At 58.8% G+C, this 115,343-nt stretch carries 98 protein-coding genes, 3 tRNA genes and 2 rRNA genes (1 of these 103 running past the window's edge); 43 read left to right on the forward strand and 60 right to left on the reverse strand.

Going from position 1 to position 115,343, the window contains the following annotated elements:
* Positions 1 to 10: 10 nt before the first annotated feature.
* From ROTMU0001_RS02335 to ROTMU0001_RS02345, 3 genes are all read right to left on the reverse strand, one after another.
* A complete protein-coding gene (locus ROTMU0001_RS02335; RefSeq protein ID WP_005507916.1) occupies positions 11 to 667 on the reverse strand; it encodes an NAD(P)H-dependent oxidoreductase in 657 nt (218 codons plus the stop codon).
* 215 nt (positions 668 to 882) lie between these two features.
* Entirely contained in the window at positions 883 to 2,277 is a 1,395-nt protein-coding gene (locus ROTMU0001_RS02340) for an MATE family efflux transporter (protein WP_005507917.1), read from the reverse strand.
* A gap of 85 nt (positions 2,278 to 2,362) precedes the next feature.
* Complete coding sequence (locus ROTMU0001_RS02345) at positions 2,363 to 2,755, reverse strand: RNA-binding S4 domain-containing protein (RefSeq protein WP_005507918.1); 393 nt, start codon at positions 2,753 to 2,755, stop codon at positions 2,363 to 2,365.
* 346 nt (positions 2,756 to 3,101) lie between these two features.
* Here ROTMU0001_RS02345 and ROTMU0001_RS02350 point away from each other — a divergent pair, with 346 nt between their 5' ends.
* The gene (locus ROTMU0001_RS02350) at positions 3,102 to 3,929 is read left to right on the forward strand and encodes a hypothetical protein (RefSeq protein ID WP_005507919.1); all 828 of its coding nucleotides are present in this window, start codon (positions 3,102 to 3,104) and stop codon (positions 3,927 to 3,929) included.
* A 137-nt stretch (positions 3,930 to 4,066) separates the two neighbouring features.
* On the opposite strand, the gene ROTMU0001_RS02355 is transcribed toward ROTMU0001_RS02350, so the two are convergent.
* Complete coding sequence (locus ROTMU0001_RS02355) at positions 4,067 to 5,218, reverse strand: ABC transporter permease (RefSeq protein ID WP_044142250.1); 1,152 nt, start codon at positions 5,216 to 5,218, stop codon at positions 4,067 to 4,069.
* Between the two features lie 158 nt (positions 5,219 to 5,376).
* Here ROTMU0001_RS02355 and ROTMU0001_RS02360 point away from each other — a divergent pair, with 158 nt between their 5' ends.
* Both ROTMU0001_RS02360 and ROTMU0001_RS02365 read left to right on the forward strand, forming a co-directional pair.
* On the forward strand, positions 5,377 to 6,000 hold the full coding sequence (locus ROTMU0001_RS02360) for a TetR/AcrR family transcriptional regulator (protein ID WP_005507922.1): 624 nt from the start codon (positions 5,377 to 5,379) through the stop codon (positions 5,998 to 6,000).
* Between the two features lie 112 nt (positions 6,001 to 6,112).
* The gene (locus ROTMU0001_RS02365) at positions 6,113 to 7,222 is read left to right on the forward strand and encodes a ferredoxin family protein (RefSeq protein WP_005507923.1); all 1,110 of its coding nucleotides are present in this window, start codon (positions 6,113 to 6,115) and stop codon (positions 7,220 to 7,222) included.
* Positions 7,223 to 7,360: 138 nt separating this feature from the next.
* Here the strand turns inward: ROTMU0001_RS02365 and ROTMU0001_RS02370 are convergent, their stop codons facing one another.
* From ROTMU0001_RS02370 to ROTMU0001_RS02380, 3 genes are all read right to left on the reverse strand, one after another.
* Positions 7,361 to 9,028 carry an NAD-dependent succinate-semialdehyde dehydrogenase gene (locus tag ROTMU0001_RS02370; RefSeq protein ID WP_005507924.1) on the reverse strand — a complete coding sequence of 556 codons (1,668 nt, stop codon included), beginning with the start codon at positions 9,026 to 9,028 and terminating at the stop codon, positions 7,361 to 7,363.
* A gap of 352 nt (positions 9,029 to 9,380) precedes the next feature.
* A complete protein-coding gene (locus ROTMU0001_RS02375; protein ID WP_005507925.1) occupies positions 9,381 to 10,985 on the reverse strand; it encodes a glycerophosphodiester phosphodiesterase in 1,605 nt (534 codons plus the stop codon).
* Between the two features lie 391 nt (positions 10,986 to 11,376).
* Positions 11,377 to 11,889, reverse strand: a complete 513-nt coding sequence (locus tag ROTMU0001_RS02380; protein ID WP_005507926.1) for a PTS sugar transporter subunit IIA — start codon at positions 11,887 to 11,889, stop codon at positions 11,377 to 11,379.
* A gap of 339 nt (positions 11,890 to 12,228) precedes the next feature.
* Here ROTMU0001_RS02380 and ROTMU0001_RS02385 point away from each other — a divergent pair, with 339 nt between their 5' ends.
* Positions 12,229 to 12,810 (forward strand): arsenic metallochaperone ArsD family protein, encoded by a 582-nt coding sequence (locus ROTMU0001_RS02385; protein WP_044142251.1) that lies wholly within the window; start codon positions 12,229 to 12,231, stop codon positions 12,808 to 12,810.
* Between the two features lie 183 nt (positions 12,811 to 12,993).
* Here the strand turns inward: ROTMU0001_RS02385 and fbaA are convergent, their stop codons facing one another.
* Positions 12,994 to 14,019 carry a class II fructose-bisphosphate aldolase gene (gene fbaA, locus ROTMU0001_RS02390; RefSeq protein WP_005507927.1) on the reverse strand — a complete coding sequence of 342 codons (1,026 nt, stop codon included), beginning with the start codon at positions 14,017 to 14,019 and terminating at the stop codon, positions 12,994 to 12,996.
* 263 nt (positions 14,020 to 14,282) lie between these two features.
* Between fbaA and ROTMU0001_RS02395 the strand changes: the two genes are divergently transcribed.
* From ROTMU0001_RS02395 to ROTMU0001_RS02405, 3 genes are all read left to right on the forward strand, one after another.
* Positions 14,283 to 14,669, forward strand: a complete 387-nt coding sequence (locus tag ROTMU0001_RS02395) for a hypothetical protein (protein ID WP_005507929.1) — start codon at positions 14,283 to 14,285, stop codon at positions 14,667 to 14,669.
* Positions 14,670 to 14,974: 305 nt separating this feature from the next.
* Positions 14,975 to 16,576, forward strand: coding sequence for an amino acid permease (locus ROTMU0001_RS02400; RefSeq protein WP_005507930.1), 1,602 nt, complete (start codon positions 14,975 to 14,977; stop codon positions 16,574 to 16,576).
* 283 nt (positions 16,577 to 16,859) lie between these two features.
* Positions 16,860 to 17,912 (forward strand): ornithine cyclodeaminase, encoded by a 1,053-nt coding sequence (locus ROTMU0001_RS02405; RefSeq protein ID WP_005504242.1) that lies wholly within the window; start codon positions 16,860 to 16,862, stop codon positions 17,910 to 17,912.
* Positions 17,913 to 18,104: 192 nt separating this feature from the next.
* On the opposite strand, the gene ROTMU0001_RS02410 is transcribed toward ROTMU0001_RS02405, so the two are convergent.
* The 6 genes from ROTMU0001_RS02410 to ROTMU0001_RS02435 form a co-directional block, all read right to left on the reverse strand.
* Positions 18,105 to 18,917, reverse strand: a complete 813-nt coding sequence (locus ROTMU0001_RS02410; RefSeq protein WP_044142252.1) for a hypothetical protein — start codon at positions 18,915 to 18,917, stop codon at positions 18,105 to 18,107.
* Between the two features lie 83 nt (positions 18,918 to 19,000).
* Entirely contained in the window at positions 19,001 to 19,816 is an 816-nt protein-coding gene (locus tag ROTMU0001_RS02415; RefSeq protein ID WP_005507933.1) for a hypothetical protein, read from the reverse strand.
* 265 nt (positions 19,817 to 20,081) lie between these two features.
* A complete protein-coding gene (locus ROTMU0001_RS02420; protein ID WP_005507934.1) occupies positions 20,082 to 20,837 on the reverse strand; it encodes a TrmH family RNA methyltransferase in 756 nt (251 codons plus the stop codon).
* Between the two features lie 114 nt (positions 20,838 to 20,951).
* Positions 20,952 to 21,533 carry an orotate phosphoribosyltransferase gene (gene pyrE, locus ROTMU0001_RS02425; RefSeq protein ID WP_005507935.1) on the reverse strand — a complete coding sequence of 194 codons (582 nt, stop codon included), beginning with the start codon at positions 21,531 to 21,533 and terminating at the stop codon, positions 20,952 to 20,954.
* Positions 21,534 to 21,598: 65 nt separating this feature from the next.
* A complete protein-coding gene (locus tag ROTMU0001_RS02430; protein ID WP_044142253.1) occupies positions 21,599 to 23,191 on the reverse strand; it encodes an anthranilate synthase component I family protein in 1,593 nt (530 codons plus the stop codon).
* A gap of 27 nt (positions 23,192 to 23,218) precedes the next feature.
* Positions 23,219 to 23,551: a rhodanese-like domain-containing protein gene (locus tag ROTMU0001_RS02435; RefSeq protein ID WP_005504230.1), complete on the reverse strand. Its 333-nt coding sequence runs from the start codon at positions 23,549 to 23,551 to the stop codon at positions 23,219 to 23,221.
* A 311-nt stretch (positions 23,552 to 23,862) separates the two neighbouring features.
* On the opposite strand from ROTMU0001_RS02435, the gene ROTMU0001_RS02440 reads away from it, so the two are divergent.
* The 4 genes from ROTMU0001_RS02440 to ROTMU0001_RS02455 all read left to right on the forward strand — a co-directional run bounded on the left by ROTMU0001_RS02440 (position 23,863) and on the right by ROTMU0001_RS02455 (position 29,033).
* Positions 23,863 to 25,323, forward strand: coding sequence for a peptide MFS transporter (locus ROTMU0001_RS02440; protein ID WP_005507937.1), 1,461 nt, complete (start codon positions 23,863 to 23,865; stop codon positions 25,321 to 25,323).
* A gap of 478 nt (positions 25,324 to 25,801) precedes the next feature.
* Entirely contained in the window at positions 25,802 to 26,326 is a 525-nt protein-coding gene (locus ROTMU0001_RS02445; RefSeq protein WP_005507939.1) for a DUF4242 domain-containing protein, read from the forward strand.
* Positions 26,327 to 26,356: 30 nt separating this feature from the next.
* Complete coding sequence (locus tag ROTMU0001_RS02450) at positions 26,357 to 27,442, forward strand: acyl-CoA dehydrogenase family protein (protein ID WP_005507940.1); 1,086 nt, start codon at positions 26,357 to 26,359, stop codon at positions 27,440 to 27,442.
* Between the two features lie 256 nt (positions 27,443 to 27,698).
* Positions 27,699 to 29,033, forward strand: coding sequence for a uracil-xanthine permease family protein (locus ROTMU0001_RS02455; protein ID WP_005507942.1), 1,335 nt, complete (start codon positions 27,699 to 27,701; stop codon positions 29,031 to 29,033).
* A gap of 117 nt (positions 29,034 to 29,150) precedes the next feature.
* Here the strand turns inward: ROTMU0001_RS02455 and ROTMU0001_RS02460 are convergent, their stop codons facing one another.
* The 4 genes from ROTMU0001_RS02460 to ROTMU0001_RS02475 all read right to left on the reverse strand — a co-directional run bounded on the left by ROTMU0001_RS02460 (position 29,151) and on the right by ROTMU0001_RS02475 (position 33,328).
* Positions 29,151 to 30,668, reverse strand: coding sequence for an ATP-binding protein (locus tag ROTMU0001_RS02460; protein ID WP_005507943.1), 1,518 nt, complete (start codon positions 30,666 to 30,668; stop codon positions 29,151 to 29,153).
* 180 nt (positions 30,669 to 30,848) lie between these two features.
* A complete protein-coding gene (locus ROTMU0001_RS02465; protein ID WP_005507952.1) occupies positions 30,849 to 31,661 on the reverse strand; it encodes an HAD family hydrolase in 813 nt (270 codons plus the stop codon).
* Between the two features lie 102 nt (positions 31,662 to 31,763).
* A complete protein-coding gene (locus ROTMU0001_RS02470; protein WP_005507954.1) occupies positions 31,764 to 32,309 on the reverse strand; it encodes a YbhB/YbcL family Raf kinase inhibitor-like protein in 546 nt (181 codons plus the stop codon).
* A gap of 83 nt (positions 32,310 to 32,392) precedes the next feature.
* On the reverse strand, positions 32,393 to 33,328 hold the full coding sequence (locus ROTMU0001_RS02475) for a carbohydrate kinase family protein (RefSeq protein ID WP_005507955.1): 936 nt from the start codon (positions 33,326 to 33,328) through the stop codon (positions 32,393 to 32,395).
* Between the two features lie 287 nt (positions 33,329 to 33,615).
* Here ROTMU0001_RS02475 and ROTMU0001_RS02480 point away from each other — a divergent pair, with 287 nt between their 5' ends.
* Positions 33,616 to 35,052: a glyceraldehyde-3-phosphate dehydrogenase gene (locus ROTMU0001_RS02480; RefSeq protein WP_005507956.1), complete on the forward strand. Its 1,437-nt coding sequence runs from the start codon at positions 33,616 to 33,618 to the stop codon at positions 35,050 to 35,052.
* Between the two features lie 231 nt (positions 35,053 to 35,283).
* On the opposite strand, the gene ROTMU0001_RS02485 is transcribed toward ROTMU0001_RS02480, so the two are convergent.
* The 5 genes from ROTMU0001_RS02485 to ROTMU0001_RS02505 all read right to left on the reverse strand — a co-directional run bounded on the left by ROTMU0001_RS02485 (position 35,284) and on the right by ROTMU0001_RS02505 (position 45,644).
* Positions 35,284 to 35,868 carry an NAD(P)H-dependent oxidoreductase gene (locus tag ROTMU0001_RS02485; RefSeq protein ID WP_005504206.1) on the reverse strand — a complete coding sequence of 195 codons (585 nt, stop codon included), beginning with the start codon at positions 35,866 to 35,868 and terminating at the stop codon, positions 35,284 to 35,286.
* Between the two features lie 119 nt (positions 35,869 to 35,987).
* The gene (locus ROTMU0001_RS02490; RefSeq protein WP_005507961.1) at positions 35,988 to 37,184 is read right to left on the reverse strand and encodes a putative glycoside hydrolase family 15 protein; all 1,197 of its coding nucleotides are present in this window, start codon (positions 37,182 to 37,184) and stop codon (positions 35,988 to 35,990) included.
* Positions 37,174 to 38,889, reverse strand: coding sequence for a GT4 family glycosyltransferase PelF (pelF, locus tag ROTMU0001_RS02495; RefSeq protein ID WP_005507963.1), 1,716 nt, complete (start codon positions 38,887 to 38,889; stop codon positions 37,174 to 37,176). The genes ROTMU0001_RS02490 and pelF overlap by 11 nt, the downstream gene beginning before the upstream one ends.
* A 33-nt stretch (positions 38,890 to 38,922) precedes the next feature.
* Complete coding sequence (locus tag ROTMU0001_RS02500) at positions 38,923 to 40,278, reverse strand: hypothetical protein (protein ID WP_005507965.1); 1,356 nt, start codon at positions 40,276 to 40,278, stop codon at positions 38,923 to 38,925.
* A gap of 476 nt (positions 40,279 to 40,754) precedes the next feature.
* The gene (locus tag ROTMU0001_RS02505) at positions 40,755 to 45,644 is read right to left on the reverse strand and encodes an NAD-glutamate dehydrogenase (protein ID WP_005507966.1); all 4,890 of its coding nucleotides are present in this window, start codon (positions 45,642 to 45,644) and stop codon (positions 40,755 to 40,757) included.
* Positions 45,645 to 45,884: 240 nt separating this feature from the next.
* On the opposite strand from ROTMU0001_RS02505, the gene ROTMU0001_RS02510 reads away from it, so the two are divergent.
* Positions 45,885 to 46,799, forward strand: a complete 915-nt coding sequence (locus ROTMU0001_RS02510; protein ID WP_044142254.1) for a shikimate dehydrogenase — start codon at positions 45,885 to 45,887, stop codon at positions 46,797 to 46,799.
* Between the two features lie 84 nt (positions 46,800 to 46,883).
* On the opposite strand, the gene ROTMU0001_RS02515 is transcribed toward ROTMU0001_RS02510, so the two are convergent.
* Positions 46,884 to 48,176 carry an MFS transporter gene (locus ROTMU0001_RS02515; protein WP_005507968.1) on the reverse strand — a complete coding sequence of 431 codons (1,293 nt, stop codon included), beginning with the start codon at positions 48,174 to 48,176 and terminating at the stop codon, positions 46,884 to 46,886.
* A gap of 419 nt (positions 48,177 to 48,595) precedes the next feature.
* Here ROTMU0001_RS02515 and ROTMU0001_RS02520 point away from each other — a divergent pair, with 419 nt between their 5' ends.
* The 7 genes from ROTMU0001_RS02520 (at position 48,596) to ROTMU0001_RS02545 (ending at position 54,818) form a co-directional block, all read left to right on the forward strand.
* A complete protein-coding gene (locus ROTMU0001_RS02520; protein ID WP_005507969.1) occupies positions 48,596 to 49,246 on the forward strand; it encodes a peptidoglycan amidohydrolase family protein in 651 nt (216 codons plus the stop codon).
* A gap of 1,029 nt (positions 49,247 to 50,275) precedes the next feature.
* Entirely contained in the window at positions 50,276 to 50,875 is a 600-nt protein-coding gene (locus ROTMU0001_RS09085) for a DUF7340 domain-containing protein (protein ID WP_155115034.1), read from the forward strand.
* Positions 50,876 to 51,069: 194 nt separating this feature from the next.
* Entirely contained in the window at positions 51,070 to 51,294 is a 225-nt protein-coding gene (locus ROTMU0001_RS02530; protein WP_005507970.1) for a hypothetical protein, read from the forward strand.
* Positions 51,287 to 51,499 (forward strand): phage holin, encoded by a 213-nt coding sequence (locus ROTMU0001_RS09285; protein ID WP_422662553.1) that lies wholly within the window; start codon positions 51,287 to 51,289, stop codon positions 51,497 to 51,499. Before ROTMU0001_RS02530 ends, ROTMU0001_RS09285 begins: the two co-directional genes overlap by 8 nt.
* Before the next feature lie 107 nt (positions 51,500 to 51,606).
* On the forward strand, positions 51,607 to 52,593 hold the full coding sequence (locus tag ROTMU0001_RS02535; RefSeq protein ID WP_005507971.1) for a glycosyltransferase family 2 protein: 987 nt from the start codon (positions 51,607 to 51,609) through the stop codon (positions 52,591 to 52,593).
* Positions 52,594 to 52,655: 62 nt separating this feature from the next.
* Positions 52,656 to 53,648, forward strand: a complete 993-nt coding sequence (locus ROTMU0001_RS02540; protein ID WP_005507972.1) for a glycosyltransferase family 2 protein — start codon at positions 52,656 to 52,658, stop codon at positions 53,646 to 53,648.
* Positions 53,649 to 53,702: 54 nt separating this feature from the next.
* Entirely contained in the window at positions 53,703 to 54,818 is a 1,116-nt protein-coding gene (locus tag ROTMU0001_RS02545) for an acyltransferase (protein ID WP_005507973.1), read from the forward strand.
* A 105-nt stretch (positions 54,819 to 54,923) separates the two neighbouring features.
* On the opposite strand, the gene ROTMU0001_RS02550 is transcribed toward ROTMU0001_RS02545, so the two are convergent.
* The 5 genes from ROTMU0001_RS02550 to ROTMU0001_RS02570 all read right to left on the reverse strand — a co-directional run bounded on the left by ROTMU0001_RS02550 (position 54,924) and on the right by ROTMU0001_RS02570 (position 60,643).
* Positions 54,924 to 56,309: a hypothetical protein gene (locus ROTMU0001_RS02550; RefSeq protein ID WP_005507974.1), complete on the reverse strand. Its 1,386-nt coding sequence runs from the start codon at positions 56,307 to 56,309 to the stop codon at positions 54,924 to 54,926.
* Between the two features lie 116 nt (positions 56,310 to 56,425).
* Entirely contained in the window at positions 56,426 to 57,301 is an 876-nt protein-coding gene (locus ROTMU0001_RS02555) for a glycosyltransferase family 2 protein (RefSeq protein WP_005507975.1), read from the reverse strand.
* A gap of 51 nt (positions 57,302 to 57,352) precedes the next feature.
* Complete coding sequence (locus ROTMU0001_RS02560) at positions 57,353 to 57,730, reverse strand: DUF2304 domain-containing protein (RefSeq protein ID WP_005507976.1); 378 nt, start codon at positions 57,728 to 57,730, stop codon at positions 57,353 to 57,355.
* Positions 57,731 to 58,468, reverse strand: coding sequence for a glycosyltransferase family 2 protein (locus ROTMU0001_RS02565; RefSeq protein WP_005507977.1), 738 nt, complete (start codon positions 58,466 to 58,468; stop codon positions 57,731 to 57,733).
* A 171-nt stretch (positions 58,469 to 58,639) separates the two neighbouring features.
* Entirely contained in the window at positions 58,640 to 60,643 is a 2,004-nt protein-coding gene (locus ROTMU0001_RS02570) for a DUF6541 family protein (RefSeq protein WP_005507979.1), read from the reverse strand.
* Positions 60,644 to 61,037: 394 nt separating this feature from the next.
* Here ROTMU0001_RS02570 and ROTMU0001_RS02575 point away from each other — a divergent pair, with 394 nt between their 5' ends.
* The 3 genes from ROTMU0001_RS02575 (at position 61,038) to ROTMU0001_RS02585 (ending at position 64,424) form a co-directional block, all read left to right on the forward strand.
* Positions 61,038 to 61,580 carry a flavin reductase family protein gene (locus ROTMU0001_RS02575; RefSeq protein ID WP_005507981.1) on the forward strand — a complete coding sequence of 181 codons (543 nt, stop codon included), beginning with the start codon at positions 61,038 to 61,040 and terminating at the stop codon, positions 61,578 to 61,580.
* 112 nt (positions 61,581 to 61,692) lie between these two features.
* Entirely contained in the window at positions 61,693 to 62,922 is a 1,230-nt protein-coding gene (gene argE / locus ROTMU0001_RS02580) for an acetylornithine deacetylase (protein WP_005507982.1), read from the forward strand.
* A gap of 494 nt (positions 62,923 to 63,416) precedes the next feature.
* Positions 63,417 to 64,424 carry an MIP/aquaporin family protein gene (locus ROTMU0001_RS02585; protein WP_005507983.1) on the forward strand — a complete coding sequence of 336 codons (1,008 nt, stop codon included), beginning with the start codon at positions 63,417 to 63,419 and terminating at the stop codon, positions 64,422 to 64,424.
* A 194-nt stretch (positions 64,425 to 64,618) separates the two neighbouring features.
* Here the strand turns inward: ROTMU0001_RS02585 and ROTMU0001_RS02590 are convergent, their stop codons facing one another.
* The 7 genes from ROTMU0001_RS02590 to ROTMU0001_RS02620 all read right to left on the reverse strand — a co-directional run bounded on the left by ROTMU0001_RS02590 (position 64,619) and on the right by ROTMU0001_RS02620 (position 72,945).
* A complete protein-coding gene (locus tag ROTMU0001_RS02590) occupies positions 64,619 to 65,260 on the reverse strand; it encodes a VanZ family protein (protein WP_005507984.1) in 642 nt (213 codons plus the stop codon).
* A 225-nt stretch (positions 65,261 to 65,485) separates the two neighbouring features.
* Positions 65,486 to 65,938 carry a fluoride efflux transporter FluC gene (locus ROTMU0001_RS02595; RefSeq protein WP_005507985.1) on the reverse strand — a complete coding sequence of 151 codons (453 nt, stop codon included), beginning with the start codon at positions 65,936 to 65,938 and terminating at the stop codon, positions 65,486 to 65,488.
* Positions 65,938 to 66,342 carry a fluoride efflux transporter FluC gene (locus ROTMU0001_RS02600; protein WP_005507986.1) on the reverse strand — a complete coding sequence of 135 codons (405 nt, stop codon included), beginning with the start codon at positions 66,340 to 66,342 and terminating at the stop codon, positions 65,938 to 65,940. The genes ROTMU0001_RS02595 and ROTMU0001_RS02600 overlap by 1 nt, the downstream gene beginning before the upstream one ends.
* A 124-nt stretch (positions 66,343 to 66,466) precedes the next feature.
* Complete coding sequence (locus ROTMU0001_RS02605; RefSeq protein WP_005507987.1) at positions 66,467 to 69,280, reverse strand: MMPL family transporter; 2,814 nt, start codon at positions 69,278 to 69,280, stop codon at positions 66,467 to 66,469.
* 182 nt (positions 69,281 to 69,462) lie between these two features.
* On the reverse strand, positions 69,463 to 70,164 hold the full coding sequence (locus ROTMU0001_RS02610) for a TetR/AcrR family transcriptional regulator (RefSeq protein WP_005507988.1): 702 nt from the start codon (positions 70,162 to 70,164) through the stop codon (positions 69,463 to 69,465).
* A 279-nt stretch (positions 70,165 to 70,443) separates the two neighbouring features.
* Complete coding sequence (locus tag ROTMU0001_RS02615; protein WP_155115036.1) at positions 70,444 to 72,108, reverse strand: sensor histidine kinase; 1,665 nt, start codon at positions 72,106 to 72,108, stop codon at positions 70,444 to 70,446.
* A 93-nt stretch (positions 72,109 to 72,201) separates the two neighbouring features.
* Positions 72,202 to 72,945 (reverse strand): response regulator transcription factor, encoded by a 744-nt coding sequence (locus tag ROTMU0001_RS02620; protein ID WP_005507990.1) that lies wholly within the window; start codon positions 72,943 to 72,945, stop codon positions 72,202 to 72,204.
* 259 nt (positions 72,946 to 73,204) lie between these two features.
* Here ROTMU0001_RS02620 and ROTMU0001_RS02625 point away from each other — a divergent pair, with 259 nt between their 5' ends.
* From ROTMU0001_RS02625 to ROTMU0001_RS02650, 6 genes are all read left to right on the forward strand, one after another.
* Entirely contained in the window at positions 73,205 to 74,074 is an 870-nt protein-coding gene (locus ROTMU0001_RS02625) for a PRD domain-containing protein (RefSeq protein WP_005507991.1), read from the forward strand.
* A 714-nt stretch (positions 74,075 to 74,788) separates the two neighbouring features.
* Complete coding sequence (locus ROTMU0001_RS02630; protein WP_005507992.1) at positions 74,789 to 75,769, forward strand: mannose/fructose/sorbose PTS transporter subunit IIA; 981 nt, start codon at positions 74,789 to 74,791, stop codon at positions 75,767 to 75,769.
* Positions 75,766 to 76,635 carry a PTS mannose/fructose/sorbose transporter subunit IIC gene (locus tag ROTMU0001_RS02635; RefSeq protein WP_005507993.1) on the forward strand — a complete coding sequence of 290 codons (870 nt, stop codon included), beginning with the start codon at positions 75,766 to 75,768 and terminating at the stop codon, positions 76,633 to 76,635. The genes ROTMU0001_RS02630 and ROTMU0001_RS02635 overlap by 4 nt, the downstream gene beginning before the upstream one ends.
* 11 nt (positions 76,636 to 76,646) lie before the next feature.
* Positions 76,647 to 77,501: a PTS system mannose/fructose/sorbose family transporter subunit IID gene (locus tag ROTMU0001_RS02640; protein ID WP_005507994.1), complete on the forward strand. Its 855-nt coding sequence runs from the start codon at positions 76,647 to 76,649 to the stop codon at positions 77,499 to 77,501.
* Positions 77,502 to 77,671: 170 nt separating this feature from the next.
* Positions 77,672 to 78,445 (forward strand): HAD-IIB family hydrolase, encoded by a 774-nt coding sequence (locus ROTMU0001_RS02645; protein WP_005507995.1) that lies wholly within the window; start codon positions 77,672 to 77,674, stop codon positions 78,443 to 78,445.
* Between the two features lie 161 nt (positions 78,446 to 78,606).
* Positions 78,607 to 79,116, forward strand: coding sequence for a hypothetical protein (locus tag ROTMU0001_RS02650; RefSeq protein ID WP_005507996.1), 510 nt, complete (start codon positions 78,607 to 78,609; stop codon positions 79,114 to 79,116).
* A gap of 178 nt (positions 79,117 to 79,294) precedes the next feature.
* Here ROTMU0001_RS02650 and ROTMU0001_RS02655 read toward each other — a convergent pair whose 3' ends face one another.
* The 4 genes from ROTMU0001_RS02655 to ROTMU0001_RS02670 form a co-directional block, all read right to left on the reverse strand.
* Positions 79,295 to 79,642, reverse strand: coding sequence for a hypothetical protein (locus ROTMU0001_RS02655; protein ID WP_005507997.1), 348 nt, complete (start codon positions 79,640 to 79,642; stop codon positions 79,295 to 79,297).
* A gap of 11 nt (positions 79,643 to 79,653) precedes the next feature.
* Positions 79,654 to 80,166 (reverse strand): hypothetical protein, encoded by a 513-nt coding sequence (locus ROTMU0001_RS02660; protein ID WP_005507998.1) that lies wholly within the window; start codon positions 80,164 to 80,166, stop codon positions 79,654 to 79,656.
* A gap of 198 nt (positions 80,167 to 80,364) precedes the next feature.
* Complete coding sequence (locus ROTMU0001_RS02665) at positions 80,365 to 82,107, reverse strand: cation:proton antiporter (RefSeq protein ID WP_005507999.1); 1,743 nt, start codon at positions 82,105 to 82,107, stop codon at positions 80,365 to 80,367.
* Between the two features lie 249 nt (positions 82,108 to 82,356).
* A complete protein-coding gene (locus ROTMU0001_RS02670; RefSeq protein WP_005508000.1) occupies positions 82,357 to 83,307 on the reverse strand; it encodes a hypothetical protein in 951 nt (316 codons plus the stop codon).
* Positions 83,308 to 83,597: 290 nt separating this feature from the next.
* Between ROTMU0001_RS02670 and ROTMU0001_RS02675 the strand changes: the two genes are divergently transcribed.
* From ROTMU0001_RS02675 to ROTMU0001_RS02695, 5 genes are all read left to right on the forward strand, one after another.
* Positions 83,598 to 84,200: a TetR/AcrR family transcriptional regulator gene (locus ROTMU0001_RS02675; protein ID WP_005508002.1), complete on the forward strand. Its 603-nt coding sequence runs from the start codon at positions 83,598 to 83,600 to the stop codon at positions 84,198 to 84,200.
* Between the two features lie 266 nt (positions 84,201 to 84,466).
* Entirely contained in the window at positions 84,467 to 85,864 is a 1,398-nt protein-coding gene (locus tag ROTMU0001_RS02680; RefSeq protein WP_005508003.1) for a galactokinase, read from the forward strand.
* Between the two features lie 433 nt (positions 85,865 to 86,297).
* Positions 86,298 to 86,462 (forward strand): hypothetical protein, encoded by a 165-nt coding sequence (locus tag ROTMU0001_RS02685; RefSeq protein WP_005508004.1) that lies wholly within the window; start codon positions 86,298 to 86,300, stop codon positions 86,460 to 86,462.
* A gap of 541 nt (positions 86,463 to 87,003) precedes the next feature.
* Positions 87,004 to 87,324 (forward strand): glutaredoxin domain-containing protein, encoded by a 321-nt coding sequence (locus tag ROTMU0001_RS02690; RefSeq protein WP_005508005.1) that lies wholly within the window; start codon positions 87,004 to 87,006, stop codon positions 87,322 to 87,324.
* A 1-nt stretch (position 87,325) separates the two neighbouring features.
* A complete protein-coding gene (locus ROTMU0001_RS02695) occupies positions 87,326 to 88,144 on the forward strand; it encodes a shikimate 5-dehydrogenase (protein ID WP_005504124.1) in 819 nt (272 codons plus the stop codon).
* Positions 88,145 to 88,480: 336 nt separating this feature from the next.
* Here ROTMU0001_RS02695 and ROTMU0001_RS02700 read toward each other — a convergent pair whose 3' ends face one another.
* From ROTMU0001_RS02700 to ROTMU0001_RS02710, 3 genes are all read right to left on the reverse strand, one after another.
* Positions 88,481 to 89,293, reverse strand: coding sequence for a rhomboid family intramembrane serine protease (locus ROTMU0001_RS02700; protein WP_005508006.1), 813 nt, complete (start codon positions 89,291 to 89,293; stop codon positions 88,481 to 88,483).
* A 57-nt stretch (positions 89,294 to 89,350) separates the two neighbouring features.
* Positions 89,351 to 90,181, reverse strand: a complete 831-nt coding sequence (locus tag ROTMU0001_RS02705) for a rhomboid family intramembrane serine protease (protein ID WP_005508007.1) — start codon at positions 90,179 to 90,181, stop codon at positions 89,351 to 89,353.
* Between the two features lie 155 nt (positions 90,182 to 90,336).
* Positions 90,337 to 90,864, reverse strand: coding sequence for a peptidylprolyl isomerase (locus ROTMU0001_RS02710; protein WP_005508008.1), 528 nt, complete (start codon positions 90,862 to 90,864; stop codon positions 90,337 to 90,339).
* A 173-nt stretch (positions 90,865 to 91,037) separates the two neighbouring features.
* On the opposite strand from ROTMU0001_RS02710, the gene ROTMU0001_RS02715 reads away from it, so the two are divergent.
* Complete coding sequence (locus tag ROTMU0001_RS02715) at positions 91,038 to 91,373, forward strand: hypothetical protein (RefSeq protein ID WP_005504118.1); 336 nt, start codon at positions 91,038 to 91,040, stop codon at positions 91,371 to 91,373.
* Between the two features lie 289 nt (positions 91,374 to 91,662).
* Here ROTMU0001_RS02715 and rrf (ROTMU0001_RS02720) read toward each other — a convergent pair.
* From rrf (ROTMU0001_RS02720) to dnaA, 16 genes are all read right to left on the reverse strand, one after another.
* Positions 91,663 to 91,779, reverse strand: a 5S ribosomal RNA gene (rrf, locus tag ROTMU0001_RS02720).
* A gap of 3 nt (positions 91,780 to 91,782) precedes the next feature.
* Positions 91,783 to 91,855, reverse strand: a tRNA-Ala gene (locus ROTMU0001_RS02725).
* Between the two features lie 91 nt (positions 91,856 to 91,946).
* Positions 91,947 to 93,146: an acetamidase gene (locus ROTMU0001_RS02730; protein ID WP_155115037.1), complete on the reverse strand. Its 1,200-nt coding sequence runs from the start codon at positions 93,144 to 93,146 to the stop codon at positions 91,947 to 91,949.
* A 206-nt stretch (positions 93,147 to 93,352) separates the two neighbouring features.
* Positions 93,353 to 93,805: a DUF3349 domain-containing protein gene (locus ROTMU0001_RS02735; protein ID WP_005508010.1), complete on the reverse strand. Its 453-nt coding sequence runs from the start codon at positions 93,803 to 93,805 to the stop codon at positions 93,353 to 93,355.
* A gap of 50 nt (positions 93,806 to 93,855) precedes the next feature.
* Positions 93,856 to 94,161 carry a hypothetical protein gene (locus ROTMU0001_RS02740; RefSeq protein ID WP_005504112.1) on the reverse strand — a complete coding sequence of 102 codons (306 nt, stop codon included), beginning with the start codon at positions 94,159 to 94,161 and terminating at the stop codon, positions 93,856 to 93,858.
* Positions 94,162 to 94,163: 2 nt separating this feature from the next.
* Positions 94,164 to 95,393: an inorganic phosphate transporter gene (locus tag ROTMU0001_RS02745; protein WP_005508011.1), complete on the reverse strand. Its 1,230-nt coding sequence runs from the start codon at positions 95,391 to 95,393 to the stop codon at positions 94,164 to 94,166.
* A gap of 590 nt (positions 95,394 to 95,983) precedes the next feature.
* Positions 95,984 to 96,100 (reverse strand): 5S ribosomal RNA (rrf, locus tag ROTMU0001_RS02750).
* Between the two features lie 3 nt (positions 96,101 to 96,103).
* A tRNA-Ala gene (locus tag ROTMU0001_RS02755) sits at positions 96,104 to 96,176 on the reverse strand.
* Positions 96,177 to 96,320: 144 nt separating this feature from the next.
* Positions 96,321 to 96,394 (reverse strand) — tRNA-Ile (locus ROTMU0001_RS02760).
* Between the two features lie 185 nt (positions 96,395 to 96,579).
* The gene (locus tag ROTMU0001_RS02765) at positions 96,580 to 97,176 is read right to left on the reverse strand and encodes a DUF3566 domain-containing protein (RefSeq protein ID WP_005508012.1); all 597 of its coding nucleotides are present in this window, start codon (positions 97,174 to 97,176) and stop codon (positions 96,580 to 96,582) included.
* On the reverse strand, positions 97,176 to 99,806 hold the full coding sequence (gyrA, locus tag ROTMU0001_RS02770) for a DNA gyrase subunit A (protein ID WP_005504106.1): 2,631 nt from the start codon (positions 99,804 to 99,806) through the stop codon (positions 97,176 to 97,178). The genes ROTMU0001_RS02765 and gyrA overlap by 1 nt, the downstream gene beginning before the upstream one ends.
* Positions 99,807 to 99,885: 79 nt before the next feature.
* Positions 99,886 to 101,922 (reverse strand): DNA topoisomerase (ATP-hydrolyzing) subunit B, encoded by a 2,037-nt coding sequence (gene gyrB, locus ROTMU0001_RS02775; protein ID WP_005508013.1) that lies wholly within the window; start codon positions 101,920 to 101,922, stop codon positions 99,886 to 99,888.
* A 416-nt stretch (positions 101,923 to 102,338) separates the two neighbouring features.
* Positions 102,339 to 103,034 carry a DciA family protein gene (locus ROTMU0001_RS02780; RefSeq protein ID WP_005508014.1) on the reverse strand — a complete coding sequence of 232 codons (696 nt, stop codon included), beginning with the start codon at positions 103,032 to 103,034 and terminating at the stop codon, positions 102,339 to 102,341.
* Entirely contained in the window at positions 103,027 to 104,256 is a 1,230-nt protein-coding gene (recF, locus tag ROTMU0001_RS02785) for a DNA replication/repair protein RecF (RefSeq protein ID WP_005508015.1), read from the reverse strand. The genes ROTMU0001_RS02780 and recF overlap by 8 nt, the downstream gene beginning before the upstream one ends.
* Positions 104,257 to 104,446: 190 nt before the next feature.
* Positions 104,447 to 105,571: a DNA polymerase III subunit beta gene (gene dnaN, locus ROTMU0001_RS02790; RefSeq protein ID WP_005508016.1), complete on the reverse strand. Its 1,125-nt coding sequence runs from the start codon at positions 105,569 to 105,571 to the stop codon at positions 104,447 to 104,449.
* A gap of 788 nt (positions 105,572 to 106,359) precedes the next feature.
* On the reverse strand, positions 106,360 to 108,057 hold the full coding sequence (dnaA, locus tag ROTMU0001_RS02795) for a chromosomal replication initiator protein DnaA (RefSeq protein WP_005508017.1): 1,698 nt from the start codon (positions 108,055 to 108,057) through the stop codon (positions 106,360 to 106,362).
* Between the two features lie 569 nt (positions 108,058 to 108,626).
* Here dnaA and rpmH point away from each other — a divergent pair.
* From rpmH to ROTMU0001_RS02835, 8 genes are all read left to right on the forward strand, one after another.
* Complete coding sequence (rpmH, locus tag ROTMU0001_RS02800; RefSeq protein ID WP_005504094.1) at positions 108,627 to 108,764, forward strand: 50S ribosomal protein L34; 138 nt, start codon at positions 108,627 to 108,629, stop codon at positions 108,762 to 108,764.
* Positions 108,765 to 108,890: 126 nt separating this feature from the next.
* Entirely contained in the window at positions 108,891 to 109,256 is a 366-nt protein-coding gene (gene rnpA / locus ROTMU0001_RS02805; RefSeq protein ID WP_005508018.1) for a ribonuclease P protein component, read from the forward strand.
* Complete coding sequence (gene yidD, locus ROTMU0001_RS02810) at positions 109,253 to 109,726, forward strand: membrane protein insertion efficiency factor YidD (RefSeq protein WP_005508019.1); 474 nt, start codon at positions 109,253 to 109,255, stop codon at positions 109,724 to 109,726. The genes rnpA and yidD overlap by 4 nt, the downstream gene beginning before the upstream one ends.
* Positions 109,727 to 109,777: 51 nt before the next feature.
* Positions 109,778 to 110,767, forward strand: a complete 990-nt coding sequence (gene yidC / locus ROTMU0001_RS02815; protein WP_005504085.1) for a membrane protein insertase YidC — start codon at positions 109,778 to 109,780, stop codon at positions 110,765 to 110,767.
* Between the two features lie 111 nt (positions 110,768 to 110,878).
* Positions 110,879 to 111,445, forward strand: coding sequence for a Jag family protein (locus ROTMU0001_RS02820; protein ID WP_005508020.1), 567 nt, complete (start codon positions 110,879 to 110,881; stop codon positions 111,443 to 111,445).
* Position 111,446: 1 nt separating this feature from the next.
* Positions 111,447 to 112,088 (forward strand): 16S rRNA (guanine(527)-N(7))-methyltransferase RsmG, encoded by a 642-nt coding sequence (gene rsmG, locus ROTMU0001_RS02825; protein ID WP_005504080.1) that lies wholly within the window; start codon positions 111,447 to 111,449, stop codon positions 112,086 to 112,088.
* Between the two features lie 456 nt (positions 112,089 to 112,544).
* Positions 112,545 to 113,387 (forward strand): ParA family protein, encoded by an 843-nt coding sequence (locus ROTMU0001_RS02830; protein ID WP_005508021.1) that lies wholly within the window; start codon positions 112,545 to 112,547, stop codon positions 113,385 to 113,387.
* Between the two features lie 237 nt (positions 113,388 to 113,624).
* The gene (locus ROTMU0001_RS02835) at positions 113,625 to 114,923 is read left to right on the forward strand and encodes a ParB/RepB/Spo0J family partition protein (protein WP_005508022.1); all 1,299 of its coding nucleotides are present in this window, start codon (positions 113,625 to 113,627) and stop codon (positions 114,921 to 114,923) included.
* 112 nt (positions 114,924 to 115,035) lie between these two features.
* On the opposite strand, the gene trxA is transcribed toward ROTMU0001_RS02835, so the two are convergent.
* Positions 115,036 to 115,343 carry the 3' portion of a thioredoxin gene (gene trxA, locus ROTMU0001_RS02840; RefSeq protein ID WP_005504074.1) on the reverse strand. 19 nt of this gene lie beyond the right edge of the window, so 308 of the gene's 327 nt are visible here — the last part of the coding sequence; its start codon lies off the right edge, out of view — the gene reads right to left on this strand; its stop codon occupies positions 115,036 to 115,038.

A 115,343-nucleotide genomic window follows, 5' to 3' on the forward strand; every position in this document is an offset into this window, starting at 1 on the left:
CGGCAGAACCTTACGCCCAGGTGACCAGGTCCTCGATGGAGCGGCGGCTCTTCGGCGCGATTTCATGGGCACGGTAACCGAAGGTCACAGCCACGGACACACCGAACTCTTCCGGGTCGAACAGACCGGCAGAAGCGAGCAGCTCGTTCACTGCTTCGTAGTTCATACCCTCAATGGGGCAGGAGTCGATGCCGAGCATTGCGGCGCCGGTCATCATGTTGCCCAGGGCAATGTAGGTCTGCTTGGATGCCCAGTCGAAGAGCGCACGGTCGCTTTCCAGGATCTTCATGTCGTTCTTCTGGAAGCTGCCGTAGCGTTCGAGCGCGGCTTCCATCTGCTCTTCGGTGAGGTTGCGGCCTTCGAGGGTGCGGCGCATCCACGGGGTGTCGTAGCGCAGGCCCTTCTTCGCCAGCAGTACGACCAGGTGGCTTGCGTCATCGAGAGCACCAGCCATGCCCCAGGCGATCGGCTTGAGCTTTTCGCGCAGTTCGGGGTCCTGGATGACCAGGAACTTCCACGGCTCGGTGCCGACGGAGCTGGGCGACAGGCGCGCAAATTCGAGGATTGCGGCGAAGTCTTCGTCGCTGACGCGGCGGTCGGGGTCGTAGGCGCGGGTTGCGCGGCGGCGGGCGAAAATTTCGAGGGCTTCTTCGCGAGTTACGGTCACGGTTTCATCCTTTGCATGAGGGTTTCAATACCCTGTCATGCTACACCCGCGGAGGGTTCGGGCGGTACGAAATGTGGCGAGTTACGCCCGCAGGAAATACGCCGCGAGAGCGCGAAGTACCGCCACAAAACGCCAAGTCCAGCCGCCCCGGCGCACACCCAAAGTTCCCCGGAGAAGCACCTCCAGAGCCCCCTACAAGTCCCTCTGCGAAGCCCCTACTCGGCACCGGCTTTCATCCACACATCCGAGCGGGCGCGGCGGCCAAAAATGACCGCGCGGATTCCTTGGAAGTACAGAATATACGCCGCCCACAAGCCGCAATACCCGGCGAGCGCATCCATGGTGCCGTTGCCGACCGCCCAGTGCAGGCCGAGCATGACGGGCACGTACATCACGAGCATGATGAAGCAGCCGATTGCCAGGTATTTCACGTCCTGCGCGCCCATGAGGATGCCGTCCAGGGTGAACACGTACGCGGCGATGGGCTGGCCGAGCGCAATGATGACGGTGGCGATGGTGAAGAGGAACGCCACCTGCGCGTCCTGCGTGAAAATCCAGGAGCCGAAGAAGCCAATGAGCGGGCAGATTAGGCCGGTGATCACGCCGTAGATGAGGCTCATGCGCAGCAGCCGGTTTTTCAGCTGGCGCACCTTCGCACGTTCGGATTCTACGTTGAGGTCGCGTTCGCCGAGTTCCTTGCCGAGTAGCGCCTGGGCGGCGATGGCGAGGGAGTCCAGGGCGTAGAGGAAGAGGTTAAATACGCCCATGCCGAGCTGGTAGGCGGCGGTGTGTTCGGTGCCGAATCGTGCCACGACGAACACGGTCAGCAGGGAGGCGATGCGCATGGACAGGGTGCGCAGCATGAGCCAGGAGCCGAGCGAGAGCACCGAACGCATGCCGGCGACGTCGGGTGCCCAGGGGACGGCGTGTTCGCGGGTGCCGCGCATCATGACCACACCGAGCGCGGCAGCCATGCCCCACTGGGTGAGGGAGGTGCCGGTCGCCGAACCGGCAACGCCCCAGCCGACCGGGTAGATGAGCAGCCAGTTCAGCACAATGTTGACGAGCGTGCCGACCGTGGCGACTTTGAGCGGGGTGACGGTGTCTTGCAGTCCGCGGAGCGTGCCGACCTGCGCGAGGATAATCATCATCGGCGGAATGCCCCAGAGCGAGTGGTGCAGGTAGTTGAGGGCGTAGCTCATGGTTTCGTCGGTCGCGCCGAGGCCGCGCAGTAGCGGGTCTGCGAAGGCGTATCCGGCGATCATGAGGAGCATGCCGAGGCCGAAGGCGACCCACACGCCGTCCACGCCAATCTGCCAGGAGCGGCGCAGGTTCTTCTCGCCGAAGGCGCGCGCCACGGCGGGCGTGACGGAGTAGGCGAGGAAGTTCATGAGGCCCACGACCGTGGTGACGAGCGTGGCGGCGATGCTCATGCCCGCGAGTTCTGCCTTGCCGAGTTGGCCGATGAGGGCGGAGTCGGTGAGCACGAAGATGGGTTCGGCGATGAGCGCACCGAAGGCGGGTACGGCGAGCGCGAGGATGCGCCGGTTCAGCGAAGGCTCGGCGGTGTTCGCAGCGGGTTCGGTATTCGGGTGCTTCTGTGTGCTCATCCTTCTAGGCTACTCCCCGCCGCCGCGGCGGGTGCCTGCGCGCGGGGCGGGGTGCACTCTGCGAGATAGGTGTGCGAGATGCGCTTTAGGCGCCTCGGCCACGCAGTTCGTCGAGGGCGCGGCGTTCCTTCTTGGTGGGGCGGCCGCTGCCTCGTTCGCGTTTGGCAACCGGCGGCATGGAGAGGTAGGCGGGGCGCGGGCCGGAGAGGTCTTCGTAGCAGGTGACGGCGATAGGTGCGCCTACGCGTTTGACGAGGAGTTTTTCGACTTTGAAGACGCGTTCCCAGCCGGGGTAGCGCACGCGCACCACGTCGCCTTTTTTGAGTTTTTGGGAGGGTTTGGCGGGGGCGTCGTTGACGCGCACGTGGCCGCCTTTACATTCGTCGGCGGCGAGAGAGCGGGTTTTAAAGATGCGCACCGACCAGAGCCAGAGGTCGAGCCTGGCGCTGGTTAGTGCGTTGGTGTCTTCTGCGGTCATGTGTTCATTGTGGCGCGAGGCGGGCGGGGCACCAAATCAGGTGCACCCGCCTGCGCGTCCTGTCTCTCCACAGTTTTCGCAGTGATTCCACCGTATTTTTGCCGGGGTTTCGGCGGGGTTCCATCATGGCTTCGCCGAACCGCTCCGCAACCGGCACCTACCCGCCACGCGGCGGAAAATTTTCTATTGCACGCACCTCCCTATTGAGCGCAAACCCGCATCCACTAGGGGTATTGTTAAGTCACCTTCTCAAGAAGTGTTCTCAAGGCCACATCGTTCGCGTGGTCTACGGGGGGGGTTGTGGCCGCGACGCCACGGGCTCCCCGTAACAGATTGGATATACACCATGTCAGCTTTGAAAAAGCTTCTGGCGGCTGCCCTCATCAGCACTGTGCTGTCCTCTTGCTCTTTTGGTCCCACGTTGGAGAAGGACGAAAGCGCCCGCGCGATTTTCAACGCAGAAAATGACCAGGTAATCCTACCCCTGGACGCATACGACACCACCGGCAAAGACGAATACTTTACCAAAGCCCTTGAGCTCGCCCGCAAAAAGTGCTTTGCCGAACACGGGCAGCACTACAAGATGTTTGTCCGCACCGAGGGGGCCGGCAGGAACTTCGGCAGGACCTACGGAATCTGGAACGTTGAGTACGCCCAAAAGTACGGCCTCCACGAGCCCAATGAATCGAATACGCTGGATCTGTCCTCCCCTGCGCCCTCCTCCGACCCTGGGAAGGATGTCAGCACCGAATGCTATCAGCGCGCCAGCGATGAGATGAAGCAAATTGGAGAGATCCCATTCGGCTCCGCCACATTTAGGCGTTTGGAGACCGATGCCCGAAACGCCGCAGGCGATCGACAGCTCAAAAAATCTCTCGACGACGAGTGGAAGCGATGCGTCAAGGACAAGGGCCTCACCCCCGATAGTGAGATGACCGTCAAGGAAGAAAAGAACATTCCTCAGAGCACCACCCCCTCAGAAGAGGAAATTCGAATCGCCGTCATCGAAGCGCAGTGCAATCAGGATGTAGGCCGTTCGCAGAAGCTCTACGACCTGGAGGCGCAGTACCAGAAGCCGCTCGTCGCCAAGAACCAGGCTGCCCTGGAGAATGAGCTCAAAGAATTCAAACGCCGGGACGAGCAGTTCAAGCAGTACGTCCTCGACAACCAGTAACAGCGTATAACAGCCGGTAATAGTCGGTATGTCAAAAGGGTGTGTGCCGTGTTCAGTGAACACGGCACACACCCTTCTTACGTTGCACCGGCTATGTTGCGTCGGCTACGTTGTACCGGCGGCCTAACCCGCGGCGCTTATGCCTCCACCGTTGCGGTGCGGCGCTCCTTGAAAGCCCAGCCGATGACACCGGCGAGCAGACCGAACGCAATCCAGGAACCGAGCACCAGCCACTGGTCGCTCGTTGCAACCTCCGGGAAGTACGCAATCGAACGCAGCAGGGTCGAGGATGCACCCGGCACCAACATCTGACCAATCTGACCCCACGCACCGGGCAGGAACACGCTCGGCATGCTTGCGCCCGAAATCGGGTTACCAATGAACATGGTGATGACCGCGCCTACAGCGAGACCAATCAGCGGCGAAGACAGCGCACCCACACCCACAATGAAGAAGGCGGTCGCCAGGTAGGTAGCGCCGAACGCAGCCCACAGGGTAGCGAAGTCACCGGGAATGAAACCGAACCAGGTGCTCAGAATCAGGGCGGTCAATGCACCACCGATGACGGCGTACAGGGTTGCGGTGGCGAAGCGGCGCCAGGTGCCGTTCACGCGCAGTACGGAGAAGGAACCACCGAGAATACCGCCAATGACCAGCGGGAATGCGGCAATAGCCAGACCGGTACCGGAGGAGTCACTCTCGCTCAGGGGCACCACTGCGGTAGTCTTCACCGCCATTGCGGATGCCTGCTCGGCCTGCACCTTCATCTGCTCCAGCTGGGCGGCAGCCTGCGCACCCTGCTCACCTCCCGCCTGCACCGCCTGGGTGAGGGCCTCAGTCTTGGCAGCGAGTGCCTTCTGCTGAATCTGCGCGTTCAGCTGGGTGGCAACACCGTTGAGCATCTGGGTTGCTGCGGCGTTCGCGGCGGGGGCGGTCAGCACCTCGGGAGCAGCGCCTTCGGTGAAGATAATTGCGCCGTAGGTTTCGCGCTGCTTGATCTGCTGTTCAGCCTCTTCGCGGGAGGATGCCTGCTTCAGTTCGAAGGTTTCAATACCTTGGTCTTTGAGGGACTGTTCAAACTGACTGACGGTCACCTCGGGGCCTGCGATAGAGACGGGCAGGTTCTTTGCCTCCATGGTCTTGGTAGGCCAAGTGAAGGCGAGAATAACAACCGCCACGATTAGGGATGCCAGCAGGGAGGTACTGATGACCTTGATCCAGGAGGAGCGCTCGGGGGCTGCGGCGGTCACTGCCTCTGCGGTGACTGCTGTGGTGGTTTCGTTGTTCACGACAATCTCCAAACAAAATGCTTATTTCGTTTACGAGTCAGAACTCTACTCTCGGTTTTTACCAAGCGCAAACGAAATAGCTATTTTGTTTGTAAAGTCACAAAAAGAATCAGTGTTGTGTTTACGCGTTCTTTAGCCTCACCCCCTAGACTGGAACCATGCCCCGACTAACAGACGCCACCAAAGCCGCACGCCGAGCCCAAATCATCGAAGCCGCCGTTAGCTGCTTCCTCGAAAAGGGCTACACCAACACCTCCATGAGCGACATCATCAAAGCCTCCGGGCTGTCCTCCGGGTCCATCTACTCGCACTTCTCCGACAAAGAAGACATCCTCATCACCGCCATCAACGAGCGCCTCAACAACGTCAAGAAGCTCTACGAAACACTCCCCGAAGGCGCAGGCCCCCAGGATATTCTCGAAACCATCCACACGAACCAGCTGGTAAACGACAATTTCTCTGCCATGCTGCGCATCCGCCTTGAATCGCTCCACGCACCCGAAATCGCCAGGGCAACCACGGACATCATGCCCCTATTGCAGGGCATCATCGTAAAGACCCTCACCCCCTGGGCAGCCGAACAGCTCAGCGTTCTACACGAAATCAACCCCGATTCGGCGCAGCGCACCCCCGAACAGGAGGCGCTCATCGCCGACTACGCCCGCGACACCGCAGACGCCTTCATGATGGTCTTCCAGGGGTACATGCTCCGCTCCTTCTTCGGCGCCCCCGAGGAAAAGGACCGCCTCTACCGCGTCGCTTTGGCGCTCCTTCCTGAGTAGTTGCCCCCCGATAGGCCCCAAAAATCACCCTTGAGCGGTTGTTTTTCAGCATTTAGGCCGCACAGGGGCAACATAGGTCATTCACATCCTGCAGGCGTAGAATCGAGGAACCATGACTGAATCCTGCACCCCCGCAACCCCCGAGCCGCGCGCCACCAACCCCACCGAGCTGAACAACCTGCGTGCCGCACACGCCGACGAACTCTCCTCGCGTACCCGCGCCACCAAGATTCCCGCAGACTCCTGCTCCCTCTACGACGACGAGGCTCTCGGCGGCACCGCCGGACGCGCCACCGCATGGCTGGCACTCGAGCACGTGGGTCACTGGGGCCGCGACGTGCTGGACGGCTCCGCCCTCGGTGAGGAGCTTTCGGAGGCGTTGGGCGAGGCAGTCTCGCAGGCGGGGCTGAAGTTCCTGCTGATCCGCCAGGTGGGCAGGGCGGGGCGTGTACTGCACGGCGCGCCGGATGCATCCGGCAACCCGACCCACCGGGTACTCTACGCGCTCTGCGCCCCGGGCGAGGAGAAGCTCTACTCGTTCAGCGTGAGCACCCCCGAGCAGCTACTCGACCTGCCCCTGGACAACCCCCAGGAGTTGATTCAGGCGACCGGTGCGGAGCTCATGGACTCCCCCGCCATTCTCGTGTGCACCCACTCCAAGCGTGACCGCTGCTGTGCCCTGCGCGGTCGCCCCATTGCGGCGCACCTGGCGGATATCCTGCCGGGTAATGCGGTATGGGAGTGCTCGCATACGGGCGGTCACCGCTTTGCTCCGGTCGGCATTATGCTACCCACCGGCTACACCTACGGTCGCCTGTCGGAGCCTTCGGCACTGGCGGCGTACCTGTCGCTGGCGGGTCGCTCCATTCCGTCGCTGCACGGCCTGCGAGGCCGCAGCACGGATACCCCGGTGGAGCAGGCGGCGGAGGTTGCCGTACGCCTCGAACTGGAGAAAAAGGGTGAAGAAGTAACCTCTGGAGGTTTGGTTTCACGTGAAACATCGGTATCGGAGGCACTGAGTACACTCCGTGAGGCGGGCATTGAGCCACCGGCAGATACCGCCAAACACCCCACCATGGAGGCGGCACTCACCTCCCACACCGACGGACGCACCTGGGTCACCTTCTTCGAGCGGGTCGCCCTTAAGCCGCGCCCCAACTCGTGCGGCAAGGGTCCCGCAGATGCTTTCAGCCGCGAGCTGCTCGCACTGCGCCAGATATAACCCCCTGCGCCAGTTCTGGCACCCGCGCATGATGTAGACAGCGTAAAGCCCCGGCGGCACCTTCTCGGGTACCCTCCGGGGCTTCGCCGTATTCAGGGTTCGACGTAGCTGACATCTCGCCGCCCCCGGCAAACTGGCTTATCCGGTGAACGGGTTCGGTGCGCCGATGTACTGCAGCTCGGTGTACTCCTCCAAACCCTCGGGGCCGCCCTCGCGACCCATGCCGGACTGCTTCACGCCACCGAAGGGTGCCGCCGCATTCGAGATAACGCCGGAGTTGTAACCAATCAGGCCAAACTCCAGACCAGCCGCCATGCGCGTAAAGCGCGGGTGGTTACTCGTGTACACGTACGCCGCTAGGCCGTACTCGGTGTCGTTGGCGAGCTTCAGGGCGGTGCGTTCGCCCTCCTCACCGTAGCCGCCGAACGTGGCAATCGGGGCGACGGGGCCGAAGATTTCTTCACGCCACACGCGCATCGAATCGGTCACGCCGGTCAGCACGGTGGGGGTCACGAAGTTGCCCTTGTTCAGGTTCTTGGGCATGCCGCCGGTATCGCTCGGAACGTTCTCCTCAAGCTCGGGAATGTAACCGCCGCAGGCGAGGAGCGCGCCCTTGCCCAGGGCGTCTTCCACCATAAAAAGCATAGATTCAACCGCTGAAGGTTGAATTAGCGGTCCGCAGTCGGTTCCGTCGACGGTTCCGTCACCCACGACGGTCGCCTCCATGCGCTCCACGAAGGCGCGGGTGAACTCTTCGGCAATGTCCTCGTGCACGATGAATCGGTTGGCGGCGGTGCACGCCTCGCCCATGTTCCTCATCTTCGCCGCGTAGGCGCCCTCCACGGCGGCGGGGATGTCCGCGTCCTCAAAGACGATGAACGGTGCGTTGCCACCCAGCTCCATGGAGGTACGCAGAACGTTCTGCGAGGCCTGCGCGAGCAGGGTGCGGCCCACGGCGGTGGAGCCGGTGAACGAGACCTTCCGCAGACGCTCATCAGCCATCAGCGCGGAGACAACCTCACCGGTACGAGAGGTGGTCACCACGTTCAGCACGCCGTCCGGCAGGCCCGCCTCACGCATCAGGGACGCGAAGTACAGGGAGCTGAGCGGAGTCAGGGAGGCGGGCTTGAGCACCGCGGTACAACCCGCCGCGAGCGCCGGGGCGACCTTGCGTGCCGCCATGGCGAGCGGGAAGTTCCAGGGGGTAATCAGCAGGCAGGGGCCGACGGGGCGGCGTACGGTGGTGATCTGCAGCCCGGATTCGGGGGCGACGGCGGTGCGGCCGAAGTTGCGGGCGGCTTCTTCGGCGTACCAGCGCAGGTAGTTTGCCGCGTAGGCGACTTCGCCGCGGGACTGGTCGAGGGGCTTGCCCATTTCGAGGGTCATGAGCCGGGCGATGACTTCGGTGCGCTGCGTCATAAGCGTGTAGGCGCGGTTGAGGATGTCGGCGCGTTCGCGGACGCTGGTTGCCGCCCATGAGGTGCGGGCGTCGCAGGCGGCGTCGAGTGCTTCGATGCCCTGTTCGATACTGGCGTCGGCGACGTGCGCGAGGATTTGGCCACAGGAGGGGTTGTGCACGGGGAAGGACCCGTTGTCGCCGGTGACCCAGCTGCCGCCGATAAGCAGGTCAGTGGGCACGTAGAAGAAGGGGTAGGAGGGCCGCTCGTAGGGGTCGATGGGTTCGCGCTGCGGCATGTTGATGCTTTGCATGTGCGGTTCGGTGCGGCCTCGCAGCTGGGCGGATTTCGCGGCGGGCTTTGCGGAAGCGGAACTCTCGGCGGCGGAGCTTTCGGGTGAGGTGGTCATGGCGTGCCTTTCGGGTTGGGGCGGCCGGTGCGGTCGACTCTGACGCTTTTAATTCTAGTCCTGCGCGCTCCCCTGCTCCTCGAACCGATCCAGCGGCTCTCTCCCCTGCCCCGCGCGCCCTCTCCCCACCCTGAGAGGGCCGCGGGCACGCCGAAGGGGGCCGCATCCGCGTTGGATACGACCCCCTTCAGGTGGATTCTCGCTCAGCGCGCGAGAGTCCTAGCTGAGGATTATGGAAGGCATTGCCCGGAAGGGATGCTCGGTGTTGCATCCGCTCTGCCCGATACCCGCACCTTCACCACTTAGCGGGCGGTGAGGCGGGCACCCAGGTGGACTAGGCCCACCGGTTCTCTCAGATCCAGGACTGGCGTGCCTCGATTCGAGTCAGCTCCAGAGGACCGCCATCGTTGGTGCCGTGGAAGCGGCCGAAGTGTACGTACGGGCCGCGGTAGGCGCTGTGGTTGATGGGGCTGGAGTACTGACCGTTGACCGTGTAGTAGAAGCTGTTCTTGTTCAGCACAATCTTGCAGTTCAGTGCCTGGCCGGTGGTGACCTTCTGGCGCAGCTTCATGGTGTGCAGCACGCGCGGGCTAGTCTGGTTGGGTTCGAAGCAGAGAATCTGCGCTACGGAGCCGCCGCGGTAGTTGGGGCGGATGGCGAGCACGTAGGTGCCGTCTTCCTGCTTTGCAGCGAACTTCTTGCCGATGCCGAAGGCGCCGTCGTGTTCGCGACCGAACGCAATGTAGCCGTAGTGACCATCCTGCTTCGGCACTGCACTGGTCCACTTCATGGAGAAGTCGAGAGTGTACTTGTCGCGAGTGGTGTAGTTCGCCAGAGGGCCGAGCAGCACGGATTCGTCGTAGCGCTGGTTGTGCACGATGGCTGCGCCGGTCAGGTCGGGCATGTCCGCTGCGACGGAGGGGTCGGCGGGCAGCATGCCGTGGGGACGCTGGCCGGTCTTAATCTTCACGCTGGCGTCGAAGGGGTCACCGATTACCCAGTAGGGGTCGGGGCACATGAAGCCCTTAACGCCCAGTGCCTTGTACTTTTCGTAGGCGGAGCGGCGGTGGATTTCCCAGACAATGACTGCCTTGCCGAGGCCGGTGAGGGCGCGTACGTTCTCCTCGCTCATGGAGCCCTGGGAAGCGCCGGTCGGCTTCTCGTAGTAGGGTACGCCGATGGCGTCTACGTTTTCGTGGCGTGCCATTGCGGAAATCTTGTCGATGGGGTCGCCACCGTCGAAGTAGCACCAGGTGGCGCAGCCTGCGGAGTTGGCAAGCTTCAGGTAGCGGGAGGTGGGTTTGAAGCCGCCGCTGCCGTCGCGGTACATCTTGATGACGGTGCGGCGCTGCAGGCCGCGTTCGGTGATGAACTTGACGAGGCCTGCCTGTGCGGGGCCGTCCTTCGCTTCGAGGAACAGTACGACCTTCTTGCCGCCGACGGAGGCGTATTCGCCGCCTGCGGGTACGGCGTCAACTGCGGCGATGGCTTCTTCGAGGGTGGGGATGTCGTACAGGCCGGTCTTCTCGCCCAAGTTTTGGCGCATGTCAACCTTGTGCTGGCGCAGTTCGGCGAGGGTGTGGCCGCGAACGTCCATGGACGCACCGGTGGTGCGCTTGATGTTGGTATCGTGCATGCAGACGAACTGGCCATCGCTGGTGGTGCGTACGGAAATTTCGACGGCGAGGGCGCCGCGGCGTACGGACTCTGCGTAGGCGTAGGCGGTGTGCTCGGGGCTGATGTTGCCGGCACCGCGGTGGGCGATGAAAAATTCATCGGTCTTGTAGAGCAGCTGATGTGCGGGGGAGCCGCTGTGTACTGCCGCGAGCTGTGCGCGGGTGTTGGCTGCGGCGTGGGCTTCGCCTGCCTGGAGCATGAGGGCGGCGGGTGCCAGTGCGGAGGCACCGATGAAGCCGCGGCGGCTCAGATTCTTAGAGGTCTTCGGGAATGCAGTCACCGTAGTAGTCCTTTTTCTTTTATGAGTTGAGCGTAATGTGTGTGGTTGTTCATTGAAGTTTTGGTTTATAGCTGAGGGTCCGGATTCTCTCAACTCAAACTACAACTCTAAGTAGGATAACGATTTTTTATCGGTGATTCACTGCGTTTACAGGAAAATAGGGTATTATGTGCGCCTCATTCTTACCCGCAGTGTAATGCGGGTGAATGTGTTCCTCCTTTTCCGCCGCTTTTAATAGCGGCATTTCATGCGGCGTTAAAAAATTTCTCGTGTAACGAAAAAGGCCGCGCCTACAGCCCGATTGAGCCTACAGGACGCGACCTTTTGCGTTAAAACATTTTTCGCAGGTTTTTCACCGCTGTTGAAGCTGAGCTATTTTCGCTGGTTCAGCTTACTTCTTGGATGCCTGAGCGACGCGGTCACCGGCTGCGACGGGGCGGCGTGCCTCAGAGTCCTTGGAGATGTTGAACTTTGCGGTGTTGGTAATCATCACCATGGTTTCCTTGGAGGGGATGCGGCCCTCGATAGCTGCCCAGTCCACCTCGATGATGGGTGCGCCAGCCTCAACCTTGTCACCTACGTTAGCAATCTTGGTGAAGCCTTCGCCACCGAGCTCAACGGTGTCGATACCGATGTGGACCAGTACCTCGCCGCCGTTTTCGGTGCGGAGCATGAATGCGTGCAGGGTGTCCTGAATCAGTGCGATGGTGCCTGCAACGGGTGCGACGATGGTGCCTGCGGTGGGGTTCACTGCGTAGCCGTCGCCCATAACACCCTGAGAGAAAACGGGGTCGGAGACTTCGCTCAGCGGCAGGTACTCGCCGGTAGCAGGTGCGACGTAGACGTCTGCGGACGATGCTTCCTGTGCGGCAGCTTCCTTCTTCTTCTTGCCGAAACCGAACATATATGCTCCTTTTGGTCGTGTGGCGCTATGAATAGCGTGTATTTGTAGCGCTGATGCGTCCGCGTCGGATGCGGGCGTCGTTGCCTTCTTGGTTTCACACCGGGCGGCGCCTGCCTAAATTGCAGGGTTCGCACACTCCGGTGCATATGCACTCAGAATACAACACCTAAACCCGTAGCTCACGAGCTGAGGGTCATTCGACTCGAATTCTGCAAATATTCCGCAAATCTGGAACTTCAACTCACACTTCTGCACTCTTGAGGTCGCGAGTACACTTAGTGAAGGACTGGCACCCCTCCTCCGAGCCGGTGCCTATAAGAGAGAAAAGGCTAAAAACTGATGACTGAAGCGGCTGAAACCGTTCTTGAAGTATTTATTCCGGGCCCCGGTGAGAACCCGGAGGATCCGCAGGATATGGAGCGCTCCGAGTTCCTGGGCGCCGCGCAGGAGGCGCTGGATTCGGGCGTGGACATTGAGGTGTACTCCACCGACTCCTACCCTTCCGCATTTGAAGAGTGCGCACCGGTTGCCGAGCAGATTGAGATGAACGGCATCGAGGTTCTGCCGCTCATGCTGGTCAACGGCGAGGTGAAGGTGTCCTTCGCGTACCCGACCGCCGAGCAGATTAAGCGTTTCTCCCGCGCCCACCTGGTCGCCCAGCCGAAGGCGAACGCGGCAGCGGCTGCATGCGGCCCGTCCGGTTCCCCGGCGGCGTCGATAATCCCGAACCTGAGCGGCGAACCCGCCGGTTTCGCGGCAACCCTGGCGGGTAAGGCACCCCAGCCGGTCGGCGGCCCCGAGATCGGTAACCGCGTGAACCTCATGGGTGGCGACACCGGCGACGGTATCCCCACCTCCGGTTCGGTGGCTGTGAAGTCCGGTGGCTGCGGATGCGGTGGTTGCGGCTGCGGCGGCAAGTAAACCCGCCCCTGCCGGCAACGAGCGCCCGGCTCGCCCGGTTCTAAACTGCGCACCCAAAGAACTGCATAAACAAAGAGCGGTGCCCGCCTCCTCGTGATGAGGAAGCGGGCACCGCTTTCGCTTAACGAAGCTTAGGTTCACACCCGGCAGCACCTACGGGAGCTGCGGCGGGCGAACAGTACCTTACTTGATGGAGGTACCGACGGAACCGAGCTGCTGGCAAGCCTCGACCACGCGTGCGGCCATGCCTGCCTCTGCAGCTGCACCCCAAACGCGGGGGTCGTAGGTCTTCTTGTTGCCGACCTCGCCGTCAACCTTCAGCACACCGTCGTAGTTGCTGAACATGTGGCCAGCAACGGGGCGGGTGAATGCGTACTGGGTGTCGGTGTCGATGTTCATCTTGATAACACCGTAGGACACTGCGTCTGCAATCTCCTGCTCGGTGGAGCCGGAGCCACCGTGGAAGACCAGGTAGAAGGGCTTGTCGCCCTTGCCGTACTTAGCGCCGACCTCGGTCTGGATTTCCTTGAGCAGCTCGGGGCGCAGGTGAACGTTACCGGGCTTGTACACGCCGTGAACGTTACCGAAGGTCAGAGCAGCCATGTAGGTGCCCTTCTCGCCCAGGCCGATTGCTTCAACGGTCTTGATTGCGTCTGCAACGGTGGTGTACAGGGAGTCGTCGATAGCGCCTTCAACGCCGTCTTCCTCGCCACCAACGGCACCGATCTCAACCTCAAGCACGATGTTTGCCTTGGAGGTACGCTCGATCAGCTCAGCAGCAATCTTCAGGTTCTCGTCCAGGTCGATTGCGGAGCCGTCCCACATGTGGGAGTTGAAGATGGGGTCTTCACCGCGAGCAACAGCCTTCTCGGACTCTGCCAGCAGGGGCAGGACGAAGCCGTCCAGCTTGTCCTTGGGGCAGTGGTCGGTGTGCAGTGCAATGTTCACGTCGTACTGCTTAGCAACTTCGCGTGCGTATGCTGCGAAGGCCAGGGAGCCAACGACCATGTCCTTCTTGGAAGCGCCGGACCAGTATGCTGCACCACCGGTGGATGCCTGGATGATGCCGTCCGAGCCAGCCTCTGCGAAGCCGCGGATTGCAGCGTTCAGGGTCTGGGAGGAGGTCACGTTCACTGCGGGGTACGCGAAGCCCTTTTCCTTCGCGGTCTGCAGCATTTCTGCGTAAACTTCGGGGGTTGCAATAGCCATATGCTGACTCCTTGGATAGATGCGACCGGTTACCAATGTTGGGCCGGTTCACCATATTTTGTTGGCGCGCGAGACGCCTCCTACTCGCACTATTTTACCAAGATACGACTTATTTATCGTTAATTTTTTGTGGGTTTTTTTGGGTTTACTGCAGCGAAATTTCCGCGAATTACCGCGGTAAAGTAGAGGTGTTAATGACTTGATGTCTTCTGTGCGTGCAGGCCAGCGTACACATCACCCGGACGCGACGAAAGGAACCTCCCATGAGCAAGGCGAGCGCTAAAAATAATCCGAAACAGCTCGACGCAAAACGTGAGAAGCGCGCCCGCCAGGCGCAGCGTCGTGCTGAGCGTGAGCATCCGAATGCGGCGGCTATTGCCCCGGTGCGCGCGCAGTTGGATGAGGTTCTGGAGCGTAAGAGTCGGCATGTTTTGGGGCATGGCGATATGGCGAAATCCCTTGAGTTGATGGAGAAAATGCGTGATGAGGGCGCGAGTGACCACGAGATTGATGTGGCGCTTGCGGAGGCGAAGCTCCCCTCGGTCGTGCAGGTTGGTCGTAAGTCGTTGATGCGTTGGCCGAGCTGGTGGTGGTTGAATCGTCGTGAGCGCGCGTTGCGGGCGAAGATTGACCGGCTGATGGAGGACTAAGTCCCCGTTGTGAATAGGTTGTGAGAGCACCCCGTTGTGGGTGCTCTTGTGCTGTGCGGTGGTGGGGTAATTGATTTTTTGTACTCAGGGTTCAATTAATCTATTTCACAAAACAATGAAAACCACACAATACAACATGAACCAAATATATTCATAAGATATGCATTATATGTATATAAATTGTTACGTGATGTGAGTTATATTTACCTAAATTACCGTGCTATAGTCATTACAACCGCAGACGTGTTCCCAACCACATTTCGTGTAGCACGTGCTTCAGATGTAACTATCCAAGGAGGTATAGCATGAGCACCTCACCAAACAAGAACCCGCAGACTTCTGCAGCGGATCAGTACACTAAGCCCCCCACAGATGACCCGTTCGCACACGAACAGGAAGGCTTCCACAAGGGGCTTGGCGCACGTCAGCTCCAGATGATCGCCATCGGTTCCGCTATCGGTACCGGCCTGTTCCTGGGCACCGGTAGCCGCCTGCAGGACGCAGGCCCCATGCTCGCCGTCATCTACGCCGTCATCGGCTTCTTCGGCTACCTGATTCTTCGAGCCCTCGGCGAGCTGATCCTTCACCGCCCCTCCTCGGGCTCCTTCGTCTCCTACACCCGCGAATTCTACGGCGAAAAAGCCGCATTCGTATCCGGATGGCTGTACTGGCTGAACTGGGCAATGACCGCCGTTGCAGACGCCACCGCTATCGCTATCTACATCAGCTGGTTCGGTCGATACAACCAGTTCTTCGCAGATATTCCCCAGTGGCTTAGCGCATTCATCGTCGTTGTTGTCACCGTTGCTTTGAACCTCATCTCCGTGAAGCTCTTCGGTGAGCTGGAATTCTGGTTCGCACTCATTAAGATTCTTGCCCTGCTGTCCTTCATGGCGGTAGGTATCTGGTACCTGGTCTTCGGTGAACCCATCAACGGCGTCCGCCCCGGTCTGGAACTCATTGCAGCCAATGACGGCTTCTTCCCCAACGGTATTCTTCCCGCTCTTATCGTGGTTCAGGGCGTTGTGTTCGCCTACGCCGGTATTGAGCTGGTCGGCACCACCAGTGGTGAAACCAAGAACGTTGAGAAGGTTATCCCCCGCGCTATCAACACCGTGATCTGGCGTATCGCGATCTTCTACGTTGGTTCCGTGGTTCTGCTCTGCCTACTCATGCCCTACACCGCATACAAGGATGCAGAGTCGCCGTTCGTGACCTTCTTCGACTCGATCGGCATTGACGGTACCGCACCGATTATGCAGCTGGTCGTTATTACCGCGGCTGCTTCCTCGCTGAACGCTGGCCTGTACTCCACCGGCCGTATCCTCCACTCGATGGGTGTTGCAGGTTCGGCACCGAAGTTCACCACCAAGGTGTCCCGCTCCGGCGTTCCGGTGGCAGGTATTCTGCTGACCGGTGTGATTGGCCTCTTCGGCGTTGTGCTGAACTTCTTCGTTCCCGAGCAGGCGTTCGAGGTCGTGCTGAACATCGCATCCGTGGGCACCATGGCTAGCTGGGCTGCTATCGCAATGTCACACCAGAAGTACCTGAAGCTGGTCGGTGAGGGCAAGTACAAGCGCCCCAACTACCGCGCACCCGGCGGTCGCTTCAGCGACTGGGCTGTGATGGTGTTCCTCGCTGTTGTGCTGGTGCTGATGGCTCTGGATTACCCGGTGGGTACCTACACCCTGGCATCGCTGCTGGTGGTTATCCCGCTGCTGATTATCGGCTGGTACACGGTTCGTGATCGCGTCAACGAGATTGCTCGCGTCCGTGAAGGCTACACCGGTTCCGTGCCTGTGATTGCTGCCCGCCCCGTGGTGAAGAAGCTCGTTCCGGAGCCTCGTACCCACATTGACCTGGGTGAACTGGACCTTGAGGACGAGGACAAGCCGAAGGGCAACTAACCCGACGGCAGCCTCCGATTCCGTGATATCCCAGTGAAATCCCGGTGAAGGCGATGAGGGGGTTCTAGACCCTAGCCCGTAGGTTCCAGGAGCTCTAGGGCCCCCTCCCTGCACGTCTTTTCGTGTTCGTTCCGTATTACATCCGTGTAATACATAAAGCAAAGTACATATTTACAGCATTTCTAAAAGGGTGTGTCCTGCAATATATTTTGAGATAATAGATATCCACAGTGACCACCAGATGCACAAAGAAGTTTTGTGCAGATATTCAAAGGAGAAAATCATGACTGAACGTCCTAGCGCACACGCGGTGGAATTTGTTGACGTCGCCTCGATGGCGAAGTGGATTCAGAAGGACGGCGTAGGCAACATCATTGCCGGCATGGTCGACTTCCTCGAAGAAGACTTCAAGAAGTGGCAGAGCTTCGACAAGATTCCTCGCGTCGCCTCCCACACCCCCTTCGGTGTGATTGAGCTGATGCCCACCTCCGACAACATCACCTACTCCTTCAAGTACGTGAACGGCCACCCGTCGAACCCGGCACGCGGCTTCCAGACCGTGACCGCGTTCGGTCTGCTCGCTGACGTGGACAACGGCTACCCGGTGTTCCTGGCTGAGATGACCCTGCTGACCGCGCTGCGTACCGCTGGCGTGTCCGCCATGGTTGCTAAGCACCTGGCACGCAAGGATTCGAAGAAGATGGCGATGATCGGTACCGGCTCGCAGTCTGAGTTCCAGGCGCTGGGTATGCGCGCTGTGCTCGGCATTGAGGACCTGTCCGTCTACGACGTTGACCCGCACGCGATGGAGAAGTTCCGCCGTAACCTGGAGCCGCTGGGCTTCCGCATCCACCTGGCTAAGGACGTGGATGAGGCTGTTGAGGGTGCCGACATTATTACCACCTGCACCGCCGATAAGCAGCAGGCGAAGGTTCTGCTGGACCGCCAGGTGAAGCCCGGCGTGCACCTGAACGCTATTGGTGGCGACTGCCCCGGCAAGACTGAGCTGGAAAGCGAAATTCTGGACCGCTCCACCGTGTTTGTTGAGTTCCCGCCGCAGACCCGCATTGAGGGCGAGATTCAGCAGAAGGACCCGGACTTCCCGGTGGTGGAGTTCTGGAAGGTTCTGACCGGTGAGGAGCCGGGCCGCGTATCGGATGAGCAGATTACCCTGTTTGATTCGGTGGGCTTCGCGATTGCTGACTTCTCGGGTCTGCGTTATGCCCGTGCGGCCACGCAGGACACCGACCTGCAGCAGTTCATTGACCTGGTTGCTAGCCCGGATGATCCGAAGGATCTGTACTCGCTGGTGAACGTTAACGTTCCGGTGGGCTAAAGGGCTAAGCAGCCTGACGCTGAGTGGCCTTGAGCTGGCGAGCCTGTAGGTGCGCCGGCGTAGGCTGCGAGGTTGAGAGTGAATAAAGTGAGAGCCGGGGAGTGGTGACACTCCCCGGCTCCTTCTTTTAGGTAATTTTCTTGTGGGCATTCTGCGGGCGGTTTGCCCGTTCTGCCCTTCAGACGGGTGCGGCTACTGGCGGGTGGCAATAATTTCGCGCGCCTTGGCCACACGCTTTTCTTTCTCTTCTTTCAACTGGTTAAGCTTCGCCTGATTCTTCTCAATTAGAGGACCCTGATAGGAGGCCTCAATATCACCCAGACGCTGAGCCATACCCACCTTCTGGTTACATTCCGCTTCGATAGTTGCGAGGCGGATTTCCTCCGGCTTAGCTTCTTCGTTGCCTTGGGAAGAAGTCATGAGATGTGCGCTTTCTTCGGACAACCAGTCGCTCTCTCCCTCCCTGGGGGTTAGCCCGCGTTCACGCAGGCAGGTCCACCATTCTGAGCGAATATTTTTCCACTCATCGGTTTGGGAGGCATAGGTGTATGCCTGTGAGTTGAGCTCTCCTACAAACCGGTATTCTTTTTGATCAAGTTCAACATCAGAGAATGCGGCTTTCACCTCTTCTTGGCATCGGGTGTTGATGTCGTCTGATGCTGAATCTTCTGGGCCTCGGGATTCCTTCTGGGAGTACCCGTACTTTTTGGCGTACTCGACGTTCCAGCTGCCGTATAGGCCTCCCGGTTGCGGGGTGTCTATTGAGGGCACGGCATAGGACTGACCGTGGTGCGCATAGCACTCGGACATGAGCGTGTGCCACGCCGTGCTCACCGTACGGAGTGTGAGTTCGTCAAAGGCGTACTCGTCCAGTGGAAGGTGTATGTAGTTCTTTGAATAATCGAGAACAGCTTTTCGTGAGGTGTCCCGCTCGGCGCTATTGGAGCAGGATACGCACGCCCCCAGCAGGCAGAATACTGTTACCGCAGAGAGAGCCTTACGCATAGGCTTTTCCTCCTCCATACCTCGACGTTCAAACGGAGTTACCCCAATTATCCCAAGGGCTCCTATCTGCTTGTCGCTGATATCTACTGGTGGGTGGCGATAATTTCACGCGCCTTCGCTATCTTCGCATCACGATCGGCCTTCAATTCATTCAGCAGCGCCTGATTCTTCTCAATCAAAGGACCCTGATAGGACGCCTCAATATCACCCAAACGCTGAGCCAACCTCACCTTCTCACTACATTGAGCTTCAATGGTCGCCAGGCGAATAACCTCCTCCAACACTTTGGGATCATCAGCATTCAGATTGGCCGTTTCTTGGCTCGACCATTCACCGTCCCCGGTGCGAGGCGTCAACCCTTTCTCACGCTGGCAGTCCCACCAATCTGAGCGGGCTTTCTTCCATTCAGGGTCACCCTGCGCACGCTGGTACGCTTCGCCACTGATACGACGGACGGGGCGGTACTTTTCCTCATCAGCCTCATCAAACTTGAGCGCATTCAGTTCTTCCCGATGCTCTTCGCGGCAGCTGGCCTTGACGTCTTCAGGGATGCTGTCATAAATCCTAGACTGCTCTTCTCTGACTTTGCTGGACGTAAAATGATTCGCCGCATGCTTCACATTCCAGGAGCCGTACTGGGAGGCGTCGCCAGAAACGAAGCCGTTTTCTAGAATTTCAAAATCGTATCCCTTTTTCGCGTAGCACTCTTTAAGAATCAACAAATACGCCCTATATGTTATATCTAGGGCCTGGTCACTCATGTCGTATTCATCGAGCGGAAGAGTAATATAGTTATTTTCAAAATCCAGCTGGGCTTTGAGGCTAGTATCTTTAGGCGCAGCGGCGCAGGAACTTAAAGCTAAAGCAAAGCAGGCGAGTAGGGCAGCAGATTTCTTCATTGTTACCGACTCCTTTCAGGGGAATGACGCCGCGGTCATTCATATCCACAACCCGCAACCATTGGCGAGCCGAAGTCAGGAAATCCATCGCATGTCCCAAACTGAAGTTGAGAGTGCGATTCTCATATCTCCTGTGATTTGCGTTAACACTAACACGCCTAGGTAATTCCATGCGTGGTTTAAGCCGCCCAAACCACAACGAAAAAGGTTCCGACGCGCACACAACGCATCGGAACCTTTAAACACCTCATAAACAGCCACCAAACTACGACGGAATCTGGCCAAACACATGGCGGCGAACCCACGCATGCATCGCAATACCCGCAGCCGTCGCCGCATTCATCGAACGCGTCGACCCAAACTGCTCAATCGACAGAGTATCCCTAGCCGCCGCATGCAACTCCTCCGACAAACCCGGGCCCTCCTGACCAAAAACCAGCACACACTTCTTCGGCAGATCATACGTCTCCAGGGGCACCGAATCCGGAAAAATATCAATACCAATAATCTCCAGACCCTCACCCTGCGCCCACGCCACAAAATCCTCAATCGTCGGATGATGACGCACATGCTGATAACGATCCGTCACCATCGCACCACGACGATTCCAGCGGCGACGCCCAATAATATGGACCTCCTTCGCCAACATCGCATTCGCCGTGCGCACCACCGTGCCAATATTCAAATCATGCTGCCAATTCTCAATCGCCACATGAAAATCATGGCGGCGCGTATCCAGGTCAGCAATAATCGCGTCCATCGACCAGTAACGGTACTTATCCACCACGTTACGGCGGTCGCCCTCACGCAGCAGCTCCTCATCCCAGTGGTCGCCCTCAGGCCACGGGCCCTCCCACGGGCCCACACCCACCTCAAAACGGGCAGTACCCTGCTCAGTACCCTCAACAGCCTCAGCTACAGCCGCCTCCGCAGGCACAGCCTCAGCCGCCTCACGATTCTCAACCATCACAACCACCTTCACGCCAACAACCAGCGCCACAACCGGCGCCCACAGAGCCATCTTACAGACAAAAACCCGCACCACCAGCCACACACAGTAGCCAGCGGCACGGGTTCACCCGCCGCAACGGGAATGCCTTAAAAATTTAGAGGTCCTAGTCCAAACCAGTAGAGACTAGTCCAGGCCCAGCTCATCCTTCGAGTACGCGTACAGGCACGGGACGCCCGCAACCTCTTCCACATGCTCCTTAGCGCCGGTCGCACGGTCAACAATCACAGCAACCGCCACAACCTCAGCGCCAGCCTTACGCAGCGCCTCAACAGCAGTCAGCGCCGAACCACCGGTCGTGGAGGTGTCCTCAACAGCAACCACGCGGCGACCCTCAACGCTGGGGCCCTCCACCTGACGGCCCATGCCGTAAGACTTCTGAGCCTTACGCACCACAAACGCGTCAATCGCACGGTCCTGATCACCAGCGGCACGCATAATCGCGGTACCCACCGGGTCAGCACCCATGGTCAGGCCGCCAGCAGCCTCAAACTCGATGCCGTTCTTATCCAGCAGGTCCAGCATGACCTGACCCACCAGGCGAGAAGCCTCGTGATGCAGGGTGATGCGGCGCAGGTCAACGTAGTAGTCGGCTTCCTTGCCGGAGGCGAGGACCACGTGCCCGCGCACCACAGCCAGCTCAGAAATCAGCTGGCGCAGGCGTTCACGGGCTTCTTCAATGGGGAGGTTTTCAGAAAGCTTAGTCATAGTTCAAGTGTAGCGGCTCACGTGCAGGCGGCGCAGACTATTCCCTGTGCTATTCCAGCGCTAGGCTATTCCACCACGCGACCCACCGACGGCGGCAACGCGGCGCGCAGCTTCGTCAGCATCTCCTCATACTCGGCGGTCGGGTCGGAATCAGCCACGATAGCGCCACCCGCGGCAAGAGTCACCGTGCCCTCATCGTGCGCCACGAGCGTGCGAATCACAATCGACAGGTTCGCCGAACCATCCGCCGACACAAAACCCAGAGCACCCGAATACACGCCGCGAGCGCGACCCTCCAGACCCTCAATAATCTGCATGGTCGAAGGCTTCGGGGCACCCGTCATCGAACCACCCGGGAAGCACGCCCGCGCGGCGGTCACCGCAGAAATTCCCTCACGCAGACGCGAACTGACCGTAGACACCAGCTGATGCACCGTCGAATAGCTCTCCACTCCCATAAGCACGGGCACGCGCACGGACGCCGGGTCAGACACTGTAGACAGGTCATTACGCAGCAGATCCACGATCATGAGGTTCTCGGCGCGGGTCTTCTCATCGGTACGCAACCATACCGCAGCGGCGGCATCTTCTTCCGGGGTGGCGCCGCGAGCAATCGTGCCCTTAATCGGCTTCGTCTGGGCGTTGCGGTGCGTATCCACACTCAAAAAACGCTCCGGCGAAGAAGAAAGCACCGAAAAATCACCGCACCGCAAATACGCCGCATAGGGTGCCGCATTGTGGGCGCGCTGGCGGCGGTACAGCTCAAAGAAAAGCTCCGGGCTCGGATTCTGGATGCGCGCGACCGTCTGCGCGGTCAGGCACACCTCGTAGCTGTTACCCTCGTAGATTTCGTGCTGACTAGCGCGAACGGCATCCATGTAGGCTTCCGCGGCAGGTGCCGGGAAGAGCAGGGGCTCGGCGAGCTCAGGGGCATTGTCAGGGGTGTTGAGGGGAGTATTTTCGGAGGCGCACTCCCCTGCCGCATTCAGCACCGGAGTCAGCGCCGCACTCAGCAGCCGCTCCGCCGCCTCACACCACGACTCATCGCCCACCAGCCAGCTACGCGCCGCAGCCCCCGGGCGGGCATGCTCATGCACCAGATAGCGGACCGCCGGCAACCACAGAGAATCCGGGGTCGGCGCCTCATGCGCCGGCAGGTAGCCGGGCACCGGGTGGCCGTGCTCCATGCCCATGGCGGCACGCGCCTCATAGCCGAAATAGCCCACGTAACCGCCACGCAAACCCGCGGGCAGACCGGTTGCCGCCGCCGCATCCGGGTGCACACGCGGTGCGCAGGCGAGCGCCGCCTCCAGCTGGGCGAAGGGGTCTTCCCCGCCAGACTCAGCCGCCGCACGCGCCGAATCCACACGCAGGGGCGACAGCTGCGCCGGGACCACACCCACATACGAGGCAACCGACATGGGCGACTCCTCGCGCGCCGAATCCAGCCAGAAGGAATACTCGGCGCCACCGGTCAGCAGCGGGTACGCCTCCTCGCAGTTCACCGCGAAAGGAAGCGGGCGCACGACAAGCTCCCGCGTCTGCGCATCCCACGGGATGCTCTGCAGAATACTCGGCAGGGCATGAGGGGACGCAGAAGCGGGAGCGTTCGAGGTAGAAAAAATACGGTCCGCGGAAGTTTCAGTCACGGACTCCATTGTATGGCGTACAGGCGAACTGGCGGTTTAGTGAACAACTGCGGGTGCTTCGCCGTTTTCGCTGGTCATCGGCAGGCCGGCAGCGAACCATGCGCTGGTGCCGCCCGCAATGTTGTGTGCGGCGTAGCCGTGCTCGCGCAGGAAGGTTGCCGCGCGGTTCGAACGGCCGCCGCCGTGGCAGATGACGTAGAAGTCTTCGCCGGGTGCGGGCAGTTCTTCCAGACGCTCAGCGATGGTGCCGAGGGTGATGTGCTTGGCGCCGGTGGCGTGGCCGCCCTCCCACTCGTAGTCTTCACGCACGTCGATGATGGTTGCGCCTGCGGGAACGTCGCGGGGGTCAACCTGGGGTACAGCAGTCATGGGGTTCTCCTTTGAAATGGTTAAAAAATGATCCAGTCGGCACGACGGGGTGCCGGGTGGGCATAGTTGTGGTTCCACTCTAGCGCTTTGGGGGTGTGCGGCGCATCTAGCCCGGTATTTGGGGGTTTGTGAGATTCGGAAATGATGCATACGAAAAAATCGAAATGGTTTTTCATGCACTGATTGATGGTTCAATCTTTGAAATACAGGCACACACCATGTATACATATGCACCCATAAGGGTATACACTTATACACATATTGTCCGGGTCACACAGAACCCCGGGCTTGCACAGAAAAGAATTACCACCATGTCTCACACCATTACAGGTGCCGAACCCAAGGACACCAAGACCTTCTTCGGCCACCCGAGCATGCTCGCGAACCTGTTCACCGTAGAAATGTGGGAGCGCTTCTCCTTCTACGGTATGCAGGGCATCATGATCTACTACCTGTACTACACCGCCGACAAGGGCGGCCTGGGCCTCGACAAGGACCTCGCCACCGGCGTTATCGGCGCATACGGTGCAGTCGTGTACCTCATGGCAATCCTCGGCGGTATCCTCGGTGACCGAATCCTCGGCCCCGAGCGTACCCTCTTCTACTCCGCCATCGGCATCATGGCGGGTCACATCTCCCTCTCCCTCATCCCCGGCATTCCGGGTGTGGTGATTGGTCTGCTGCTGGTCGCTATCGGCTCCGGCGGTCTGAAGAGTAACGCATCCGTGCTGGTCGGTTCGCTCTACAGCGACAACGACTCACGCCGCGACGCAGGCTTCACCATCTTCTACATCGGCGTGAACACCGGTGCACTGATCGGCCCGATCCTGACCGGTTGGGGCTGGCAGGCTGGCGGCTTCCACCTCGGCTTCGGTCTTGCCGCAATCGGTATGGCTGCCGGTCTGATCCAGTACTCGCTGACCCGCAAGAACCTGCCCGCCTCCGTGCACCACGTGGGCACCCCCTTCACCGGCGGCCAGAAGCGTAACTTCTTCCTGGCACTGGTCGGTATCGTCGTCGTTCTCGGCATCCTGTTGGCAACCGGTCTGATGACCGCAGACAACCTCAAAAACTGGGTCATGGGCTTCATCTTCATCGGCGCTATCGCCCTGTTCGCTCAGCTGCTGAGCGCTAAGGACGTCACCTCCGATGAGCGTTCCCGCGTCACCGCGTTCATCCCCCTGTGGATTGCAAACGCCGTGTTCTGGGCACTGTACCAGCAGCAGTTCACCGTCATGGCGGTGTACTCGGATGAGCGCCTCAACTGGAACATCCTGGGCATGGAGCTGAGCCCGAACCTGGTCAACTCCATCAACCCGATCTTCATCATCGTCTTCGGCATGATGTTCTCCGCCCTGTGGACCAAGTGGGGCGACCGCCAGCCGGTCACCACCCTGAAGTTCTCCGCAGCGCTAATCATTATTGGTCTGGCGTTCTGGATCTTCCTCGCTCAGGCGGGCGTTCAGAGCGTGAACGTCGGCTGGATCGTGCTGATTCTGTTCGTCTGCACCATCGCTGAGCTGATTATTTCGCCGGTGGGTATTTCGCTGGCGACCAAGCTCGCACCGAAAGCGCACCGCGTGAACATGATGGCACTGTACTTCACCTCCGTGGCAATGGGTACCGTGCTCTCCGGTTGGCTGGCTCCGTTCTACAGCATGGAGACTGAGGTTCCCTACTTCACCTGGATGGGTATTATCACCATCGCGACCGGTATTCTGCTGTTCCTGGTGCACAAGCCGGTTCAGAAGATGATGCGCGGCGTGAAGTAGCCACAAAGTTACTTGCCTGCACTGCTGATTCGCTGTTGCAGGCGGCGTGAGCGTGTATAGGCGAGCGCATATAGGTTAGGGCCCCGAATCCTTGAATTACCAAGGGTTCGGGGCCCTTGCTGTATGCCCTGGTATCCGGAGTGCCAGCAAGTTGAGGGGGTTCAGGAGAGTGGGTTTAAGGGCGTTCCCTTAATAAGACAATCCGCGCGGATTTTCTTATTAAGCGCCTTAATAAGAAAATCGGGTCAATTGTCTCAATAAGCATCCCTTCTGTGACAGGCGGGTTGCCGCGCGCGGAACTGTGACGATTTATGTCTCCGCGTGAACGCGCATGACGAACAACAGGGTCACAAAAGGACGCATTAAGCCACGAACAGAAATCTACTAGACAGCCCTCAACCACAGGTCTAAGGTGAATCCAGAACGAGCCGGAAAACCTTCCGGCACGACCCTTCAACCCTTAGCCGAGGAGAAAATCATGGCACTTTACCTGGTAGAACTGACCCCCGCACAGCCGTCCAAGGACGAAGCAACCGCACTCATCGAGACCGTCAACTCGTCCCTGACCAACGGCGCCGAGCTCATCGAAACCCAGGTCTCCGCAGACCACAAGATCGTCTTCGTCATCGTCGAATCCGAGAACACCGCATTCGGCCCCGACCTCGCCGCAGCAATCGGTGAGCGCGCAGCCGTCGCAGGCCCCGACGCAGTCCGCCTGGTCGGCGCAGAGCTCGAAGACATCAAGAAGCTCAAGAAGGACGCAGACTACCTGGTTGAGTGGGACATCCCCGCAGAGATTACTATGGAACAGTACCTGACCCGCAAGAAGGCAAACGCCCCCAAGTACGCTGAAGTACCCGAGGTTTCCTTCCTGCGCACCTACGTTCGCGAAGACACCGCAAAGTGCCTCTGCTTCTACGACGCACCCGACGAAGAAGCTGTTGTTCGCGCCCGTAAGGCCGTCAGCACCCCCATCGACCGACTGTTCAAGCTGCACGCATAGACGCGATGCTCCCCGCTTAGGAGAAACCCCATGTCCGAGTTCACTCTCGAACCCCTCTACGATTACCCCCAGCGCGAGCAGGTGCTCGCACTCGCCCGAACCCACGCAGATGCTGTTGACCGCGGCGAGCGTTCCCCCTTCGAAAACCTGCGCGAAATCGCTAAGGACGGCCTGATTACCCTGGGCCGCGACGGCGGCTCCCTGGTACCCCAGGTTTCGGTGGCTTTCGACCTTGCCACCGAGGACGCCTCCACGGCGTTCTCCCTGTGGGCTCACCGCTCAACCATTGCGTTCTTTGACGCTGTGGGCCGCGAGCTGCCCGCCGGCCTGGCGGATGCGACCGTCAGCGGCACCACCGCCATGGCGGCAGCGTACAAGGAGGCTTCGGGTCTGGCACCGATCAAGGTGGAGGGTACCTTCATTGAGGGCGGTCTGAAGCTGAACGGTTCCGTGTCGTGGGCGTCGAACCTGTACCCGGGCGGCGTGATTGTGCTTCCGGTGGCGGTGCAGAACGCCCCGGAAAGCCACCCGAACCGCTACATTGTGACGGTCCGCCAGGACGTCGAGGGCCTGAGCGTTGACTACCACCGCAACCTGCTGGCGCTGAACGGCACCGAGTCCGGCACCTTGAAGTTTGAGGACGTTTTCGTTCCGAGCGAGGACATTCTGAGCGACAATATTGAGGCTTTCCTGCACGATGTGACCGCGCCGTTCCTGCTGGTTCAGTCGTCGTTCTGCCTGGGTCTTGCCGCTGGTGCACTGCAGGAGGCTGCTAAGCACCTGGACGTCTCGCAGGGCGTGTTCCGCCCTGAGTTCCCGCTGATTCTGGCGGAGTACCAGAGCCTGCGTGAGGAACTGGTTCGCCTGGCTTCTGAGCCGGAGCGTGCTGAGCGTCGTGACCTGCTGAGCCTGCGCCTGGGTGTTTCGCACTTTGCAACTATTGCTACTCACTTTGAGCTGCAGGTTGTTGGAGGCGCCGGTTACATGGCTGATTCCCCGACTGCTCGTCGCCTGCGTGAGGCGTCGTTCCTGCCGGTTCAGTCCCCGACCGAGGGTCACCTGCGTTATGAGCTGGCGCGTTACGATCACCTGGAGAACCTGCGTGACGCTCTCTAAGCTACTGAGCTGTATGTAGCGAGTGTTTTTATTCGCTCTTTGCATCAATACCCCGTATATGCCTTGAACCGCATATACGGGGTATTGATGCTTTCTGGGCTATATAACGGGATACAGAGCCCACGATAAGAGAATATATGCCCCGCTCAACGTATCCCTGCTCATATTTACACCCGTTTAGCTGAGACCTAAACCCATATGCGCGTAGAATTATGTGGAATTTTATACACCACCACATTCACCTCAGGAGCTCCCTTTGAGCATCTCTAAGCTTCTCGGCTTTGACTGGTCGATCCACGGCGACGGCCGCAGCATCAAGCCCGGTTCCTTTGTTGCCCCGAACGAGCGCCTCGCATGGCCGATTACCATCGGCATCGGCGCGCAGCACGTGGTCGCAATGTTCGGTGCAACCTTCCTCGTGCCGATCATTACCGGATTCCCGCCGGCAACCACCCTGTTCTTCTCGGGTATCGGCACGATCCTGTTCCTGCTGATTACCCGCGGACGCGTCCCCTCCTACCTGGGCTCCTCCTTCGCGTTCATTGCGCCCCTGGCGGCTGCCATGAACTCGCACGGCCCCGCTGGTGCCCTCGGCGGCATCGTCATGGCGGGTGTGGCGCTGTTCCTGGTCGGTCTGATTGTTCAGTTCGCTGGCACCGGCTGGCTGACCAAGCTCATGCCCCCGGTCGTAACCGGTTCGATTGTGGCGCTGATTGGCTTCAACCTGGCGAAGAGCGCTAAGGACAACTTCATGGTGGCACCGGTAACCGCGCTGGTGACCCTGTGCTCCATCATCCTGATTTCGGTCCTGTTCAAGGGCATCATTGGTCGCCTGTCCATTCTGCTGGGTGTGGGTATCGGCTACATCACCGCCGTGATTCGCGGCGAGGTGGACTTCTCCAAGATTGACAAGGCAGTTGAGACTCAGGGCATCGTTGGTCTGCCGCAGTTCCAGACCCCCGAGTTCCACTGGGAGCTCGCCGGCCTGTTCATCCCCGTGATTCTGGTGCTGGTAGCTGAGAACATCGGCCACGTGAAGTCTGTTGCGCTGATGAGCGGCAAGAACCTGGACGACTACTCGGGTCGTGCCCTCATGGCGGACGGCCTGGCAACCACCATCGCCGGTTTCGGCGGCGGTTCGGGTACCACCACCTACGCTGAGAACATCGGCGTTATGGCTGCGACCAAGGTGTACTCCACCGCGGCGTACTGGGTGGCGGCTATCTTCGCAATTGCGCTGTCCATGTTCCCCGCATTTGGTGCGGCAATTGCGACCGTTCCCGCGGGTGTTCTGGGCGGTGCCGCAACCGTGCTGTACGGCATGATTGGTATGCTCGGTGCACGTATTTGGAGCGAGAACCGCGTGAACTTCTCGAACCAGATCAACCTGACCACCGCCGCTGTGGCGCTGATCGTGGGTATTGCGGACTACACCTGGACCTTCGGTGAGCTGTCCTTCGCCGGTATTGCACTGGGTACCGCAGCAACCCTGATTATCTTCCACCTGATGACCTTCATTGCGAAGTACACGAAGGCTGCTGGCGACCCGCTGGAGCCCTTCGATCCTGAGAAGAGCACTGAGGGACACTAGAGTTCCATACGCTTACGCCCGTTGGGAGTAGTGACCCTGAGGCGTAAGCTGTAGAAAAGCGGCCCGGATGGATTGGATTCCATCCGGGCCGCTTTTGCATGTTAGCCCGATATTCGGTTAGGCCAGGCGGTATGTCGTATTGCGGTTACCTCGACCACCTTCACGCACAATCACGCCCTCTTGAAGGAGCTTCGTGAGGACGTACCGGACCTGCGGCTTCTGCAGCTCAGCAAAAGGCCCAGGAAGAACACCCATGATGTCCTCGATACCGGCGGGGTGGCGTAGCGAGCGCAGAGCCAGGAGCACCGCCTCCTGACGGTTACCAGGAACCGTAGATGACGATTGGCGCGGGTCTACTTCCGACTTCTGCTGCGGTGAACCAACATCGGCGGCACGAGCACCATCCAGAGGCTCCCTGCTGATAATCGCGGTAAAACGAATGACCCCATCAACGAATTGGATGGGTTTCAGCCCTGCCTGACGCACCGCCTCCTGAGCAGTGTAGATGCCACTACCCTCACCTTCGATGACTCGGTATCCGTCGTCGGGGGTTGTTACATGCGTGCAGACATCATACAGGCGGTCATTCACGCGGGAGCGTTCGCCGTACTCTTGCAGGCGCTGGAGAGTGATTCCGTATAGACCGCCGGGGTTCTCTACAGAGATTCGGTCAGGGAAAATCCTGACGCGCACCTCTTCGGTATCTGCTTTGGGGTTGAGGCTGCGGTGTACGAGTGCATTCGACAGGATCTCGCGAAGGGCAATATCGGGTACTTCCTGCCCGTTGATGAGGTGCCCGTTGGACAGTTCGACAACCGGGTGTGCCAGGTTCCGCTTGACCCATGCCAGAGTCTCTTCGAGCATAGCGGGGATGGGGCCGTCCGCCTCAAACTTGTCGAGGTTGCGGGCTTTACCGCTTGGGTCGATGACGACTCCGGTGACTTTGAGCGAGGGCCTGAACTCCTGAGGGTAAGAACCCAAAGCGTACAGGCCTGCAAGGGAAAGGTTGTCTGTTCCGAGGGCAATAATTCCCTTACGGCGGAGCACCTCTTCATCGGAGCTTCCGGCAAGGCGGCGCGATTTAGCACGGACGTCTCGCAGATAAGCAGTTTTGAGGCCTTCATCCAGGTCAGCCAGGGAGGTGTATTCTACCGGCTCCTCATCGAATCCGGTGCGTGTCCGCTGAGCCATCATCAGGTCAGTTTCGTGGCGGCTCATTTCGTGGTCACCGTCACCGGAACGCACGTACGCTTTACCCCGAATGTAGGCGGGGCGTTCATGGAGAGGTAGAGGAGGGATTGTGGCAACAAAGATTTTGGCGCCTTCGTAAAGGATAGTGCCGGATTCCATGGTGTTCGGCGGCTTGAGGCCATTACGGAGCTTGTTGCCCAGGGACTGCTCTAAGGCCGCCGGGTTGTATACGCCTACAGGTGCAAAGTCATTATTCTCATCGAGGCCGCAGATAATGATGCCGCCCGTGGAACTGTTGGAGAAGCTACTCAGGGTTGCGTCTAGGCTTTTCGGGTAGCCTCCGTGGGCTTTTTTAACCTCAATAAACTGCGTATCGCTACCGTGAGTACGCAGTAGTTTGATGGTTTCAGTAAGCCATTCGGAGGTCCATTCCACGTTGTTCATACAAAAAATTTTAGTCTAGACACAAATCAGATGTAAATCAGACACAAAAATTTGAGTCTAGACAATTAAATTTTTATGTCTAGACTCAAATTTTTTATGTGTAGACATAAAAGTTTATGTCTGAGTTATGTCTGCGGAGGCTCACCTAGCCGCTAGTGCTGGATAGCTAGTGCTAGGCGGCTAGGACCGTTCGGCGAGCATCGCCTCAATCGTCTGCGCCACACCGTCCTCATGGAAGGGCGGGCAAGTGCGCCCCACCTTCGCAATGAGCGCCGGCTGCCCCGAGGCCATGGCGAAGCCCTCCCCCGCCCAGCAAAGCATCTCAGCGTCATTCGGCATGTCACCAAACGCCATCACCTCGTGCGCCTCAATGCCGTGGCGTGCCGCGAACTTCTCCAAAATCCGCCCCTTATTCACGGTCTTAGAGCCCATCTCGACGAGCGGCTCACCGACCACACCGCGGGTCACCGACACCAGCGAACCTACCGCCTGATGCACGCGTGCCTGCAGAATATCCGGGTCCATGCCGGGCACACGAATCAGGTACTTGATGACCGGGGTTGAACCAATACGTTCGAGCGCCTCGGCGATTTTCGCCTCCACCACGCGGGCGCCCTCAAGCACCTCACCGCCCTCGTGCGGGCCCTGAATGTAGACGGTATCTACGGTTTCAAGAGTGTAGGTGGCGTCGGGAAACATGGGCTCCAGCAACTCGTGAGTACGGGCAATCACCGCGGGATCAGCACCGTTGACTTCTTCCACCTCGTTCGCACCCAGGTGGTACACCACGGCACCGTTGGAACAGATGGCGTAGGAGTCGAAGTCGGTCTGCTCGCGCAGGGGCGTGAGCCAGCGGCTCGGGCGGCCGGTGACGAAGACGATATCGATCCCGGCGGCGCGGGCGGCCTCAAGGGCGCGCAAGGTCCGCGGACGGAATCGGAAGTCGTGCCCGATGAGGGTGCCGTCCAGGTCGCTGGCGATGAGTTTAATCATGCAGATATGCCTTCAGTGGTGGGGTGTATCGGTGCTGGTTAGGGTGCAGGGCTGGTCAAGGCGCGGGACTCGTTAGACTGGTGAGACTGTGCCGCCGTGCCGCTATGCCGCCGGTTCCGCGTAGGTGACGGTCAGGAACGCACGACCCAAACCGTGGCCGAGCAGGTTAAAGTTCACGACGGCGGGGCTGGCGTTCTCGTCAATGTCGAGCTTCTCCACATCCACGGCGGTGACGCAGAAGATGTAGCGGTGCGGGCCGTGACCAGCCGGAGGGGCAGCACCCAGGAAGCCCGCCACACCGGCGTCGTTGCGGTGCGTCAGGGCGCCGGCGGGTGCATCCGCGCCAGTGTCAAAGCTGGTCACGTTGGCGGGAATGTTGGAGACAGTCCAGTGCCAGAAGCCGCTGGGGACCGGCGCATCCGGGTCGAAGCAGGTCAGCACGAATGACTTGGTGCCCTCGGGGAATCCGCTCCAGGACAGCTGCGGGGAGCGGTCCTGACCGCCCGCCACGCCGAAGAGGGCGGAGCGCATCCATTCGGGGGCGGTGCCGCCGTCCTGAATGTCGGTGGAGGTCAGGGTGAATTCAGGCAGTTCGGGCAGGCCCGCGTAGGGTTCGCGGGGCAGGGGTGCGGTGCCGATGTTGGTCATGGTGCTCCTCAGCGTTGGGGTGCGGGTGGATATGGCGACGCCGGCGGACAGAGTGAGCTATCCGCCGGCGAGGCGTAGATTATTTAGCCGTTGAGTACGGCGTCAAGTTCTTCGCGGGTGGGCGGGTTAGCGCCCGCGCGGGAGACGGTGATGCCGGCTGCGATTGCGGAGAAACGCAGTAGGTCGGCGATGTCTTCGGCGGTCAGTGCGGCGACCTTGGCGCGCGCCTCAGCGCCGGCGATACCGCGGTCGAGCAGGCCCGCGATGAGTGCCGCCATGAGGGAGTCGCCGGCACCGACGGTGTCCGCAACCTCAACGCGGTGTGCGGGCTGGCTGACGCCCTCGGGGTACTTCTTGGTGAAGGCGATGGGGCCGTCCTCGCCGCGAGTGATGACCATCAGCTCGGCGCCGAGGTCAAGCCACGCGCGTGCGGTGTCGTCGAGGGAGCGGTCGGGGTAGAGCCACTGCAGATCCTCGTCAGATGCCTTCACGACGGTGGAGAGGGACACGAACTTTTCCGCCCATGCGCGGCCCTCGTCGACGTTGTGGATGAGGGTGGGGCGGCAGTTCGGGTCGTAGCTGAGCAGGGCACTGTCGCGGGCCGCTTCGAAGGCTGCTGCGACCACGTGCGCGCCGGGTTCGAGCATGGCAGCGATGGAGCCGGTGTGCACTGCGTCGGAGGTGCGTGCCAGTTCGGTGAGCTTCTCGGCGACGGAGTCGAGGGACCAGGTGATGTCGAATTCGTACTCTGCTGCGCCGTCGGCACCGATGGTTGCCTGGGCGACGGAGGTGCGTTCAGCACTGTGTTCGAAGGGCAGGGTCACCTGGGATGCTTCCAGGTGCGCGTCAATGCTCTTGCCGTAGGCGTCGGGGCCGTAGTGGCCGACGAAGTTGGTGGGGTGGCCGAGGCGGCGTGCGCCGACGGCTACGTTCATGGGCGATCCGCCGGGGTAGGCGCGGGTTTCTCCGTCGTGCTGGTGGACGACGTCTACGAGTGCTTCACCGATTACAGTCAACATGGTTTCAATTCTACTCATGTTTTCCGGGTCGTGACGTGTGTTTTTGTGGGTATTTAAAGTGGTTTTGCTTTCCCTTTTGAGGGCTTATGTTGGCTTGCCGTGTGGGTTCACAAACTGCCTTCTGCCTCTTCTGACTTTTAGCCTCAATATCGCTAATTTTGAGGCTCTGAAGGGGTCCGCACGGGTTAGACTTAAACCGACGCCGGGTCTTAACGCCCGGCACGGTATTGACGCGACAGCATCGTCGCGCCTACCCTCCAACGACGAAGTTAGGAAGAAGGTCATACGTGACGACTGCAACCGCTACCTGGGTTAACCGTGAAGCTACCGCAGAGGAGCTGATCCCCCTCATCGGTAAGCTGCACCGCGAGAACGGCGTGGTGCTGAGCATTCACGGCCGCAGCCTGGTCAACAAGTCTGTCATTGAGCTGCTGAAGCTGCACGATTTCGTATCCCACATCGACGGTGCGCCCCTGAACCCCGCGCACTCCCTCGAGCTGGTTCGCGCCCTGGTTGAGCTGAACCTGGGCGCGTGCTCGATTAACATTGCTGCTCTGCACAAGGCACACCACGAGGCGGGCTCCCCCGAGCTGTCCATGTGGCTGCCCGAGCAGCTGGGTTCCTCCGTGAACCACCAGGGTGACCAGCCGAAGGAACAGGACGTTGTGCTGTACGGCTTTGGTCGTATTGGTCGCCTGCTGGCTCGTATTCTGCTGGAGCGTTCCTCCTCGCCGCTGGGTTCCGGCTTGAACCTGCGCGCTGTTGTGGTCCGTAAGAACGGCGATCAGGACCTGGTCAAGCGTGCATCCCTGCTGGAGCGCGACTCGGTTCACGGCCCCTTCAAGGGCGTTATTGAGGTGGACGAGGAGAACAGCACCATCATCGCTAACGGTGTCCCGGTTCGCTTCATTTACTCCTCTGACCCGACCACTGTCGACTACACCGAGTACGGCATCAAGGACGCTCTGCTGGTGGACAACACCGGCCGCTGGCGCGATGTTCCGGGCCTTGAGCAGCACCTGAACTGCCCCGGAATTTCTCGTGTTCTGCTGACCGCTCCCGGTAAGGGCGACATGAAGAACATCGTGTTCGGCGTGAACGACAACGTCATCACCGATGAGGACAAGATCCTCTCCGCAGCATCCTGCACCACCAACGCAATCACTCCGGCACTGAAGGTTCTGGATGACGCATACGGTGTTGAGCGTGGCCACGTTGAGACCGTTCACGCATTCACCAACGATCAGAACCTGATTGACAACTTCCACAAGGGCGACCGCCGCGGTCGCTCCGCTGTGCTGAACATGGTCATCACCGAGACCGGTGCAGCTAAGGCTGTCTCTAAGGCTCTGCCGCAGCTGGAAGGCAAGCTGACCGGTAACGCGATCCGCGTTCCCACCCCGGACGTCTCCATGGCAATCCTGAACGTGAAGCTGACCAAGCCCGCAGGTTCCGCTGAGGAACTGAACGAGCTGTTCCGCCGCGAGTCCATTGACGGCGAGCTGCGCCGCCAGGTGGGCTACTCGGATTCCCCCGAGGCTGTTTCCACCGACTTCGTGGGTTCCCGCACCGCAGGTGTTGTGGACTCGCTGGCTACCGTGGTGACCGATGACTCCGCAATTGTCTACGTCTGGTACGACAACGAGTTCGGTTACTCCTGCCAGGTGATTCGCGTTCTGGAGCGCATGGGCGGCTACGACGTCCCCTCCTACCCCGCTAAGTAAGCTACCCCAGCTCATCTAGCACACATATAACAAACCCACCGGTACATATAGCCATTTGGCTATATTGCCGGTGGGTTTGTTTATGAGGTTATATGCGCAAATAAGGGGTAAATTACGCTTTACGGCGGTACACCACACCCTGATGCGCCCGCAGCATGAAGCTCAAGGGCACCGGGCGGTTTGCCGCATCCACCTCAGACATGCTTATGAAGGCATGCAGGCTTAAAACCCTTACGCCTGACCGAAGACCTCGTTGAGGTGGGCAGTATAGTCAGCGAGATACTGTTCGACCTGCGGATTTTTAATCACGTCATAGCAAATAAAGGTGGGCAACTGGGTAGTCCCCATGAACTCATGGGCCTTATGAAAGTGCATATAGAGGGCATCTACCCCGAGTCCCTCAAAGAAGTCGCCCTCCCGGGTAAAAGCTTCGCGAGGCGCGTTCCACGTCAGCGACAGCATATGACGCCGCCCCTGAAGAAGACCGCCCGTGCCGTATCCTTCAGTGGGGCTGACCCTGTGGCGACCATCATTAGCGTACAGGGTACCCGCACCGGCGGTAAACACCTCGTCCATATATTTTTTCACGGTCCACGGCTCGTGCATCCACCAACCGGGCATCTGCCAGATGACCGCATCCATCCACTGGAATTTTTCTACTTCCTGGTGAATATCGTACCCGTCGTCAATCACAGTTTCTCGCACATGATGACCGAGCGCCGATAACGTATCACGGGCTACTTGATGCAGGGTGTGGTTCAGACGACCCGCCGAGTGGGCGAATGCTTTACCGCCGTCAATCAAAAGAATATTCACTGTAGTTCACTCCTTAAACTCAACACCGCGAGAACGGTTGGCTATATTCCAGCCGCTTGTTTCATAGTACAGGGCTACTACGCTGTGAATCAGCCCTTAAAATTACCGCTTACGGTAAATTACGCCTTACGGCGGTACACCACACCCTGATGCGCCCGCAGCGTGAAGCTCAAGGGCACCGGGCGGTTTGCCGCATCCACCAGGCCGGAAGGAACCTTCACGGTCACATCCTTCGAGCCGGTGTTCAGGGCAGCCCAACCGTGCGTGAAGGCACGAGTCTGAGCGGTCTTCTGAGCAATAATGCCGCCGACCGGATCGCCCAGGTCGTAGGAAAGCTCCGGGGCGTGCGGGATCTCGTCGTAGGCGTCGTGGTGGGTTGCGCTGATGCCGGTGAAGGCGCCTCCACCGAACACCCAGAAGCCCGCCAAGCCGTAGAGAAAGTTCTCATCCGTACCGGTAATAGCAGCCTTGCGGTCGCTGAGCGGGGTACGCAGAATCGTCACCTTCTTCTGCGAGGCGGCGCTACGGCCACCCAGACCCGCAAAAGTAGTACCCAGGTTCACGTCGCCCGCCGAGCCGTTCGCAATCTCACGACCCTGCATCACGGCGTACGGCGAAGACAGGTAGTCGTTCGGACCCCAGCCAAGCCACACCTCCTCAAAGCCGCCACCGTAGGCGCTGTGACGCTCCCACTTGCCGTAACGCAGACGAGACTCAGCAATATTGGGCACCAGAATCTTGCCGATTTTATTCAGCTCAATACCGGCGTACGCGACCAGAAAATCCAGGTGCTCACGGATCTTCGTCATGGACTCCACACCCTGGATGGGCAGGTTCAGGTCGTAGTAGTCGTTCTCGATGTCGTTATCCGCCATGACCCCGTCGAAGGGTGAGTTACGCATTTCGCGCACCACAGCGTCCACCCACTGCCAACGGTAGTCGGCGTTCCACACCTGCATCTGGAAGTGCTTGGGGTAGCCCTTCCACTCGATACGGTCGCCGTTGAGGCGGTGGGCGAAGAAATCCTTACCGGAGTTCGCCATCGACTGCGCCAGCGGGTAAGAGACACCCGAAGAATAGATCGGGCCGGGCTCATAAGAGCGGGTGGAAGACAGGCATTTGTACGCCAGCACCACCATTTGAGGTGCACGCTTCTTCAGGTAGCGTGCCGCGTCCAGTTCCCAGGGCTGCAGGATTGCGACAGAGTAGTTCTTGACCGCAAAATCGAGCTGCTGCTGGGTAATGGGGTTACCGCCGTAGCGGACCCAGGCACCAAATTTGCCGGGTCCGCCCAAGCGGGTGAGTTTATTCGCCATCGTACTCCGGGTCGAATTCGGGGGCGCGAGGGGGCAGCTTGCCCAGCTCGCGGTAGATCGTGTTGTAGCGGTCCATGACCAGTCGCAGCTGGAAGAAGCTGACGATACGGTCGTAGGCGTTCACACAGTAGCGTTCGTAGATGCTGGGCTCCTCCATGAGGGTGCGCAGCGCCGCCGCGAAGCCGTGAATATCGCCGGGGATGGTCAAGATACCGCAGTTACCGATTTCGTGGCCGTCGGGGGCGACCAGCACATCGTCGATGAGCTGGGACATACCGCCCACGTCGGTGCTGACCAGCGGGATGGACGCAGCCATCGCCTCGAGCGCCACAATCGGCTGACCCTCATTGTAGCTGGGCATGAGCAGCAGGTCGAAGCGGTCGAGCATCGCACGCACGTTCACGGTGCCGTGGAAGGTGATGTACTCGCCCATGTTGAGCTCTTCGATGGTGCGCAGGCACAGTTCGTAGTACTCGGGCAGGTGGTCCTTGGGGCCGAGCACGTCCAGGTGGAAGTTCACCAGACCCTGATCGCGCAGCACCGCGAGGGAGCGAATCAGGTCGGTCAGGCCCTTAATGGGCACCACGCGGGCAATGAACACGAAGCGCCACACGTGGCCGCGGCCCTCAGCGAGGATGCGGGCACGCGCCGCCTGGCGGGCGTAGTAGGCTTCCGCCACGGACTCGATGAGCATGCCGTTGGGCAGAATGATTGCGCGGTCCTTGTCACCCTCGTTCATCTGGTCGATGGGCGCGCCAATACCGCGTGCCTCTTCCAGAGCCTTGGGGTACAGGTAGGTTGCCATGTCGGCGCTGGGGTAGCAGAAGCGTCCCATTTCGACGAACCAGACGGACCAGGCACGCTCGTCGAGGGTGACCGGGCCCAGGCCGGGGTGCTCACGCTCCTCGTTGAGGAAGGCGTAGTCGGTGGTGACGGGCTTCGCCATGTTGCGTTCGAGCTTGGTGTTCACGGTGTCGCGAATGTACAGGTTGTGCTCGGTCAGCAGGAAGCTGGTGCCGTGGTCACGTGCGGCCGCGGCGGCGATGAGTGCCGCGTAGCCGGTGGTGTGGGCGTGGTAGACGCGGGCGTGCGGCATCCGCTCGTGCAGGATTGCAAAGAGGATGGAGACGAAGTCGCGCACCTTCCAGAAGAGCTCACCGAAGGGCACCTCGGAGAAGAAGCCCAGACCCGCAATCGCCTGCATGAACTCGCGGGTTCCGAAGAGGCCGAAGAGGTTGTAGCTGCGGGTTGCGGGGTTGATGCCCTCGTCGTAGAGCTTCCAGAGGGGGTTCACGTCGCCGGCGATGAGGGCGCTGAATCCGTCCATGAGGCGCTGGGTGAGTGCCTGACGCTCCGCAAAGTTCATGCGCAGTGCGGAGGGGTCGCAGGCTTCCGCGAAGGCGTCGCGGTTGACTTCCAGGCTCAGGTACAGCACCTTGACCCACTTGACGTTCTCGGGCATGCCGTAGAGGTCTTCGTGGGGGGAGTTCTTATCCCAGGCGATGTGAATAATGCCGTAGGTCAGATCCGGGTTTTCGCAGACGATATCGTGCACCACCGCGGACACACCACCCTTGAGGTAGGGGTAGGTGGATTCCATGATGATGGCGACGTCAACGTCCGGGTATTCGGGGTCGCTGTAGTGGGGGCCGGGAGCCGGAAGCTGCAGCGGCGCGTAGTGGTTTCGGTACATCTGTTCAGTCATTGTCGTGTGTATCTTTCGCGGACCGTGCGGTTCTTACCAGGCGAGGGCTCGACGCCAGAAGAGGGAGTACTCGGGTGCAGCCCACGCCTGACGGTAGACGCGGTAGCATGCGAAGGCGAGCACTGTCTCGCCCACGATGATGGGCAGGTAGCCGGTCTCGTTGGGCAGAATCATGAAGGAGATGAAGAGCAGCACCAGGTGCGCTGCGGAGAGCAGCTGCACGGTGACGTACATGGTCATGTACTCGATCTGGTAAACCAGCAGTGCCACTGCAACGAAGAGGAACGCCACGACCAGGCCGGAGAGCGCCAGCGGGTAGGACTGCGGCAGGAAGATGAACATCAGGATGCCGGTGACGATAGCGCTGGCGATGTAAATCAGCAGGGAGTTGCGGATAGCGTGGTTAGAGGTGCGCAGAGCCTTCGAAGACTCCGCCTGAACACCCTTGTAGGGCAGGCGGTCGAAGATGGTCCACAGGTGCTGGATGCTTGCGTTGACGCGGTCTGCCTCCACCACGAAGAAGTAGTTGTAGGCGATAACGCAGGGGATCAGGCTCAGGTAGATTGCCACGACGTTGATTTCACCGCCGGTGACCAGGAAGAGCATGTACTTATCAGCCCAGATGATGGAGCCGGTGAAGAAGCCGCGCAGGGCGTCGAGTGCAATGTCCTTGAGCGGGATGCGCGCGAAGTGCAGCAGGTGCACCAGGTCCTTACCGAGGCTCACAAGCAGGATGAGCGAACCAACCAGCGGCGGCAGGAACCAGATGACGGGGTAGCAGTACAAGGCAAGAGTGTAGCCAAGCCACGCGATGAACCAGATGATGCGGTTCTTCGCGAGGTTCGGGATGACCAGCAGCTGCGCGAACGCAATGTTGAGAACGCCCAGGACGAAGAACGCACCGAATGCAGTCGGGCTCCAGTGAAGAACGAGGGCGACCGGAATTGCGAAGAGCAGCACCAGCGGCATGGTCATGAAGAAGAGATAGAGCCAGTTGCGGGTGAACGCGGTCAGGTCGGTAATGTCCTGGAACTGCGGCTCGGACATGCGTGCGCGTACGGCTCGTGCTTCGGCACGCTTGAGCTGGTGCTCAAGGGTTTCAGCGTGAATACGCAGGCCTTCGCGGGCGTCCGCAATCTTCTTGTGCTCCATCTGGATAGCACGGTAAAGGGGCAGGCAGGCTGCCTGGCTGAGCCAAGGAACGGTAATGGACGCCGCCAGAATCACCTGAATCAGGGGTACACCATCAAGGTTGTACCGGTTAATGGTCGGGGTGACCATGGGGAAGACGGTGGTCAGCAGGGCGACCGGAGAGACGTAAAGCAGAAAGTTAATGAGGAGGCGCCATGCGCTGTTGCTTTTTTCCTCAGTACCGTGGTTGGTAGACAATCTTGCAGACTTTCAGTCGATAATCGTAAAGATTAGGGGCAGTGTGTTTGAACAGCACCGTGTGACGCGCCAGGGGAAAGAGTCGTCGTACCGAGAAGTGCCGGGTCCCCATGGCTTGCGCTGATGCCGCCGTGAATCAATATACGGCATATATCAACTAAAACCTTTGGTTTCCTTAACCCTCTACTTGATATTTGGAGGGATTTAGGACACACCCATATAATGCGCGTCACACAAGAATGCAAAACATCTAGTGAGAGCAATATTCTATGCAATATACGCGGGGTGCAACAACCTTGATTTGGGTGCTCCACGCGAGGTGCTGACGCGCTGGCACACCGGCACAAGGTTCACCTAACCAAGGATCCCCCGCACTACCTGTGCATGCACCATGTGTCCCTGCGCAAAAGCATCCCGGCCCCTCCCACCGGGAGGAAACCGGGATGCTCTAAGCGACCCTAACGGGCCTTAGCTATTTAGGATGCACTCGAGAGAGTACGCAGTGCCACGGACACTACAGCCAGACGCGGGTGACCGGTGACGTCCAGAGCGGCCTCGCCAATCTCCTTCAGGATGCGGTCGATGTTACCCACGCGGGTCGGGTGCTCTTCAATCCAGGTAGCCAGTGCCTTCTGCGCACCGTCCACGGTGGAGAAGTCACCCTTCGCGCCCTCTGCCACGGACAGTGCCAGACCTGCAGCGGTCTCGTAGAGGCTGCCGCGCAGTGCCTGACGTGCCAGGATCTCCCAGCGGTCGCTGCGGGGCAGGTCGGAGATGAGGCCGAGCAGCTCGTCCACCTTGAAGCGGTCGTAGGTTGCGAAGTAGACCGGTGCCAGCGAGGTTGCCTCGAAGTCGTGGTCGCGTGCCGAACGGATGACGTCCAGCAGGGCGTAGCCCTCGAAACCGCGGATCCAGATGACGATGAGTTCCTCGGGCAGACCCCATGCCTCGCCTGCGTCGCGCTTTGCACGAACACGCTCGCGGGAGGTGCCGGAGAGGTACTCGGGCAGGTTGTGGCGCATCTCGACGACGGAGCCGAAGGTCTCCAGCAGCTCAGAGATGCTGGTGCCAGCAACCACGCCACGCTCGGTGATGAACCAGCGGACAGCACGATCCAGAACGCGCTGGTTGTCGCGCAGAACGGTGAACCATGCATCCAGCGGGGTCTTCGGGGGCAGTTCGCGGTGCAGCTTAGCTGCGGTGCCCAGCTCGAAGAGCTCGCGAGCGACGATGAAGGCGCGTGCGACGGAATCGATACCGACGTTGAACTCCTCCATCACGCGGTATGCGAAGGTGATACCGCCGATGTTGACCAGCTCGTTAGCGACGCGGGTGCAGATGATTTCCTTACGCAGCGGGTGCGAGTCCAGGTGCTGACCGAAACGCTCGACCAGTGCTGCCGGGAAGTAGCTGCGCAGAACGCCTTCCAGGTAGGGGTCGTCCGCGAAGTCGGTCTGCTCCAGTGCGTGGGTGAGGTAAATCTTCACGTACGCAGCCAGGACGGACAGCTCGGGGCGGGTCAGGCGGTCGCCAGTGGTCTCCAGACGCTCGTCCAGCTCCTCGTCGGTGGGCAGGAACTCGACGGCGCGGTTCAGGCCGGCGTGCTCTTCCAGGTCGTGCATGAGGCGCTTGTACAGGTTGGTGCCCAGGAAGGAGCCGTGGAACTCACCCTGCAGCAGAACGTTCTGCTCAACGTTGGTCTCGAGGACCTTGCCGCCGACCTCGTCCTGCAGGGACTCGATGAAGGAAGCACGCTCTTCGCTGGACAGCTCGCCGTGTGCCACGAGGCGGTCCACCAGAATCTTGATGTTGACCTCACGGTCACTGGTTTCCACACCTGCGGAGTTGTCGATTGCGTCGGTGTTGAGGATAACGCCGTTGAGCGCAGCCTCAATACGACCCAGCTGGGTGAAGCCGAGGTTACCGCCCTCGCCAACAATCTTGGCGCGCAGGTCCTTGCCGTTGACGCGCAGTGCGTCGTTAGCCTTGTCGCCAACCTGTGCGTTGGTCTCGGTGGATGCCTTCACGTAGGTACCGATACCGCCGTTGTAGATCAGGTCGACCGGTGCCTTGAGGATTGCGGAAATCAGCTCGGTCGGTGCCAGCTCGGTGACGGACTCATCCAGGCCCAGAACCTCGCGCACCTCGGGGGTGATCTCGATGGACTTCAGACCGCGAGAGTACACGCCACCACCGGCGGAAATCAGGTCGCGGTTGTAGTCCTGCCAGGAGGAACGGGGCAGGTTGTACAGGCGCTGACGCTCGTCGAAGGACACTGCCGCGTTCGGGTTCGGGTCCAGGAAGATGTCGCGGTGGTCGAATGCTGCGACCAGGCGGGTTGCCTTGGAGCGGAGCAGACCGTTACCGAAAACGTCACCGGACATGTCGCCGATGCCGACTGCGGTGAACTCTTCGGTCTGAGCGTCGTGGCCGAGCTCAGCGAAGTGACGCTTGACGGACTCCCATGCACCACGTGCGGTGATGCCCATAGCCTTGTGGTCGTAACCGACGGAGCCGCCGGATGCGAAGGCGTCGCCCAGCCAGAAGCCGCGCTCCAGGCTGATTGCGTTTGCGGTGTCGGAGAATGCTGCGGTGCCCTTATCCGCTGCAACCACCAGGTAGTAGTCGTCAGCGTCGCGTGCTACAACACCCTCGGGGCGGACAACGGTCTCGGAGCCGTCGGTGCCAACCGCAAGGTTGTCGGTGACGTCCAGCAGGGAGCCGATGAAGACCTTGTAGGACTCGCGGCCCTCGGTGATCCATGCGTCACGATCCACTGCGGGGTCGGGCAGCTGCTTGGGGTAGAAGCCACCCTTCGCGCCGGTGGGGATAATGACGGCGTTCTTCACCATCTGGGCCTTGACCAGGCCGAGCACCTCGGTGCGGAAGTCGTCACGGCGATCCGACCAGCGCAGGCCACCACGTGCGACGCTACCGAAGCGCAGGTGAACACCCTCAACGCGCGGGGAGTAGACGAAAATCTCGAACTTGGGGCGGGGCAGGGGTGCGAAGTCAATCTCCTGCGGTGCCACCTTGAACGCGAGTGCGGGGCGGTCAGCAAGGTATGCGTTGGTGCGCAGGATAGCGCGGATGACCTTGCCGAGGGAGCGCAGGTAGCGGTCAGCGTCCAGGGTGGGGATCTGGTTCAGTTCCTCAACCAGGGCTGCTTCGATTTCGTCACGGCGTGCGTTGCGCTGCTCATCGTTGAGACCGTTGTTCGGGTCGAAGCTGACCTCGAAGAACTCGACCAGGTGCTTGGTGATGGCCGGGTTTGCGAGCAGGGTGTTCGACATGAAGGACGGGGTGTAGCCCAGGCCCAGCTGAATCAGGTAGTGGTTCAGGGCACGGAACAGACGTACTTCCTGCCAGGTCAGGCCCTCAGCCAGGATCAGGCGGTCCAGGGTATCGGACTCGCGCTCACCGAGCAGGTAGGCGTTCAGGGCATCCTCGTACAGGGAAGCCACAGCGTTTGCGTCCACGCCCTCGGGGAATTCAACTCCGAAGTCGTAGAGGTAGCCGTAGTCTTCGCCATCCTCAGGCTTGAACTCGTAGGGCTTCTGATCAACAACGACCAGGCCCATATTCTGCATAACCGGCAGAAGCTCGGTGAGGGTGTGAGGTGCGGACAGGTAGGTCTTCAGTCGGGTGGTGTTGGCTTCGCCGGCTTCAACCTTGATTGCGGCGGGCTTCTGGCCCGAGAGAGATTCAAGAATCACGATATCCTCGATTGCTTGTTCTACTGTGTAATCGGCTCGGTAGGCTACACTAGTCGCATCTGCCCAGGCTGATGCGAGTCGGCGGCCTGCCGCTCCGGGTTTCCATGCCTCAATAGCAGCTGCGGTTGCTTCCACCCAGGAGCGGGCGGCTTCTTGCAGTCGCTTTTCGAGAGCTTGATGATCCGTCTTCGGCACATCGTTGGGGTTGGTGAGCCGAATGCGGAAAAATAGGCGCGCCAACGATGAGGAGGACAGGTACACCTCATGGTCGATGGCACTAAGATCAAATTCCTGTTGGAACACCCGCTGGATTCGCGCACACACGTTCGTGTTGTAGCGGTCCCGAGGCAGGTACACCACAGCGGAAATAAACCGGTTGAACTGGTCTGCGCGCAGGAACAGGCGGGTCTTGCGGCGCTCCTCCAAGCCCATGATGCCGCCGAACGTATCGGTCAGATCATTAGCGGAAGCGTGCAGCAGCTCCAGGCGCGGGTAATCTTCCAAGGCACCCAGAAGCGCCTTGTCAGAGTAAGAACCGGGGTGGTAGCCGAGGCGGCGGCGCACCATCGCGATACGCTCACGCACCAGCGGAGTCTCAATAGCGGGCAGTGCGTACGCCTGGCGGGTGAACAGGCCCAGAATGACGTACTCACCAATCACGCGGCCGTTCAGGTCGAAGCGGCGCACACCAATGTAGTCCAGGTAGTCGTTCCGTGCGACAGTGGAGCGGGAATTCGCCTTCGTGATGTACAGGGGGCGCGGGAACAGGGCACGCTCCAGGGTCTCACCCGAAAGGGGGATGCGGCTCCTACCCTCCGTGGTGCGCAGAATACCGAGCGCCGAACCGGGGCGGTCCACCAGCGAAATAGCGCCGGAGGTGCCGTCCAGCACACGCTCCTTAACACCCATGAACACGAAGTTGCCGCGGGTCAGCCAGCGCAGGAAGTCCTGTGCCACCTCCACACGGGATGCAGGCTCCACACCGCGCGGGTTGGCGGCATAGGATTCCTCACCATGACCCAGGGTTGCGCCGCGCAGGTCGTACATGGACTGCGCCAGGTCGAAAACGCGGGCGACCATGGCATCCAGGTCGGTGTGGCAGGCGCGAACGTCAGCGAGGACGCGCTCAACTTCCTTCTCGCAGCGGCGCTGCTCTTCCTCAGTGAGGTAGCGGGTCAGGCGAACCGCAATCCAGGATTCAATAGCGACATTGGTACCCGCCGGGGCGTTCTCGCTGAGCTTGAGGGAGGGCACGCCAAGAGTGGCGGTATCACCGCTGGCAAGGTTGCCGCGCATGCCGGTGCCGCGCAGGCTCAGGAGGGTACCGTCCGGGCCGCGTTCAGCGAGGAAGGTAGGGTGAAGAATGGTGACGAAACCACCAAAGTGCGTGGCAAGGCATGCGGTCAGGGAGCTGACGATGTGCGGCATGTCGTCGGTCGCGACGTACAGGGTGGTGTTGTACTCGTCGTTGCGTGCGGCAACGACAGGGGTCTTGGGCAGGCGGATTTGAGCCAGCGCACGGTGGGTGCGAGCCAAATCCTCTAACTCTGCCGGGGTGAACTCTTCACGCTCATCTTCGGGGCTGTTCAGGAAATACTGCTCGACCCATGCATCGGCGCCAGCGAAGTGTGCCATAGCCTTGTCAGTCATTGACAATCTATCCTCCGAATATCGGTATCACTTCACTGTGACGGTGTCTGTGTGGTCTCATGTGCGCGCCGTGGCGCGCGAGCACTTATACCAAGCTTATACCTTCGAGGTGTTTCTGTCAGACATATCGCTCTTGTGGGCGTAGAAATTATTTTTATCTTCTTCCCAACTCCAGCGCGCATTTGGTACGGGTTCAAGAAAGTAGGTGCATCTTACGAGGCGGACACGTACAGTGAAACTATGAGTTTGCGTACTGAATCTTTCCTGGTGGGCCTCATTGGTGACGGCATCACCTCCTCCCTGACCCCTCCCATGCACGAGGCAGAGGCGGACGCGCACGGGGTGCGCTACCTGTACCGCCCCGTCGACCTGGACGCCCTGAACCTGGATGGCGCCTCCGCCCCGGCGCTACTGGATGCGGCGGCGCTACTCGGCTTTAACGCTTTCAACATCACGCACCCGTGCAAGCAGTCGGTCATGGAGCACCTGCACGAGCTTTCGGATGCGGCACGTGCCCTGGGTGCGGTCAATTGCGTGGTGATTCGCGAGGACGGCAGCTTCTACGGCGATAACACGGACTACTCCGGGTTCATCGCGGGATTGAAGCGCGGCCTGCCACAGGTGGCGGAGAATCCGGCGCGCCTGGAGCACGTGGTGCAGCTGGGTGCCGGCGGTGCCGGTAGCGCCACAGCGTACGCACTGTGCCGTCTGGGGGTGCGCCGCCTGAGCCTCTTCGAGCGTGACGCGGCGAAGGCGCAGGAGCTTGCGGAGCAGCTCGGTGGGCTCTTCCCGCAGACCCGAATCGAGGTGCTGAGCGACGACGAGCACTTGATTGAAGCTCTACTACAAGCTCAGGGTTTGGTGAACGCAACCCCGGTGGGCATGCACGTGCATCCGGGTATGCCGTTGAGTGAATCGGCACTGAGTGCCGGGGTGTTGCGTGAAGGCCTGTGGGTTGCGGACGTCATCTATCTGCCGCAACAGACGCAGCTGGTGCGCGCGGCGCGTACCGCCGGATGCGAGGTGCTAACGGGCGGCTACATGGCGGTGGGTCAAGCGGTGGATGCGTTCCGCCTCTTCACCGGGCTGGAACCGAACGCTGAGCGTATGGCGGCGCATTTTGAGACGCTGATTGCGGCTCAGCAGGGGGCTTAGAAGGTTAAACACGCAGGTGGGGATGGATAGCTAACTATCCAGCCCCACCTGTATTTATTCTATATACGGAATATATTGTGCGGGCTATACGTCCAGTTCCGCAAGGGACTTCTTGTACCCTTCACGAGCCGTCAGCGCACCCAACGCCACGAGCACGCACATGGCGACCGTGAACACGGCGGGCAGCACCGCGTTATGCAGGTCGGCACCGGCGAGGCTCGTCGCCACGGCGGGGGCGACGCCTCCAGAAATTGCGAAGCCAATCTGGGTACCCAGCGCCAGGCCGGTCACGCGCACGCGAGTCGGGAACATCTCCGCATAGAAGGCGGGCCACACGCCGTTCGCCATGGAGTACAGCGCACCGTGCATGAGCACGCCGTAGGCGAAGATACCCACCCAGTTACCCTCGGTAATCGCGCCGAGGTACGGGAACATCACCAGGGACGAAGCAACCGCACCGGTAATGAACACGGGCTTACGACCGATCCGGTCGGCAAGCATGGCGGCGAGCGGAATCGCAATCAGGCCGAGAGTGTTGGAGGCGACCGGCACCAGCAGCATGGTGCTGCGGTCAAGGCCGTAACCCTTGGTGGCGAAGGAAAGCGCGAAGGTCGTGAAGACCATGTTCACGGTGTTGACCATGGCGCACACGGCAATAGTGAGTACGGCGCGCTTGTAGTGCTTGAAGACCAGCATGAGCGGGGACTCGGTAAGCTTTTCGCGCTGCAGGTAGGCGGGCGGCTCGGAGAGGGTGCGGCGAATCAGCCAGGCGGTCACCACCACAAAGGCGGAGAGCCAGAAGGGTACGCGCCAGCCCCAGCTGAGCAGGTGCTCGTCCGGCAGTGCGGCGAAGGGAATGAACACGGCGGTTGCCAGTAGCGAGCCGAACTGGGTGCCTTGCAGGGTCCAGCTGGTCGTGAAGGCGCGCTGATGCTCGTTGGCGTGCTCCAGGGAGATGGAGATGGAGCTTGCCTGCTCACCGGCGGCGGAGAGGCCCTGAATCATGCGGCAGATGACCAGCAGGGTGGGGGCGAGGATACCCGCCTCGCTGTAGGTCGGCAGGCAACCGATTGCGAAGGTGGCAAAGCCCATCAGGAAGAGCGTGAGCATCAGGACGAATCGGCGGCCGTAGCGGTCACCGAGGGGCCCAACGATCATGGCGCCGAAGGGGCGCACAACGTAGGCGACGCCCACAACCACCATGGACTTGAGGATGCCGATGGCGGCGGTGTCTTCGGGGAAGAAGATGCGGTTGAGCACGATTGCGGCGGCGGTGCCGTAGACGGCGAAGTCGTAGTATTCGAGGGCGGAGCCTATCCAGCTGGCGAGGGCGGCTCGTCGTGGTGATCGGGCGGGCGCGTCGGTGCGTCGGCTCATGGGTGGCTCCTTCGGTGCTATACCCGTTGGGAGGGTCGGGGCCGTGGTGTGGGCGGCCCGTGCGGTTTGTCAATGTGCCCTTCCAGTGTAGGGAGCACCCCACCCATTTTCCATAGGGTTACCTAAGTTCCCAGGGTTTGAAGTAGCAATAGCGGACGGACACCTCCAGCTCCAACCCCAGTCAGTTCATAAGCGATAAAGAAATTTGTAATTTCAAAAATGCGCAACAGGACTTTCGCACTCCAACCCACGTAAAGTGAATATCACCTCGGCAGGAGTGTGCCTACCGAGCAGTCACGCCGACCAAGATAAAGCTGGTCGGCGTTTTTAGTGTCCAATTCATTTGCGGTAGCCCCGAACTATGGACTTCCCGGGAGGTTCATAGTGCGGGGCTACTGCCTTTCCGAAAGGATTTTATTATGGCCAAGATTGATCAGGCGATTGCATGGATGGAGCAGCGTAAGGGCAAGGTGACCTATTCGATGAATTATCGAACTGGCCCGCATTCTTATGACTGCTCATCTGCGGTTTACTTTGCACTGCGAGATGCTGGCCTACTCCCGCAGAATATTGCCATCGGTAATACCGAAACGCTTTTCCACGATTTGGAGAGTAACGGCTGGACTCAGGTTCGACCGGATGCATCGGGTAATTACCCGGCACGACGTGGCGACGTGTTTATTTGGGGTCGCCGTGGATACACCAACGGCGCAGCTGGTCACACCGGCATTTTCTATGATGACCACGACACGATTATCCATTGCAACGCTGGCCACAATGGCATTTCCATCAATCCGCACGACACGATTTGGGTGTATAACGGTTCTCCTGCAATCACGATTTATCGTCCCCCTGCAGAAGTGAACGAAGAAGAGGTTATCTATCGCGCAGCTAAGAATGCGATGAATGCAATTTTTAATGAGCCTTTTGTTCGCCAGGGCGACCTCGCTAAGGCTCGCTATGGCAATGCCACTGTCGGCCTGCGCGGCGTAATCCACTGGTTCGACAACTCCATGTTGTACCTTCAGCAGCGTCTCGATGATGCAGAAAAAGCTGTGCGTGCGCTCTAGTTAGATTTATCTACTGAAACCAAAGAGATAACCATCAGGGTGTTTGGGGGAGGGTCTCTAGACCCTGCCCCAAACACCCATAAAACTTTAAATATAACGCATTCAATAAATCACAAAATTTCACCTAATGAATATTTATCGATAAATAAACCAATATAAGTTGATTTACGAATTAAATAGCCTCATCTACCTTCAAGTACACCCCCCCCCTAACCTAAATATTAAAGGGCGATTTAGAACATTGAAAAGTATCTGTTTACTCTTTTGACTAGGCATAGTATTCAGGAGAAACCATGAAACACCTACCCCGTCCCTGCGCAGGATGCAGGGAGCCAACCAGTTCCTATAGAGAGGACTGCCGCACCTGCCAGGCGCGGCGCCGTGCTATACAGACGCACGATAGTCCCTATCTAATGCAGGGGCATTCAATATGCCCTCGGTGTTGGCGTACGGCAGGTCTCTCTCTACCGGCAAGTAGTGTACGCCCGGAGAACTACGGGCAACCGCTCGTAATAGAGAATCAGTGGAATCCCATCTATTCCATCTGCCGTGCATGTATCCACGCGCCAGAAGGTACCGTTCCTCTTGATTCACCGCGGGTCTATCTTCCTGTCAATCCTAGAGCTCGACGAACTTCAAAGCAGCGAATTTACCCTTCGCGAGCAAATCCGGTTCTTTTTCTTCCGCTTTCTCATTGCACGCGTTGCGAGAAGCCAATAGATGAGGATTCTCGACATGCCGGGCATCCCTTATGCCGCAAGCACTACCGGCAACTGAAGCGACAGAATGCGCACCAGGATACTGAAGCTCCAATCGGCAAGAAGAACGGACAGGATGAATGGGCCGTTCATGATGCTGGTTTAGCATCATTCCTACACGCACGGAGAAAGCGTCTGTCCCGTGCTTCAACTTCGCTGCCAAGAAGCAGAAGCAGGGCAACTCTTTGTAGAGCCAACACTATGGTTCACGCACCTTCCGCACTGTAGCGGATATCAATAATTCACTCATTTAGCAGAGAGGCTACATCATATGGCTACCATTTCGTCTGGCGAGCAACTGCAGCAGCATCTAATCGCTCTAACTGTGGGCACGCCAGTGAAGGATGCAGACCGTCAATGTCTACATCGCACAAAGTTCCGTATTCCACGCCACCAGGCATTATTGGACGAGTTGGCAGATTATGTCGCCGGTGGTTCACGTACCGGAGGAGCATCCAGCGCCAGCCGCTTTGGATGTCGCATACCTATTTCTGCTAATGCATTAGAAATTCAAGAGTCTATTCGTTCCGTTGTAATGCGCTCATTCCCAGGTGCACCGCTGAAAAATCAGGTTTCTGCGTGGATTCGCAATCACCTACATCAGGAGCTTCATGATGAGGCGTTAGCAACGACGACCAGTTGGATTCGGGCCATTGTTGCGTTGCGCCATCCCAGTCATGATTTGCAGGGATTTTGTCCTAACTGCGGGGAGCAGGAAGTCATGAAAACAAGCTGCGACGGCTCAACATCAATACGCCGATCTGCACTGTATTACACCGCTGAAAGGGCATCTTGTCGTTCTTGCTCTGCTATGTGGGAAGGGTTAGAAGGTATGAAGGCCTTAGCCCTATTACTTCATAGCCAGGACTGATACCGTCCGTATTAAACTTCTGCCTGTGAAAATAGGTAACCGTTCCAGTAGGATTACATCATTTTCCCGGGCAGATAAAGCTACCGCAGGAAGCTGTTATTTCACTGCTGTAGTTCACCCCGTCGGGTTTATCCTGGCGGGGTTTTCTGTTAAACCGCGGCCATCATAGCCGCCCAACCGCCAAGGAGATTATCATGGCACCTATTTCTGAAGCATCCGCCTACCGCGCAGCGCATCGAGCCCTAACCGATGTGTACAACGAGCCTTTTGTTCGAGAAGGTAATCTTGCGGTTGCTAAATTTGGCAACGCTACTGTCAACACTCGAACCGTTGTGGAATGGTTCGATCATCAGGTGATTCTCATTGCTAAGCGTATTGAAGATATCGAGAAGCTCGCAAAGTCAAAGCGCCATGCTTAGACACCGTCCAGGATGGCGTAAGCAGCTGTACGCGGTTATTCCAGCTACCACTGCCGTCCTGCAGACATACGGAATCCTTACGCAGGAGCAGGCAAGTGTGTGGGCTGGTCTCGCGATAGCCCTCTGGGGTTTGTGGATGGCTTGGGCTAACACCGACCATACTCGCAAGCCCCACAATACTACGCATATTCCTCCCCACCAGTAGGTCCGTCATATATCGTGGGGGTGGTGGAACATATTTCGATTCCCCACCGCCCCCACCGTATGATGTACCTGTATATAGTTCCATCCGCTGCATTTCGAAGAGGTACTATGCCGTCACCCCGCACCAGCATCATCATGCCGGTCTACAACACGGCTGACACTGTCATCGCCGCGATGGAGTCCGTTCTGGCGCAGACCGACCCCGATTTTGAGTTGCTGGTAGTAGTTGACGGCTCCCCGGATTGTTCCTCGAAGGTGATTCGCGAGTTCCTGCAGAACACCCCCGACCCCCGCATCCGTCTGTTCGACAATGAGCAGAACGCCGGCGTGTCTGCAGCACGCAACCAGGGTCTGGATGAGGCGCGCGGCGAGTGGATTACGTTCATTGACTCTGATGACACGTACCGCCCCGAGTTCCTGGAGCGCCTACACGCCGCGGCGGCACGTAACGGCGCGGATGTGGCAACCTGCGGTCACACCATTGCCCGCGCCGACGGCTCCACGATGGACCGCCCGCAGGATGCGCCCGGTACGTACACGGGTCGCGATATTGCCATCAACTATCTGCTGAACCGTTTTACGGGTTTTGTGCACGATAAAATTTTCCGCGCTTCGCTCTTCTCTTCGGTACGTTTCGCAACCGATATTCACCGCGCCGAGGATGCCCTCGCGGTCTTTGAGTGCCTCATGCAGGCGCAGAAGCTTGAGGTTATCCCGGACTGCCTGTACCTGTACCACATGGGCTCTGAGGGTCTGACGTGGGGCCGCGTGACCCCGGTGGAGGAAAGTATCCGCCACACCCGCTACATGCGTGAAGCGGGTGCACCCCTGCTCTCCTCGAAGGAGGGTCAGCAGGCGATGGCGATTTCTTCTGCGGTGACCTACCTGAATAATGCCCAGCAGGCGCTCATGAGCGATAGCGCCGACTCGGACGCGGTAATCCGCGAGTGCCGCCGCCAAATCGAGTGGGGTTGGGTTGTGCCGGCGCTACGTTCTAGCCCGGTGGTGGGTGCGGCGAGCCTGCTGTTGAAGCTCTCCCCCGCCCTGTACCGCACCCTGTACGGCGCGTACGTTCGCCGCGCCTACGGCATGTAACCCCTCAGCGTTTTTATCATCACAGTTCTTATTAGCCCCGTTCTTAAAGGTTCCTGTCTTTCATGTCTGCCATCCCTCGCACGAGCATCATTATGCCGGTCTACAACACCGCTTCCACCGTCATTGCGGCGATTAAGTCGGTGCTGGCGCAGACCGACCCCAATTTTGAGCTTCTGGTCATGATTGACGGCTCCCCGGATCATTCGGCGCAACTGATTGCCGACTATCTGCAGCAGAACCCGGATGAGCGCGTGCGCGTGTTCAATAACCCCAAGAATCAGGGCCTGTCCGCGATGCGTAACCAGGGCCTGGATGAGGCGCGTGGCGATTGGGTGACGTTCCCCGATTCTGATGATGCTCTCTACCCGATTTTCCTGGAGCGCCTGCACCACCACGCGGAGCGTACGGGGGCGCAGGTGGTCAATTGCGCCCACAACATGGTGGCGACCGACGGTTCGACTACGCAGCGCCTGAAGGGTGCCCCCGGCACGCTGACCGGTCAGGAGGCGGCGTTCGCCCTGCTTAAGGATGAGCTGTCTCCTTACGCTTGGGATAAGATTATTCGCCGCGAACTATTTGAAGGTGTTCGATACCCGCAGATTGAACGAGCCGAGGATGAGTGTGCGCTATTGGACTGCTACCTACGAGCACAGAGCGTGACCGTCATTGACGAGCCGCTGTACGCGTACGCGGTGAGCGCGGGAAGCCTGACGTGGAGCCGTATTACTCCCCTGTCTGAGACTCGCCGCCTGCTGGAGTATTTTGAGAAGTCTCTGCAGCGTACGAGCACGTATCATCTGCTTGCCGGTCAGGAGGCGCTGACGATTGCCCGGGTTATTGCGTACCTGAATAACGCGCAGCAGGCGCTGATTGTGGGCGGTGAGAGCGCACCGGCTGTGCTGGCGGGTTGCCGTGCCGGTTTTACGGTGAGCGATGCGCTGCTTGCGTTGCGCATCCGCCCGGTGTTTGGTGCGGCGGGTCTGCTGTTGAAGACTAGCATGCCGCTGTACCGTCTGCTGTACGGCGCGTACGTTAAGCGGGTCTATAACCTTTAGAATTCGGGTGCTTGTACCCATCACACTCACACACATTGATTGGAGCGGATTTTCATGTCCTCCAAACCTGCATCGGCGCAGGTGGCGTCTTCTCAACCTGCGGATGCTCAGCCTGAGTCTCAGGTGCCTGCCGCGCGCCCTAAGCCCGCGCGAAAGGTGTACCTGGACCTTATTAATGTTCTTGCCATTATCTTCGTGGTGGCGTTGCATGTGCGGTTCAACTATCGGGTGGATTACGATTCGCCCGGCTGGGTTCTCGAGAACATTCTTTCGGGTACCGCGGTTGCGGCTGTGCCGCTTTTCTTCATGGCCTCGGGCATTACCCTGCTGAATTTCACGAACCGTGAGAGCGTCGGCACGTTCTATAAGAAGCGTTTCACGAAGATTCTGATTCCGCTGCTGGTGTGGGGTCAGGTGTATCTCTTTGCGCGCAGCTGGTTTAAGCACACTCCCCTGCCTACGGGTGAGGAGATTCTGGCGGTGCTGTTGGCGCCGAACAAGGTGGGTGTGACCCTCTGGTATTTGGAGGCGCTCATCGGCGTGTACCTGGTGTTGCCGATCTTCTCGTACGCCCTGCGTGGTGCCGGTGAGAAGAAGGTGCAGCTGGCGTGGCTGATGGCTGCGCTGGGTCTGCTGATGCCCATTGCGACTGCTACCCTGCAGAAGATTAATCCGCAGTTTATGCCGGAGTTCTCGGCACCCATCGTGGGGTATGTGGGCTTCTGCTTCTTGGGTTATGCATTGGCGAATACGGAGTTTAGCCTGCCGTGGCGTCTGGTGATTTATGTGCTGGGTATTGCCGGTTCTCTGGCGCATATTCTGGTGGGCCCGTACCTGGTACTGAACCACCCGGGCCTGGGCGGTTTGGCGACCGAGTACCTGTCTGTTCCGACGATTTTCTGGGCCGCGGCGGTGTTCGTGTTCTTCAAATCTCTGCCGCTGAATCGCCTGCCGGAGGCGGTTCAGACGGGTCTGCGTAAGCTGTCGGCTCTGACTTTTGGTGTGTACCTGATTCACCTGCTGATTATTCAGGGCCTCGCCGCCTACGGTTGGCCGCTGGTGGATTACCGCCTGGAGGCACCCTACGCGCTGCTGGTGTGGGCTTCTTCGCTGATTCTGGTGTGGCTGCTGCGCTGGATTCCGCCGGTCCGCAAGTGGCTGATTCCCTAGCGGTGAGCCGCTTACCAGGTTTAAACGTTGGGAGGGGCACGTACATCATGTACGTGCCCCTCCCATAGGTTTTTAAGCAGAGGTTTTTAAGCAGAGGTTTTTAAGCTACTCGGCGTGAGCTTCTTCCGTGCGGGATGCCAAAGCCACGCCAACCATGTGCACCACGAAGCCGCAGACCGGGCCGACCGCCAACGCCACAATAGCGCGCGGCACCAGCGGCGCGGGAATCAGGAACGCCAAGCTCAAGGTCACCGCCGCGGCAACCACCCAACCGGCGAGGTAGATGCGGTGCTGGTTCACCGCGAGCGCCATATTGCCCGAGAGGGTCATGAGCGCCAGCAGTGCCGAGGCGAAGACCAGCGCACCCAGGGTGATGCCGGAGGCTGCCGCCTCGTACGCGGACTCTGCACCTGCGGCAGGCGGGTAAATCAGGCGGAACAGCAGCGGACCCACCAGGTACGCCGCCAACGCGCCCACAGCACCCACAGCCACCACTGCGGCGGCAGGCTTAATGAACGCCGCTACGGGGCGGTGGCGCTGCTTCAAGAAGGCAGAAACCGCCACACCCTGGAACGCCTGCAGGGGAATCATGATCGGCGAACGGGTAATGGAAATCGCCAGGATCAGGGTGCCCAACACGACTGGCTCGCTCTCCGCGGCGCCGCTCGCCTTCAGCACGTTCGGGAAGCCCATCATCAGCACCGCCGCGGCGGCAGAGGACAGGAACGACCAGAGAATATTGGTTATCAGGCGCCCCGCGGGTACATCGGCACGAGCGACCCACAGGCGGCGACCCGAGACGGTCACGAACGCCAGGATGAGCCACAGACCCATCGGCACGACGGTTGCCACCTCAAGACCGGCAAGGGAAGGAATCATGAGCGCAGCCGCAAGCATGAGGATGAGGCGCCCGGCAGATTCCAGACCACCCACCGCCGCAAAAAGGTACCAGCGGTCCTCACCGGCGGTCACACCGCTCATAGTCGCCTGCAGGGCGTAGAGGAACACGCCCACCGCCATAACGGTCACGCCCACCGCCGCCGAATGCGGAATCTGCTGGCCCGCCCACAGAGGGGAGCTCACCAACACCAGCGCACCAGCGATAGCACCCAGAGCCGCGGTCACCGTAACCACGCGGGCGCCCTGCGGCGCGGAACCCTCAGCAGATGCAGCCCTGTTAGCTAAAGCCCTGTCAGCTACAGCACGGGTGCGTGCCGTACCCACCGCGCGCGTAATCTCCGGCTGAATACCCGTGATAATACCCGTCACAGTGAAAAGCGCCGCCCAGAACAGCAGGAACTCCGTCAGCTCCGAACCGTTCAGGGCACGCTGAGCAATCATGGTCACCAACAGCGTGGAGACCGCCGCCAACAGGGACGAACCCAAAAGCGCCAGGGACTGGTAGCGGGTGACCGTACCCGAAGACTGGGCCTCCCGAGAGGGGTGTTCCTCCACCCCGCTCTTATCGGGGTGCTGTACCGACTCGCTCACCGCGTCCTCCTCATTCCTAGCCGCCAATATAGCCGCCAACACAAACCATCATTACATACGCAGATGCGCCGCACATCCACCGCAGGATGTACGACGCACCGCACACAAATATAGGTTTACTTCACCACATGCTCGGCAAGGTTCTTAACACCCTGCCACTTCTTCGCCAGGGCCGCCTTCGGCAGCAGAGTCAGCGCGTGAGCACGCGAGGAGAAACGGATACGGGCCACGCGGGCAGCCTTCGTCCAACCCAGGGCAGTCATCTCATCAGCAATGGTGTTCATGTAGCGGCGCTCCTCATCAAAGCGGGTACCCTCCAGGGCACGCCAGGACGAGTCAGAACCACCGTGACGACGGTACATGAACGCAACCTGCGGATCGTAGTACAGGGAGCCGCCACGCATCGTAATGTCCAGAATCAGCGCCATATCCTGCACAACGTTCAGGCCCTCACGGAAGCCGGTGCCCACGATGGCGTCCTTACGCCAACCCAAGGACGGGAAGTAGAACCACGCGCCGCGCAGCAGGGAGGTAGCCAGCTCCTCACCCTGCAGAACAGCCTCACCCTTGGGACGGTAGAACGCCTTAGTCTGCTCCACCAGAGTGTTCGACAGGCCGTTGTTCTCATCAATCACGACCACGCCGGGCTGGAAAATGGATGCCTCAGGGTGCTTCGCCGCCGAATCCACCAGCCACTGCACATAGTTGGGGAGCATGACATCATCAGCACCCATGACGGTGACCAGGTCATTCTCTACGAAGGTCAAGCACTTGCGGTAATTACCGTTCGCGCCCAAGTTCTTCTCGTTACGCATGTAGGTGATGCGCTCATCCTTGAGCGACTCGAACCAGCCGGGAATCGAGTCGTCCGGGTAGCCGTCATCAATAACAATCAGGCGCCAGTCCGGGTTGGTCTGACCGACCACAGACAGCACAGCCTGCTTCATCATGGCAACGTCGCCGTAGTAGGGGAACAGAATATCAACGGTCATGAGGTATTACTCCAAGCTCAAACGTGTAGAGACGTATAAAAATCAGGGGCTTTAGGGTTTCTTCTGCTCTCGCTCCGTAGCGCGGGAAGCGCCCTGCGGCTGACGCTGAAGAGCCTTCATAATCGCAACTTCTTCAGCGAGGGTACGCATATCATCCGTAATCTTCGAGATAGCCAGAGTCAAATGCAGACTGATACCCATCAGCATAATAATCGCCAGTAGGAACAGCAGGTTGACCGGGGTCTCAATACCCACCAGACGCGAGAGGGCATCCAAAAGCTTCGGGAAAAGCGCCAACACAATCATGATGACGCCAACGATAAGCCACAGTGCGGCGTACTTTTCCTTCATCTTCTGGTTGCGTACCTGCGCCAGAACGAGAACCTCCATCACCACCACGATGAGAAGGAAGAAAATATTTGCACTCATTTACTTAGACCCCACATTCGTTTTCTGGCGAGTCATCGACATGCCAAACGAGAAGAAAGAACGAACCAGGTACACCGCAGACTTCCACGGGCTTGAAGAAGGAGTACCACCCTGACGCTCACGCATCTCAACCGGCACCTGCTTTACAGTCAAGCCAGAACGAATCGCCATCACGCAGGCATCGATACAGTCACCCAGATACTCAGCAGGTAGATGCTCGCAATACTGCTCAATCGCCTTGCGGTCTGCCGCACGGAAGCCGGAGGTGGCGTCGGTGAACTTCTCGCCTGAAATCATCGTAAACATACGGGCCAGAACCACCATCGCCCACTTACGCGGACCAGACACCTTATAGTTCGTCGCCTCAGCAAAGCGGGAACCGATCGAGATGTTGACATCCTCCAGGCCAGCAAGCACAGTGCGGATACCCTTCGGGTCATGCTGCCCATCAGCATCAACCTGAATCGCGCAATCATATCCGGCTTGGCGAGCATACTTGTAACCGGTGCGCAAAGCGCCACCGATACCCATGTTGTAGGGAAGATCAATCACGAAAGCGCCGGTAGCGCGCGCAATCTCAGAGGTGCGGTCGGTGGACCCGTCATTGACGACTACCAGGTCGACCTCAGGCATCATGCGGAAAAGTTCTTCAATTGTGCCCCCAATAACTTCCTCTTCATTCCACGCGGGCATAATGATGAGGGGCCGAGGGGTCTGCGTAAAAGTCTCTGATTCCATGCGGTGCTATCTCTTGTGTGTATGGCATACGGAAGTTAGTATGCGCACAAAGGCATACCGGTTTTACATCTTATCAGCACTCTCTTAACGACGCTCGAAGTAGCACCGCGGGGGTGGCCTAGTCTCCACGCCACCCCCGCAATACTTCAGGCAGCCCAAAAGTGCCAGATACTAGTTATTATCGCAAGCGCTAATGCGATACAGAGTCATCGGCCCCGAGGAGTACACCGGGGTCAGAACGTCCGTATCAATAGCAGCCACGAGGCCGTCGTAGTTTTTCTGTGCGTCTGGGCCGAAGTTCAACTGGTTCTCCAGGTGAACGTACCAGTGGGCCTTGTACTTGTTCACCTCGCGGCACACCTCCGGATTTGTACGAGCGTCCTTGAGGTTGTGCATAATTGCCGAGTACTTGGGTGAGGTCTCAAACTCGAAGTGGTATCCCGTCAGGTGACGATCTGCCAGCGCGTAAATATAGGCGCTACCGTCCCAGGGGTTGTTCACGATCACATCGCCCTTCGGCACGATCTTCGGGATCTCGTTAATGACGTTCATCTCGTCCTGATTCAGCACCACAGAGGTCGGGGTCACTCGGTATTCCTGCGATACCGCCAGAGTTGTCTCCTGCACCGAGGGTACACGCGAAGAAAGACCAGCAACTACCAGTACCAGAACCATCGCAACGCCCATGCCGACGGTCGCAACCTTCAATCGTGCCGGGCGCGGCGCGCGGCGCGCAACCCAGGTAAGCAGACCTTCCACGAAGCCGCCCAAGCCGATACCAGCCAGAATCACCGAGGGGAATACCACCAGAGCCGCCAAGCGGAAATGATCCGTGTACCAGGGAGCAACCATCAACAAGCGGAACTCGCCGCGCGGCACCGAGGCGGACACAATCCATAGGTAACCAATCAGCACCCAGCTGGCAATCAGCCACAGGTTGCGGTGCTTGTACAGCAGGTACCCCGCGCCCCACAGGGCCAGGAAACCGGCCAGATACGAGGGATTGAACGTATCTCTCAACTGATTGGCGTTCTCCAGGCCCAAGAAGAGGAACTGGTAGAGCGCCTCACCTTCGGTGAGCATAGGCTCCCACGTGTTGCTGGCAGATGCGCCAGGACGCAGGAACCACCAGGCACCCACACACCCAAGAATTACCAGCCCGAGTAGAGCGGATCTCACCCACTTCTGGCGAGAGGCCAGCTCGCGCGAGCGCACTACCCACGCCACCCCGGCCAGCACCAGCGGCAGAGCAAAGACCACAGCAGACACCACCGCGTTCGGATGCACAAGCGCTAGACCTGCGACACCCACCAGGGCGGCAAGACACAGGGAAAGCAGAGCTGCGTACTCGCCGCGCATCATCACCTGCACCAGGCATACCATGAGTGCCACAAATGATGGCACCAGAGCGTAACCCAGCAGATTCGGGAAGAGCACACCCCAACGCAGGAGGAGACCGGGAAACGCTGCAAAACCACCAATTATTGCAGGGATGGCAAGCGCCTGGAGGGGGCGAAGCTTCGGAATGCTCAAGCTGAACGCTACCAGCGAGCAGGGCCACAAAATGCCGGCAGCCAGTAACACGGTCACGATGGTGGCAGTCGCAATGCTCGTACCCATAGTGCTATAAATCAGGGACACAAAATCATGCCAACCCGCCGGGTAAAATGCCGGTTGCTGGTCTGCCGCAGATACCGCGCCCAGGGTCAGGCTCGACGCGTCACCGTGCTCCTGAATCCAGCGGATTGCATTCATATGGAATGAGTTATCCAGGCTCTGCGAGAACGCCTCAGGCCCGTAGACCATGTCCTCGGTCATGTGCAGCACCAGGAATCCGCCTAAAACAGCACCCACCACCGGCCACGCCACAGGAACATCATTACCCGGCCACGAGGCAGACGCCAGGGCAGGCCAACGGCGACCCACCAGCCACATGAGACCAGCAGCCGCAGCCACCAGCACGGCGGCAACCGGCACAAAAGAAATCAGGCTCCACGGAATACCGGTCTTACCCAGCACAATCGCGGAGACAGCCACCAGGGCAAAAGTCAGTAGTGGCGCATAAAAAACGCGCAGACGTGCGGGAATACGCAACGCCCAGCCCATTGCATAGCCGGGACCAAAAGCCAACACGACCGCAAAAAGTAGCAGCGGAATGGTTGCCAACCAGCTCATTAACCCTCTTCTCCCCACAGTTCACGCACCCGAAAACCCCTCAAATACGGGGGTCAGTGCGCTTTCGCATACCAAGCAAGGATACCCTAGAGCCCTCTTCACCCCCGCGAAACCCCGCGGAAGAGAGAGGGACAGCACCCACAACCCGCCGTTCGGAACCTTTCACCGGGAACCCCATGGGACACCACCGGTACACCCCCAAACGGCGAAGAATATGACGTAATATTTCACACCCTACGTCATGAAAGGTTCACCTAAGAAACATAGGGCAATAAATAAGGTGTTCACCACCCTTTAGCTTTACCCTGAAACATATCTCCCCTTAACAAAGGGTCGCCCAATGCATACACATCTGGACGAACCCTAAACGCAGCCGCAGAAGAAAGGGTCGATCATGACCGAAACCATTGCAGCACAGGCGCCCATCGCCGACACCTCCGAGCAGTTCAAGCTCGCCTTTGGCCACCAACCCGCCGGCGTCGCCATCATCACCGCCACCGACGAAAACGGCGAACCCGCAGGGTTCACCGCCTCCTCGCTGACCTCCGTCGCCGCAGAACCGCCCATCATCGCCTTCTCCCTCAAGGCAAACAGCGGCTCCGCAGCAAAGATTGCGGCCGCTTCCTCCTTCCTCGTGCACATGCTCGACGCTGAGAATGTGACCCTCGCGAAGAACTTCGCAACCCACGACTACCCCCGCTTCGCAGACACCAGCACCTGGGAATTCGTCTCCACCGGCGAACCCCTCGTCCACGGTGTAGGCCGCGTACTGCGCGCAACCCCGCTCAGCCGCGTTGAGGCTGGCCCCGCAATCGTCTTCACCGCGCAGGTTGAAGAGTTCATCCGCAACGACTGCGAAGGCACCCCGCTGGTCTACCACTCGCGCAACTTCCACGCGCTGGGCGACCACTCCAACGTGAACAACTACAGCATCTAACCCCGCACAGGGGTCACGGGGCGGTATTCGACGACCATGAGGCGACGAATACCGCCCCGCGGCGTACCCTGAACATAACAGCGCACAGCATTACATTGCAGAAGGAATAGTTATGACGGCTCAGACCACCCAGCCCGCATCCCTCCCCTGGCTCGAAAAGCTCATCGCGTTCCCCACTATCTCCGGAACCTCCAACCTGGAACTTATTGAGCTCATCGAAGCCGAATTTGCCCGCTACGGCTACAGCGGCGTGCGCACCTACAACGAGGACGGCACCCGCGCCAACCTGCTGGTCACCATCCCTGCCGCTGACGGCACCACCCGCGGCGGCATTATCCTCTCCGGTCACACGGACGTCGTGCCCGTCGCCGGTCAGGCGTGGGACGCCGACCCGTTCACCCTGCGCGTGGAGGGTACCCGCGCCTACGGCCGCGGCGTGTGCGATATGAAGGGTTTCCTCGCTGTCGCGCTCTGGCTACTGCCGCGCGTGGCTGAGGCGAAGCTGCGCACTCCCCTGCATTTCGCGTTCTCCTACGATGAGGAAATCGGTTGCATTGGTGCCCCCTCCCTTATCGAGGAGTTCGTGGCGCGCGACCTCGCCCCCGACTACGCGATTGTTGGTGAGCCCTCCAGCATGCGCATTATCGACGCGCACAAGGGCGCACACCGCGGCCGCGTCACCTTCACCGGCGTGCCCAAGCACGGCTCCCTCGCCACCCATGGCGTGAACGCAGTTGCCGCAGCAGGCGAGTTCATCACCTTCTTCACCGACATGGCGGACCAGTGGGAGGAAGAAGGCCCGTTCGACGAGTCGTTCATCATTCCCCACTCCACCGGCAGCGTGAACCTGGCAACCGGCGGCCTGCAGTACAACATCGTCGCTGAGCAGGCGGTCGTAGAGTACGATGTGCGCACCCTGCCGCAGGTGACCACCGAATCCTTCGTGGAGCGCATTGACCGCGAACTTTCGGAGGTCATCCTGCCCGACCTGCAGGCGCGCGCCGCACGCGCCGAAAAGCTGACCGGTGCAGAGCCCGGTAGCCTCACCTCTCGCGTGGGTGTGAAGCACGAACTGCTCGCAGCCGTGCCGGGCCTGGGTACCGAGGACGACGCACCCATCGTGCACCTCGCCCACGAGTGGCTGGGCACCAATGATGCACCACAGAAGGTCACCTACGGCACCGAGGCGGGCCAGTTCCAGCGCGCCGGCGTGCAGAGCATCATTTGCGGTCCCGGCGATATTGCCCAGGCGCACTCCCCGAACGAGTGGATTGAGCTGGAGCAGCTGAGCGAATGCGAGCGCTTCTTCGAGGCGATTCTCGACTGGGCGAGCGCCAAGTAGTAGCCGTGTAGCGGCGTAACAGCCAGTCCACCGCGGTTCGCAAGAGCCGCAGTTAGAGCCGCATAAAAATTACAGAAACTGCCCGGGTACCCCGTGAGGTGCCCGGGCATTCTATGCTGATGGCAAGTGGTGTGGGCGGGTGCTGATGGCGGGGGTGAGTGTTGGTTTGATCGCGGGTTTATTCGTGAGTTTCTCCATGGGTTCAACCGCGAGTTTATGGAATGAGTCCAAGGTGTGGACTATGACCGATTTTCCCCTCATTCGCCACATTTATTTTTAAACGAAAAACCCGAAAAACCGCTTATGTCTAAGGGTGAAATAACACAAAAGTATTGCCCTTCTAGGGCATTCAGGGTTCCATAGATGCCAAAGGTTTAAACACGCCACTCGGGCGGCATAACCCCACACAAAACCACACCTCCCTCACGCTCGGCACTGCGCACCCGACCGATTCCCGGTTTACCACCCGCAGTTCACTACCTGAAGGACACCCCGTGTACACCATCAGCCCCTACCTCGCCGAATTCCTCGGCACGCTCATCATGTGCACCATCGGCTGCGGCGTCATCGCCAACGTCGAACTTCGCCGATCCAAAGGCCACGGCGACAACTTCTTCACCATCGCCTTCGGCTGGGGTTTCGCCGTCACCTTCGGCGTCTACGCCTCCCACGCCTATTCCGGCGGCCACCTCAACCCCGCTGTGTCTATCGGCCTGGCAGCGTTCGGCGAGTTCTCCTGGGAGAAGGTCCCCGGCTACATCATCGCCCAGGTACTCGGCGCAATGGTCGGCGCCGGACTGGTCTACCTCAACTACCTGCCGCACTGGAAAGCAACCGCCGACAAGAAGATTAAGCTCGGCGTTTTCGGCACCGTCCCCGCTATTCACAACTACTTCACCAACGCCCTCTCCGAAATGATCGGCACGTTCATGCTGGTCTTCTCGGCACTGTACACCGGCGTAAACTTCAAGCCGTCCATCAGCGGCGGTGTGGAACTCTCCCTCAACCTCAACGACGTGCTCAAGCCCCTCGCCTTCGGCTTCATGGTCACCGTGCTCGTCATCGGCCTGGGCGGTCAGACCGGCTACGCCCTGAACCCCGCCCGTGACTTCGGTCCGCGCCTCATGCACGCCCTGCTGCCCATCCACGATAAGGGCACTTCACGCTGGTTCTACGCGTGGGTTCCGATCTGCGGCCCGATTGCCGGCGGTTTCATGGGTGGCGCGTTCTTCAAGCTCTACTACGAGGGTCAGGTCAGCCCGTGGCTGTTCGTCTCTAGCGCTCTGGCGATTGTGGTTCTGCTCTTCGCGTGGTGGGCTAATAGCCACCTGTACCGTGCACCCAGCGCCGAGGTTATCCCCGAGTTTGAGGACACCCACGCTACCGCGGCGGCACGCGCGGCAACCTACACTCCGACCGGTTCCATGCCGATTCTGCTCCCCGAAGAGGTGAAGGGTAACCGCAGTACCCGCGTCGTGAACCGGCTGACCGAGGACGAGTAGTCTTCCCACCCGAGAACTTCCCTGTCTAGGGTTTCATCGAGCCGGGTTTATCTGAATAGATTTATCCGGCGAGGTTTCATCTAAAAACAGCGAACCCCTCATTTTCATAACCTGCACAATATCGGTCAGGTTATGAAAATGAGGGGTTCGTTGCGTCTACCTCACGGAAGGCACATGGGGACTTTCAGAGGCTCCTACGCGGCGGCGGTAGCCATTGCCAGTGCCCGGTCATGCTTAGCCGCGCGGCGCTTCTGAATCGCGCGCACCACCCAGATGCAGACCGCACCGAGAACCGCGCCGGCAGTGTTATTCACAATGTCATCCACATCGAAAGTGCGGTAGGTGAAGCCCGCCAGACCCCAGTTACCGGTCAGCTGGCTCAACTCAATGAAGCTCGACAGCGCGAAGCCACTCAGCGCCGTGGCGCGCAGACCCCAGCGCAGGCAGCCCGCAGTAAAGAAGCCCAAGGGGATGAACATGGCGACATTGAAGAAAAGCTGCGCATACACGGTCGTTGCGAAGCGGCGCAGACCCATACCGGCAGTCAAATCCCATGCCTGCTGCCAGCTCCAGCCCACGTAGAAACGCGGGTAGTACAGCTCGGGGTTCGTGACGCTATTGGAAGAGCCAATCGGGGTCAGCGTCAGAGAAAGAATAGAAGCAAGGAACAGTGCAAAGGACGCAGTCAACAAGTACTGGCGGATGCTGTGCGCTCGACCGGTCTTCTTGGCGCGCAGGCGCATACCAATGAACCCGATGATAGAGAGTGCGACAGTAAGCGCCGCAATCTCGATGGCGAAGGTGCCAATCATGTGTTTACTGAGCAGTTCCTGCATGCCGTGTGTTCCTTAGGTTGTGAGAGTGAGTTATATGAACTCCACCTGCATATATGCCTGTTCTAACATATATTCTTGGTGGTATATAGCGGGTTACCGTTCATACCCGCCGCATATCGTTCACCACCAGTGTAAAAGACCGCTCTATGGCTCGCCCTAGGCGAAACTGTGAAAAAGCTGTACACACACCCACACACACCATGAGAACCACCACAGCTGGCGCGGTCAGTACAGAACATCCGGCGGGAACACCGGCGCAATATACCGACCAAACAGCAACACAAACAGCAACGCACCCGCCAGAGCTGCCACCATCGCACCCACAACCTGCACCAGCCACAGCATCAGGAACTTCACCATCTTGCCCTCAGAGCGGGCGGTCAGCGCCTCCACCATGGCGGTTGAGAACGTCGTAAACCCACCCAGCAGACCGGTCGTAATCACCGTGCACCAGAACGCCACCTGATCCGTGGCGTTATAGTGCACCCCCAGCGCGCGAGGATTAGATACCGGCATAATCAGCAGGCCGTACAGGAACGAGCCCACCAGGTTAATCACGAACACCGGGCTAATAATCGACGACTCCGTACGCAGGCGAGGCGACATCGCCTTATCCACAAAGAAGCGGGTCATCGCGCCCAAACCGCCGCACAGGAAAACCATCAGAGCGAAAAACATTAGCGGCCCTCCTCAACATCAGGAGCGGGCACCAAGAGGGACGCTACAAAACGGCCCGTCAGCATGCCCGCCGCGGCGGCAACCAAACCACCCACCAGCAACACCGCCACCGCCAGCATCATGTACGTGTAGTTGATGGTGTACGGCAGAAAAATCGTCTGCGCCAAAACCGCCGCAATCGACGAATACGTCGTATAGCCGCCCATCATGCCGGCACCAAAAAGCAGACGGAACGAATGAATCCGCTCCTCACCGTCACGGCGCGCGTAGGCGTTCCACACCATCGTCAGCAGGCCCAGCGTAAACGAACCCAGCAGGTTCGCCACCAGCACGCCGCCGGGAGTGTACACGCGGCACAGCGCACCCGTACCGCCTCCCAAAAAGACAAGAAAAGGGGCAGGCACACGGCTCAGGACGCCTCCTATCCACTGTCGGATACTCGCGCGATTCCTCATCACCGTGCACCTGCCCTTTCATCTCGTATTAGTCTTCAGAGTGCGCCGTAGCGCACAAACGCACACTAATACTTTACTCGGACCCGAGCTTGCTACCCGAGTCGGCAGCAGCAGACTCACGCTCGTGCTGAATATTCTCGCTCATCTTCTCACTCAGCGCGGCGCCCTCAACATCCATATTCGGAGTGAGGCGATTCAGCCACTTAGGCATCCACCACGCCTTATCGCCCAGCAGAGCCATAATCGCCGGGGTCAGCGTCATGCGCACAATGAACGCATCCACGAGCACACCGAACGCCAAACCAAAGCCCATCGGGCGGATCATCGTCGAATCAGCAAAAATGAAGCCACCAAACACCGAGATCATAATGATCGCGGCAGCCACCACCACACGCACCGCATGGTTGTAACCGCTCACAATGGCGGTCGCCGCATCCTTGCCGTGCACGTACGCTTCACGCATGCCGGTCACCAGGAACATCTGGTAATCCATGGCAAGACCGAAAAGAATACCGATGAGCAGGGTCGGCAAGAAGGACAGCACCGGACCCGGGTGGTCCACGCCAAAGAGGGAGCTCATGAAGCCCAACTGGTAAATCGACACCACGGCACCGAAGCTCGCCAGCACCGAGAAGAGGAAGCCCACCGAGGCAACCAGCGGAACCATAATCGAACGGAACACCAGGATCAGCACCAGGAAGGACAGGCCCATCACCACGCCCAGGTACAGGGGTAGCTTCTGCGCGAGCACCTCGGAGACGTCAATATTGCCGCTGGTCTGACCCGCAATACCGAGAGACACCTCAGAGCCCTGAACCGGAACGGTCACAGCTCGCAGCTCGTGGACGAGCTCTTCAGTCTCCACGGAGCTTGCACTGTGGGCAGGAATCACCTGGAAAATCATGAGGGTACGATCATCAGTCATACCGCCGGGAACCACAGCCTGCACGTTCGCGCCGCCGCGCTCCTTGACCGCAGAGGCGATATCAATCTGCGCCTGCTGAGCCTGCTCCTCACTCATATTCGCGGGGGTGTGCGCGACCGCAACCAGCGGGGCGCTCATACCCTCACCGAACTTGTCCTTGACCAGCGCGTACGACTTGTACGCGGCGCTATCGGAGGGGTAGTTCGAGGCGTCCGGCAGGCCCAGGCGCATCTGAGACATGGGGGCAGCAACCGCCAGCAGCGCCAGCGTACCGGCCACCAGAGTCAGTAGCGGACGCGCCAGCACGAGGCGCAACCAGCCGTTCGGCTTCTCGGTGCGTTCGGCATCCTGCGCGCGGCGTTCCGCAATCTTCTTCGGGGTATCGATGGAAGCCCACAGCTTTTTCGACATGATCTTGGTACCCGCCAGGGACAGCACCGCCGGGGTGAGAGTGACCGCGATCAGGGCGGCAACAACCACGCAGAACGCGGCGGCATTACCCATCACGCCCAGGAAGGGAATACCGGTCACGTTCAGCGCCACGAGCGCAATAATCACGGTGCTCGCCGCAAAAATCACGGCGTTACCGCTCGTGCCGTTCGCCAGAGCAATCGCCTGGACCTTCGGCATGCCATCCAGCAGGTTCGTGCGGTAACGGTTCAGAATGAACAGCGAATAGTCGATACCTACCGCCAGGCCGAGCATCAGGCCCAGGGTGTAGGCGGTAGAGCTCATCTGAACAACGGAGGACAGGGAGAGCGTGCCGAGCACACCCACCACCACGCCCACCAGAGACATCAGAATCGGCAGGCCGGCAGCCACAAGGGTGCCGAGCATGATCATGAGCACGATGAAGGCGATAACCATACCCGCCACCTCACCGGTGTGCGAGCCGCCGCCAAGCGCGGATTCGCTCAGGTTCGCGTCGAACTGGACGGTCGCCCCGTGCAGGTTCGCCGACTCAATGTCGGACATGACCTTCTGCAATTCGGCGGACGGCACCTCGTAAATCTTCTTCTTAAACGAGACAGTCGCAATCGCCGTGGACTGATCCTCAGAGACCATACGGTAGCCGGCGGTAAAGTCGTAGAGCTTCTGCTGACGCTCCAACTGCTCACGCTGTGCCGGCAGGTCGTTTTCGGTCTTCTGCAGCTGGTTGCGCTGCTCGTCCAGCTTCTTCTTGCCCTCAGCCAGCTCATCCTTCTTGGAGGCGATTTCTGCGCGACCCGCGTCAACCTGCTTCTGGCTCTCGGTCAGGGTATTGCGCTGCTGATTGAGCGCGTTCTGCTGCTCGGTCAGCTGCGCCTGCTGGGCGTTGAGCTGCTCCATCATGGCGGCGGGTGAGCCTGCCGCCTCCGCCTGGGCGTAGCCGTCCTTCAGCTGTTCCTGCGCGTCATCCAGTTGCTTCTGCGCGGAGGCGAGCTGCTCCTGACCAGCACTAATCTGTGCCTGCGAGTCGTCGAGCTTCTTCTCATTGTCGGCAATCTGCTTCATGCCGTCCTCAAGCTGCGAGGCGGCGGCATTCAGCTGCTTTTTGCCGTCCTCGATCTGGGAGGGGGCGGCGTCAATCTTGGCGTGCGCCTCGTCAAGCTGGGTTTTCGCTTCTGTAAGCTTGGAGGTGGTGGTGAACGGGTCGGTGACCGCATCCACGGAGGGCACCTCGCTGGGCAGTGCGCTCAGAGCGGCGGAGAATGCCTGCTTCTGCTCTTCGGTGAGGGCGGTGCCGTCACCGGTGGTGAGAATGATCTGGCCGGAGCCGCGGTTGGCGCTGGGGAAGCGTTGGGCGAGCTCGTCGGAGAGCTGCTGGGTCTGTGTTCCGGGCATGGTGAAGGTGTTGCTGAGTTTGCCGTGGAACGCGGTGTAGGCACCCGCTACACCGGCAATGATGAGTACCCAGGTGAGGATGACAGCCCATGCCCGGCGGGCGGCAGCTTCACCGATGCGGTAGAGCCATGTAGCCATGATTCAGTCCTTTGAAGTTGAGCGAGTGAAGAGTTTGGGTGTTGGGTGCGTGTGAATGCGGTGTGTGGTTTGCCCTGTACGGAGAACGCTGTGTCATGTTTTTAGACAAAAAATACCCCGCCCCGGGCACCTGCAGATGAGGTGCCCGAAGCGAGAGTGTTTGAGCGTTAACGCTATGGGGCTTAGCTTGCGAATTCGCCCTGGACCAGACGACCCAGGTAGTCGAGTGCTTCGAGGACACACTGGCGCATTGCTTCAATGGCGAGTGCTTCGGGGTGGGTGCCTTCGGGGGCTTCTGCTGCAACCTTGACCGTCATTTCTTCGGCGCGGGTGAGGTAGTAGTAGACGCCTTCACCGATGGTTTCGGCGAGGTTGGAGGCGAAGACTGCCACGCGCAGGTAGGGCAGGTCGGGGTATGCCGCGAGGTACCGCTCGAGGAAGATGTCGTAGGTGCGCTCGAGGATGACGTGCGAGTATTCTTCGAACTTCGCGGGGCTGTCCATTTCGAGGGCGTAGAGCAGGTGCGCGAAGGGTGCGATGTACTCTTCGAGGGTGTTGCTCTTGAATACCTTGCGGGCGATGGAGAGCATTTCGGCTTCCATGCTTGCGTTTTCGCCGGAGACGGTGAAGTCGCATTCTTCGAAGATGCGGTTGAAGTACTGGTTCATGCGGGTGACCAGTACGTCGTCTACGGAGGCGAAGTGGTTGAAGATGGTGCGGCGGGAGACGCCTGCGCGTTCTGCGAGTGCTTCTGCGTTGAGGGCGCCGTAGCCGCCCTCAAGGATGAGGGATTCTGCTGCCTCAACGATTGCGATACGGTTCTCTGCCTTGCGGGCGGAACGCTTGTCCGCGATGTTTGCGGGGGATTCAACAAGATTAGCCATGCTTTTTACAATACGCGCAATGTTTCACCGGGAGTAACTATTTGGGGGTTAGATTCACCACATATTTGCACTCTAGGCAATAAACTTGAAGTGCAGATTTAACGTTTACTCAACAAGTAATTTAGCGTTTTAGCACGTCAAGGCGTTATAAACCCTCAAAAGCACCGCGGGGGAGCAGAGTGCACACACAGCACACCCCACCCCCTCAAGTAGCCATTCACAGAATAGAAACACGAAACTCAGACAGTAGACCAAGCACTGAACTAGGCGACAACTGAACTAGGTGACAGGCTGAAGACGGGCATCCAGGGGCAAGCGCACCGTAAAGACCGTATGCCCCGGCTGGCTCTGCACCTGAATCGAACCGCCGTGCGCCTGCACAATCGCCTGCACAATCGCCAGACCCAGACCGGTCGTTCCATCCGAACCGGAACGCGCCTTATCGGCACGGGTGAAGCGGTCAAAAATCTTCGGCAAGAAGTCCGGGGCAATACCCGGACCATTATCGGCCACGGTCACCACGGCTTCACGGCGTGCAGCATCCACCGACAGACCCGCGGTCACGCGCGTACCCCCATCGGTGTGCTTGCGAGCATTCGAGAGCAAGTTCAGAATCACGCGCTGAATCTGGGAGCGATCGGCAACAACCTCAACCGGCTCGTCGGGCAGGTTCAGGTGCCATTCGTGGGTGCGCGCTGCCGCCTGCATGTCGGAGGTGCATTCAAGCACCAGCTCGGTCAGGTCAACCTGCTCAAACTTGGGTTCGCGACCCTCGTCCAGGCGAGCGAGGGTCAGCAGATCCTCAACTAGGCGGGACATACGTTCGGTCTGCGAGTCGATACGCGCCAGGGAGGACTGGCCGGATTCGCTGAGCGGCTCGGTCCAGCGGAGCATATCGGAGTACCCCTTAATGGCGGCAAGGGGCGTGCGTAGCTCGTGGGAGGCGTCCGCAATAAAGGCGCGAATCTGATGTTCGGTGCGTTCGCGCACCTCCAGAGCAGAGTTCACGTTATCGAGCAGCTGATTGAGGGCGTAGCCCACGGCACCCACTTCGGTGCGCGGGTCGGAATCACGCGGCTCCACTCGCACCGCCGAGGAGATGGTGTGCTCTTCCAGGTCCAGGTGCGCCACATCGGTTGCCACCGCGGAGACTCGCTCCAGGGGCTTCATGGTGCCGCGAATAATGTAGGAGCCCGCCACGCCAGCACCAACCATGACGGCAATAGACCCGAGGGACACCACAATCACGAAGATGGTGAGGGTCTGCTGCACGTTGGCGAGTGGAATACCAACCACCTGGGCGTCGGCGCTGCTATTAGCCTTCGGGGTGATTTTGATGAGGTACAGGCCGGATTCCAGTTTGACCTCTCGGACTTCTTCTTTGGTGGCGTTCAGTGCCATGGTTCCGAGGGTTACCTGGTCATTGGCGGAGAGGGTTTGTACGGTGCCGTCCTTGGCGAGCTTGCTGGCAATTTCTACGGCACCTTCGGACTCGACACAGGTAATGATGGTTCCGGACGCCTGACCGGGCGCAAAGAGAGAGCTGCTCTTCTGCAGGTCGCTGCAGTCCACTTCTTCTCGCTTGCCGTCTCGGGAGGTCGGTTGCACTACGCGGTGGCTGGTTTCTTTGAGGTCGCTTTGCGCCTGCTGGTAGAGGGAGTTCTGCAGGGTCACGTAGGTGGACAGGCCAATAATGAGGCAGGCGATGCCGAGGGCTGCCACGAGGATGGCGATAAGGCGCGAACGCAGGTGGGGTACGTACCCGAGTTCTTCGGGGGATGCCTCGGGGTTCCTCATGCTCTTCCAGGCGGCGCGTAGGCGCACGAAGAAGTTCCCCGGCGAGGGCGCGGCGCCGTCTCGTGCGGGGGCACCCGCGCACAGGGGGCGGGTTGCTTCGTTATCCGGGGAGGCGGGTTCACCGGGTGAGTAGGAGCCCACGAGCATCCTTTCTTTCTATATTCAAAATACGGAATATAACTGATATGGCGCGGTATAACCGGGTGTTATACCGCGCCATATGAAGAGCAGAGAATAAACTTAGACAGCGGGACGTAGCACGTAACCGGCACCGCGCACGGTGTGAATCATCGGTTCGCGGCCCACGTCAATCTTCTTACGCAGGTACGAGATGTACAGCTCCACAATATTTGCTTGACCACCAAAATCGTAGTTCCAGACATTATCAAGAATCTGACTCTTGGAGACCACACGCTTCGCGTTCTCCATGAGGTAGCGCAACAGGTCGAACTGGGTTGCGGTGAGATTAATCTGCTCGCCACCGCGGGTGACCTCGCGGGTGTCCTGGTTCAGTACCAGGTCGCCGACGACCAGCTCAGCGTCATCAATGGCGGCAACACCGGAGCGCTGCACCAGGCGGTGCAGACGAATCATGACTTCTTCCATAGAGAAGGGCTTGGTCACGTAGTCATCCGCACCTGCAGCAAGGCCTTCGATACGGTTATCGACCGAATCCTTAGCGGTCAGGAAAAGGCAGGGAACTTCGGGGTAAAACTTGCGGATACGGGAGAGCAGCTCCAGGCCGTCAAAGCCGGGCATCATAATGTCCAGAACGAGCACGTCGGGGCGCCAATCGCGGGCAATCGCGAGCGCGGAGGGGCCGTCACCGGCGGACTGCACCTCCCAGCCGATCATTTTCAGACCCATGCTGACGAGTTCCTTGAGCATCTCCTCATCGTCAACGACGAGGGCGCGGATGGGGCTACCGTCCGGATGCTCGAGGGCGGGAAGGTTCTTTGCGATTTCGGTTGCTTTGCTGCTCATGTGATTAAGAGTATCGCGATTTAGGGTTCACGGCGGGGCGGGAGCCGGTTTTCAGCCGCAAACTTATGGAATGCTTGCCTGCATCACAGCTGGGGCACAGTTTCGCGCCGCCCATTATCCCAACCACGCGCGTTAACCCTTCAATACGGGTTCAATCTTTCGGTAAAATTTGTAGTAGCTTAGGTGATACTCAATCGCCTTTTATCGTTTCAGTGTGCCACCCCGACACAGGCGCCCCGACACCCGCAGAGGAGGACACATGCGCATTAGCCGTATTTATAACAACAATGTTGTCCTCACTGTGGATCATTACGGCAAGGAGTCCGTGATGATTGGTCGCGGCATTGCCTTTGGTAAGCGTAAGGGCCAGCTGATTGACCCGTCTGCAGTGGAGCAGACGTTTGTGCCTGAGAAGGGTATGTCGGGTGAGCGCCTGAGCATGACTCTTTCTGAGATCCCGGCGGAGATTCTGTCGATTGCCACACTTTTGGAGTCGAAGGTGCGCGCCGAGGGTGCACTGGAGCTGTCGAACTCGTTTATTCTTCCGCTGGCTGATCACCTGCACTATGCGGTGGTTCGTGCGCGTGACGGGGTGCGGGTGCAGTATCCGCTCGCCCCGGAGGTGACTGTTCTCTACCCGCGCGAGGTGGAGTACGGCCGCACGGTTTTGGAAATGGTTCGCGAGCGCCTGCAGGTTGAGCTGGACCCGAATGAGGCTATTCCTTTGGCGTTGCACCTAGTCAACGCGCAATTTGCGACGGCGGATATGTCTCAGGCATTCCGCATGACTGAGGTTTTCGCGCAGGTTTTTGAAATTATTGAGGCGAGCTACGAGCGGAAGATCGACCCGGACTCAATGAGTGCGGCACGTTTTGTGACGCATCTGAGGTACCTGTTTGTGCGGGCGAGCCGCGCCTCCGCAAATCGTGCGGAGGATGTTGATGAGGTGTCGCAGCCGAGTTTGTTGGCGGCTCTTCGTGAGGATGCACCACGCGCCTACGCGTGTGCACAGAAGGTTTTGCTGGTACTGCAGATGCAGCTGAAGCAGAGCCTGACTCGTGATGAGTTGACGTATTTGACGATTCATATTGCGCGTCTGGCGCGGGATATGTGGGGCGTTAACGCGTAGCGTATGCCCTGTAGAAAGCGACCGGGGTTCTCGGTCGCTTTTTCTATGCCCGAAATCCCGGTGAGGAAATCCCGGTAAGGGTTTCGAGTGAAGAGTCTAAAGCAAGGAGTCTAGGGAAGCACTGCCGGGCGGAACGTGGCCGTTAAAGGTGAGCCGCTATTTATAGATACAACCTGTCACTAAAATGTCGTTTTCCCGGGTTTTCTTTCGCGCGTTAGCGCGTCGATTTAAATTTTGAAAATGACGGTTCTTAGCTGCGTCTTCCAGAAATACCATTCTGTGGACAGACCGCAGGAAAATGTGGGTTTTTTATTATTCCCACATGTTTTGATTCGCACACTCATTTTTTTGCTCGGTATTTTCTTTGTAAATCTTTTTCTCGCGCTCATGCAATCCGTATATTCCACATCAAACATCTCGTCAGTCCACCAGCAAGACGCCAACATTCCCGAATTTTCGCGAGAATAACGCCTTCCCCTTCGTACGGGCAAGCATTTTTCGGTGTTCTGTTTAAATTTTTTACACCCTGGCAATAAATACGTGTTTTGACATCAAAAACCCATATTCCAACACCGATAAAAATGTCACAAGAACCTAAAGTGTGCATGCTTAGAGAAAACCCACAAAACACAAAAACAACGTGTTACTATCTGAGAATTATGAGGCCCCTCACGGGCCCTATACACACCATGTCACGAAAACGAGAGGACCACTATGGTCACTATCATTGTGGCGGCACACGGCGAGTCGGCTCCGGCTCTGCTGAAGACCGCCGGCATGATCCTCGGTAACTTCGAAAACGTCCACCCGGTCACGTTCCTGCCGGGTCAGGGCCCCGAAGATCTCGTCGAAGAGTACACCCGCATCGTTGAGGCATCCGACGCAGAAGAAACCCTGCTGCTGGTCGACCTCTTCGGCGGTAGCCCCTACAACGCCGGTGCGCAGTTCGCAGCCACCCGCGAGGGCGTCGACGTCGTCTCCGGTGTCAACGTACCGATGCTTATTGAGGTCATCTCCGGCGCAGGCCGTAAGAACGCAACCCTCAAGTCCCTGGTCGCCAAGGCACACAAGGCGGGCACCAAGGGTATTCGCTCCTTCCAGGAAGCGAACCAGCCCGCAGCCGCTAAGCCTGCCGAGGCGAAGCCCGCAGAGACCAAGGCGGTCGAAGTTCCGGCTGCTCAGCAGGTTCCCGGCGGCACCATGGACGCTATCTTCACCCGCATCGACTCCCGCCTGATTCACGGTCAGGTGGCGGGCACCTGGGTTCCGCATATCGCGCCGCAGACCTTCATTGCGGCGTCCGATAATGCGGCACACGATCAGCTGCGCAAGTCCCTGCTGCTGCAGGTCGCGCCGACCAGTGTGAAGACCAACGTCCTGGACATCGCTAAGGCGGGCCGTGTGTACAACAACCCCAAGTACACCGGTATGAAGACCATGTTCGTCGTGGAATCCCCCGTTGACGTGGTGCGACTGCTCGACGAAGGCGTCAAGATCAACGAAGTGAACGTTGGTGGCGTCACCTTCAAGACCGGCATGGTTCAGCTTTCGGACGCGGTGTACGCCTCCGAGGAGCACCTCGAGGCATACCGCGAACTCCTCAAGCGCGGCGTGAAGCTGACCGTTCAGCAGCTGCCCAACCATTCCCCGGTTGACCTGGCAAAAATCCTCAAGCAGAAAGGCCTGGACGCATGAGCGCCCTGACGTTTATTCTCGTTGTTCTCGTGGCGTTCATTGCGGGCGTCGCATCCGTGGTGGACGAGCGTCAGTTCCACCGCCCCCTGGTCGCTTGTACCCTGATGGGTTGCGCGCTGGGTGACCCGACCACCGGCATTATGCTCGGTGGCGCACTGGAGCTCATCGCACTGGGCTGGATGAACGTCGGTGCGGCGATGGCTCCCGACTCGGCTCTGGCGTCCACTATCTCCGCTGTTGTTGTGATTCAGGGTCACCAGGACATCACCACCGGTATTGCGATTGCTGTGCCGCTAGCGGCAGCAGGTCAGGTTCTGACCATTTTCGTTCGTACCATTACGGTGTTCTTCCAGCATCAGGCTGATAATTTCGCGAAGACGGCAAACTTCCGCGGTATTGAGTTGATGCACATTAGCGGTATGGCTCTGCAGGGTCTGCGTGTGGCCATCCCGACCGCTATTGTGGCGCTGATTAGCTCCGAAGAGCTGACCCGCCTGCTGGACATGATTCCCGCCGAGGTGACCACCGGTCTGCGTATCGCAGGTGGCATGATTACCGTGGTTGGTTTCGCAATGGTCATCAACATGATGCGTTCGAAGGCTCTCATGCCCTTCTTCTTCCTCGGCTTCATTGCCGCTGCTGCTATCCCGGCAACCCAGTCGATTTCGATTGCTGGCACCGAGGGCGCGAAGGATCTCGTTGCAACCCTGTCCGGTCAGGCACAGTTCAACCTGGTTGCTATCGGTATTGTGGGCGCCTGCCTGGGTCTGCTGTACACCCAGCTGAACCCGCTCTTCCATAAGAGCGAGGCACCCGCCGCAGCACCGGCAGCCGCAGCAAACGACCTCGATAACGAGCTCGAGTAAGGAGCATCATCATGACTGAGAACAAGAACGTCGAGCTCGTTGAAGTTCCCGAGCTCACCCAGCGCGATAAGGTCGAAACCTACTTCCGCTCCACCTTCCTGCTTGGTTCGTTTAACTTCGAGCGTATGCAGTCCATTGGTTTCGCGGTTTCCATGATTCCGGCTATTAAGCGCTTCTACACCAAGAAGGAAGACCAGGCGGAGGCACTGACCCGTCACCTGGAGTTCTTCAACACCCAGCCGTGGGTTGCATCCTCGATTATGGGTGTGACCGCTGCGATGGAGCGTGAGAAGGCATCCGGTAAGGACATTGACGAGGCAGCAATCACCAACGTGAAGGTGGGCCTGATGGGCCCGCTGGCTGGTGTGGGCGACCCGATTTACTGGGGTACCGCACGTATCGTGCTGGCGGCTCTGGGCGCGTCCCTGGCGGTGACCGGTAATATTCTGGGCCCGCTGCTGTTCTTCTTCGGCCTGTCCGCGATTCGTTGGGCGACCCGCTGGTACGGCTTCAAGTACGGTTACGAGAAGGGTACCCAGATTGTGACTGAGGCGGGCGGTAACACCCTGCAGAAGATCACTCAGGGTGCGTCCGTGATGGGTCTGTTCGTGATGGGTGCGCTGGTGTACCGCTGGACGAGCGTGAACATTCCGTTGCCGCTGACCAGCTACAAGAACCAGGCTGGCGCGATGGTGGATGTTACCGTTCAGTCGGTGCTGAACGACCTGCTGCCGGGTCTTGCATCGTTGGGTCTGTGCTTCCTGTGCATGTGGCTGCTGAAGAAGAAGGTCAACGCTATCTGGTTGATTTTCGCTCTGTTTGCCGTGGGTATCCTCGGTTCGTACCTGGGCTTCCTGGCTCTCTAAAAATCTGAGAGATGAGCCCTTCGCCCTTCTATGAGGGCGTGAGATTCAGGGGCTGTATCTCAAGTGGCGGGGGTGCGGTCGGTACACTTGAAGTACCGGCGGCACCCCCGTTTTACACAGGTTGCAGTGCGTAATTCGCGGCAACGTAGCCCTCCCGAGAAGGAGTTTGTATGACCAAGTTGATGGCTTTCGATTTGGACGGCACGATCCTGTTTAACCGTGCCGTGGAACCTGCCAATGAGCAGGCGATTGCCCGCTGGCAGGCGGAGGGTAACCTGGCGGTCTCCTGCACCGGTAAGAGCATTTTTGCCACGCGACTAGCGCTGGAGCCGACCGCCATCCGCTTCGACTACCATGTGCTGTACACCGGCGCGGTGGTGACCGACCGGGATTACCGGGTGATTTACCGTCAGCCTCTTCCGCTGAGTGTTGTGCAGGCATGCTACGAGCATTTCAGCACCGTGGACGGTGTGGCACTGTTCGCCACGACCTTGGATAACGATTACAGCCTCTGCGACCGGGTGGGCTCCTCGACGAATATTCTGCCGGAGTTCACTCCCCTGGCGGCTGATGACCTGCAGAACCACGAGTACGTGGGTGTGCCCCTGTGGATCCCGGATGCGCAGGTCCGCGAGGCGGCGTACACCTGGATTCTGGAGCGTTTTGGCGACTCGGTGGACTGCCACAAGAACCAGGATTTCCTGGATATTGTGCCGCCCGCCTGCACCAAGGGTAGCGGATTGAAGCATCTGGTGGAGCACCTGCAGTCCGAGCATCCGGGCACCTCCTATGAGGTGCACACGATTGGCGACTCGTGGAACGACATTGACATGCACCGCTACGCTGACCGTTCGGCGTCTTTCAGCTACTCCCCCGATGAGGTCAAGGCCGTCACCACCGATTGTGTGGATAAGGCGTACGAGTTCATTGAGGCTTCCCTGTAGAAGCTGCCGAGATGGCATTTAGGCGCGGCGAGCGCAGAGTGCCTGCCACCCGCTTCCGCGTACTCGCCGCTTCTCTCACGCGCACTCACCGCCTACTCCCCCGTTTCACGTGAAACACCCGCTTTCCCATTACTCCCCGTGTACCCCCCCGTGAGGTTTCTATGTGCCCGCCTTCATCTAAATCCCCCAAACCCCAGCCCGGCAAGGATCAGTCTCAGAAGAGCCAGCAGGCCGAGCCTGCTCAGTCCTACGACCCGTCCAGCTTCTCCGACACCTTCCGCGCTATGGCGCGTGAATCACTCGTGAAGAACCAGAAGAACCGCCCGGACTCCCCCATCGTCTCCATTTCCCCGGTGCTGATTGTTTTGGGTGCCATTGCGGCGGCACTGTACGGGCTGTGGCAGAGCTGGGCGTGCCTCATTCCGCTGGTGCTGATTCTGGTGCTCATGTGGGTCCGCTACACGATGCAGCGTCAGGCGCTCAACGATTTCGCCGAGCTGGAGGCGGCACGCACCGCATGGAAGAAAACCCGCGACAGCCAGTACCTGGAGCTGATGGCGGCGCAGTCGGCGCGCATCCTGGATGAGAATAAGGCGCTGACCAAGCAGGCTCGCGCGCACGTGCAGGAGTACGCGGATTTCGCGGCGCAAAAGCTGGGTACTCAGCGCTAAAGACCCCGTTGCGCTCACCCCTCCCCAAAAGACAAAAGTATTCGACGAGCGTTAGTCGAGGTGAGCGTTCAGGCACAACAAAAGACCGTAACCACTCCCCTGTACGGGGGCGGTTACGGTCTTTTATTCACGTCAGATACCCTCTGCGGGGGTCTTTTACGTCTTAGGGGGTTACACCCTAGTTGGTCTTCTGCGCGGGTGCTTCAACGGGCTCTTCTGCGGCTTCCTCGACGGACTCCGCAGATCCTTCGTCTGCGCTGTCAGTAGCCGGAGCCTCGTCCAATCGCTGCACCACAGCGGGGCGGTCATCAAAGCCGCGGCGGGTGCCTCGGGCAGCCTTCGCCTCCATGGTGTACAGCTGCTCGCGATTCGTCAGCACCACCAGGGTCATGGCGTTCAGGCAGACACCCACAATGCACAGAATCCAGCCGATCAGCATGAACCGACCACCGGAAAGCACCGCGCCGGAAAGCATCAGGGCAACAGAAACCAGGTACGCCGGGGAAAGCAAAAACTTCGTATTCACTACCGACCTACCTAGCGTGCGTTGGAGCGGGGCTTGGGGGCACGACCCGAACGGGGACGCGAGGGCAGAACGCTCATACGGCCGGGGGCATGATCAACAATCGGCTGAGATTCGGTGGGCTCTTCCTCGCGGACCTCTGCAGTTTCAGCAGGCTCGGTCGCCTCAACGGTTTCAGCAGCCTCAGCGGGAGCTACTTCCTGGTTAGCCTGCGCCGCAGCTTCGTGCTCAACTGCCTCATGCTCAGCAGCTTCACGCTCTTCACGGCGGTGCTCCGAGCGCTCGCGGATGCGGTTCTCAACGGAGGATTCGAAACCGTCCAGGTTGGTCACCAGTGCGGGGGTTGGGTCACCCTTCGCCTTACCCACGGACAGCACAAAAGCAAGGACGTTCAGACCCAACGCAAGAATCAGAAGGATCCAGCCGAGCCACAGGAGCCAGGGGTTGGAGGTTCCGATCAAGAGTGCGCCGCAAAAAATCACGCCGAGGGAGGTCAGGTACGCAGGCGAGAGAGTCTTGAAATCCATGTCTACTTTCAATGTGTTCGTGAGTTTGAGAGAGCTAACGTACGGTCACTACGTTTCCTGTCTCATTTTAGGTGATAGTTGAGGCTTAATCTGCTTCTGCCCTTGTCTATCGCCTGTGAGCTAAAGACCAACGGGCTTATCTCGGTGGCGTAGGCAGGAGCAGAAACGTAACGTGCATGCACGCGGTGCAGGTACCGGCTAGGACGTGGGGGTTACCTCATTGGTGACCAGAGGCGAGGCGGGCGCGTTCTCAACCACAGGGATTGCGCGGGTGCTCAGGGCGCCCTGGTGCTTCTTCCAGAGGTTGTAGCGTTCCATGGCAACCGCGCCGGCAGTCATGGCGGGCAGAATGAACATGCCGGAGGAGCGGATGCTTTCGGCCTGCGCCAGGATATCCAGCTTACGCACCACGCGGGTCACGTCGTGGGAGTCGTAGCGGTCCTGAGCAGAAATAACCTCGTTCTGCGCGGCAACGAGGGCGGCGTCGCGCAGGCGCACGAAGTCGTTCCTCTTGTCCTTAAGTTTCTCCATGTGCTGCTTGTATTCTTCGGGCAGCGCCTCGCTGATTTCATCGCGGCGGGTGATAGCGGAGCACATTTCCTTCACGCGGGCGTAGGTCTCGGGGTCGGTGGTTGCCTTCGCTTCAGCCTGCAGTGCCTCGAGGGCTGCGATCTGCGCGATCTTGAGCAGTTCGGGTACGGCGGTTTCTTCTTCGTGGTTAGCCCGCACGCCAAGGACCTTTACAAGCATGGGCAGGGTCAGGCCGGGTAGCACGAGGGTGAAGAAGAGCACGGAGAGCATCATGACGATGGCGTCCTGGCGGACCTGTTCGGTGCCGTTGACCACGGGGATAGACAGGGCAAGAATCAGGGTCACGAGGCCTCGCATGCCTGACCAGGTCATGACGATAACTTCGGCGAAGCTTTCGGGGGCGCCCTCGTGGATGGGGTTCTTGCGTCCTGCCAGCCAGACGATGGTGAACCAGATGAGGCGCACCAGGATGGCGACCAGTGCGACCAGTGCACCGTCAACAAAGAGGCCTGCAGTGCGGGAGGGGTCGGCGGTGGCGATGATGCTACTTGCCTGCAGGCCGATGAGGCCGAAGGCGACACCGGTCATGAGCAGCTCAATGATCTGCCAGAAGGAGGTGGAGGAGAGGCGTTCTTCCGCTTCGAGTGCCGCCATGTATTTGGTGCTGGTGAACTGGATAGCGCCGATGACCACGGCAATAACGCCGGAGGCGTGCACGCTTTCAGCAGCGAGGTAGGCGCCGAAGGGGATCACGAGGGTCACGGCGTTGCTGGTGACCACGTCGTGGGCGCGCTGGCGAACGTAGCCGCCGAGCCAGCCGAAAATGTAACCAATAATGACCGCGAGGATTGAACCGAGCACGAAGTCTTTAGCGACCGAGAGCGGCTCGATGTGGTGGCCGCTGGTCATGGAGTGAATTGCGGCGTGGAAGAGGACGATTGCGATAGCGTCGTTGAAGCTACCTTCGGTCTGCAGAGTACCGATGAGGCGGCGGGGAATTCCGACGGGCTCAGCAACTGCTTCCACGGCGACGGGGTCGGGCGGGGAGACGGCGGCACCGACGGCGAGGGCGACGGCGATGGTCATGCCGGGGACCCACCACATGGCTGCGCCGGCAATTGCCAGGGCGGAGACGGTGGTGAGCAGGACCGAATAGAGCAGTACGGATTTCCAGCGGCGGCGCAGGGTTCCCCAGGAGAATTTAACGCCGATGGCCCACAGCAGTGGCGGAAGGAAGATCGGCAGGATGATGTCGCTGTCGATGGTGATGTCCGGTCGGTTGGGGATGAAGAGCGCGGCAGCGCCGAGCAGGGTCATCATGACCGGCCAGGGGAGGTTGAGTCGGTCACCGACGCTGACCATGAACACGGTCGCAATCAGGATGATGACAATAACGGAGAGGTAAAGCATTGGTCCGGTGTTGTTCCTTTCGCGCGGCTAGGGTTAGTCGGCTACGTCTTTCTACTCTACCGGAGGGGCTCATTCCGCTTTTCGGATATGGGGGTTCTGCAGCGTTTATTGTGGTGGTGTTTACCTCTAAGCCTAATACTCTTTATGGAATATAGAGTTTTCCCCTGAATATCCTTGCTTTTCAGCAGGTTATTCAGGGGAAAATTCTATATTTGGAATATATCGATTAGGGTAGTTGCTGTTAGCGGGCTACTTAGAACCGCATCCACCAGCACCACAGCCGCAACCACCAGCGGGGGCTTCCTCGACAACCGGTTCAGGCTCGTCGTGACCACCGCAGCAACCACCCTTTTCTTCCTTCGGTTCGTCGTGGCCGCCGCAGCAACCGCCCCCACCGTGGGAGTGACCGTGAGGCTCAGCGGGAGCTTCAGCGGAAGAACCGCATCCGCCCGAACCGCAACCGCAACCACCGGCGGAAGGTGCCGGCTCCTCGTGGCTACCGCAGCCACCCGAACCGCATCCACAGCCGCCACCGTCGACCGAACCGCAGGCGGAGCCGCGTGCATCACGGTGACCCATGAGGTCCACGCCCAGGTCGGAGAGGTAGCGCAGGTAGCCTGCGAGGGCGTCGCGTCCACCGGTGCCGGAGATGACGATGCCGCCGTGACGCAGTGCCTTGAGCACCTCGTTGACCATGGGCCACTGCTCAATGTCGTCGGTGATGGTGATAGCGCTGACCACGTGCATTGCGAGGGAGGTCAGCGAGCGCAGGGACTGTTCGTAGCCTTCGGGCAGGTGAATGACCTTGGAGGGTGCCGCCAGGCGCAGGATGGACAGTACGCGCATGAGCATCATGGGTACTGCGTTTTCGGGCAGTAGTACGGTCACGCCGATGGCGGAGGATTCAGCAATACGTTCGATGGTTGCCGCGAGTTCTTCGGAGTCGATATCGCGGGAGATATCCAGTACTTCGTAGGAGTCCACGGCGATGGAGCGGGTGCCCAGTGCGTCGGCGAGTGCTTCATCTTCGGTGTGGATCGCAATCATGTTGCGGAATTCGTTGCGGCGCACGACGGAGGCTGCCTCGATGAGGGCGAAGTCCTGGCCTTCACCATCCACGAGGAGGGTGTGGATTTCTTCGCGGTTGAGGCCTTCGCCTGCAGTGGCGCGCTCGATTAGTTCAGAAAATGCATTGCTCATACCGAATATTAAACACCTGATTTTGGGGCGTGCGCCCGCGAGGTTTACCTGTCTTGGCGGTTTTGGGCGGTTTAAGACGTGATTTTATGCCGAGAGCGTGGGCGGCTACCTATTCTGTGTGTGCTGGAGTGGTTTTGGTGGAAAAGTGCTCGTGAAACGCGAACCGTTCGCTCCGGGTGAGTGAGAATCAACATTGCTTTTTGGGTTTGTGCCGCGTATTTGTGGGGTTTTTGTTTGCCGTGGGGTGCATCTTGCTCACGTTACAGATTTGAACACCCTAAAATGAAAGGGTGGTACTTTCCCGTGAAAAGATTCTAGATACCGCCTACGAGGTCTTGGCGACCTACGGTTTGGCGGACCTTTCCATGCGCCGACTCGCTCAGGAGCTTCACGTGGCTCCCGGCGCCCTGTACTACCACGTGAAGAATAAGCAGCAGCTTCTGATTCTGTTGGCGGATTACATTCTGGCTCGTGCCCCGAAGTCGATGTCTGAGGAGGCTGAGGCGAATCCGGAGGCTATTCGCGCTTCGATGATTCGCCGCGGCGATACGCTGTTCTCCCTGCTGTACCCGATTCGTGAGTGCCCTGAGGTGGTGCGTTTGAGTTTGACTCTGCACCCGCGTGAGTTGAAGCCTGTGGTGGCTATGGCTCATGAGTTCCAGGCTCTTGGTTTGGGTCATGCGGAGGCGTTGCGTCGTGCCCGTTTGTTGACCCATATTGCGTTGAGCCTGGTGGAGGAGTATCAGACTCTGCCGCTGATTTCGCCTCAGGAGGCTGTGGCGAGTGGCGATGTTCCTCTGATTGAGAATGCGTTTAACCGTTACCGCCAGGATCTGCTTTCTGCGATTGATTCGATGATGGTGGTGCAGGAGCCTTATACGCAGGATGCGTAAGTCGCCTGTTCCTCTTTTGGTTTATTAGTTGTGTATGGTGCCCCGTGCCCCCCCCTTGTGGGGGTGCGGGGCTTTTGCGTGCGTTGGTGCTGGCTGCTCTGCCGCGCTCTGATACCGGCGCGGTTTGGCGGCTGAGTCGATGTTCGCCGGTTGTCTGCTTTAGTCTAGAGGTGACACGTGCTTGCGCTGTTGCCCGTTGGGTATCTGGTGCGAGTGGGGTGTTGTTTATGTCTTAGTGCCCCGTTGGGCTTTATCAGAGGTGTTCCATGTCGATGACCGCTACCGCCCAGTGGGCGGCTCTTCCGGACCATAGCGCGGAGATTGCGCGTGTGCGTGAGGAGTTTATTACTGCGTATGGTTATGAGCCGGATGGTGTGTGGTCTGCGCCTGGGCGCCTGAATCTTTTGGGCGAGTACATTGATTTTTTGGGTGGCTCGTGCCTGCCGATGCCGTTGCCGTACCGTACCTATGTGGCGGGTGCGTTGCGTCGTGATGGTGTGTTGCGCGCGGCTTCTTTGCAGATGCCCGGCGATGAGCGCACGGTTGTGATTCGCGATATTCAGCCGGGTCATTTGAAGGGCTGGTTCACCTATGTGGCGGGTGTTGCGTGGGCGATGAATCAGGAGGGTGGCAGGGATATTATGCTGCCCGATGAGTTTGGTGCTGATCTGCTGATTAATTCTCGTGTTCCGGTGGGTGGCGGTTTGTCGTCTTCGGCGGCTTTGGAGTGTTCGACGGCGTTGGCGTTGTTGGAGCTCTCGTGTCCGGTGCGTGAGGAGTGCCCGGAGGCGGATGCTACCCCGGCTGATAGTGATGCGTTGCGTGCGCGTCTGGCTCAGGTGTGTATTACGGCTGAGAATAAGATGGCTGGCGCGCATACGGGTGGCCTGGATCAGACGGCGTCGTTGCGTTCGTATCCGGAGCAGGCTCTGGTGGTTGATTTCCGTGATTTTTCGATTGAGCCGGTTGCGGTGGATATTGCTCAGCATGGCTTGAGTTTTTTGGTGATTGATACGAACACTCCGCATGAGCTGACGGATGGCGGTTTTGCGGCTCGTCGTGCGGCGTCTGAGGCGTGCGCTGACGCTTTGGGTCTGCGTTTTTTGCGTGATGCCCTACCGGAGGATTTGTCATGTGCGGGTATGGATGCGCGTGCTGCGAAGGCGTGGCGTGCTGACTTGGTAGATTCTTCGGTGAATCGTGCCTTGGATGCTCTGGAGGACGCGGGTCGCCCGTGTTCGTTCCCGCGTGGTTGGGTGCGTCATGCGTTCCACGATATGACTCTGGTGGGTCGTGCGAGCTATTTGCTGCAGCATGCTGATGAGCTTGGTTTCGCGGCGTTTGAGGAGGCGGGCCGTATTTTCACGGAGTCGTTTGTGTCGATGCGTGATGAGTTGCGTGTTTCTCGCCCTGAGATTGATGATGCGGTGCAGGTGTGCCTGGATCGGGGTGCACTGGGTGCCCGTATTGTGGGTGGAGGTTTTGGTGGCGCGGTGATGGCGCTGATTCCGACCTCTCAGCTGGAGGCTGCCGCGGATGCGGTGGCGACTGCGTATGCTGTGCGCGGCTATGCGGCGCCTCGTTTTTTGCCGATGGTTGCTGGTTTTGCGGCGTCTCATGATTGGGCAGCGGGCGCTACTCCTACGGATATTCCGGTGTTGTAGGGTTGGGCGCTGAGGTCTGTCATAAATCGGCGGGGTGTCATAGGGGCGTTTTTGGGGTTTTGAACGATATTCGTAGCTGGAAGTTTCCTGCGAGTTTCTGCAAATTTCCTCCGCTCATCACCTGTAATAACGCGCTGATAAGCCATAATTTTTTGGTCGTTGGTCAAAAGTGGCGCCACGTTTTCTGAGGGTGGTTTTTCTTGCCTTCGCGGGTATGTACACTTATCGACGGACGCAATCCGTGAGCTGTAAAGTTTCGATGCGCATAGTCCGGCATATGGATAGCATCTACACTGGGTTTGACCGTCACATACAAGCCCAGCTTGCAGGTTTCGTCCGCCAAAGCATCACACTCCGATTTCGCCCGTACGGGCGAATCACCCCTCACCAAGAGTGAGGCTTTAGAGCGCGAAAGCGCAGAAAGGAGGCCCCCGTGGGCTTCGATATCAAGGGTACCGTTGAGCAGGGCCTCGACAAGGCTCAGGAAGTCATCAACGAGAAGGCTGGCAAGGAGATCGTCACCGACGAGCATGTTGCCAAGGTTGAAGAGGTCGTGACCGAGAACGTCTCCAAGCTGACCGAGAAGTTCGGCAAGTAAGGCGATAGCCTCCTTTGGATTGGCGCTCTGCTTCGCTTCCTCATGGGGTAGGGCGCCATTTCCCTGGGTTTGCATTACAGGTTTTCACTCAACATCTCTCTCAAACAATGGGGCGTTCTGCCCCGCCTGGGTTCTTTCATTCACCGACTCACTCGGCATATTGCTCAGCTTCGGTTACCGCCTGGTAGCCTGTTTTCACTCTTCTTTTACTCTTACTCAGCACAAGTGCTCGCGCTTTCTCGCGAACTGTATACGCCCCGCATCATTGGTCCGGCAACCTTGGTGTGGGGCGTATGCCGTTAATGCACGGGATGAAGGCTTCTGGAGCGCAGGGTGAAGGGTTCTGGGAGGCAGGGCGAAGGCTTCTGCGGGAGTGCTACACGGGCTGTGGGAGTGCGGCGCGAGCGTTCGCCCTATGAGGACCTCTCCCCTGCCCCTGTAACCTCAGGCTATGCTTGATATGTCAACTTATTGAGCTGCGCCCTCAGGTAGGTTTCAGTGCCTCCTGAATACCGCGGAGCACCCCGTCTATGGAGGAACTATGTTTGAACGTCAGCAGTCCGATCAGCAGAAGGCACGCGAGGTCATGAAGGATGGCGGCGTCGTCATTTATTGGCGCCCCGGCTGCCCCTACTGCGAGGCTCTGGATTCTAAGCTGGGCGAGCTGGGCGACCACGCTACCTGGGTCAACATTTGGGAGGATCCGCAGGCTGAGGCGCACGTGAAGTCCCTCAACGACGGCAACGCGACCGTCCCCACCGTGGATACCGGCGACACCCACTTTGTGGTCGCTGACCTGGTGAGCCGCAACAAGGTGAAGAAGCTGATTGAGAACACCCTCAACGCTGGCGGCGAGGCTTAAGATGGCTCGCCCGGCGCTGAACCGCGATACGACGGTCTGCATTTCCTTGTCTGGTCGCCCGTCGAATCACGGTATTAAGTTCCACAATTACCTGTACGAGAAGCACGGTCTGGATTACCTGTACAAGGCGATGACCACTACCGATATTGAGGGTGCTATCGCCGGCGTGCGTGCTCTGGGTATTCGTGGCTGCTCGGTGTCTATGCCGTTTAAGCAGGCTGTTATCCCGCTGATGGACGATATGGACCACTCGGCTGCGGTTATTGGTGCGGTGAACACGATTGTGAACACTGACGGCTTCTTGAAGGCGTACAACACGGATGTGATTGCGGTGGCTTCCCTGCTGCGTTCGCATAATGTGGATCCGTCTCTGCCGTTCCTGCTGCGCGGTTCGGGCGGTATGGCTGCGGCTGTGGCTGGTGCGTTCTTTGATGCGGGCTTCTCCCAGGGCATGATTATTGCCCGTAACGAGGAGACCGGCCGCGCGCTGGCTGAGCGTTACGAGTACGCCTGGGCGCCGGAGGTGGGCAACCTGCGAGCGCCGATTCTGGTGAACGTGACCCCGATTGGCATGGCTGGCGGTGAGGAGAGCGAGGAGCTGTCCTACCCTCAGGAGGCTATTGCTGAGGCGCAGGTGGTCTTTGACGTGGTGGCGATGCCCGTTGAGACTCCGCTGGTTCGTGCGGCTCGCGCGGCGGGTAAGGAAGTTATTCACGGCGGTGAGGTGATTGCTCTGCAGGCTGCTGAGCAGTTCCGCCTGTACACCGGCGTGGAGCTCACCCCCGAGGAGGTTGAGGAGGCGGAGGCTCAGGCGAACTAGGTTCGCACCCGCTGCTTCTTCGCCCCGTGAGGGGTTCGATACGTGAAAGTGCCCGGAAGGTTAATCCTTCCGGGCACTTTTGTTGGTGCGTAGCACCGGAATTTTTTGTAATTACACACACCCTGGTATTTAAGGTTTTCCACATCTGTGGAGAAATCTGGGGAAAACTCTTACACCCGTGTAATTCACCCTGTGTAATTCGGTTGTTTTAGCCTGTATCCACAGGTTTTTAACATGTACTCACAATCGTGAAATTACACGAATGTAGTTATGCACAGTGTGGAAAACCTCTGTGGATAACCCTCTTCTGCGGCGGATTTCCGCGGGTTTTCGGGTTCAATACCTTCCACTGAGCCACTGCTGCGGGCTTTGCTGCGGCGGCTGAGAGGACTCCGGCTTCTTCACAAACGGGATAATCAGCAGGGTTGCTAGTGCGCCGCTGACAAGACCGCCAAAGTGTCCCGCATGGGAAATATTCGGGTGGAAGAGGCTCTGCACCACACCAATGCCGATGAGCAGCATAAAGAGGCGCGCAGTGTCCTTTTGCCTCCTGAGAAGCAGGATCACGAAGAAGGCACCGTAGAGGCCGTACACACCACCTGAGGCGCCCACAGCGCCGCGGTAGTAGTCGAAGAGGTACACGCTGAGGCCAGCCCCCAAGGTAGCAGCCATATATACGAAGAGGAACTTCCAACGCCCCATCATGCGCTCGAGAGATACACCGAAGATGAAGAGGTAAATCATGTTCCACACCATATGCATCGGGTCATTCTGCGAGTGCACAAACCCGTGCGTGATCAAGCGGTAGTACTCACCATGGTGAACACGGGGACCCGACATCATGCCGAGGTTGTACATCCAACGGAATGGGATGATTAGCTGCAGACCGTACACCACAACGTTAATCAGAATGAGCGTGTACGTAATATGCCAGTGACGGGCGATGAAGGAACGCGTCGGGCTCGAGGCGCCTCCATTGAGGTCACGGTAGCATTCGGGGCAGACTACACCCGCATCCTGTGCCGTCTGGCATTCGCCGCAGATGGTGCGGTTGCAGCGCCCGCACTGGGCGTAGCTGACACGGTCGGGGTGGTTGACGCAGACGGTGGGGCTCTGCCCGTAGCCTGCGTAGTTGGGAAAGTTCTCCACTGACCCTCCAAAGATTTTGTGCCGGATTTTCTGAAGATTTTTCACGTATTTTCAGGCTTAGTACCTGCCGTTTTGCCACTGCTGCGGACTCTGTTGCGGCGGATTCGAGGACTCCGGCTTCTCCACGAACGGGACGAACAGCAGAGTCAGCAGCACACCACCCACAAAACCACCCGCGTGGCATGCGTGGGAAATATTCGACGGGTTCATCAGGCTATAGATGACGTTCACTGCGGTAATCATAGCGAACACTCGTGCAGTGTCCTTCTGCTTCATGATGATCAGCAGGGTCATGAACGAGCCCATGAGGCCGAAAATACCTCCGGAGGCGCCCACCACGCCGGTCCCGGGAGTCAGCACGTACACGCCGAGGGCACCAAAGACGATAGAGCCCAGGTACACGAAGAGGAACTTCCAGCGCCCCATCATGCGCTCAAGGGACACACCGTAGATGAAGAGGTTAATCATGTTCCATACCAGGTGCATCGGGTCATTTTGCGCGTGCAGAAAACCGTAGCTGATGATGCGGTAGTACTCGCCATGCTGGACGTAGGGCCACCAGATCACTCCGTGCCTCACCACCCATTCGTTGGGAATAAGCTGCTGCAACCCGTACATCGCGACGGTAATCAGAATGAGCGTGTAGCTAATATGCCAGTGGCGCGCCAGGAACGAGCCTTTTGCCTTCGAACCCTGTGCTTTCGAGCTACCGCCCGTGAGTTCGCGGTAGCAGTCGGGGCAGACCATGCCCACATCCAGCGCCACCTGGCATTCGCCGCAGACGGTGCGGTTGCAGCGCTTGCACTGGGCGTAGCTAACGCGGTTGGGGTGGTTAACGCAGACGGTGGGGCTCTGCCCGTAGCCTGCGTAGTTGGGAAAGTTCTCCACTGAACCTCCAGGGGTTGTGTGCCGGATCAGCCGGGGTGGTGTGGGGGCATATAAGCGCAGGGGCCCACCGGAAAAATCCTGGCGGGCCCCTGAACTATACGTGTTTTCTCAACACCTTCAGCAGAATGCTCGTATGAGCCTTCTGATGGGGTTTATTAGAGCTTTTCGATGTCGATCGAGGAGATGACAACGTCCTTGACCGGGCGGTCCTGGAAGCCGGTCTCAACGCCCTCAATAGCGTCAACAACCTTCTTGGATGCCTCGTCGGTAACCTCACCGAAGATGGTGTGGCGGCCGTTCAGCCAGGGGGTCTCAACGGTGGTGATGAAGAACTGAGAACCGTTGGTGCCGGGGCCGGCGTTAGCCATTGCCAGCAGGTAGGGCTTGGAGAAGGAGAGCTCGGGGTGAATCTCGTCCTTGAACTGGTAGCCGGGGCCACCAACGCCCATGCCCAGGGGGTCACCACCCTGAATCATGAAGTCCTTGATGATGCGGTGGAACACGACGTCCTTGTACAGGGGGGTGTTCATGATTTCACCGGTGCGGGGGTGCTTCCACTGACGGGAGCCGTCAGCCAGGCCGATGAAGTTCTCAACAGTCAGCGGTGCGTGGTTGCCGAAGAGCTCGACGACGATGTCACCGTAGTTAGTGTGGATAGTTGCCTTAGCAGTTGCATTAGTCATGGCTCTATTGTGGCACGGGGCGGCGCTCATTCGCCATCTAACATGTTTTTTCGCCCCGGGCGCACCGTTGGGCGGGCTTTTTGGGCGGGAATTGAATATCCTGAGAGGTGAACACTACGCGCGCGGCGGCGTTTTCTGGCCGCTGGCGCATTTCAACCGATGGAGGTCACCCCATGTTCTGCTGCAAGAAGCGTAAGGCACGCAAGGCTGCTAAGGCTCAGGCTATTGTCTCTTCTCTGGCTGCTGTTGAGTCCGCGCTGGAAGGCAAGACCGCTGAGATGTTCGCTGAGAAGCTGACCGGCAACAAGAAGGCTCTAAAGAAGGCTCGTAAGGCTACCGCAAAGACCGTTCGCGCCGCTGAGAAGGAACTGGCTCGTATTGAGCGTAACGGCGGCAAGCGCCCCCGTAAGGGCCTGGCATTCCTGGGTCTGCTGGTTGCTCTGGGTGTTGCAGGCGCCGCAGCCTACAACGCAGCTCGTCCCGTGGAGGACCCCTGGAAGAACGCATAAGCGTTCCCCGTATCTTCCTTCTCTAGGACTTTCTGAGGCGCCGCTAGCGGCGTGAGGGAGTGCTTTATGAGAGATAGCCGCCCGCTAGAGTTTTACTCTGGCGGGCGGCTATTGTTTGTTCTTTTTTTGGGGGAGGAAAGGGAGAGAGGAGGCGCTACAGATGCTACAGATAGAGCGCTGAATCTCCCCGGGTAAATCTTCCCGGGTGCACCCTGCAGTATTTCCCTGACATACCCGGATATACAAAGAACCCCATGTCTTTCGACATGGGGTTCTCGGTTCAAAAATAAACCGGCGATGACCTACTCTCCCACACCCACAAAAGTGCAGTACCATCGGCGCGAAGAGTCTTAGCTTCTGGGTTCGGAATGGAACCAGGCGTTTCCCTCTTGCTATAATCACCGGAAAGTGGAGGCGAGGGGACTCGAACCCCTAACCCTCTGCTTGCAAAGCAGATGCGCTACCAATTGCGCCACGCCCCCGCGGTGCTCTACTAGTCTATAACACCTTTTGCGGCTTTACCAAATCCTCAGGCGCATTTTTTTAGTTAGACCCATCACAATACTGAGGAGCTTAGGTAATCACCTCACCCGGCACTGTCGCCTCCCGCTTCGTTAGAGCCCGCAGGGGGCCACTCACTTCCTGCAGATATTTACGAATCGCGGTGCGTTGTGCCTCCTTCGCAGACTCCTCCTTCGACTCCGGCCCCTTGAAGCCCAGCTTGAACGCATCCCACTGGCTCGCTGAGGGGTACTTTTCACGGGCATTCCACACCAGCGAGAACGATGCCAGGGTATTCAGCTCCTTCCTCGTGGCGGCCTTCGATAGCACATCAGCCACCGTTGCCACGTGTGAAGACTCGGCAACACTCACCGAAATCTTCGACTGCGCACCCGAGGGCAGGCTCATCGCCTTCTCCGGAGCCAACTGAATATTCAGATGAATCTGCTGTACCCGCTCATTCTTCAAATCCAGCTCAGCCAGCGCACGGAAACGCTTCATCAGGGAATCATAGTTCTCATCAATCACCACAGCATTCAGGCGCAGCTCATCCGCCAGCAGACCTACCTGAGCGTAGCTCGCATTAGTCCCCAATGCCGCGTTGGCAGCCAGCACCTTCAGCCACTGCTCTTCCTTCAGGGTCGCTGAATCATTGACGCGCAGCGGGCTCACCAGAGCATCCGTAGCAGTGTTAGCAACATTCTGCGGGTCATTCGCAGGATCCACGCCACCGTAGGTAACGCTCAGCCGGTGCAGAGAACCGTAGACAGACAGGTTCGTCAGAGCCGTAGCTGCCGCCACCAAATCGGCCTGTGCCGCCTCCGTGAGGGAGAAAGAACCCACCAGACGCAGGTCCTGTTCACTACGCCCCTTACCCACATAGATACGCCCCAGCGACTCAATCTTCAGGTAGCGGGTATCAATATTCTCGCGAACCAGACGCTCACGGCGTGCCAGCAGCTTCTCGTTTGAAACCACCACCGCCGCATCCTCACCCAACACACCGGTAGCGGCAATCTGCGGCATCGCGGCAAGCACCCCGGCGGCAGCGACCACGCCGCCAGTCAGAAGCAGGGAACGGCGGGGCACCACGAGGCGGCGCGCCTGCCCAGCAATAGCCTCTTTAGCGGCATCGACGCGGGTAGAAGGGGTCTTAGTAATAGAATCCTCAGCGGCAACGGATGCCGCCTCAGAAGAGCCCTGAGAGGCTCCCCGGGTAGAAGTATCGGGAATGTGAGAGCTCTCGGGTTCCAAAGAAGGGGAAGAAGACACAGAATCTCCAGGATGCAGGGCGGGCACAAAGCCCACCAACGGTTTGAGGGGAGTGAAGTCCCTCTAGAATACCGCCCGCACCCATGCACATGCCGACAACCCGCTGCGCATCATTCGAAGGGCATAAAGAAAACCTATGGGGTGGACTCAGTCCACCCCATAGGTCACAAACTTCATGAGAGCTCTCAACTCTCACCGCAGGCTATTTAGTTATCCTGCGCAGTCGTAGCGTTCGGAGTCGGAATATTAGCCGATTCAGCAGCCAACTCAGCAATACGAATCTCGCCGGTCGTCGGATCATCGTAGGTCACGTACTCGGTACCGCCAGCCGTAGGCTCAGCGTCCTCGTTCACGTGGTTCTCCGCAATCAGGAAGCCGTGCGCACCCAGAATCTTAGCGACGCGGTCAATATCCTGCGGGGTCGGGGTATGATCCACCACTCGACGAATGTACTCGTTAATGCGCTGGTCGCTCACGTACGCCTCGCCACGAGCAGCACGAGACTGCATGAGCTGGCGAACAACTTCCTGCAGCTGCTCATCGGTCAGACGCATCTTCAAAATAGCCATCACTGCCGCGCGGTCCTGCACCGGAACATCCTTGGGATACCCGACGCTCAGCCAGTCGATTACTCGAGAGATCATGCTCTTATCAGGCATCGAGCCCCTCCTTCGAAGCAGTCATTATATGCAATTTAGTGTTCACGGGATTAGTGGCCTCCACCGGTTACGCCGAAGATATTCCAGCCGAAAGTGTGGTCGATAAAGTCCTTAGCGACCCAGAGAATACCGATGATTACGATTGCTACGATGATAGCAAAAATGCAGAACGCAGCAATCTTCGCCGCCGTTCCCGGAGGCTCAATTTCAACCAGCTTGCCGTCCGCGGTGTACTCGGTACGACCAGCCAGCATACGCAGACCCAGCGCATAGAGCGCCGGAAGGCCCGCACCAAAGAACAAACCGGCAATCAGCACCGGAATAACCTTGTTCACAATGTCAATCAGATATTCCACGACTACGAACCTGCCTTCTCAGTAGCAAGGGTCTGGGCTTCTGCGGATGCCTCAGCGCTGGTGACTGCAGCGCCTTCCTTTTCATCCCAGTCGCCAGTCACGTTCGAAGCGTCAATGTTGTCCTTCTGGGAATGACGCCACATCAGGAAGCAGAAGACTACCAACAAAGCGAACACGGTCATTTCGCCGACAAACTGGGTGCCGGTCAGAGCGTTCAGGCCGTGACCAATCAGCCAGGTCAGAGCACCCACAATCGCGGCAGCCGGCAGAGTAATCAGCCAAGCAACCACCATGCGGCCAGCAACAGACCAGCGCACCTCAGCACCCTTACGGCCCAGACCACTACCCAGAATCGAGCCGGACGCCACGTGAGTGGTCGACAGAGCCATACCGAAGTGGGAAGAGGTCAGAATAATCGCAGCGGATGCACCATCAGCGGCAACGCCCTGCGGGGTGTCAACCTCAACGATGCCCTTACCGAGGGTGCGGATAATACGCCAACCACCCAGGTAAGTACCCAGCGCAATAGCAAGCGCGCAGGAAGCCTTCACCCAGAAGGGAATCGCGTCATCGTTGCTCAGGGTACCCGAAGCAACCAGAGCCAGGAAGATTACGCCCATGGTCTTCTGCGCGTCGTTAGTACCGTGCGCCAGAGACATCAGGGATGCGGTCGCGACCTGTCCCTTGCGGAAGCCGCCGTGCTTGCGATCATCAGCCACCGGAGCAGCGATACGGTAGACCAGCCAGGTGCCGGTTGCCGCCACAATAGCCGCAATGACGGGGGAGAGGACCGCGGGAACAATAATCTTGGACAGAACGCCCATCCACTGCACGCCGTCAAAGCCGATCGCGACAATAGCCGAACCGATCAGGCCACCAAACAGAGCGTGCGACGAGGAGGAGGGCAAACCCAGAAGCCAGGTCAAAACGTTCCAGAGGATACCGCCAACCAGGCCGGTAAAGACGATGAGCATCAATGCCGGGCCGTCCGTTGTTACATCGATACGGTCCAGGTTCACGATGCCGCTACCAACCGAGCGTGCCACCTCAACAGAGAGGAACGCGCCAACGAGGTTCAGGGACGCAGACAGCGCCACGGCGGTCTTAGGCTTCAGCGCACCGGTGGCGATGGAGGTTGCCATCGCGTTGCCGGTGTCGTGGAAGCCATTCGTAAAGTCGAAGGCGAGCGCGGTCAGCACCACGATCACGAGAATAATGAGTTCTGTAGTCACAAGAAAATTATCTGTCGGTTTTCGCGAAATCTAAAGTATTCCGAATTAACACGAAATAACAGATAAACCCACAGTATTGAGCGGGTTTCCGTGAGGGTTTTACTATAGAGCCCATATTTCAGGGGAAACTCTCCCGATATTCCGCGGAAAAAAGGGTGCACCTATTGGAATGCTTAAGTTGGTTTATGTGGCTTATGCGAGAGTGCGGGGGAGAGGGGTGATTATATCCATCAAGAGGCTAAAGTGTGTTCACCAAGTGTTCACTTTCAGGAACCTCCCAGCTTTCTTTTTGTGACACACCTTTATTATTCAGACCTCATTTAGGTCGCCGAACTACCCACACGGGACACCCCTGTGGGTTTTACGGCGCGGGGCTTTCTACGGAGCACATTCTCCACAGTAGGGATTTCCTACAGCCGTGCGCATTCGAATATCACGAAGAATTGAATCTATACCCGCGGCGCACGCAGCACATTAGCTTCGCGAGGTATTCGCGCCTATTCCCCCGCATCACATCAGCAGATACAACAACTTTGGCGAATACAACAAAAGACCCCGTATCTTTCGATACGGGGTCTTTTTCAAAAATAAACCGGCGATGACCTACTCTCCCACACCCACAAAAGTGCAGTACCATCGGCGCGAAGAGTCTTAGCTTCTGGGTTCGGAATGGAACCAGGCGTTTCCCTCTTGCTATAATCACCGGAAAGTGGAGGCGAGGGGACTCGAACCCCTAACCCTCTGCTTGCAAAGCAGATGCGCTACCAATTGCGCCACGCCCCCGTCTCAGCGGAAACCACTGTTTAGTTATTTTTCCAAGCCTTCACGACTTCATTGCTCTGATACTTTTTCAAGACCATCACAGTGACACACGAAAGAACAGCAAGAATCAATAATTTCTTCATTATTGCCTTTCATAATGCGGAGTGGGCGTACCAAGAATCGAACTTGGGACCTCTTCGTTATCAGCGAAGCGCTCTAACCGTCTGAGCTATACGCCCTCCTTCTGCGGAATTTCTTCCGTAGAACGAGATATAACTATACAGGTGTTTGCAGGTAACACCAAATCGAAAAAGCATGTTCTGCATCACACTTTAATATTGGGGGTTCCCAAGCATACAGAGCGGGCGGCACCACCTCCATCCAGAGGGGCACCGCCCGCACACAAAGCTCAAAAAGCTACAAACTAGGACTCATCACTCAGAGTCAAGGTCACGCCACCAACCAGCTTCGCAGCCAGGTTGTACAGAATCGCGCCAATCATACCCAGTAGAGTAAAGACCACAGTGTTGACCACAGCAAAAATAGTAGTCACCAAAGCAACCTGACCCAGCGAAATCATCTGCGAAATATCCACAGTGGTCGAACCGGTACCCAGCGAGCTAATCAGCTGGTTCACACCGGTAAACGCACCAGAAGCCTGCAGGAACAGCCAGAGAATCACCGAAGCCACCACAGTCACAATGCCCAAAGCAATAGACAGCAGGAAGATCAGCTTAGCAACCGACCACGTATCAACCTTCTGAACCACCAGGCGCGCACGACGAATCTTCGAACGCGGTGCAGGACGCACCAGCTGACGGCGCGAACCAGTAGGACGCTTAGCGTTCACAGGGCGCTTACCGGCAGGACGCTTAGCGGTACCGCCAGGACGAGCCTGGCCCGAACGCGCCTGAGCCGGGCGACGCGCGCCAGCCTTAGCCGCACCCGAAGACTTAGATGCGCCAGCCGACGCCGAACGCTGTGCCGACGCAGGAGAGGAGCTCGCGGGAGTGCTGCTCATTAGTTACCTCCAGTAGCGGTGAGATCGGCAGCCGCCGCTTCACCCTCGTTGTCCGTACCGGGCGCCTCAGAAGACTCCGAAGCCTCGGTGTTCTCAGTGGTTTCATCGTCGCTATCATCCAGCTGACGATCCTGGTTGCGTGCAACACCAATAATAGAATCGCCCTTACCGGGCTTTGCAAAGATAACACCCATAGTATCGCGTCCCTTCGCAGGAACCTCATTCACGTTCGAACGAACGACCTTGCCACTGGCCATAACCACCAGCACCTCGTCCTCTTCGTCCACGATGAGGCCACCCACCAGGGCGCCACGATCCTCAACTAGCTTAGCAACCTTAATGCCGAAGCCGTTACGGCCCTGCACGCGGTACTCATCCACGCTCGTACGCTTCGCGTAACCACCCTCAGTGACCACGAAGACGAAGGAGCCCTCAGTAACCACATTCGCAGAAATCAGCTCATCGCCCTCACGGAACTTCATACCGGTCACACCGGAGGTCGAACGACCCATCGGGCGCAACGACGCATCATCAGCGTGGAAGCGCAGCGACATACCGTTACGCGACACCAGCAGAATATCGTCCTTATCCGAAACGGTGAACGCCGAAACAACCTCATCGCCCTCACGCAGGTTAATCGCAATCAGGCCGGCAGTACGGTTCGTATCGTAATCGCTCAGGCGGCTCTTCTTCACCATGCCGCCGCGAGTAGCAAGCACCAGGTACTCAGCATCCTCATAGCTCTTCAGCTCCATGACCTGAGCAATATGCTCACCGCCCTGGAACTCCAGCAGGTTCGCAATGTGCTGACCCTTCGCGTCACGACCGGCCTCCTGCAGCTCGTAACCCTTCGCACGGTACACGCGACCCAGGTTCGTGAAGAACAGAATCCAGCTGTGCGTAGTGGTCACAAAGAAGTGTTCCACCACGTCATCACCGCGTAGCGAGGCACCCTTAATGCCCTTACCGCCGCGGTGCTGGCTACGGTACTGATCACTTCGGGTGCGCTTAATGTAGCCGCCGCGAGTAATCGTGACCACGACCTCTTCCTCGGGGATGAGGTCTTCCATGGACATGTCGCCGTTGTAGCCGTACATAATCTGGGTGCGACGCTCATCGCCGTAGCGGTTCACAATCTCACCCAGCTCCTCAGAGATAATCTCGCGCTGGCGAGTCTCCGAAGCAATAATCGCGTTGTACTCAGCGATCATGCGCATCAGCTCATCGTGGCGATCCTGAATCTTCTGACGCTCCAAAGCAGCCAGACGACGTAGCTGCATGTTCAGAATTGCCTGAGCCTGAGCCTCATCAATCTGCAGGAACTCCATCAGGCCGCTACGCGCCTCATCAGCGGTGGGGGAGCGGCGAATCAGGGCAATAACCTCATCCAGAGCATCCAGAGCCTTCAGCAGGCCACGCAGGATGTGCGCCTCTTCCTCCGCCTGACGCAGACGGTAACGGGTACGACGAACAATAACGTCCATCTGGTGATCCACCCAGTGACGCACAAACGCATCCAGGGACAGGGTACGCGGCACGCCATCCACAATGGCGAGCATATTCGCGGAGAAGTTCTCCTGCAGCTGGGTGTGCTTGTACAGGTTGTTCAGCACAACCTTCGGGGAAGCATCACGCTTGAGCACAATCACCAGACGCTGACCGGTACGACCCGAAGTCTCATCGCGCAGATCCGCGATGCCGGTGACCTTACCGTCCTTGATGAGCTCAGCAATCTTAATCGCCAGGTTATCCGGGTTCGCCTGGTACGGCAGCTCGGTGACCACAAGGCAGGTACGACCGTGGATTTCCTCCACGTTGACCACCGCGCGCATGGTGATGGAGCCGCGGCCAGTACGGTACGCATCCTCAATACCCTTGGTACCCAGAATCTGTGCACCGGTCGGGAAGTCCGGGCCCTTAATGCGCGCCATCAGCGCGTTCAGCAGCTCCTCATTGGTGGCGTGCGGGTTCTTCAGGAACCACTCCACACCCTCGGCAACCTCACGCAGGTTATGCGGCGGGATATTGGTCGCCATACCCACAGCAATACCCGAAGAACCGTTGACCAGCAGGTTCGGGATGCGCGCGGGCAGAACGGTCGGTTCCAGGGACTTGCCGTCGTAGTTGGGCTGGAAATCAACGGTGTCTTCGTTGATGTCACGCACCATCTCAAGGGCAATGGGAGCCATCTTGGTCTCGGTGTATCGAGGCGCTGCAGCACCGTCGTTACCGGGGGAGCCGAAGTTACCCTGACCCAGAGCCAGCGGGTAACGCATAATCCAGCTCTGAATCAGGCGCACCAGAGTGTCGTAGATAGCGCTATCGCCGTGGGGGTGGAACTGACCCATCACGTCGCCGACCACGCGGGCGCACTTATTGAAGGATCGGTCCGGGCGGTAGCCGCCGTCGTACATCGCGTAGATCACGCGGCGGTGCACGGGCTTGAGGCCGTCACGCACATCCGGCAGGGCGCGGCCAATAATAACCGCCATTGCGTAGTCCAGGTAGGAACGCTGCATTTCGGTCTGCAGGTCCACCTGTTCAATGTGACCGTGGTGGTCTACGCTTTCAGCGCCACCGTTGCTGACTACGTCAACCTCAGCGGATTTATTCTGCTGTTCTTCGCTCATTACTTTCTCATTCCTCAATGACTCGCTCGGCTATATAGCTCATTTGACATATTCCATACGGGGCATATGCCGTTTCGTGCTAGATATCGAGGAATCGAATGTCCTTTGCGTTCTGCTGGATAAACTCACGACGAGCCTCAACGTCCTCACCCATCAGAACAGAGAAGATCTGGTCAGCAGCAGCTGCATCCTCCATCTTCACCTGAAGCAGGGTACGACGAGCCGGATCCATGGTGGTGTCCCACAGCTCGGTGTAGTCCATCTCGCCCAGACCCTTGTAACGCTGAATACCGTTATCCTTGGGCAGGCGCAGGTTCTTCGCAGCACCACGAGCCAGAGCCTCATCACGCTCAGCGTCCGAGTACACGTAGTCGTGCGGGGCGTTCGACCACTTGATGCGGTACAGCGGCGGCTGAGCCAGATACACGTAGCCAGCCTCAATCAGCGGACGCATGAAGCGGAAGAGCAGAGTCAGCAACAGAGTCGTAATGTGCTGGCCGTCAACGTCCGCATCCGCCATCAGAACGATCTTGTGGTAGCGTGCCTTCTCAATATCGAAGTCATCACCGATGCCGGTACCAAAAGCGGTAATCATCGCCTGAATCTCGGCATTGGACAGGGCTCGATCCAGACGGGCGCGCTCAACGTTCAGAATCTTACCGCGTAGCGGCAGAATAGCCTGAGTGTTCGGATTGCGACCCTGAACAGCCGAACCACCCGCAGAGTCACCCTCCACCAGGTAAATCTCAGAGATCGACGGATCCTTCGAGGAGCAGTCCTTGAGCTTACCGGGCATGGAGCTGGTCTCCAGCAGACCCTTACGGCGGGTCGTCTCGCGTGCCTTACGGGCTGCAATACGCGCCTGAGCGGCAGTGATTGCGCGGCGCACAATATCCTTCGCCACCGCGGGGTTACGACCGAACCAGTCGCCGAGGTGATCGTTCACCTCACGCTGAGTGAAGGACTTAGCCTCCGAGTTGCCCAGCTTGGTCTTGGTCTGACCTTCGAACTGCGGCTCGGAAATCTTAATCGAAATCACCGCGGTCAGGCCCTCACGCACGTCTTCACCGGTGAGGTTATCGTCCTTATCGCGCAGTAGCTTGTTCTCACGCGCGTAACGGTTCACCAGCGAGGTCAGTGCGGCGCGGAAGCCCTCTTCGTGAGTACCGCCCTCGTGGGTGTTAATCGTGTTCGCGTACGAGTAGACGGACTCCTTGTAGGCGCCGGTCCACTGCATCGCCACTTCCAGGCTCATATTGCGCTCAGTGTCTTCGGCTTCGAAGGAGACAATCTCCTCGTTCACGATGGTCTTCGCGCCTGCGTTGAGGAAGTGTACGTAGTCGAACAGACCGTTGTCGTAACGGTAGGTGACGGTCATGAAACCATCAGCGTTCGCGCGCACGCGGTTGAGGATGTTTTCCTTCTTCTCGCTCTCTTCAGCAACCTCGTCACCGACGAACTTCTCACGCTCATCGGTCAGGGTGATGGTCAGGCCCTTGTTCAGGAACGCCATCTGCTGGAAACGCGCGCGCAGAGTCTCAAAGTCAAACTCGACGGTCTCGAAAATCTCTGGGTCCGGGTAGAAAGTCTGGATGGTACCGGTCTTATCGGACGGTTCACCCTTGCGCAGGGGACCATCCGGCACACCACCGTTGGAGAAGGAAATATGCCATGCGTAGCCCTGGCGGTGCACCTCAGTAATCACACGGGTAGACAGCGCGTTCACCACGGAGATACCCACGCCGTGCAGACCACCGGAAACGGAGTAGCCGCCGCCGCCAAACTTACCGCCAGCGTGCAGCACGGTCATGACGACCTCAACAGTGGACTTGTGCTCGGTGGGGTGCTCATCCACGGGAATACCGCGACCGTCATCCTCTACGCGAACAGCACCATCAGCCTGGATGGTCACGTCAATTTTGGAGGCGTAGCCGGCGAGCGCTTCGTCGACCGAGTTATCTACGACCTCGTAGACCAGGTGGTGCAGACCGCGCTCAGTGGTCGAGCCAATGTACATGCCGGGGCGCTTACGAACCGCTTCCAGACCTTCCAGCACGGTAATATCGGATGCACCGTATTCATGCTGCTGTTCAGATGCATTCTGTTCAGATGCCACGAGGCAGAACTCCTTGAGTAGATGATGCAACCGGCGAAGGAAAGCTACGGGCAGCCAAGAGCGGAGCCTAGAACGCCTCACAGAGGGCACAAGAAAGTGCCTGCACAACCCGCGGTGCCGGTGGTACCCATAGGTGGGCACACTTTACGCATTGTCTCTTTTATTTTACCGAGCAAGAGAGCATAAAACCATCTACAAGCGTCACATATTGAGCTTTTTTGGGCACTACCACCCGCTCAAAAGCCCGCAAAGGCGGTTTAGAGTGCCTCAACCCCCTTTTGAGGTAGGGGATACGGTTCACCACTTCGTGGGGGTTGCCGGCGATTCTAAAGCTTTCATAGCGTGTAGAAAAAGGCTTATTTTGACCTAACACCATTCAATCAGAAGGTGAACGAGAGTCAGAGACACCCAGAAGGCTACCCGTAGGTGTCGCGCACACCGCGCATACCGGTGGCACGCCGATAGCCTCGCTGATTCCAGCGTCCGTTATTCGGGCCCAGCACGCGAACCTGGGCCACGACACCATCACCCAGTTCACGGCGGAAAAGTTCGATGAGGTGCCCGTGCATCAGGCGCAGCTGAGTCGTCCAGGCGGTAGAGTCGCACTGGACTTCAACAATGGAGTTTTCGAAGCTGATGGGGCGGGTGTGTGCCGCGATTTCAGGGCCCACGAGCTCAGCCCAGCGGGCCAGCACACTAGAGACCGCCACGGGCTCTTTCCAGCCACGAGAACGAATCAGGGCACTGACGATGCCACCGAGGGGTTTGGGGTCGCGAGAGCTCTCTCCGGGGCCGCTATAGCCACCCATGACGCGGGGGTCCCACCCCTGCGCTCGCCGTGATTTCTTCTTCGAGGCGGTTCCAGACATGACCGCACCGAAGTCACGCATGATTTTATTCGCCGAGAATGCATTCAGGGGCGCCTCGCCGCGTTCTTGAGCCGCCATTCGCATGCGGGTCAGCAGGGCGGAGGGGGCATCCACCTCGTCACGGTAGAACTCAACCACGCCGTCAACCTCGTGCGGGTTTTGAGGCTCCGCAAACTGCGGTTCCGCGAATTCACCGAATGTTTCACGTGAAACATGGTTTTGAGGGCGGACGGGGTTACTCATCGCCGTCACCCTCCGCGAGCGCAGATGCAGTCAACCCCTCGCTATCCACAGAGGTGGCGGCAGGCTGCACATACTCGGCATGACCCACAGTCACCGACACCAGGCGGTAGTCGCCCAGCTCCTCCGGAATATCGCTGAGTACCGCGCAGGTAATCAACACCTGCTCCGCGTCGGCAACCATCACACCCAGGCGGTGGCGGCGCGCAGAATCAAGCTCCGCAAACACATCATCAAGAATCAGAATCGGCGAAGAGCCCGCCGAGGAATCATCCTCAACATGCACAAACCAGGACGCCAACTTCAGAGCCAGCGCAAAAGACCAGCTCTCGCCGTGCGAGGCAAAATGCTTCACCGGCATGCCACCGAGCAGCAGGGTAATATCCTCACGGTGCGGACCCACCAGGGTCACGCCACGCTCAATCTCATCGCGACGACGCTCCGCAAAACCGCGCATCAAAGCCTCCTTGAGGTCCTCAATGCGCATCAGCGCCGCATGCTCGATCGAGCGCTCGCCCATGCTCGAAAAAACAGTCGACTCATAGTTGAAACCGACCTCTTTAGATCCGTCTGTCAGCCCTGCGTAGGCGCGGCGAAGCTGCGGCAAAAAACGCTGCAACAGACGAAAACGCGCAGAAAGCAGCTGAGCACCCAGGGTCGACAGCTGCTCGTCCCAGACCGACAGGGTACTCAAAGCGTTCTCGTCCCGCGCCTTACGCTGCATGGATTTCAGCAACGAATTACGTTGCCGCAAAATCCGCTCATACTCGCTACGGTACCCGGAGACCACCGGACGCAAAGAGCTCGCCAAATCATCCACAAAACGACGACGACCGGCGGGATCACCCTTCACCAGTTGCAGATCCTCCGGGGAAAACAGCACCGTGCGGGCAATACCCAGCGCTTCCTTGGCACGCACCGGCGCGGCACGATTAATGCGCACCCGGTTACTCTGCCCCGGAGCAATCTCAAACTCGGTCACCGTCTGCTGCGAACCGCGCACCGTACGGGTACGGATATAGGCGCGCGAAGCACCCGCCCGCACCAGCGGCCCGTCATGGCTCACACGGTGCGAAGACAGCGACGCCGCATAGTCGATCGCCTCAACAATATTGGTTTTACCCACACCGTTAGAGCCCAGAAACACCGTAACTCCCGCCGAAAGAGGCAGGCTCAGCAGAGCGTACGTGCGGTAATCCAACAACGAAATATGGTCGATATACACCGGAGCAGCTCCTTTCATGGGGTTTCGCATACGGGGTCGCAGGGGTTCACAGCGCCAGCTGGCGGGCACAGTGCGCGGGCCAAAATACTGTGGTTTTTCCGCACGGATGAGCGCAGAAAAAACAGCGCAACCCCGCACATACCCACGATGCATAGGGCACCGAAAGACGTGCGGGGTAGCGACGCTGAAACTAGTTCGACGGCAGGCGAACCGGCATCAGCAGGTAACGGTAGTTGCGGTCATCTTCAGCCAGCGGCTCGTCCTGACCGGAAATCACGGCGGGCTTCGGCGCATCGGTGAAGGAGAAACGAACGAACTCAGTACCGAAAACCTTCAAACCATCCGAGAGGTAGGCGGGGTTGTACGCAACGGTGATGTCATCACCGGACAGGTGCGCCTGCAGAGTCTCGGAAGCCTGAGCCTCATCACCGCGGCCGGCATCAATAGCAACCGAGCCCTGAGTGAACTTCAGACGCAGGGGAGTGTTGCGCTCCGCCACGAGGGAGATACGGCGAGCAGCCTCAGCCAGGTCGGAGGTGCGAACCACCGCGTGAATCGGGGTCTGTTCGGGGAACAGCGCACGGATGTTGGGGTAGTCGCCGTCCATCAGAACGCTGGTGGTGCGGCGGGTACCCGCTGCGAAGCCGATCAGCTCACCCGCTGCGGGCAGGGCGATAGACAGATCACCGGAACCGGAGAGGGTGCTACCGACCTCGGAGACGGTCTTAGCCTTCAGCAGCACAGCCGCCTGGACGTCGGGGTTGACCGGGTTCCACTTGATTTCGCGCATTGCCAGGCGGTAACGGTCGGTGGCGAGCAGGGTCATAGTGTCGCCGTTGATTTCAACGCGGATACCGGTCAGCAGCGGCAGGGTCTCATCCTTGGACACCGCAATCTGAACCTGCTTGACGGCTTCAGCGAATTCGGCACCGTCCACGGTACCGGAAATTTCGGGAAGCTCGGGAAGCTCGGGGTAGTCCACGACCGGCATGCCAGCGAGCTGGAAGTTAGCGGAACGGCAGTGAATACGAATCACGGACTCATCTGCGGTGAACTCGACGGGTGCGTTCGGTAGGGAGCGGCAAATTTCTGCCAGGATCTTGCCGGGAACCAGGCACACGCCTTCTGCTTCAACATCGGCTGCAATGACCTGATGGGCGCTGGTCTCGTGATCGAAGCTTGCGATGCTGACCTCACCTGCGGAGGCGGTAATCAGCAGACCGTTGAGTACGGGGGAGGTGGGACGCAGCGGAAGTGAGCGTGCCGTCCAGCCGACTGCTTCGGCAAGGACATCGCGTTCAACGGTGAATTTCATCGAGAAGGCGCCTTTCACGGAATTGGAGAGTCATTTTTGGGCGCACGTAAAGCTTTGGACGATAGAGCCGGAAATATCGCGTGCTCTGGTGCGCAGTACATCTTCCCGCGCGCGCGTCTATCCATCCTACCGGATTTTGTAATTACACAGAGACACGGAGGTCGCTCCTGCAGCGAAAAATCGGGTGAAATGAGGCATGTAGTACCGCTGTATTTTTGTAATTACAAAGATAGGCGGAAGGTGTAGCAAACCCAGTCGAAAACAGGTTCGAATTAGGTGATGGTTCGGTGTTGGTTTCTTCTTCAAACCCAACCTAAGAGATAGCATGCAGCTATTGATCCAAATCCGCGAAAATCTACGTTTTCAGTGAGGGTGCACAGAAAAACCTGAACCAGCCCGGTTGGTCGAGCAGAACTACTTGTTATGGGGAGGATTTTTTCTTTAAGTACAGTAGTATTGTTAACGCTTGTGGAAACGGTGGAAAACCCCTTCCTTGCCTGCAATGACGCGGAAGTATCCTGTGGACATTAAGTGGAAGAAACCACTCAACGCTGAGGATGCATTGTGTATGGATATTTATACATTTCCTCGATTCCACACCTTTTGAATATTCATGCACTTAACGTCCACACGAGCGCATGAGTTAAAGCACAGCTTATCCACACCCCGAAAATCCAGTTTTTCGAGTCGCTAAAACCCTTGAATACAGCACTAAATCCCCGCCCCGAAACCCATAAAACACCTAGTTGAGGCACAAAATAAGCTGCGGGGCAGGGATAAAAGTACGTCTAGCCAGCGGCGCGCTGCTCCTGGCGAATCAAATTCGTCAGCTCAGTAACCTGATTAAAAATCGTCTGACGCTCCGCCATCTGCGCGCTCACTTTACGCACCGCGTGCATCACCGTCGTATGGTCGCGGCCGCCCAAATCGTTACCAATACGCGGCAGGGACATCTCGGTCAGCTCACGCAGAAGATACATCGCCACCTGACGCGCATTCGTGAGCGTACGGGTGCGAGACTTCGACTGCATATCCTCAATAGACACATCAAAATACTTCGCCACCGTCGCCAAAACCAGCGCCGACGTAATCTCCGCACCACCGGTATCAGAGAGCAAATCCTTCAGATAGGTCTCCGCCTCAGCCAGAGTAATGGGCTCCGGCGGCTTCTTCATCGAGGCGGCAGCGCTCGCGCGAATCAGAGCGCCCTCCAACTCGCGAATATTGGCCGTGACATGGGAAGCAATGTACTCCATGACGTCATCGCGCACCGGCAAAATCTCGTTCTGAGCCTTCTTCCGCAGAATCGCGATACGAGTCTCCAGCTCCGGAGGCTGCACATCCACATTCAGACCCGAACCGAAACGCGAACGCATACGCTCAGCGAAACCGGTCAGCTGCTTCGGCGGCAAATCAGAGGTAATCACGATCTGCTTCTGGTGGTTGTACAGGGCGTTAAACGTATGGAAGAACTCCTCCATCGTCGCCTCTTTGCCCGCCAAAAACTGGATATCGTCAATCAGAAGAACATCAACATTGCGGTAAATCTGCTTGAACGACGAACCCTCATCGTCACGAATCGAGTTAATGAAATCGTTCGTGAACTCCTCAGAATTCACGTAGCGTACGCGCAGATTCGGGTACAGGTACTTGGTGTAGTGGCCGATCGCGTGTAGCAGGTGGGTCTTGCCCAAGCCCGAACCGCCGTAGATGAACAGCGGGTTGTAGACAATGCCGGGCTGCTCCGCCACAGCGAAAGCGCTCGCGTGCGCAAAGCGGTTGGACTGACCAATCACGAAGGTGTCGAAGGTGTAGTTCGGGTTCAGTCGGGCAGAGCTATCCCAAGTCGGCGCGTTTTCCGGGTCTTCATGCGGATGCACCTGCTGGGCCTCCGGTACCGTCGGGGCGTCCGGAACGAAAGTAGGTGCCGGGTATTCGCGAGGCGCCGGCGCGCCCGCAACAGGAGCCGCCGGCTGCTGTGCGGAGGGGAATCCGGCACGCTCCGCTTCCAAAGCCTGCAGGGAGGGGCGGGTGACCTGCTCATCAGCGGGCACCTCATAGTGGTCAGGGCCCGGATGCGGCTCGGTGTAGTACTCAAAAGCGCGCGAACCGGCGGGCGCCTCAGGATGTGCAGAAGCCGCCGGGACCGAAGGGGCGGGCTGGTGCTCGACAGGAACCTCGCGCTCACCATGGAAAACGTCCTGACTTGCAGGTTCAACCGGAATCATCGACTCATTCACATCGAAAAGCGCGGTGGTCGACGGGCCAAAAGCCTCGTGCAGAGCCGCACGGAACGAAGCGCTAATCTGCTCCTCAAAGACCGCACGGGTGAGCTTATTCGGCACCTCAATGATGAGGCGAGAAGAACCCATCAATCCCTGAGGCTGCGCAAGATTCACGAAACCGCGCTGACGTGCCGTCACCGCCGGATCGGCGGCAAGAATGGAGAGCAGATGCGCCCAGCGTGCCTGAAGGGAGTCGGTCATGGAATTCTTTACTTTCACTCGATGTGAAGCGGTGGTGCAGTAAAGAAATCATGCCGGAGGCCACCGCGAGGTCATTAAGATTCTACCCGCTTAATACACAGGGAGAGAAAGTTATCCACAAGAGTTTTCCACACGGTGGAAAACTTGTAATTACAGAAGTGGATAAGCGATGGATTTAAGTGCATAACAGGTCTTCTTCCCTGATATTTAGCGGAAAACTCCAAAAGCTCAAGGGTGTGGATAACTCGCTGATAGTAGGGGGTTTGGGTGGGATATACACCATGGTGGATATCCTGCTGCCGTAAATATCCCCAGGTTTGCGTCCCAAGAGTACATAGTGTCTCCACAGCCTGTGCACCCGCCACGATTACCACCTCCACACCACAAACGAGCCCGGAATCACGCGGAAAAAAGCGTCAAGAACTTGATTTACGCCCTCCACTCTTCTAGAGTTGTGCTGTTGTGTGTGCACCGCCTACTGCGAATAGTCGCGGTACCTCCGTGCACCAAGAAGCGTACGGTTCCGATACCCGTGAGGGCACGAACCGCAAAAATCAAGGAGACAAAGTATGAGCAAGCGTACTTTCCAGCCGAACAACCGCCGTCGCGCTAAGAAGCACGGCTTCCGTCTGCGTATGCGTACCCGTGCAGGCCGCGCGATTCTGTCGAGCCGCCGCGGTAAGGGTCGCGCAAAGCTCTCGGCCTAATTACGGCATATAGTTCGCCCGCCGATGCACACGCATCGGCGGGCGAACTATCATTAAGCGTGAAATACACGCGGAGGTCAGCTCACCACATGAGCCGAATCTCCCACACTACGTAAAGGGGAACACGTGCTGCCTCAACGGCACCGTATGCGCACCAGCGCAGAATTCTCCCACGCCTTCCGTTCCGGCATCCGTACAGGACGTCGGAACATCGTTGTATCTACGGCGAAAAATCCTGGAAAAACAACCCAGGTAGGTTTCATTGTGTCGAAGGCGGTGGGCAACGCAGTCACACGCAACCTGGTCAAGCGCCGGTTGCGTGAACTTGCCGCGCTCACCTGCGCCGCGCATCCGGAAGGCTACGCCATTGCTGTGCGAGCGCTTCCCGCCTCCGCGAGCGCCAGCTGGGATCAGTTGCGCCGCGACTACGAATCGGCACTCGAGGCTGCGTTCGCTAAGCTCGACCTGTCTCAGAGCAAGGAGAAGCCGTGAGTCGTTCCCAGCGTGACCGCTGTGAAGAACGCTTCCACGCGCATCACAGCGGCACCTATAGCGCATCTGCCGAGACTCTGGGCCCCGACGAGCTGCTGGCACTAGCACCTAACGAATTCGTAAGGCCTGAAACTTTCTTGCAGGCTCTCTACGTTCTACCGCAGAACCTGCTGATCGCGTGCATGAAGGCCTACCGCAAGGTCGTGTCCCCCCTCTACGGGAATGTGTGCCGCTACTACCCGACCTGCTCAGCCTACGCTCTGGAGGCGCTGACCACCCACGGTGCGATGGGCGGGCTTTCCCTGACGGTGCGCCGTATTCTGCGGTGTGTTCCCTGGGCAACCGGAGGTATCGACCCAGTCCCGGAGGGGAAGCGCACTTTCGCTCCCGGAGCAGAACCGAAAATTATTCTGCTCAACCACCCCCATCTTTACACCCCTCACACCGGTGGTGACGCCCGCCCTGAGTAGGCGGCGCCTCCCACACAATGACTTAGCCGAGTCCTTAAGGAGTATTCCCGCGTGAATATTTTTGATTTGATTCTTTGGCCGTTTAAATGGATCGTCTCCGTGGTCCTGTGGCTGTTCCACACTCTTTTCACTTCGCTGGGTATGGACCCGGCGTCCGGCCTGACTTGGGTTCTGTGCATTATCTTCCTGACCCTGGTGATGCGTACCCTGACCATTCCGCTGTTCGTCAAGCAGATTAAGGCTATGCGCGGTATGACCGCGATGCAGGGCGATATGGCGAAGCTGCAGGAGAAGTACAAGGGCAAGAAGGACCAGCTCTCCCGCCAGGCGATGGCTCAGGAGCAGATGGAAATGTACCGTAAGCACGGTACGAACCCCTTCGCGTCCTGCCTGCCGATTCTGGCTCAGATGCCGATTTTCTTCGGTCTGTACCAGGTGCTGATGGGTGTTCCCACCGCGGCGCAGAGCAACGAGAGCGTGCTCATGCTGCCGGCTGATCTGGTGCACCAGTTCAACGACTCGCAGATTTTTGGTGCTCAGCTGTTCGCGACCATGCTGCACCCGGGCGCTGGTGACACCACCGCGACCGTTGTTCAGGCGGTCATCATGATTGTTCTGATGAGTGCGACCCAGTTCTACATTCAGAAGCAGCTGAGTGTGAAGAACATGTCGGAGGCGGCTCTGAACTCTCCGATGTTCCGTCAGCAGCAGATGATCATGTACATCTTCCCGATCATCTTCGCTGTTTCCGGTATTAACTTCCCGCTGGGTGTTATGTACTACTGGACCGTGTCGAACCTGTGGTCGCTGGGTCAGCAGTGGTGGGTTATCCGCAATAACCCGACCCCCGGTTCTCAGGCGGAGCGTGAGCTGAACGCTCGCCGTGCTGCGAAGGGCCTGCCCCCGATTGGTAAGACCCGTGAGCAGCACGAGAAGGATCTGCAGGAGGCTCGTGAGCGTGCCGCTGCGGGTCAGCGTCAGCAGCCGGTCGGTAAGAAGCGCCAGAAGCAGCAACGCAATAAGCAGAACGGAAAGAAGTAGTTTTCTTCCGTGAGTCGGGCCGGGTTCTCGCCACGTGTGGCGCGGGCCCGGCGCCGTGTATGAGATACTTTTTACCCCTAGGACACCCCTCCGAACACCCTGAGGATTATTGTGACTGAAGCTATGGAATATGAGGACGAGCAGCTCGTTGAGGAGCAGCTGGTAGAGGAGCCCATTGAGGGCGAAGAAGACGATTTTGAGGACATCGAGGAAGAAGGCGATATCGCCGCTGATTACCTCGAGGAGCTTCTCGATATTGTCGATATGGACGGCGATATCGATATTGAGGTGCGCAATAACCGCATCTATCTTTCGGTCTTCAATGACGACGATGACAATGAGGAACTGCGCCACCTGGTTGGCCGCCACGGTGAGGTGCTGGAGGCTCTGCAGGAGCTGGTGCGTCTCTCCGTCCTGGCTGGTAATGGTACCCGTTCCCGCCTGATTCTGGATGTTGCCGGCTACCGTGCAGAGCGTCGTGAGCAGCTGGAGAAGATTGCCGCTGATGCGATTGAGAAGGTGCGTGCTACCGGTCGTGATGAGCACCTGAAGCCGCTGAGCCCGTACGAGCGCAAGGTTGTGCACGATGTGGTGGCTGCCGCTGGTCTGTACAGCGAGTCGGAGGGCGAGGGTCCTCGCCGTCACGTGGTGATTTCTCTTCCCGAGGTAGGAGCCTAGTATGGAGACTTCGATGGTTACTCTCAGTGAGAGTGAGCGCGCCGCCGCGGAGGCTGTGTTCGGTGAGCGTCTGCCCCTGGCGGAGCGCTACGTGCAGCATCTGGCAACGACCGGTATTGAGCGCGGTCTGATTGGTCCGCGTGAGGTGCCGCGCCTGTGGGCTCGCCACGTGCTGAACTGTGCTGTGGTGCAGGAGTATATTGCTCCGAATGCTTCGGTGGCTGATGTTGGCTCTGGTGCTGGCCTGCCCGGTCTGTGCCTGGCGATTGCCCGCCCGGATTTGAAGCTGACCCTGATTGAGCCTCTGGAGCGCCGCGTGATTTGGCTGAATGAGGTTGTTGAGGATTTGGGTCTGGAGAACGTGACCGTGCTGCGCTCGCGTGCTGAGCAGGCTGTGGGTGCTGTTGAAGCTGATGTGGTGACTGCGCGCGCTGTGTCCGCTCTGGTGGGCCTGCTGGACATTACTCTGCCGATTCTGCGCGGCACCGGTGAGCTGCTGGCTCTGAAGGGTCGTAGCGCCGCGGAGGAGATTACTAAGGCGAAGAAGAAGCTGAACCGCTACGGTGCGCGTGAGACCGAGATTCTCACCGCCGGTGGCGACCTGCTGGAAGAGCCGACGACGGTGGTTCGAGTTCGCCTCTAAAGGTTTCGTCTCAAATGGGCGGTACCGCAACGAGCTAGTAAATAGGCTGGCTTACGCGGTACCGCCCATTTTTTTGTACGCTGGCTTGCCGGGTGTGCGTGGCAATTGTATCTGTAGAGTACATAGAATGACCTCTCGCGTGGAGTATTGACCTGATGCCGGGTACCCTTAAGGAAGGATTGAAACCTTAGACTCCTCTGCATCAAAGCCTGATGGTGCAGTAGGGCACTGAGCCCTTCAGAGACCAGACAGGCATCACCAATGTTTCACGTGAAACATTGCAGACTTCATCACCTCGCGGAGTATGTTTCACGTGAAACATGCTGAGATGAGTGAATGGTGGGGGAGCGGAGGTTGAATCCTCCTCGTGCACGAATACCGCAGAATATTGCCACGTGCGAGGCATCAGACGAAGCATCACCGTAGACACACCACCCGGAATATGGAAGGCACCCGATGACTCCTCAAGCTCAGAAATCTGTTGCAGATTTGCTCCCCAAGCCTGTGCATACGCGTGTCTTCACCGTGTCGAACCAGAAGGGTGGCGTGGGTAAAACCAGCACCGCCGTGAACCTCGCAGCCGCGCTCGCGGAGGCTGGACTGAACGTCCTGGTGATCGATAACGACCCGCAGGGTAACGCCTCGACCGCACTGGGCATTGAGCACGGCGTGGATGTTCCCAGCGTCTACAACGTTCTGATTGAGGATAAGCCACTTTCTGAAATTGTTCAGGAATGCCCCGACATGTCCGGCCTGTTCTGTGCCCCCGCCAATATCGACCTTGCGGGCGCGGAGATTGAACTGGTCTCCCTGGTTGCGCGCGAGACTCGCCTCAAGAATGCCCTGATGGATTACACCGAATGGCGCGAGAAGCAGGGTATGGAGCGCCTGGACTATGTCTTCATCGACTGCCCGCCGAGCCTCGGCCTGCTGACCGTCAATGCCTTCGTTGCGGCAGAAGAGATTCTGATTCCGATCCAGTGCGAGTATTACGCTCTGGAAGGTCTGAGCCAGCTGCTGAAGAATATTCAGATGATTCAGAAGCATCTGAACTCCAAGCTGCGCATCAGTACAATCCTGCTGACCATGTACGATGCTCGTACCAACCTGGCATTCCAGGTGGCAGAGGAGGTGCGCGAGCACTTCCCGGAGGAGACTCTAGGGGTCAAGATTCCTCGCTCGGTTCGTATCTCTGAAGCTCCCAGCTATCAGCAGACCGTCATCACCTACGATTCTTCGTCGACTGGCGCGCGCGCCTACCGCGAGGCGGCACAGGAACTCTCGCGCCGATCCGCATAATCTAAATCTTTTGAAATGAGCCCTTTTGGATTGTCTATTGATGATTCCAAAAGGGCTTATTGTGTGCGGAATTTTCTGGGTGAAACACGAGAAAACAGCCTTAGAGAATTAATTATTGGGAATAATTTTGATTATGCACCGTGCATTTTTTACTCCTGCTTTCGAGTGCTTATTTCGTTTACACTAGATGAAGAAGAAAAAATGAGTGGGCTCGTCCGGGAGTCCTAAGGAGTAACGATGGCTGAAAAGCGACGCGGCTTGGGTCGTGGCCTGGGGGCACTGATCCCTCAGAGTACGAAGAATTCTGGTAATGCTGAGGCGAAGGCATCCGAAAAGACTACTGCAGTAAAGACTGCACCCAAGAAGGTGTCCACTCCGATTGAAGAGCCGATGACTGACGGCCTCTTCGAAATGGCTCACGAGGCTAAGCCGGAGAAACAGCGTAAGAGTGCTAAGGCTGAGTCTGTAGAGGCTAAGCCTGCTGAAGCTGCACCCGCTCAGGAAAAGCCTGCTGAAGCTGAGAAGGCAGAGGAGAAGGTCGAAGCTCCCGCCTCCTCGCAGGATGTTTCACGTGAAACATCGAAGAAGAAGTCTCGCGTGGATATGGGTGCGGCACTGCGCAACACCACCCTGACTCGCCGCCCGGTGGATTTCTTCTTTGGTGAAGATGTCTCCACCCCGCAGTCCGCTTCTGAGGAGCAGAGCGGTCTGGTTCCGGTTCCCGGTGCCCAGTTTGCCGAGCTGAACGTTCACGATATCCACCCGAACCGCAAGCAGCCCCGAACCGACTTTGATGAGCAGGACATGGAAGAGCTCATCCACTCGGTACGTGAGATTGGTGTTCTGCAGCCGATTGTTGTGCGTCCCTCTCGCGAAAGCGGCGCCGAAAAGTACGAACTGGTCATGGGTGAGCGCCGCTGGCGTGCAACCCAGGCGGCTGGACTGACCACCATCCCGGCGATTGTTCGTGAGACTGAAGACGGCGACCTGCTCCGTGACGCCCTGCTGGAGAATCTGCACCGCAGCCAGCTGAACCCCATTGAAGAGGCAGCGGCATACCAACAGCTCATGGAGGAGTTCGACACTACTCAGGAGCAGTTGGCTAAGCGTATTGGTCGTTCTCGCCCCCAGATTTCGAACACGATTCGTCTGCTGAAGCTGCCGGCTCTGGTGCAGCGTCGCGTTGCGGCGGGTATTCTCTCCGCGGGTCACGCGCGTGCCCTGCTGGCTCTGACGGATCAGGCTCAGATTGAGACTCTTGCACAGAAGATTGTGAATGAGGGGCTGTCGGTTCGCGCAACTGAGGAGCTGGTGAACCATGCATCCGGCGCTGCGGAGGTGAAGGAGCGCAAGGCTCCTCAGCCTCAGAAGCACCGTGAGCGCCTGGACTATATTGCGGAGGCTTTTGCTGACAAGCTCGATACTTCGGTGAAGATTTCGCTGGGTGCTCGCAAGGGTAAGATGACCATCGAATTTGCGAATGTTGAGGATCTGAACCGCATCATCCGCGTTTTGGATTCTGATTTCTCGGGCTAAATTTTCGCGTAAAACAATATTTAGCAACTGAAATCAGTTGTATATACAAAAAACCCTCGGTGATGTTTCACGTGAAACATCACCGAGGGTTTTTCTTTAGCTTCTCGAAAGATTAGCCCAGGTGCTCGGAGAACTCAGCCAGCAGAGCGGGCTTCGTCTTAGCGCCTACGGTCTTCTTGACGACCTCGCCACCCTTGAAAAGGTAGATGGCGGGAATAGAGGTAATGCCGTACTTCATAGCGGTATCGCCATTCGCCTCAACATCCACCTTGACCACGTCGACCTGACCGGCGTACTCGCCAGCGATCTCATCAATCACGGGGCCAACCATGCGGCAGGGGCCGCACCATTCAGCCCAGAAGTCCACGATAACGGGCTTGTCGTTCTTCAGAACCAGTTCGTCAAAAGTGGCATCAGTTG

The sequence above is a fragment of the Rothia mucilaginosa ATCC 25296 genome, from assembly GCF_000175615.1.
Lineage (GTDB): Bacteria > Actinomycetota > Actinomycetes > Actinomycetales > Micrococcaceae > Rothia > Rothia mucilaginosa.

Excerpts from the sequence above, each read along its gene's own strand:
- ROTMU0001_RS02640 (WP_005507994.1), top strand. The coding sequence starts at position 76,647 with ATGACTGAGAACAAGAACGTCGAGCTCGTTGAAGTTCCCGAGCTCACC.
- ROTMU0001_RS02620 (WP_005507990.1), bottom strand. The coding sequence starts at position 72,945 with ATGAGCAGCAAAGCAACCGAAATCGCAAAGAACCTTCCCGCCCTCGAG.
- ROTMU0001_RS02345 (WP_005507918.1), bottom strand. The coding sequence starts at position 2,755 with ATGACCGCAGAAGACACCAACGCACTAACCAGCGCCAGGCTCGACCTC.
- ROTMU0001_RS02470 (WP_005507954.1), bottom strand. The coding sequence starts at position 32,309 with ATGACCAACATCGGCACCGCACCCCTGCCCCGCGAACCCTACGCGGGC.
- rsmG (WP_005504080.1), top strand. The coding sequence starts at position 111,447 with ATGGAGACTTCGATGGTTACTCTCAGTGAGAGTGAGCGCGCCGCCGCG.
- ROTMU0001_RS02695 (WP_005504124.1), top strand. The coding sequence starts at position 87,326 with ATGGCTCGCCCGGCGCTGAACCGCGATACGACGGTCTGCATTTCCTTG.
- ROTMU0001_RS02635 (WP_005507993.1), top strand. The coding sequence starts at position 75,766 with ATGAGCGCCCTGACGTTTATTCTCGTTGTTCTCGTGGCGTTCATTGCG.
- ROTMU0001_RS02670 (WP_005508000.1), bottom strand. The coding sequence starts at position 83,307 with ATGAGCAATGCATTTTCTGAACTAATCGAGCGCGCCACTGCAGGCGAA.
- ROTMU0001_RS02660 (WP_005507998.1), bottom strand. The coding sequence starts at position 80,166 with ATGGATTTCAAGACTCTCTCGCCTGCGTACCTGACCTCCCTCGGCGTG.
- ROTMU0001_RS02475 (WP_005507955.1), bottom strand. The coding sequence starts at position 33,328 with ATGTTGACTGTAATCGGTGAAGCACTCGTAGACGTCGTCCACCAGCAC.
- ROTMU0001_RS02765 (WP_005508012.1), bottom strand. The coding sequence starts at position 97,176 with ATGAGCAGCACTCCCGCGAGCTCCTCTCCTGCGTCGGCACAGCGTTCG.
- ROTMU0001_RS02560 (WP_005507976.1), bottom strand. The coding sequence starts at position 57,730 with ATGAGTGCAAATATTTTCTTCCTTCTCATCGTGGTGGTGATGGAGGTT.
- rpmH (WP_005504094.1), top strand. The coding sequence starts at position 108,627 with ATGAGCAAGCGTACTTTCCAGCCGAACAACCGCCGTCGCGCTAAGAAG.
- ROTMU0001_RS09085 (WP_155115034.1), top strand. The coding sequence starts at position 50,276 with ATGGCTACCATTTCGTCTGGCGAGCAACTGCAGCAGCATCTAATCGCT.
- ROTMU0001_RS02680 (WP_005508003.1), top strand. The coding sequence starts at position 84,467 with ATGTCGATGACCGCTACCGCCCAGTGGGCGGCTCTTCCGGACCATAGC.
- ROTMU0001_RS02435 (WP_005504230.1), bottom strand. The coding sequence starts at position 23,551 with ATGACTGCTGTACCCCAGGTTGACCCCCGCGACGTTCCCGCAGGCGCA.
- argE (WP_005507982.1), top strand. The coding sequence starts at position 61,693 with ATGACGGCTCAGACCACCCAGCCCGCATCCCTCCCCTGGCTCGAAAAG.
- ROTMU0001_RS02510 (WP_044142254.1), top strand. The coding sequence starts at position 45,885 with ATGAGTTTGCGTACTGAATCTTTCCTGGTGGGCCTCATTGGTGACGGC.
- ROTMU0001_RS02615 (WP_155115036.1), bottom strand. The coding sequence starts at position 72,108 with ATGCTCGTGGGCTCCTACTCACCCGGTGAACCCGCCTCCCCGGATAAC.
- ROTMU0001_RS02575 (WP_005507981.1), top strand. The coding sequence starts at position 61,038 with ATGACCGAAACCATTGCAGCACAGGCGCCCATCGCCGACACCTCCGAG.
- ROTMU0001_RS02650 (WP_005507996.1), top strand. The coding sequence starts at position 78,607 with ATGTGCCCGCCTTCATCTAAATCCCCCAAACCCCAGCCCGGCAAGGAT.
- ROTMU0001_RS02665 (WP_005507999.1), bottom strand. The coding sequence starts at position 82,107 with ATGCTTTACCTCTCCGTTATTGTCATCATCCTGATTGCGACCGTGTTC.
- ROTMU0001_RS02380 (WP_005507926.1), bottom strand. The coding sequence starts at position 11,889 with ATGTTCGGTTTCGGCAAGAAGAAGAAGGAAGCTGCCGCACAGGAAGCA.
- ROTMU0001_RS02490 (WP_005507961.1), bottom strand. The coding sequence starts at position 37,184 with ATGGCGAATAAACTCACCCGCTTGGGCGGACCCGGCAAATTTGGTGCC.
- ROTMU0001_RS02370 (WP_005507924.1), bottom strand. The coding sequence starts at position 9,028 with ATGACCACCTCACCCGAAAGCTCCGCCGCCGAGAGTTCCGCTTCCGCA.
- pyrE (WP_005507935.1), bottom strand. The coding sequence starts at position 21,533 with ATGACTAAGCTTTCTGAAAACCTCCCCATTGAAGAAGCCCGTGAACGC.
- ROTMU0001_RS02780 (WP_005508014.1), bottom strand. The coding sequence starts at position 103,034 with ATGAGTAACCCCGTCCGCCCTCAAAACCATGTTTCACGTGAAACATTC.
- ROTMU0001_RS02365 (WP_005507923.1), top strand. The coding sequence starts at position 6,113 with ATGACTGAATCCTGCACCCCCGCAACCCCCGAGCCGCGCGCCACCAAC.
- ROTMU0001_RS02520 (WP_005507969.1), top strand. The coding sequence starts at position 48,596 with ATGGCCAAGATTGATCAGGCGATTGCATGGATGGAGCAGCGTAAGGGC.
- ROTMU0001_RS02610 (WP_005507988.1), bottom strand. The coding sequence starts at position 70,164 with ATGGCTAATCTTGTTGAATCCCCCGCAAACATCGCGGACAAGCGTTCC.
- ROTMU0001_RS02420 (WP_005507934.1), bottom strand. The coding sequence starts at position 20,837 with ATGGCTCTGTGGGCGCCGGTTGTGGCGCTGGTTGTTGGCGTGAAGGTG.
- ROTMU0001_RS02465 (WP_005507952.1), bottom strand. The coding sequence starts at position 31,661 with ATGATTAAACTCATCGCCAGCGACCTGGACGGCACCCTCATCGGGCAC.
- ROTMU0001_RS02625 (WP_005507991.1), top strand. The coding sequence starts at position 73,205 with ATGCGCATTAGCCGTATTTATAACAACAATGTTGTCCTCACTGTGGAT.
- ROTMU0001_RS02630 (WP_005507992.1), top strand. The coding sequence starts at position 74,789 with ATGGTCACTATCATTGTGGCGGCACACGGCGAGTCGGCTCCGGCTCTG.
- ROTMU0001_RS02570 (WP_005507979.1), bottom strand. The coding sequence starts at position 60,643 with ATGAGCTGGTTGGCAACCATTCCGCTGCTACTTTTTGCGGTCGTGTTG.
- ROTMU0001_RS02540 (WP_005507972.1), top strand. The coding sequence starts at position 52,656 with ATGTCTGCCATCCCTCGCACGAGCATCATTATGCCGGTCTACAACACC.
- ROTMU0001_RS02410 (WP_044142252.1), bottom strand. The coding sequence starts at position 18,917 with ATGCGTAAGGCTCTCTCTGCGGTAACAGTATTCTGCCTGCTGGGGGCG.
- ROTMU0001_RS02535 (WP_005507971.1), top strand. The coding sequence starts at position 51,607 with ATGCCGTCACCCCGCACCAGCATCATCATGCCGGTCTACAACACGGCT.
- fbaA (WP_005507927.1), bottom strand. The coding sequence starts at position 14,019 with ATGGCTATTGCAACCCCCGAAGTTTACGCAGAAATGCTGCAGACCGCG.
- ROTMU0001_RS02450 (WP_005507940.1), top strand. The coding sequence starts at position 26,357 with ATGTCCGAGTTCACTCTCGAACCCCTCTACGATTACCCCCAGCGCGAG.
- pelF (WP_005507963.1), bottom strand. The coding sequence starts at position 38,889 with ATGACTGAACAGATGTACCGAAACCACTACGCGCCGCTGCAGCTTCCG.
- ROTMU0001_RS09285 (WP_422662553.1), top strand. The coding sequence starts at position 51,287 with ATGCTTAGACACCGTCCAGGATGGCGTAAGCAGCTGTACGCGGTTATT.
- ROTMU0001_RS02350 (WP_005507919.1), top strand. The coding sequence starts at position 3,102 with ATGTCAGCTTTGAAAAAGCTTCTGGCGGCTGCCCTCATCAGCACTGTG.
- dnaN (WP_005508016.1), bottom strand. The coding sequence starts at position 105,571 with ATGAAATTCACCGTTGAACGCGATGTCCTTGCCGAAGCAGTCGGCTGG.
- ROTMU0001_RS02715 (WP_005504118.1), top strand. The coding sequence starts at position 91,038 with ATGTTCTGCTGCAAGAAGCGTAAGGCACGCAAGGCTGCTAAGGCTCAG.
- ROTMU0001_RS02430 (WP_044142253.1), bottom strand. The coding sequence starts at position 23,191 with ATGGAGTCCGTGACTGAAACTTCCGCGGACCGTATTTTTTCTACCTCG.
- ROTMU0001_RS02505 (WP_005507966.1), bottom strand. The coding sequence starts at position 45,644 with ATGACTGACAAGGCTATGGCACACTTCGCTGGCGCCGATGCATGGGTC.
- ROTMU0001_RS02395 (WP_005507929.1), top strand. The coding sequence starts at position 14,283 with ATGAGCAAGGCGAGCGCTAAAAATAATCCGAAACAGCTCGACGCAAAA.
- ROTMU0001_RS02690 (WP_005508005.1), top strand. The coding sequence starts at position 87,004 with ATGTTTGAACGTCAGCAGTCCGATCAGCAGAAGGCACGCGAGGTCATG.
- ROTMU0001_RS02710 (WP_005508008.1), bottom strand. The coding sequence starts at position 90,864 with ATGACTAATGCAACTGCTAAGGCAACTATCCACACTAACTACGGTGAC.
- ROTMU0001_RS02565 (WP_005507977.1), bottom strand. The coding sequence starts at position 58,468 with ATGGAATCAGAGACTTTTACGCAGACCCCTCGGCCCCTCATCATTATG.
- dnaA (WP_005508017.1), bottom strand. The coding sequence starts at position 108,057 with ATGACCGACTCCCTTCAGGCACGCTGGGCGCATCTGCTCTCCATTCTT.
- ROTMU0001_RS02645 (WP_005507995.1), top strand. The coding sequence starts at position 77,672 with ATGACCAAGTTGATGGCTTTCGATTTGGACGGCACGATCCTGTTTAAC.
- ROTMU0001_RS02590 (WP_005507984.1), bottom strand. The coding sequence starts at position 65,260 with ATGCAGGAACTGCTCAGTAAACACATGATTGGCACCTTCGCCATCGAG.
- ROTMU0001_RS02445 (WP_005507939.1), top strand. The coding sequence starts at position 25,802 with ATGGCACTTTACCTGGTAGAACTGACCCCCGCACAGCCGTCCAAGGAC.
- ROTMU0001_RS02415 (WP_005507933.1), bottom strand. The coding sequence starts at position 19,816 with ATGAAGAAATCTGCTGCCCTACTCGCCTGCTTTGCTTTAGCTTTAAGT.
- ROTMU0001_RS02405 (WP_005504242.1), top strand. The coding sequence starts at position 16,860 with ATGACTGAACGTCCTAGCGCACACGCGGTGGAATTTGTTGACGTCGCC.
- ROTMU0001_RS02360 (WP_005507922.1), top strand. The coding sequence starts at position 5,377 with ATGCCCCGACTAACAGACGCCACCAAAGCCGCACGCCGAGCCCAAATC.
- ROTMU0001_RS02530 (WP_005507970.1), top strand. The coding sequence starts at position 51,070 with ATGGCACCTATTTCTGAAGCATCCGCCTACCGCGCAGCGCATCGAGCC.
- gyrA (WP_005504106.1), bottom strand. The coding sequence starts at position 99,806 with ATGAGCGAAGAACAGCAGAATAAATCCGCTGAGGTTGACGTAGTCAGC.
- ROTMU0001_RS02735 (WP_005508010.1), bottom strand. The coding sequence starts at position 93,805 with ATGCCTGATAAGAGCATGATCTCTCGAGTAATCGACTGGCTGAGCGTC.
- ROTMU0001_RS02830 (WP_005508021.1), top strand. The coding sequence starts at position 112,545 with ATGACTCCTCAAGCTCAGAAATCTGTTGCAGATTTGCTCCCCAAGCCT.
- ROTMU0001_RS02595 (WP_005507985.1), bottom strand. The coding sequence starts at position 65,938 with ATGTTTTTCGCTCTGATGGTTTTCCTGTGCGGCGGTTTGGGCGCGATG.
- ROTMU0001_RS02460 (WP_005507943.1), bottom strand. The coding sequence starts at position 30,668 with ATGAACAACGTGGAATGGACCTCCGAATGGCTTACTGAAACCATCAAA.
- ROTMU0001_RS02555 (WP_005507975.1), bottom strand. The coding sequence starts at position 57,301 with ATGACCGTTGATATTCTGTTCCCCTACTACGGCGACGTTGCCATGATG.
- ROTMU0001_RS02605 (WP_005507987.1), bottom strand. The coding sequence starts at position 69,280 with ATGGCTACATGGCTCTACCGCATCGGTGAAGCTGCCGCCCGCCGGGCA.
- ROTMU0001_RS02545 (WP_005507973.1), top strand. The coding sequence starts at position 53,703 with ATGTCCTCCAAACCTGCATCGGCGCAGGTGGCGTCTTCTCAACCTGCG.
- ROTMU0001_RS02515 (WP_005507968.1), bottom strand. The coding sequence starts at position 48,176 with ATGAGCCGACGCACCGACGCGCCCGCCCGATCACCACGACGAGCCGCC.
- ROTMU0001_RS02340 (WP_005507917.1), bottom strand. The coding sequence starts at position 2,277 with ATGAGCACACAGAAGCACCCGAATACCGAACCCGCTGCGAACACCGCC.
- ROTMU0001_RS02835 (WP_005508022.1), top strand. The coding sequence starts at position 113,625 with ATGGCTGAAAAGCGACGCGGCTTGGGTCGTGGCCTGGGGGCACTGATC.
- ROTMU0001_RS02400 (WP_005507930.1), top strand. The coding sequence starts at position 14,975 with ATGAGCACCTCACCAAACAAGAACCCGCAGACTTCTGCAGCGGATCAG.
- ROTMU0001_RS02385 (WP_044142251.1), top strand. The coding sequence starts at position 12,229 with ATGACTGAAGCGGCTGAAACCGTTCTTGAAGTATTTATTCCGGGCCCC.
- ROTMU0001_RS02440 (WP_005507937.1), top strand. The coding sequence starts at position 23,863 with ATGTCTCACACCATTACAGGTGCCGAACCCAAGGACACCAAGACCTTC.